This is a genomic window from Rhodococcus sp. AZ1 (genome assembly GCF_054979605.1).
The window spans coordinates 115,344-230,686 of record NZ_JBUEQF010000004.1; the positions used below are offsets into that span (position 1 = coordinate 115,344).

103 protein-coding genes (2 of these 103 cut by a window edge) are annotated in these 115,343 nt (G+C 68.0%); 21 read left to right on the forward strand and 82 right to left on the reverse strand.

All coding sequences use genetic code 11. The features are described from left to right. A protein-coding gene (locus ACY48E_RS06610; protein ID WP_462871342.1) for an NlpC/P60 family protein crosses the window boundary here: on the reverse strand, positions 1 to 508 show its start. 992 nt of this gene lie to the left of the window's left edge; only the first 508 of its 1,500 coding nucleotides appear in the window; the start codon lies at positions 506 to 508; its stop codon lies off the left edge, out of view. A gap of 274 nt (positions 509 to 782) precedes the next feature. Then, a complete protein-coding gene (locus tag ACY48E_RS06615; RefSeq protein WP_462871343.1) occupies positions 783 to 1,367 on the reverse strand; it encodes an Rv1476 family membrane protein in 585 nt (194 codons plus the stop codon). 266 nt (positions 1,368 to 1,633) lie between these two features. Here ACY48E_RS06615 and acnA point away from each other — a divergent pair, with 266 nt between their 5' ends. Together acnA and ACY48E_RS06625 are read left to right on the forward strand one after the other, a co-directional pair. Further along, a complete protein-coding gene (gene acnA, locus ACY48E_RS06620) occupies positions 1,634 to 4,423 on the forward strand; it encodes an aconitate hydratase AcnA (RefSeq protein WP_462871344.1) in 2,790 nt (929 codons plus the stop codon). A 118-nt stretch (positions 4,424 to 4,541) separates the two neighbouring features. Continuing rightward, entirely contained in the window at positions 4,542 to 5,117 is a 576-nt protein-coding gene (locus ACY48E_RS06625) for a TetR/AcrR family transcriptional regulator (RefSeq protein WP_462871345.1), read from the forward strand. On the opposite strand, the gene ACY48E_RS06630 is transcribed toward ACY48E_RS06625, so the two are convergent. The 3 genes from ACY48E_RS06630 to ACY48E_RS06640 form a co-directional block, all read right to left on the reverse strand. Continuing rightward, the gene (locus ACY48E_RS06630; protein ID WP_462871346.1) at positions 5,110 to 7,476 is read right to left on the reverse strand and encodes an excinuclease ABC subunit UvrA; all 2,367 of its coding nucleotides are present in this window, start codon (positions 7,474 to 7,476) and stop codon (positions 5,110 to 5,112) included. The genes ACY48E_RS06625 and ACY48E_RS06630 overlap by 8 nt on opposite strands. A gap of 8 nt (positions 7,477 to 7,484) precedes the next feature. Next, positions 7,485 to 7,712 (reverse strand): helix-turn-helix domain-containing protein, encoded by a 228-nt coding sequence (locus ACY48E_RS06635; RefSeq protein WP_462871347.1) that lies wholly within the window; start codon positions 7,710 to 7,712, stop codon positions 7,485 to 7,487. 102 nt (positions 7,713 to 7,814) lie between these two features. Continuing rightward, entirely contained in the window at positions 7,815 to 9,446 is a 1,632-nt protein-coding gene (locus tag ACY48E_RS06640; RefSeq protein ID WP_462871348.1) for an ABC-F family ATP-binding cassette domain-containing protein, read from the reverse strand. A 151-nt stretch (positions 9,447 to 9,597) separates the two neighbouring features. On the opposite strand from ACY48E_RS06640, the gene ACY48E_RS06645 reads away from it, so the two are divergent. From ACY48E_RS06645 to ku, 3 genes are read left to right on the forward strand one after another with little or no spacing between them, the layout of a single operon-like run. Then, positions 9,598 to 10,365 carry an SDR family oxidoreductase gene (locus ACY48E_RS06645; RefSeq protein WP_462871349.1) on the forward strand — a complete coding sequence of 256 codons (768 nt, stop codon included), beginning with the start codon at positions 9,598 to 9,600 and terminating at the stop codon, positions 10,363 to 10,365. A gap of 10 nt (positions 10,366 to 10,375) precedes the next feature. Beyond that, a complete protein-coding gene (locus tag ACY48E_RS06650; RefSeq protein WP_462871350.1) occupies positions 10,376 to 11,533 on the forward strand; it encodes a lycopene cyclase family protein in 1,158 nt (385 codons plus the stop codon). A 9-nt stretch (positions 11,534 to 11,542) separates the two neighbouring features. Continuing rightward, positions 11,543 to 12,361, forward strand: a complete 819-nt coding sequence (gene ku, locus ACY48E_RS06655; RefSeq protein ID WP_462871351.1) for a non-homologous end joining protein Ku — start codon at positions 11,543 to 11,545, stop codon at positions 12,359 to 12,361. A gap of 27 nt (positions 12,362 to 12,388) precedes the next feature. On the opposite strand, the gene ACY48E_RS06660 is transcribed toward ku, so the two are convergent. The 8 genes from ACY48E_RS06660 to ACY48E_RS06695 all read right to left on the reverse strand — a co-directional run bounded on the left by ACY48E_RS06660 (position 12,389) and on the right by ACY48E_RS06695 (position 19,283). After that, the gene (locus ACY48E_RS06660) at positions 12,389 to 12,742 is read right to left on the reverse strand and encodes a DoxX family protein (RefSeq protein ID WP_462871526.1); all 354 of its coding nucleotides are present in this window, start codon (positions 12,740 to 12,742) and stop codon (positions 12,389 to 12,391) included. A 148-nt stretch (positions 12,743 to 12,890) separates the two neighbouring features. Beyond that, positions 12,891 to 13,238 carry a metal-sulfur cluster assembly factor gene (locus tag ACY48E_RS06665; protein WP_462871352.1) on the reverse strand — a complete coding sequence of 116 codons (348 nt, stop codon included), beginning with the start codon at positions 13,236 to 13,238 and terminating at the stop codon, positions 12,891 to 12,893. Further along, positions 13,235 to 13,720, reverse strand: coding sequence for a Fe-S cluster assembly sulfur transfer protein SufU (gene sufU / locus ACY48E_RS06670; RefSeq protein ID WP_462871353.1), 486 nt, complete (start codon positions 13,718 to 13,720; stop codon positions 13,235 to 13,237). Before sufU ends, ACY48E_RS06665 begins: the two co-directional genes overlap by 4 nt. Before the next feature lies 1 nt (position 13,721). Further along, positions 13,722 to 14,996: a cysteine desulfurase gene (locus ACY48E_RS06675; protein ID WP_462871354.1), complete on the reverse strand. Its 1,275-nt coding sequence runs from the start codon at positions 14,994 to 14,996 to the stop codon at positions 13,722 to 13,724. Further along, positions 14,993 to 15,793 (reverse strand): Fe-S cluster assembly ATPase SufC, encoded by an 801-nt coding sequence (gene sufC, locus ACY48E_RS06680; RefSeq protein ID WP_462871355.1) that lies wholly within the window; start codon positions 15,791 to 15,793, stop codon positions 14,993 to 14,995. The genes ACY48E_RS06675 and sufC overlap by 4 nt, the downstream gene beginning before the upstream one ends. A 19-nt stretch (positions 15,794 to 15,812) precedes the next feature. Further along, entirely contained in the window at positions 15,813 to 17,009 is a 1,197-nt protein-coding gene (gene sufD / locus ACY48E_RS06685; RefSeq protein ID WP_462871356.1) for a Fe-S cluster assembly protein SufD, read from the reverse strand. 4 nt (positions 17,010 to 17,013) lie between these two features. Beyond that, the gene (gene sufB / locus ACY48E_RS06690) at positions 17,014 to 18,459 is read right to left on the reverse strand and encodes a Fe-S cluster assembly protein SufB (RefSeq protein WP_462871357.1); all 1,446 of its coding nucleotides are present in this window, start codon (positions 18,457 to 18,459) and stop codon (positions 17,014 to 17,016) included. Beyond that, entirely contained in the window at positions 18,456 to 19,283 is an 828-nt protein-coding gene (locus tag ACY48E_RS06695) for a helix-turn-helix transcriptional regulator (protein WP_462871359.1), read from the reverse strand. The genes sufB and ACY48E_RS06695 overlap by 4 nt, the downstream gene beginning before the upstream one ends. Positions 19,284 to 19,420: 137 nt before the next feature. Here ACY48E_RS06695 and mptB point away from each other — a divergent pair, with 137 nt between their 5' ends. The 4 genes from mptB to ACY48E_RS06715 all read left to right on the forward strand — a co-directional run bounded on the left by mptB (position 19,421) and on the right by ACY48E_RS06715 (position 23,977). After that, positions 19,421 to 21,106, forward strand: a complete 1,686-nt coding sequence (mptB, locus tag ACY48E_RS06700) for a polyprenol phosphomannose-dependent alpha 1,6 mannosyltransferase MptB (RefSeq protein WP_462871360.1) — start codon at positions 19,421 to 19,423, stop codon at positions 21,104 to 21,106. Between the two features lie 4 nt (positions 21,107 to 21,110). After that, on the forward strand, positions 21,111 to 22,058 hold the full coding sequence (locus tag ACY48E_RS06705) for an ABC transporter ATP-binding protein (protein ID WP_462871361.1): 948 nt from the start codon (positions 21,111 to 21,113) through the stop codon (positions 22,056 to 22,058). Further along, positions 22,055 to 22,870: an ABC transporter permease gene (locus ACY48E_RS06710; RefSeq protein ID WP_462871362.1), complete on the forward strand. Its 816-nt coding sequence runs from the start codon at positions 22,055 to 22,057 to the stop codon at positions 22,868 to 22,870. Before ACY48E_RS06705 ends, ACY48E_RS06710 begins: the two co-directional genes overlap by 4 nt. Positions 22,871 to 22,978: 108 nt before the next feature. Then, the gene (locus ACY48E_RS06715; protein WP_462871364.1) at positions 22,979 to 23,977 is read left to right on the forward strand and encodes a COX15/CtaA family protein; all 999 of its coding nucleotides are present in this window, start codon (positions 22,979 to 22,981) and stop codon (positions 23,975 to 23,977) included. Between the two features lie 16 nt (positions 23,978 to 23,993). Here ACY48E_RS06715 and ACY48E_RS06720 read toward each other — a convergent pair whose 3' ends face one another. Next, the gene (locus tag ACY48E_RS06720) at positions 23,994 to 24,344 is read right to left on the reverse strand and encodes a hypothetical protein (protein ID WP_462871527.1); all 351 of its coding nucleotides are present in this window, start codon (positions 24,342 to 24,344) and stop codon (positions 23,994 to 23,996) included. Positions 24,345 to 24,387: 43 nt separating this feature from the next. Between ACY48E_RS06720 and ACY48E_RS06725 the strand changes: the two genes are divergently transcribed. Beyond that, positions 24,388 to 25,353 carry a quinone oxidoreductase family protein gene (locus ACY48E_RS06725; RefSeq protein WP_462871365.1) on the forward strand — a complete coding sequence of 322 codons (966 nt, stop codon included), beginning with the start codon at positions 24,388 to 24,390 and terminating at the stop codon, positions 25,351 to 25,353. A 4-nt stretch (positions 25,354 to 25,357) separates the two neighbouring features. Here ACY48E_RS06725 and ACY48E_RS06730 read toward each other — a convergent pair whose 3' ends face one another. Next, a complete protein-coding gene (locus ACY48E_RS06730; protein WP_462871367.1) occupies positions 25,358 to 26,338 on the reverse strand; it encodes a heme o synthase in 981 nt (326 codons plus the stop codon). A gap of 238 nt (positions 26,339 to 26,576) precedes the next feature. On the opposite strand from ACY48E_RS06730, the gene tkt reads away from it, so the two are divergent. Genes tkt through pgl form a run of 5 tightly spaced genes read left to right on the forward strand, consistent with a single transcriptional unit; the run spans position 26,577 to position 33,041 of the window. After that, complete coding sequence (gene tkt / locus ACY48E_RS06735; protein WP_462871368.1) at positions 26,577 to 28,715, forward strand: transketolase; 2,139 nt, start codon at positions 26,577 to 26,579, stop codon at positions 28,713 to 28,715. Further along, positions 28,712 to 29,848, forward strand: a complete 1,137-nt coding sequence (tal, locus tag ACY48E_RS06740; protein ID WP_462871369.1) for a transaldolase — start codon at positions 28,712 to 28,714, stop codon at positions 29,846 to 29,848. The genes tkt and tal overlap by 4 nt, the downstream gene beginning before the upstream one ends. Before the next feature lie 4 nt (positions 29,849 to 29,852). After that, entirely contained in the window at positions 29,853 to 31,412 is a 1,560-nt protein-coding gene (gene zwf, locus ACY48E_RS06745) for a glucose-6-phosphate dehydrogenase (RefSeq protein ID WP_462871370.1), read from the forward strand. Then, positions 31,409 to 32,317, forward strand: coding sequence for a glucose-6-phosphate dehydrogenase assembly protein OpcA (opcA, locus tag ACY48E_RS06750; protein ID WP_462871371.1), 909 nt, complete (start codon positions 31,409 to 31,411; stop codon positions 32,315 to 32,317). The genes zwf and opcA overlap by 4 nt, the downstream gene beginning before the upstream one ends. Further along, positions 32,310 to 33,041: a 6-phosphogluconolactonase gene (pgl, locus tag ACY48E_RS06755; protein ID WP_462871372.1), complete on the forward strand. Its 732-nt coding sequence runs from the start codon at positions 32,310 to 32,312 to the stop codon at positions 33,039 to 33,041. Before opcA ends, pgl begins: the two co-directional genes overlap by 8 nt. Positions 33,042 to 33,374: 333 nt before the next feature. Here the strand turns inward: pgl and ppc are convergent, their stop codons facing one another. The 33 genes from ppc to efp form a co-directional block, all read right to left on the reverse strand. Continuing rightward, complete coding sequence (ppc, locus tag ACY48E_RS06760) at positions 33,375 to 36,137, reverse strand: phosphoenolpyruvate carboxylase (RefSeq protein WP_462871373.1); 2,763 nt, start codon at positions 36,135 to 36,137, stop codon at positions 33,375 to 33,377. A 44-nt stretch (positions 36,138 to 36,181) separates the two neighbouring features. Beyond that, positions 36,182 to 36,415: a preprotein translocase subunit SecG gene (gene secG / locus ACY48E_RS06765; protein ID WP_462871374.1), complete on the reverse strand. Its 234-nt coding sequence runs from the start codon at positions 36,413 to 36,415 to the stop codon at positions 36,182 to 36,184. Positions 36,416 to 36,472: 57 nt separating this feature from the next. Next, entirely contained in the window at positions 36,473 to 37,264 is a 792-nt protein-coding gene (gene tpiA, locus ACY48E_RS06770) for a triose-phosphate isomerase (RefSeq protein ID WP_462871375.1), read from the reverse strand. A gap of 2 nt (positions 37,265 to 37,266) precedes the next feature. Beyond that, the gene (locus ACY48E_RS06775; protein ID WP_462871376.1) at positions 37,267 to 38,478 is read right to left on the reverse strand and encodes a phosphoglycerate kinase; all 1,212 of its coding nucleotides are present in this window, start codon (positions 38,476 to 38,478) and stop codon (positions 37,267 to 37,269) included. A gap of 5 nt (positions 38,479 to 38,483) precedes the next feature. Then, positions 38,484 to 39,503, reverse strand: coding sequence for a type I glyceraldehyde-3-phosphate dehydrogenase (gap, locus tag ACY48E_RS06780; RefSeq protein WP_462871377.1), 1,020 nt, complete (start codon positions 39,501 to 39,503; stop codon positions 38,484 to 38,486). 193 nt (positions 39,504 to 39,696) lie between these two features. Then, entirely contained in the window at positions 39,697 to 40,674 is a 978-nt protein-coding gene (gene whiA / locus ACY48E_RS06785; protein ID WP_462871528.1) for a DNA-binding protein WhiA, read from the reverse strand. Next, the gene (locus ACY48E_RS06790; protein ID WP_462871378.1) at positions 40,671 to 41,720 is read right to left on the reverse strand and encodes a gluconeogenesis factor YvcK family protein; all 1,050 of its coding nucleotides are present in this window, start codon (positions 41,718 to 41,720) and stop codon (positions 40,671 to 40,673) included. Before ACY48E_RS06790 ends, whiA begins: the two co-directional genes overlap by 4 nt. Next, positions 41,717 to 42,613 carry an RNase adapter RapZ gene (gene rapZ, locus ACY48E_RS06795; protein ID WP_462871529.1) on the reverse strand — a complete coding sequence of 299 codons (897 nt, stop codon included), beginning with the start codon at positions 42,611 to 42,613 and terminating at the stop codon, positions 41,717 to 41,719. Before rapZ ends, ACY48E_RS06790 begins: the two co-directional genes overlap by 4 nt. A gap of 23 nt (positions 42,614 to 42,636) precedes the next feature. Then, complete coding sequence (gene uvrC / locus ACY48E_RS06800) at positions 42,637 to 44,739, reverse strand: excinuclease ABC subunit UvrC (protein ID WP_462871379.1); 2,103 nt, start codon at positions 44,737 to 44,739, stop codon at positions 42,637 to 42,639. A gap of 52 nt (positions 44,740 to 44,791) precedes the next feature. Continuing rightward, a complete protein-coding gene (locus tag ACY48E_RS06805; protein WP_462871380.1) occupies positions 44,792 to 45,271 on the reverse strand; it encodes a PH domain-containing protein in 480 nt (159 codons plus the stop codon). Beyond that, positions 45,268 to 45,765, reverse strand: a complete 498-nt coding sequence (gene ribH, locus ACY48E_RS06810) for a 6,7-dimethyl-8-ribityllumazine synthase (RefSeq protein WP_462871381.1) — start codon at positions 45,763 to 45,765, stop codon at positions 45,268 to 45,270. Before ribH ends, ACY48E_RS06805 begins: the two co-directional genes overlap by 4 nt. Further along, entirely contained in the window at positions 45,762 to 47,069 is a 1,308-nt protein-coding gene (locus ACY48E_RS06815) for a bifunctional 3,4-dihydroxy-2-butanone-4-phosphate synthase/GTP cyclohydrolase II (protein ID WP_462871382.1), read from the reverse strand. Before ACY48E_RS06815 ends, ribH begins: the two co-directional genes overlap by 4 nt. 93 nt (positions 47,070 to 47,162) lie before the next feature. Further along, on the reverse strand, positions 47,163 to 47,756 hold the full coding sequence (locus tag ACY48E_RS06820) for a riboflavin synthase (protein ID WP_462871383.1): 594 nt from the start codon (positions 47,754 to 47,756) through the stop codon (positions 47,163 to 47,165). A gap of 34 nt (positions 47,757 to 47,790) precedes the next feature. Beyond that, positions 47,791 to 48,798: a bifunctional diaminohydroxyphosphoribosylaminopyrimidine deaminase/5-amino-6-(5-phosphoribosylamino)uracil reductase RibD gene (gene ribD / locus ACY48E_RS06825; protein WP_462871530.1), complete on the reverse strand. Its 1,008-nt coding sequence runs from the start codon at positions 48,796 to 48,798 to the stop codon at positions 47,791 to 47,793. A gap of 34 nt (positions 48,799 to 48,832) precedes the next feature. Then, positions 48,833 to 49,513 (reverse strand): ribulose-phosphate 3-epimerase, encoded by a 681-nt coding sequence (gene rpe, locus ACY48E_RS06830; protein WP_462871384.1) that lies wholly within the window; start codon positions 49,511 to 49,513, stop codon positions 48,833 to 48,835. 26 nt (positions 49,514 to 49,539) lie between these two features. After that, on the reverse strand, positions 49,540 to 50,226 hold the full coding sequence (locus tag ACY48E_RS06835) for an SGNH/GDSL hydrolase family protein (protein ID WP_462871385.1): 687 nt from the start codon (positions 50,224 to 50,226) through the stop codon (positions 49,540 to 49,542). A 10-nt stretch (positions 50,227 to 50,236) separates the two neighbouring features. Next, positions 50,237 to 51,601: an RsmB/NOP family class I SAM-dependent RNA methyltransferase gene (locus ACY48E_RS06840; protein WP_462871386.1), complete on the reverse strand. Its 1,365-nt coding sequence runs from the start codon at positions 51,599 to 51,601 to the stop codon at positions 50,237 to 50,239. Then, on the reverse strand, positions 51,598 to 52,521 hold the full coding sequence (gene fmt, locus ACY48E_RS06845) for a methionyl-tRNA formyltransferase (protein WP_462871387.1): 924 nt from the start codon (positions 52,519 to 52,521) through the stop codon (positions 51,598 to 51,600). The genes ACY48E_RS06840 and fmt overlap by 4 nt, the downstream gene beginning before the upstream one ends. A 75-nt stretch (positions 52,522 to 52,596) precedes the next feature. After that, positions 52,597 to 54,612, reverse strand: coding sequence for a primosomal protein N' (locus ACY48E_RS06850; protein WP_462871388.1), 2,016 nt, complete (start codon positions 54,610 to 54,612; stop codon positions 52,597 to 52,599). Then, positions 54,605 to 55,819 carry a methionine adenosyltransferase gene (gene metK, locus ACY48E_RS06855; protein WP_462871389.1) on the reverse strand — a complete coding sequence of 405 codons (1,215 nt, stop codon included), beginning with the start codon at positions 55,817 to 55,819 and terminating at the stop codon, positions 54,605 to 54,607. The genes ACY48E_RS06850 and metK overlap by 8 nt, the downstream gene beginning before the upstream one ends. Positions 55,820 to 55,876: 57 nt before the next feature. Beyond that, positions 55,877 to 57,172 (reverse strand): bifunctional phosphopantothenoylcysteine decarboxylase/phosphopantothenate--cysteine ligase CoaBC, encoded by a 1,296-nt coding sequence (gene coaBC, locus ACY48E_RS06860; protein WP_462871390.1) that lies wholly within the window; start codon positions 57,170 to 57,172, stop codon positions 55,877 to 55,879. Positions 57,173 to 57,209: 37 nt separating this feature from the next. Further along, positions 57,210 to 57,515 (reverse strand): DNA-directed RNA polymerase subunit omega, encoded by a 306-nt coding sequence (gene rpoZ / locus ACY48E_RS06865; protein ID WP_462871391.1) that lies wholly within the window; start codon positions 57,513 to 57,515, stop codon positions 57,210 to 57,212. Next, a complete protein-coding gene (gmk, locus tag ACY48E_RS06870; protein WP_462871392.1) occupies positions 57,512 to 58,138 on the reverse strand; it encodes a guanylate kinase in 627 nt (208 codons plus the stop codon). Before gmk ends, rpoZ begins: the two co-directional genes overlap by 4 nt. Positions 58,139 to 58,145: 7 nt before the next feature. Then, a complete protein-coding gene (gene mihF / locus ACY48E_RS06875) occupies positions 58,146 to 58,466 on the reverse strand; it encodes an integration host factor, actinobacterial type (protein WP_462871393.1) in 321 nt (106 codons plus the stop codon). 407 nt (positions 58,467 to 58,873) lie between these two features. Next, positions 58,874 to 59,740: an orotidine-5'-phosphate decarboxylase gene (gene pyrF, locus ACY48E_RS06880; RefSeq protein ID WP_462871394.1), complete on the reverse strand. Its 867-nt coding sequence runs from the start codon at positions 59,738 to 59,740 to the stop codon at positions 58,874 to 58,876. Next, positions 59,737 to 63,090, reverse strand: a complete 3,354-nt coding sequence (gene carB / locus ACY48E_RS06885) for a carbamoyl-phosphate synthase large subunit (RefSeq protein WP_462871395.1) — start codon at positions 63,088 to 63,090, stop codon at positions 59,737 to 59,739. The genes pyrF and carB overlap by 4 nt, the downstream gene beginning before the upstream one ends. 3 nt (positions 63,091 to 63,093) lie before the next feature. Then, positions 63,094 to 64,257 (reverse strand): glutamine-hydrolyzing carbamoyl-phosphate synthase small subunit, encoded by a 1,164-nt coding sequence (carA, locus tag ACY48E_RS06890; protein WP_462871396.1) that lies wholly within the window; start codon positions 64,255 to 64,257, stop codon positions 63,094 to 63,096. Then, positions 64,254 to 64,811 (reverse strand): PH-like domain-containing protein, encoded by a 558-nt coding sequence (locus ACY48E_RS06895; RefSeq protein WP_462871397.1) that lies wholly within the window; start codon positions 64,809 to 64,811, stop codon positions 64,254 to 64,256. Before ACY48E_RS06895 ends, carA begins: the two co-directional genes overlap by 4 nt. Beyond that, positions 64,808 to 66,130: a dihydroorotase gene (locus ACY48E_RS06900; protein WP_462871398.1), complete on the reverse strand. Its 1,323-nt coding sequence runs from the start codon at positions 66,128 to 66,130 to the stop codon at positions 64,808 to 64,810. The genes ACY48E_RS06895 and ACY48E_RS06900 overlap by 4 nt, the downstream gene beginning before the upstream one ends. Further along, positions 66,131 to 67,063, reverse strand: coding sequence for an aspartate carbamoyltransferase catalytic subunit (locus ACY48E_RS06905; RefSeq protein ID WP_462871531.1), 933 nt, complete (start codon positions 67,061 to 67,063; stop codon positions 66,131 to 66,133). A gap of 11 nt (positions 67,064 to 67,074) precedes the next feature. Beyond that, the gene (gene pyrR, locus ACY48E_RS06910; protein WP_462871399.1) at positions 67,075 to 67,650 is read right to left on the reverse strand and encodes a bifunctional pyr operon transcriptional regulator/uracil phosphoribosyltransferase PyrR; all 576 of its coding nucleotides are present in this window, start codon (positions 67,648 to 67,650) and stop codon (positions 67,075 to 67,077) included. Between the two features lie 126 nt (positions 67,651 to 67,776). Beyond that, positions 67,777 to 68,265, reverse strand: a complete 489-nt coding sequence (gene nusB, locus ACY48E_RS06915) for a transcription antitermination factor NusB (RefSeq protein WP_462871400.1) — start codon at positions 68,263 to 68,265, stop codon at positions 67,777 to 67,779. A gap of 1 nt (position 68,266) precedes the next feature. Further along, positions 68,267 to 68,830, reverse strand: a complete 564-nt coding sequence (efp, locus tag ACY48E_RS06920) for an elongation factor P (RefSeq protein ID WP_462871401.1) — start codon at positions 68,828 to 68,830, stop codon at positions 68,267 to 68,269. 174 nt (positions 68,831 to 69,004) lie between these two features. Here efp and ACY48E_RS06925 point away from each other — a divergent pair, with 174 nt between their 5' ends. Further along, positions 69,005 to 69,640 carry a B-4DMT family transporter gene (locus ACY48E_RS06925; protein ID WP_462871402.1) on the forward strand — a complete coding sequence of 212 codons (636 nt, stop codon included), beginning with the start codon at positions 69,005 to 69,007 and terminating at the stop codon, positions 69,638 to 69,640. Between the two features lie 10 nt (positions 69,641 to 69,650). On the opposite strand, the gene aroB is transcribed toward ACY48E_RS06925, so the two are convergent. The 14 genes from aroB to aspS form a co-directional block, all read right to left on the reverse strand. After that, positions 69,651 to 70,757 (reverse strand): 3-dehydroquinate synthase, encoded by a 1,107-nt coding sequence (gene aroB, locus ACY48E_RS06930; protein WP_462871403.1) that lies wholly within the window; start codon positions 70,755 to 70,757, stop codon positions 69,651 to 69,653. A 32-nt stretch (positions 70,758 to 70,789) separates the two neighbouring features. Then, the gene (locus ACY48E_RS06935; RefSeq protein WP_462871532.1) at positions 70,790 to 71,608 is read right to left on the reverse strand and encodes a shikimate kinase; all 819 of its coding nucleotides are present in this window, start codon (positions 71,606 to 71,608) and stop codon (positions 70,790 to 70,792) included. Between the two features lie 13 nt (positions 71,609 to 71,621). Further along, on the reverse strand, positions 71,622 to 72,815 hold the full coding sequence (aroC, locus tag ACY48E_RS06940; RefSeq protein ID WP_462871404.1) for a chorismate synthase: 1,194 nt from the start codon (positions 72,813 to 72,815) through the stop codon (positions 71,622 to 71,624). Between the two features lie 12 nt (positions 72,816 to 72,827). Continuing rightward, positions 72,828 to 73,475 carry a prepilin peptidase gene (locus tag ACY48E_RS06945; RefSeq protein WP_462871405.1) on the reverse strand — a complete coding sequence of 216 codons (648 nt, stop codon included), beginning with the start codon at positions 73,473 to 73,475 and terminating at the stop codon, positions 72,828 to 72,830. Positions 73,476 to 73,619: 144 nt separating this feature from the next. Next, positions 73,620 to 74,438, reverse strand: coding sequence for a shikimate dehydrogenase (locus ACY48E_RS06950; protein ID WP_462871406.1), 819 nt, complete (start codon positions 74,436 to 74,438; stop codon positions 73,620 to 73,622). After that, complete coding sequence (locus ACY48E_RS06955; protein ID WP_462871407.1) at positions 74,435 to 75,745, reverse strand: endolytic transglycosylase MltG; 1,311 nt, start codon at positions 75,743 to 75,745, stop codon at positions 74,435 to 74,437. Before ACY48E_RS06955 ends, ACY48E_RS06950 begins: the two co-directional genes overlap by 4 nt. Before the next feature lie 131 nt (positions 75,746 to 75,876). Continuing rightward, positions 75,877 to 76,416, reverse strand: coding sequence for a Holliday junction resolvase RuvX (ruvX, locus tag ACY48E_RS06960; protein ID WP_462871408.1), 540 nt, complete (start codon positions 76,414 to 76,416; stop codon positions 75,877 to 75,879). A gap of 2 nt (positions 76,417 to 76,418) precedes the next feature. Beyond that, complete coding sequence (gene alaS, locus ACY48E_RS06965) at positions 76,419 to 79,091, reverse strand: alanine--tRNA ligase (RefSeq protein ID WP_462871409.1); 2,673 nt, start codon at positions 79,089 to 79,091, stop codon at positions 76,419 to 76,421. A 9-nt stretch (positions 79,092 to 79,100) separates the two neighbouring features. Further along, positions 79,101 to 80,510: a replication-associated recombination protein A gene (locus tag ACY48E_RS06970; protein ID WP_462871410.1), complete on the reverse strand. Its 1,410-nt coding sequence runs from the start codon at positions 80,508 to 80,510 to the stop codon at positions 79,101 to 79,103. A 4-nt stretch (positions 80,511 to 80,514) separates the two neighbouring features. Beyond that, positions 80,515 to 81,423 carry a transglutaminase family protein gene (locus ACY48E_RS06975; RefSeq protein ID WP_462871533.1) on the reverse strand — a complete coding sequence of 303 codons (909 nt, stop codon included), beginning with the start codon at positions 81,421 to 81,423 and terminating at the stop codon, positions 80,515 to 80,517. 71 nt (positions 81,424 to 81,494) lie between these two features. Then, complete coding sequence (locus ACY48E_RS06980) at positions 81,495 to 84,110, reverse strand: circularly permuted type 2 ATP-grasp protein (RefSeq protein ID WP_462871411.1); 2,616 nt, start codon at positions 84,108 to 84,110, stop codon at positions 81,495 to 81,497. A 63-nt stretch (positions 84,111 to 84,173) separates the two neighbouring features. Then, on the reverse strand, positions 84,174 to 87,578 hold the full coding sequence (locus tag ACY48E_RS06985; RefSeq protein ID WP_462871412.1) for a transglutaminase family protein: 3,405 nt from the start codon (positions 87,576 to 87,578) through the stop codon (positions 84,174 to 84,176). Between the two features lie 80 nt (positions 87,579 to 87,658). Beyond that, positions 87,659 to 88,591, reverse strand: coding sequence for a DUF389 domain-containing protein (locus tag ACY48E_RS06990; RefSeq protein WP_462871413.1), 933 nt, complete (start codon positions 88,589 to 88,591; stop codon positions 87,659 to 87,661). Between the two features lie 6 nt (positions 88,592 to 88,597). Then, entirely contained in the window at positions 88,598 to 90,403 is a 1,806-nt protein-coding gene (aspS, locus tag ACY48E_RS06995; RefSeq protein WP_462871414.1) for an aspartate--tRNA ligase, read from the reverse strand. Between the two features lie 188 nt (positions 90,404 to 90,591). Between aspS and ypfJ the strand changes: the two genes are divergently transcribed. Both ypfJ and ACY48E_RS07005 read left to right on the forward strand, forming a co-directional pair. Then, the gene (ypfJ, locus tag ACY48E_RS07000) at positions 90,592 to 91,518 is read left to right on the forward strand and encodes a KPN_02809 family neutral zinc metallopeptidase (protein WP_462871415.1); all 927 of its coding nucleotides are present in this window, start codon (positions 90,592 to 90,594) and stop codon (positions 91,516 to 91,518) included. A gap of 6 nt (positions 91,519 to 91,524) precedes the next feature. Next, complete coding sequence (locus ACY48E_RS07005) at positions 91,525 to 92,361, forward strand: MBL fold metallo-hydrolase (protein WP_462871416.1); 837 nt, start codon at positions 91,525 to 91,527, stop codon at positions 92,359 to 92,361. A 65-nt stretch (positions 92,362 to 92,426) separates the two neighbouring features. On the opposite strand, the gene ACY48E_RS07010 is transcribed toward ACY48E_RS07005, so the two are convergent. Beyond that, a complete protein-coding gene (locus ACY48E_RS07010) occupies positions 92,427 to 93,455 on the reverse strand; it encodes an Rv2578c family radical SAM protein (protein WP_462871417.1) in 1,029 nt (342 codons plus the stop codon). A gap of 117 nt (positions 93,456 to 93,572) precedes the next feature. Here ACY48E_RS07010 and ACY48E_RS07015 point away from each other — a divergent pair, with 117 nt between their 5' ends. Both ACY48E_RS07015 and ACY48E_RS07020 read left to right on the forward strand, forming a co-directional pair. Then, entirely contained in the window at positions 93,573 to 94,079 is a 507-nt protein-coding gene (locus tag ACY48E_RS07015) for a hypothetical protein (protein ID WP_462871418.1), read from the forward strand. 152 nt (positions 94,080 to 94,231) lie between these two features. Further along, on the forward strand, positions 94,232 to 94,756 hold the full coding sequence (locus ACY48E_RS07020) for a hypothetical protein (protein ID WP_462871419.1): 525 nt from the start codon (positions 94,232 to 94,234) through the stop codon (positions 94,754 to 94,756). A 12-nt stretch (positions 94,757 to 94,768) separates the two neighbouring features. Here the strand turns inward: ACY48E_RS07020 and ACY48E_RS07025 are convergent, their stop codons facing one another. The 3 genes from ACY48E_RS07025 to ACY48E_RS07035 all read right to left on the reverse strand — a co-directional run bounded on the left by ACY48E_RS07025 (position 94,769) and on the right by ACY48E_RS07035 (position 97,415). Beyond that, positions 94,769 to 95,407 (reverse strand): hypothetical protein, encoded by a 639-nt coding sequence (locus ACY48E_RS07025; RefSeq protein WP_462871420.1) that lies wholly within the window; start codon positions 95,405 to 95,407, stop codon positions 94,769 to 94,771. After that, complete coding sequence (gene hisS, locus ACY48E_RS07030; RefSeq protein ID WP_462871421.1) at positions 95,397 to 96,662, reverse strand: histidine--tRNA ligase; 1,266 nt, start codon at positions 96,660 to 96,662, stop codon at positions 95,397 to 95,399. The genes ACY48E_RS07025 and hisS overlap by 11 nt, the downstream gene beginning before the upstream one ends. Before the next feature lie 78 nt (positions 96,663 to 96,740). Continuing rightward, positions 96,741 to 97,415 carry an MBL fold metallo-hydrolase gene (locus tag ACY48E_RS07035; protein ID WP_462871534.1) on the reverse strand — a complete coding sequence of 225 codons (675 nt, stop codon included), beginning with the start codon at positions 97,413 to 97,415 and terminating at the stop codon, positions 96,741 to 96,743. A gap of 160 nt (positions 97,416 to 97,575) precedes the next feature. On the opposite strand from ACY48E_RS07035, the gene ACY48E_RS07040 reads away from it, so the two are divergent. Next, entirely contained in the window at positions 97,576 to 98,448 is an 873-nt protein-coding gene (locus tag ACY48E_RS07040) for a peptidylprolyl isomerase (protein ID WP_462871422.1), read from the forward strand. 29 nt (positions 98,449 to 98,477) lie between these two features. On the opposite strand, the gene ACY48E_RS07045 is transcribed toward ACY48E_RS07040, so the two are convergent. The 16 genes from ACY48E_RS07045 to ACY48E_RS07120 form a co-directional block, all read right to left on the reverse strand. Continuing rightward, complete coding sequence (locus ACY48E_RS07045; RefSeq protein ID WP_462871535.1) at positions 98,478 to 100,802, reverse strand: RelA/SpoT family protein; 2,325 nt, start codon at positions 100,800 to 100,802, stop codon at positions 98,478 to 98,480. Between the two features lie 232 nt (positions 100,803 to 101,034). Then, positions 101,035 to 101,565: an adenine phosphoribosyltransferase gene (locus ACY48E_RS07050; protein ID WP_462871423.1), complete on the reverse strand. Its 531-nt coding sequence runs from the start codon at positions 101,563 to 101,565 to the stop codon at positions 101,035 to 101,037. Continuing rightward, complete coding sequence (locus tag ACY48E_RS07055) at positions 101,562 to 103,253, reverse strand: ABC transporter substrate-binding protein (RefSeq protein WP_462871424.1); 1,692 nt, start codon at positions 103,251 to 103,253, stop codon at positions 101,562 to 101,564. The genes ACY48E_RS07050 and ACY48E_RS07055 overlap by 4 nt, the downstream gene beginning before the upstream one ends. Positions 103,254 to 103,257: 4 nt before the next feature. Next, positions 103,258 to 104,427: a protein translocase subunit SecF gene (gene secF, locus ACY48E_RS07060; protein ID WP_462871425.1), complete on the reverse strand. Its 1,170-nt coding sequence runs from the start codon at positions 104,425 to 104,427 to the stop codon at positions 103,258 to 103,260. Between the two features lie 3 nt (positions 104,428 to 104,430). Next, on the reverse strand, positions 104,431 to 106,218 hold the full coding sequence (secD, locus tag ACY48E_RS07065; RefSeq protein ID WP_462871426.1) for a protein translocase subunit SecD: 1,788 nt from the start codon (positions 106,216 to 106,218) through the stop codon (positions 104,431 to 104,433). A 182-nt stretch (positions 106,219 to 106,400) separates the two neighbouring features. After that, on the reverse strand, positions 106,401 to 106,766 hold the full coding sequence (gene yajC / locus ACY48E_RS07070; RefSeq protein WP_462871427.1) for a preprotein translocase subunit YajC: 366 nt from the start codon (positions 106,764 to 106,766) through the stop codon (positions 106,401 to 106,403). Between the two features lie 86 nt (positions 106,767 to 106,852). Next, positions 106,853 to 108,016 carry a Holliday junction branch migration DNA helicase RuvB gene (ruvB, locus tag ACY48E_RS07075; protein WP_462871428.1) on the reverse strand — a complete coding sequence of 388 codons (1,164 nt, stop codon included), beginning with the start codon at positions 108,014 to 108,016 and terminating at the stop codon, positions 106,853 to 106,855. Beyond that, the gene (ruvA, locus tag ACY48E_RS07080; protein WP_462871429.1) at positions 108,013 to 108,621 is read right to left on the reverse strand and encodes a Holliday junction branch migration protein RuvA; all 609 of its coding nucleotides are present in this window, start codon (positions 108,619 to 108,621) and stop codon (positions 108,013 to 108,015) included. Before ruvA ends, ruvB begins: the two co-directional genes overlap by 4 nt. Then, complete coding sequence (gene ruvC / locus ACY48E_RS07085; protein ID WP_462871536.1) at positions 108,618 to 109,190, reverse strand: crossover junction endodeoxyribonuclease RuvC; 573 nt, start codon at positions 109,188 to 109,190, stop codon at positions 108,618 to 108,620. Before ruvC ends, ruvA begins: the two co-directional genes overlap by 4 nt. Before the next feature lie 194 nt (positions 109,191 to 109,384). Next, positions 109,385 to 110,140, reverse strand: coding sequence for a YebC/PmpR family DNA-binding transcriptional regulator (locus tag ACY48E_RS07090; protein WP_462871430.1), 756 nt, complete (start codon positions 110,138 to 110,140; stop codon positions 109,385 to 109,387). Between the two features lie 55 nt (positions 110,141 to 110,195). Beyond that, positions 110,196 to 110,816, reverse strand: coding sequence for a pyridoxal 5'-phosphate synthase glutaminase subunit PdxT (gene pdxT, locus ACY48E_RS07095; protein WP_462871431.1), 621 nt, complete (start codon positions 110,814 to 110,816; stop codon positions 110,196 to 110,198). Then, positions 110,813 to 111,664 (reverse strand): acyl-CoA thioesterase, encoded by an 852-nt coding sequence (locus ACY48E_RS07100; protein WP_462871432.1) that lies wholly within the window; start codon positions 111,662 to 111,664, stop codon positions 110,813 to 110,815. The genes pdxT and ACY48E_RS07100 overlap by 4 nt, the downstream gene beginning before the upstream one ends. Positions 111,665 to 111,736: 72 nt before the next feature. Continuing rightward, positions 111,737 to 112,645 (reverse strand): pyridoxal 5'-phosphate synthase lyase subunit PdxS, encoded by a 909-nt coding sequence (pdxS, locus tag ACY48E_RS07105; protein WP_462871537.1) that lies wholly within the window; start codon positions 112,643 to 112,645, stop codon positions 111,737 to 111,739. 106 nt (positions 112,646 to 112,751) lie between these two features. Beyond that, positions 112,752 to 113,762 (reverse strand): NUDIX hydrolase, encoded by a 1,011-nt coding sequence (locus ACY48E_RS07110; RefSeq protein WP_462871433.1) that lies wholly within the window; start codon positions 113,760 to 113,762, stop codon positions 112,752 to 112,754. Continuing rightward, complete coding sequence (locus tag ACY48E_RS07115; protein WP_462871434.1) at positions 113,762 to 114,886, reverse strand: glycosyltransferase family 4 protein; 1,125 nt, start codon at positions 114,884 to 114,886, stop codon at positions 113,762 to 113,764. The genes ACY48E_RS07110 and ACY48E_RS07115 overlap by 1 nt, the downstream gene beginning before the upstream one ends. Positions 114,887 to 114,899: 13 nt before the next feature. Next, positions 114,900 to 115,343, reverse strand: the final stretch of a protein-coding gene (locus ACY48E_RS07120) for a phosphatidylinositol mannoside acyltransferase (protein WP_462871435.1). 462 nt of this gene lie beyond the right edge of the window; the window shows 444 of its 906 coding nt (coding positions 463-906); the start codon falls outside the window, past its right edge; it ends in the stop codon at positions 114,900 to 114,902.

Consider the following 115,343-nt stretch of genomic DNA (forward strand, 5'->3'; position numbering starts at 1 on the left):
GCGGACCGGTAGATCCGAGTAGCGCGGCGAACCCGGCCGCGCCGGACCCCTTCACGTAGTCGTTGACTGCGAAGGCGGTGAAGCGATTGCGCGCGTCGTCGATCACCTGTCCGGCCCCTGCGAGGGCCTGCTGGGCGACCGACACCGCCGCAGCGGCCGCGTCTGCTGCGGTGCGAGCGTTCTGCAGGTCCACCAGCGCCTTGTTCACCGCTTCGCGCTTGGCCGCGACGTCGTCTGCGATCTCGGAGAGTTGCTGATTGGCTGCGGCCACCGCCCCGATGAGGTCCCCGACCTGACCGGAGGCAGCGCCGACCTGTGCCGTGGCAGCGGCGATGTCGGCGTCGGTGGGGTTGGGAGGAGGTGGAGGCACGGCGGACGCGCCGGTTGCGGTCGCGGTCGCGATGGTCAGAACGAGTGTGAGCCCGAGAAGAACCTGTGCCACGCGGCTGCGGACGCTGCGTGCGGGGTGCGGTCGGCGGCAGGTGCCGCAGGTGGTCGAACGCCTCACGTATGTCTCTCCCTCATGTGCGCCACGCGGTCGTCGTGCCGCGTTACACCCGGGGAGTGGGCACCGCAGAGCCCGAGAGCCCAGCGGCCGGCGCGTCCGGTTGCAGAACGTCCCGTGCGTGTGCTCACGTACCTCTACGACACTTCTTCCCCAAGCAGTGCCATGAGAACCGTACGACACATCGCTTACTCGAGAAACATCAGTCACAAATTGCACTAATGTTATTCGCTAAGGATTCTCCCGCATGAGCAGGGCCGATGTGACGAAAAAGTCGTCAGGACTTTTTTTCGGAGTCGGGCGCCGAATCGGCGACAGGCTGCGTATCGGTGACAGGCTGCGCATCGGTTCGTCGCCACCGTCGTGTCGCCGAGACCGCCAGAGCGGCAACGGCGGCCGCGACGACGGCCAGGATGACCACCGAGTATCCCGTCCACGACGGGCCGGGCGAGGTGATCTCGTCGAGGAAGTTGTTGGCCGACACCACAGGATCGCCCGTATACGTCCGATCCTGACCGGCCTCGAGTGTGACCCTGTCGATGCTGGTGCTGAAGGAGCCGACGGCCCCGGGGCTGAGCACCAGCACGGTGCCCTCGGTCTGTTCGCCGACGACGGTGGCCAGATCTCGGAGCTGAGCATCGAGCGGCGGATCCTTGGCGACCACGACGATCGAGAGGTTCACCTGCTCGTCCCGCGCACGGGCGATCACCGCACGCAGGCCGTCCACCTCGTCGGCGGGTGCGGACACGGAGTCGTCCGCGACGTCGGCGAGCACCTCGTCGACGTCGACCCCGACGGGCACGATCGTGGCGAGCGGGCCGGTGCCGGCAAGGAACGTCAACGTGTGGCTCGGTGCAGTCATCGTCCATCCGGGTGTCGGCGCAACGGGATCGTCGGCGCAGCGGTGTCGTCGGCGCAGTGAGACTACGTCATCGTCAGCGAGGCACTGCTGAGATCTTGCGGCAATGACGACCGAAGCGCCCTCACAGGACAACCGTACTGTTACGATCGACAGGCGCGACGCCGCCGATGACGCTCGAGCTGACACCAACGGCCCGGCTGGGTTTCGCGTCGACCGCCGACCACGCCCAGTCGGTGGCCGCCCGAGAAAAGACGAGTGGAGCTGACGTGACCGCAAGTATCGATTCGTACGGCGCCAAGGGAACGCTGACGGTCGGTGAGAACTCCTACGAGATCTTCCGACTCAGCGCAGTGCCCGGCACCGAGAAACTGCCCTACGCCCTGAAGGTGCTCGCGGAGAACCTGCTCCGTACCGAGGACGGCGCCAACATCACCAAGGATCACATCGCCTCGATCGCAGCGTGGGATCCGTCCGCGCAGCCGAGTATCGAGATCCAGTTCACCCCGGCACGGGTGATCATGCAGGACTTCACCGGTGTGCCGTGCATCGTGGACCTCGCGACCATGCGCGAGGCCGTCACCGCACTCGGTGGTGACCCGCAGAAGGTCAACCCCCTCGCACCGGCGGAAATGGTGATCGACCACTCCGTGATCATCGACGTCGCCGGACGCGCCGACGCGTTCGAGCGCAACGTCGAGATCGAGTACCAGCGCAACGCCGAGCGGTACCAGTTCCTGCGCTGGGGTCAGGGAGCGTTCGACGACTTCAAGGTGGTCCCGCCCGGCACCGGCATCGTTCACCAGGTCAACATCGAGCACCTCGCACGCACCGTGATGGTGCGGAACGGGCAGGCGTACCCGGACACCTGTGTCGGAACCGACTCCCACACCACCATGGTCAACGGGCTCGGTGTGCTGGGTTGGGGTGTCGGCGGGATCGAGGCCGAGGCAGCCATGCTCGGCCAGCCCGTGTCGATGCTCATCCCTCGCGTGGTCGGGTTCAAGCTGACCGGCGAGATCAAACCCGGTGTGACGGCCACGGACGTGGTTCTCACCGTCACCGACATGCTGCGTCAGCACGGTGTGGTGGGTAAGTTCGTCGAGTTCTACGGCAAGGGTGTCGCCGAGGTCCCCCTGGCGAACCGCGCGACCCTGGGCAACATGAGCCCCGAGTTCGGTTCCACCGCAGCGATCTTCCCGATCGATGCCGAGACCGTGAAGTACCTCGCCCTCACCGGACGCAGCGACGAGCAGCTCGCACTGGTCGAGGCGTACGCCAAGGAACAGGGCCTGTGGCACGATCCCGAGCACGAGCCCGCCTACTCCGAGTACCTCGAACTCGACCTCGGTGACGTGGTGCCCTCGATCGCCGGACCCAAGCGTCCGCAGGATCGGATCGTGCTGTCGGAGTCGAAGGTCGCCTTCCGCAAGGACATCCACAACTACGTCGAGGAGAACCACCCGTCGCCCTCGGTGGGCGAGGACGGCTCCCCCGCCGTCGGTGCCGCGAAGCTCTCGTTCGCCGACGAGGGTTCGGTGGACGTGCAGTCCGCCGCAATCGGCGCCGAGGGTCGACCCAGCAAGCCGGTCCGAGTGATCTCCGACGACAAGGGCGAGTTCATCCTCGATCACGGCGCCGTGGTGATCGCCTCGATCACCTCGTGCACCAACACCTCCAACCCGTCGGTGATGCTCGGTGCTGCTCTGCTCGCTCGCAATGCGGTCGAGAAGGGCCTGTCGTCCAAGCCGTGGGTGAAGACCTCGATGGCTCCCGGTTCACAGGTGGTCACCGACTACTACGACAAGTCCGGCCTGTGGCCGTACCTCGAGAAGCTCGGATTCCACCTCGTCGGTTACGGGTGCGCGACCTGTATCGGCAACTCCGGACCGCTCGACGAGCAGATCAGCAAGGCCATCAACGACAACGACCTCACTGCCACCGCGGTGCTCTCGGGCAACCGCAACTTCGAGGGTCGCATCTCCCCCGACGTGAAGATGAACTACCTGGCCTCGCCGCCGCTGGTCATCGCCTACGCGCTCGCCGGGACGATGGACTTCGACTTCGAGACCGATGCTCTGGGAGTGGGTTCGGACGGGGCGCCGGTGTTCCTGAAGGACATCTGGCCCACCCCTGCGGAGATCCAGGAGACCATCAACTCCTCGATCACCAAGCAGATGTACGTCGAGGGCTACGCGGACGTGTTCAAGGGCGACGAGCGCTGGCGTTCGCTGCCCACCCCGCAGGGCAAGACCTTCGACTGGGATCCGCAGTCGACCTACGTGCGCAAGCCCCCGTACTTCGACGGGATGCCCAAGGAGCCCACGCCGGTCTCCGACATTCGTGGGGCACGAGTGCTGGCGCTGCTCGGTGACTCGGTGACCACCGACCACATCTCCCCTGCTGGCAACATCAAGCCCGGCACGCCGGCCTCGCAGTACCTCGACGCCAACGGCATCGACAAGAAGGACTACAACTCCTACGGGTCGCGCCGCGGCAACCACGAGGTGATGATCCGGGGCACCTTCGCCAACATCCGGTTGCGCAACCAGCTCCTCGACGATGTCTCCGGCGGTTACACCCGGGACTTCACGCAGGACGGTGGCCCGCAGGCCTTCATCTACGACGCGTCGCAGAACTACCAGAAGGCGGGTATCCCGCTGGTGGTGCTCGGTGGCAAGGAGTACGGCTCGGGCAGCTCGCGTGACTGGGCGGCCAAGGGCACGAGCCTGCTGGGCGTCAAGGCGGTCATCACCGAATCGTTCGAGCGGATCCACCGCTCCAACCTCATCGGGATGGGCGTGGTTCCCCTGCAGTTCCCGGCAGGAGAATCGGCTGCGTCGCTCAAGCTCGACGGGACCGAGACCTTCGACATCGAGGGCATCTCGGCGCTCAACGATGGTGTGACGCCGCCGACGATGAAGGTCACCGCGACCAAGACCGACGGCAGCACTGTCGAGTTCGACGCCGTCGTGCGGATCGACACTCCCGGCGAGGCGGACTACTACCGCAACGGGGGCATCCTCCAGTTCGTGCTGCGCAACATGATCGCGAACTGACCCGCGACGATCGGATCGCAGCAGCGGTGGGCTCGGGCGTCACCAGACGTGCGTCGAGCCCACCGCTGCCATCCGCGGGACCGGCGGAATCCCGCCACCCCTGACGAACGAGGTTCAGGTGCCGAAGGTCAGTGAGGACCATCTCGCAGCACGCAGGAGTCACATCCTCGACGGTGCTCGACGCTGTTTCGCCGAGTTCGGGTACGACGGCGCCACCGTGCGCCGACTCGAGGAGTCCACGGGTTTGTCCCGAGGTGCGATCTTCCATCACTTCAAGGACAAGGACGGGCTGTTCCTGGCCCTGGCGCGCGATGATGCTCGGCGGATGGCCGACGTCGCCGCGAATCAGGGTCTGGTCCAGGTGATGCGTGAGATGCTCGCAGCGCCCGAGCAATTCGATTGGCTCGGCACCAGACTCGAGATCGCGCGACGGTTGCGTACCGATCCGGATTTCCGGGCCAGCTGGTCCGAGCGGTCGGTCGAGCTCCAGGACGCGGTGCTCGCACGACTCGAGCGACAGAAATCGGCAGGACGGCTACGCGACGACGTGCCCACACCCGTACTGCTGCACTATCTCGATCTGGTGATGGACGGGTTGGTGGCGCGGATGGCGTCGGGGCAGGGCACTGCCGATCTGGCCGCGGTGCTCGACCTCGTGGAGGAATCGGTGCGTCGACACGCCCCGATCAGCTGACGTACGCCGCGAGGTGCTGACCGGTCAGTGTCCGGCTCTGCGCCACGATCTCAGCGGGCGTGCCCTCGAAGACCACCTGACCACCATCGTGGCCGGCGCCCGGCCCGAGGTCGATGATCCAATCCGCGTGCGCCATCACCGCCTGATGGTGTTCGATGACCACCACCGAACGCCCACCGTCCACCAGTCGGTCCAGCAGCGCCAGCAGCTTGTCGACATCGGCCAGGTGCAGGCCCGTGGTGGGCTCGTCGAGCACGATCGTCGATCCTGTGTCGCCGAGGTGAGTTGCGAGCTTGATGCGCTGGCGTTCGCCTCCCGACAGTGTGCTCAGTGGCTGTCCGAGGGTGACGTACCCCAAACCCACGTCGACGAGTCGGTCCAGAATCTTCTGTGCCGCAGGGATTTTCGACTCACCGGCGGAGAAGAACGCCGCGGCCTCCACTGCGGGCATCTCGAGCACGTCACCGATGCTCGCCCCGCCGAACAGGTAGTCGAGCACCTCCGGTTGGAACCGTCGGCCCTCACAGTTCTCGCACGGGGTTGCGACATCGGCCATCACGGCCAGGTCGGTGTAGATCACTCCGATGCCCTTGCAGGCAGGGCAGGCGCCCTCGGAGTTCGAGCTGAACAGAGCCGGCTTGACACCGTTCGCCTTCGCGAACGCCTTCCGAATCGGTTCGAGCAGCCCCGTGTACGTGGCCGGGTTCGACCGTCGTGAACCCCTGATCGGACTCTGATCGACGGTGATGACGTCGTCACCGCGCAGTTCGCCGTGTATCAGCGAACTCTTCCCCGAACCGGCCACACCTGTGACGACGACGAGAACCCCGAGCGGAACGTCGACGTCCACCGTGCGCAGGTTGTTGGTCGACGCCCCTCGGATGGGTACCGAGCCGGTCGGGGTGCGGACCACATCCTTGAGCTGTGCCCGGTAGCCGATGTGATCGCCCGTCACTGTGCCGCTGGTGGGCAGGTCGGCCACGGATCCTTCGAAGCAGACTGTTCCGCCCTCGCGCCCCGCCCCCGGCCCGAGGTCGATCACATGGTCGGCCACCACGATCATCTCCGGCTTGTGCTCGACAACCAGAACGGTGTTCCCCTTGTCACGCAACGAGATCAGCAGGTCGTTCATCCGAGCGACATCGTGCGGATGGAGTCCGCTGGTCGGTTCGTCGAAGACGTAGGTGACGTCGGTGAGGGCGGATCCGAGATGGCGAATCATCTTGGTGCGCTGCGCCTCTCCTCCGGAGAGGGTGCCCGCAGGGCGATCGAGGGAAAGGTAGCCGAGGCCGATGTCGACGAAAGAGTCAAGCGTGTGACGCAAGCTCCCCAGGAGCGGACCGACAGACGGCTCGTCGAGACCTGCCACCCACCGTGCGAGGTCGCTGATCTGCATCGAGCACGCGTCGGCGATGCTGATTCCCGCGATCTTCGAGGACCGAGCACCGGCCGTGAGCCGTGTGCCGTCGCAGTCGGGGCACACGCTGAAGGTCACCGCACGCTCGACGAACGCCCGAATGTGGGGCTGCATCGCGTCGACGTCCTTGGCGAGGAAAGATTTTCGAACCGACGGGACAAGCCCGGAGAACGTGACATTGATGCCGTCGACCTTGATTCGGGTGGGCTCGGTGTGCAGAAGCTTGTCGAGTTCCTTGGCGCTGTAGCGTCCGAGGGGCTTGTCCGGATCGAAATATCCGGTGCCCCGGAAGATGCGGCCGTACCACCCGTCCATGGAGTAGCCGGGGATGGTGATGGCGTTGTCGTTCAACGATTTCGACGCGTCGTACAGCGCTGCCGGATCGATGTCGCTCACCGCGCCACGCCCCTCACACCGCGGGCACATGCCACCGGTGATCGTGAAGGTGCGCTTCTCGCGGGTGGTACGGCCGGCGCGTTCGGTGGTCAGAGCACCGGCGCCCGACACCGACGCGACGTTGAACGAGAACGCCTGCGGCGAGCCGATGTGCGGCACACCGAGGCGACTGAAGAGGATGCGCAACAGCGAGTGTGCATCGGTCGCGGTTCCTACCGTCGAACGCGGGTCTGCTCCCATCCGCTGCTGGTCGACGATGATCGCGGGCGTCAGCCCATCGAGCACGTCCACGTCGGGCCGAGCAAGAGACGGCATGAAGCCCTGCACGAACGTGCTGTAGGTCTCGTTGATCATTCGCTGGGACTCGGCAGCGATCGTCGCGAAGACCAGTGAACTCTTGCCCGATCCGGAGACTCCGGTGAAGACGGTCAGTCGCCGCTTGGGGATGCACACGTCGACGTTGCGCAGGTTGTTCTCGCGCGCGCCGAGAACCCGAATCGTGTCATGGCCGTCCGCGGGGTGCGCAGAGGAGTCGGGTTCGGACATGCGCGCAATCATGCCTTACGGCGATTGGCTCCTCCACGGCCGCGAAGAGGCACCTCGGAGGCTACGAGGAGGTTGTGTACGAACCCGTACGAGCGACCGGTGGCACGGGCGAGCGAGCGGATGCTCTCGCCCGCGGAGTACCGCTCACCGAGTTCGTTCTGAAGTTTCTCGCGTGCGGTCCCGGTGACACGTACCCCTTTCGCTAGCCCCGACTGCGCTCGATCGCGGGCCGTCATCGCGTCCTCCGGTTCCATCGCACTCTCGGGAACGAACCCGAGAAGTGATATGCATCACTAGATAAAGGCTAGATGCTCACCGGCACGTAGATCAATGGGCGTTCAGGCCAACGTGATCAACTCGAGGTAGTCGGCCGACCAGTGGTCCTCGGTGCCGTCGGGCAGGAGGATCACCCGCTCGGGCGAGAGGGCTTCGGCTGCTCCGGGGTCGTGCGTGACGAGGACCACCGCACCCTTGTAGCTGCGCAGCGCGTCGAGGACCTGCTCGCGGGAGATGGGATCGAGGTTGTTGGTCGGCTCGTCGAGCAGCAGGACGTTGGCGGCGGACGAGACCAAACCGGCAAGGGCAAGACGCGTCTTCTCGCCTCCGGAGAGCGTTCCCGCCGGCTGGTCGAGCTGGGGGCCGGTGAACATGAAGGCACCGAGCAGCGAGCGCAACTCCTGCTCGCCGGTGTCCGGAGCGGCGTGCCGAATGTTCTCCCACACGCTGGCCATGTCGTCGAGTGTGTCGTGTTCCTGCGCGAAGTAGCCGATTCGCAACCCGTGGCCGGGAACCAGTTCCCCCGCATCGGACTGCTCGGTGCCGGCGAGGATCCGCAACAGGGTCGTCTTCCCGGCGCCGTTGAGTCCGAGTACCACCACACGACTGCCACGGTCGATCGCCAGGTCCACTCCGGCGAAGATCTCGAGCGAGCCGTACATCTTGGTCAGGTTCGAGGCCATCAGAGGGGTCTTGCCGCAGGGTGCCGGTTCGGGGAAACGAATGTGGGCCACGCGGTCGGACACGCGTTCGGCATCGAGGTCGGCCAGAAGCTTGTCCGCACGTTTGGCCATGTTCTGCGCCGCCACGGCCTTGGTGGCCTTGGCACCGAGCTTGGCCGCCTGTGTGCGCAGCGCCGAGGCCTTCTTCTCGGCGTTGGCGCGCTCTCGCCGCCGCCGCTGCTCGTCCGTCGCGCGAGCGTCGAGGTACTTCTTCCAGCCCATGTTGTAGATGTCGGCCTCGCCGCGCACCGCATCGAGGAACCACACGCGGTTGACGACGTCGGCGAGCAACTCCACGTCGTGGCTGATGACGATGAGCCCGCCTTCGTGGTTCTGCAGGAACGAGCGCAGCCAGGTGATCGAGTCCGCGTCGAGATGGTTGGTCGGTTCGTCCAGGAGCAGGGTGGTGTTGGACCGACCCCCGCTCCCATCCGAGGCCGCGAACAGGATGCGTGCCAGTTCCACGCGGCGGCGCTGACCACCCGACAGCTGGCGCAGAGGCTGCGTCAGCACACGATCCGGTAGACCGAGGCTGTTGCTGATGCGTGCGGCTTCACTCTCCGCCACGTATCCGCCGAGAGACGCGAAGCGGTCCTCGAGTTCCCCGTACCGCCGCACTGCCCGATCGAGAGCGGCGTCGTCGACCACCTCGGCCATCAGCGCCTGCTGCTTCTCCATGTCACGAAGGAGGGTGTCCAGCCCACGCGCGGAGAGCACACGGTCCTTGGCGAGAACCTCGAGGTTGCCCTCCTTGGGGTCCTGCGGCAGGTAGCCGAGCTCGCTGCTGCGGGTGACGGTCCCGGCGTACGGCTCACCCTCGCCCGCGAGTATGCGCAGCGTGGTGGTCTTTCCGGCGCCGTTGCGCCCGACCAGCCCGATCCGGTCACCGGGCTGCACACGCAGCGCGGGGCCCGGGGCGGAGAGGAGGGTGCGAACGCCCGCACGAACCTCCAGGTCGGTCGCGGTGATCACGTCGTGGGCTTTCCGTTCTCGCGTGAGAACCGGTGTCATGCGATACCGGTGGTGGAATCGGCGCGGAGATTCCCGCGGCGATCCCCGCAATTCTAGGCCCCCCGAGACGGCGGGACCGACACCGCGAACCCGGTGGGCTAGCGTCGTGATCATGACCACACGTGATCTGGAGGGGCGCGCCGCCCTTGTGACGGGCGCCAGCCGTGGAATCGGACTCGCCATAGCGACAGAACTGGCACGGAGAGGCGCCGCGGTCACGCTCACCGCCCGCAAGCAGGAGCCTCTCGAGACCGCAGCCGACGAGCTGCGCGCGACCGTCGCGGGAGCCCGCGTGCTCGCCCTCGCGGCGAACACCTCCGACGCCGCCGCGCGTGCAGATGTCGTCGCACGCACGATCGACGAGTTGGGCTCGCTGGACATCCTGATCAACAACACCGGAATCAACCCGGTGTACGGCGCGCTCATGGAGGCCGACCTCGGTGCCGTGAGCAAGATTTTCGAGGTCAACGTCGTGGCCGCGCTCGGATATGTCCAACTCGCCTTCCATGCATGGATGGGCGAGCACGGCGGCAGTGTGGTCAACGTCGCCAGCGTCGCGGGTCTGCGATCGACCGGTGTGATCGCTGCGTACGGGGCTTCCAAGGCCGCCATGATCAGGCTCACCGAAGAACTCGCCTGGCAACTCGGGCCGAAGATTCGCGTCAATGCGGTCGCGCCCGGTGTGGTCAAGACCAAGTTCGCCGAAGCGCTCGTCGCTCAGGGCGAGGAGGCGACCGCGCGGAGTTACCCGCTCGGACGGGTCGGCGAACCGGCGGACGTCGCCTCGCTCGTCGGGTTCCTCGTCTCCGACGAGGCATCGTGGCTCACCGGGGAAACGATCAGGATCGACGGCGGATTGTTGGCCACCGGCGGGCTGTAGCGTCGGCTGCATGCCGGACGTCCACGCTGTCGCCGATGTCATCGTCGTCGGCGCAGGGCCGGCAGGTCGGGCGCTGGCGCACCGACTGTTGGTTCGCGGCGCGCGTGTCATCGTCGTCGATCCACACCCCGCGAGGACCTGGACGCCCACCTACGGTGCCTGGACCGACGAACTCCCGGCCTGGCTCTCGCGATCGGTGTACGCCACGACCGTGGCGGCACCGAGCGCCCGCGCACGACGAGATCACCGGATCGATCGGGAGTACACGATCCTCGATACCGCCGGTCTGCAGCGCGCTCTCGACGTCGGCGAGGCGCGAGTGCTGCGCGGAACCGCGCGGGCGTTGAGCGGTGAGGAGGTCACCCTCGACGACGGCACGCTCCTGCGCGCGGCGCACGTCGTGGACGCCCGTGGTGTCCCGGCACGCCCCGGTATCCCCCAGCAGACCGCATTCGGGTTGATCGTTCCCGACGCCGTCGCAGAGGCGGCGCTCGATGGGCGGTGCGCGTGGTTCATGGACTGGGCACTCGACAACGGCACCGACATGATCGGCGCGGCGACCCCGGTGCTGCCGAGCTTTCTCTACGCGATGCCGCTCGCCGACGGGCGAGTACTGCTCGAGGAGACCTGTCTGATCGGTGACCCGCCGCTGGCCTTCGCGGAGTTGGAGCGGCGCCTGCGCGTTCGTCTGGACAGCCGCGGCGTCGTCGTCCCGGACGACGCAGCCGTGGAGAGGGTGAGGTTCGCGGTCCGCCCACCGACGGGCGATGCCGACAGCGCAGCGATCGGCTTCGGGGCGCGCGGGGGCTCGATGCACCCCGCGACCGGATACAGCGTGGCCGCTTCCCTCGCTGCGGCCGACTCGATGTCGGACGCACTCCTGGCCGGGAATCGACCGAGTGGCCGGCCGTCGGGAACGTTGGTGTCGTCGCTTCGCTCGATAGGTTCGCGGGCTCTACTGGGCATGCCCCACGCACGGTTGCTGGACTTCTTCGACACCTTCTTCACCCTCGACGTCGCCGACCAGCGGGCCTACCTGTCCGGAGACGACGACCTGGCCGGGGTGTCCAAGGCGATGCTTCACATGTTCGCGGTGATGGACACCGGCGAGCGTCTGGCACTGATGAAGGCGATCGTGACGGGTCCGCAGCAGAACGGGTCGGGCTAGATTGAGCCCATGCGATCACTGTGGAAAGGATCCATCGCCTTCGGGCTGGTGAACGTGCCCGTCAAGGTGTACACCGCGACCGAGGACCACGACATCAAGTTCAATCAGGTCCACGCGAAGGACGGCGGGCGGATCAAGTACGACCGGCGGTGCTCCGAGTGCGGTGAGACCGTGCAGTTCGCCGACATCGACAAGGCGTACCTCAGTCCCGACGGCGATCGCGTGATCCTCACCGACAGCGACTTCGCCTCGCTCCCGGCCGCGGAGAAGCACGAGATACCTGTACTCGAGTTCGTTCCCACGGAGCAGATCGACCCGATCCTCTACGACAAGAGTTACTACCTCGAACCCGACTCGGCGTCACCGAAGGCGTACGTGCTTCTCCGCAGGACCCTCGAGGCCACCGATCGCACAGCGCTGGTGCATTTCACGCTGCGCCAGAAGACCCGGCTGGCGGCCCTGCGCGTGCGTGGCGACGTGCTGGTGGTGCAGACCCTGCTGTGGCCCGACGAGGTTCGTACCGCCGAGTTCCCCGCACTCGCGGAGGTCCCCGACCCCAAACCAGCGGAACTGGCGATGGCGTCGATGCTGGTCGAGAGCATGGCAACCGACTTCGACCCGGGCGAGTTCACCGACGACTATCAGATCGAACTTCGCAAGGTCCTCGACGATGCGATCGCCAACGGTGGCGAGAAGGTGATCCCCGCCCCGTCGACCAACTCCACCGGCGACGATGCCGAGGTTGTCGATCTCATCGCAGCTCTTCAGCGCAGTGTGGAAGCGGCGGGAAAGTCTGCTGCAGCAGCGACGGAACGCGAGACCGGGTAGCCGGTCTGCGCGGCACCCGATCGCCCGTCAGCGCGACGCGAGGGCCTTCCACGCTCCGGTCGACCACAGGGCCCACGCCACCAGGACCGGCTGAAAGAACAGGCGCACGAGGCGCGCACGGTCGGTGGTCAGCCCGAAGGCGTCGCGTTTGTGCACGTACTGGGCGATGTTCCCGGGAAAGATGATCACGAAGAACGCGGCCAGCACCAGGCCCACCGCAGCACGGCGGCTCTTCAGGACGATCATCGACGTACCGAGCGCGATCTCCACCGCGCCGGAGGCCAGCACCACGACGTCGGTGGAGACGGGGACGAACTTCGGTACCTGCGCGCGGAACTCCTCCCGCGCCACGGTCAGATGGGTGATGCCCGCGAAGGTCATGAAGCCACCCAGAACGATACGTCCGATCGTCTGTGGTGCACTCTCGTCCGCCGTGGACCGCACAATGTTCGTCACCGAACTGTCATTCCCCGTGCCGACGGGTGCGAAACATCCGGATTCGTGCACCGCGCGGCGCGCAGCGCCGTCGTCAGATCGTGAAGCCGAGGGCGCGAAGCTGCTCACGCCCGTCGTCGGTGATCTTGTCCGGCCCCCACGGTGGCATCCAGACCCAGTTGATGCGCAGCTCGTTGGCCAGGCCGCTACCCACGACGGCAGTGCGTGACTGGTCCTCGATGACATCGGTGAGCGGGCACGCCGCCGAGGTGAGCGTCATGTCGATGGTGACGACGGCCTCGTCGTCGATCTTGATGTCGTACACCAGACCCAGGTCGACGACGTTGATACCCAACTCCGGGTCGACCACGTCGCGCATGGCCTCCTCGAGGTCCGCGATCACGGAGTCCTGAGCGTCGGTGTCGGTGGGGGTGTCTGTCATGAGAGCTCCTCACGGCTGCGGGCTGCAGGTTCATCGGTGGCCGTCGGGGTGTCGAGGGTGCGCAGAAGGGCGTCCTTGAAGGCCATCCAGCCGAGCAGGGCGCACTTCACGCGGGCCGGGTACCTCGAGACGCCGGCGAAGGCGATGCCGTCGCCGATCACCTCCTCGTCGCCCTCGACGGTCCCCCGGCTGGAGATCATCGAGGAGAAGGAATCGACCACGGTCAGGGCGTCGGTGACCGATCGGCCCACGACCTGATCGGTGAGCACCGACGTCGCCGCCTGACTGATCGAACAGCCCTGACCGTCGTAGGAGACGTCGGCGACCCTGTCGCCGACAACGGCGACGCGAAGAGTGACCTCGTCGCCGCAGGTGGGGTTGACGTGGTGCACCTCGGCGCCGAACGGCTCGCGCAGACCTCGGCCGTGCGGATGCTTGTAGTGGTCGAGGATCACATCCTGATACATCTGCTCCATACGCATGTCAGATGCTCGTTCTCTCGCCGAAGAAGCGCTGCGCGCGGCGGATCGACTCGGCCAGCACCCCCACCTCCTCGACGGTGTTGTAGAGCGCGAAGGACGCACGAGCGGTCGCGGCGACATCGAAACGGCGGTGCAGCGGCCAGGCGCAGTGGTGGCCGACGCGGATTGCGACGCCGTCGTCGTCGAGAACCTGCCCCAGGTCGTGGGCATGGATCCCCTCGACCACGAAGGCGACGGTCGCTCCACGGGCCTCCGCAGTGGTGGGACCGATGATGCGCAGACCGTCGATCTCGGTGAGGGAGTCCAGAGCAGCGACCGTCAGAGCGTGCTCGTGCTCGGCGACGGCGTCCATGCCCAGGGCCTCGAGGTACTCGACGGCAGCACCGAGCCCGACCACCTGTGAGGTCATCGGGACGCCGGCCTCGAAGCGCTGCGGGGGCTCGGCGTAGGTGCTGACCTCCATGGTGACGGTCTCGATCATCGAACCGCCGGTGATCACCGGCGGCATCGCGTGAAGGATCTGTCGGCGGCCGTAGAGCACTCCGACACCCGACGGGCCGAGCATCTTGTGGCCGGAGAAGGCGGCGTAGTCGACGTCGAGGGCCGTGAGGTCGACGGGCATGTGCGGGACCGACTGGCATGCGTCGAGAACGACGAGTGCGCCGACGTCGCGAGCGCGGCGAACCAATTCCGACACCGGTGAGATCGCGCCGGTGACGTTGGACTGGTGCGTGAAGGACACGACCTTCACGCGCTCGGTCAGCTCCAGCGAGTCGAGGTCGATTCGACCGTCCTCGGTGACCGAATACCACCGCAGGACTGCGCCGGTACGCCGCGCGAGTTCCTGCCAGGGCACCAGGTTCGCGTGGTGTTCGAGCTCGGTGATCACGATCTCGTCGCCCGGCCCGAGCGCCCGGTCGAACCTGTTGTCGGCGAGGGCGAACGTCACCAGGTTCAGGGCTTCGGTGGCGTTCTTGGTGAACACGACCTCGTCCGGGGCCGCGCCCACGAACCGGGCGATCGCGGCGCGGGCGTGCTCATAGGCGTCGGTGGCCTCCTCGGCCAACTGATGCGCGCCGCGGTGCACCGCCGCGTTGGACGTAACGAGGAACCGGCGTTCGGCGTCGAGAACCTGCACCGGTCGCTGCGAGGTGGCGCCGGAATCAAGGTAGACCAGCGGCTTCTGCTCGCGAACGGTCCGTCCCAGAATTGGGTAGTCCGCCCGTATCCGTTCGACGTCGAAACGGGCCGGAGCGTGCGTGCTCGTCACCGTCATGCGGTCGTGGCCGCCTTGGTGAAACGCTCGTAACCGTTGGCCTCGAGTTCCTCGGCGAGCTCGGGCCCACCGGACTCGACGATTCGCCCGCCTGCGAAGACGTGCACGAACTCGGGGGTGATGTAGCGCAGAATTCGCGTGTAGTGCGTGATCAGCAGAACCCCACCAGGCACGCTTTCCCCGTTCGGGCCGTCCCACCCACGCTCGCGGTACCGGTTGACACCCTCGGACACCACGCGCAGCGCGTCGACGTCCAGACCGGAGTCGGTCTCGTCGAGAATCGCGATCTTCGGCCGAAGCAGGCCCAGCTGGAGAATCTCGTGGCGCTTCTTCTCGCCGCCCGAGAATCCCTCGTTGACGCTGCGATCGGCGAATTCGGACTTGATGTCGAGTTCGGCCATCGACTCGCGGACCTCCTTGACCCAGTGCCGCAGCTTGGGCGCCTCGCCGCGCACGGCAGTGGCCGCGGTCCGCAGGAAGTTCGACATCGACACACCGGGAACCTCCACCGGGTACTGCATCGCGAGGAACAGCCCGGCCCGGGCGCGCTCGTCCACGCTCATCTCGAGCACGTTCTCGCCGTCGAGCGTGATCGACCCGGAGGTAACGGTGTACTTGGGATGACCGGCGATCGCGTACGACAGAGTCGACTTACCGGACCCGTTGGGACCCATGATCGCGTGGGTCTGACCCGACGCGACCGTCAGATCGACTCCGGTGAGTATCTCGATGCTCTCGTCGGGAGCCTCGGCGTTGCTGACCGCGACGTGGAGGTCGCGAATTTCCAAGGTGGACATGGTGATTCCTTCTCAGGTGTCAGACGCCGGTGATGGCGAGTTCGGCTTCGATCGCGATCTCGAGGCGCTCGCGCACGCTCTCGACCGGAATCTTCTGGATGATCTCGTGGAAGAACCCGCGCACCACCAGACGCCGAGCGGCGTCCTCGGGGATACCGCGGGCGCGCAGGTAGAACAGCTGCTCGTCGTCGAAACGGCCCGTGGCACTGGCGTGGCCGGCACCGACGATCTCGCCGGTCTCGATCTCGAGGTTGGGGACCGAATCGGCGCGAGCGCCGTCGGTGAGGATCAGATTGCGGTTCAACTCGAAGGTGTCGGTGGCTTCGGCGGTTGCCCTGATGACAACATCGCCGATCCACACGGTGCGGGTGTCGGGCCGATCGGAGGACGGGTCGCCCTGCAGCGCACCCTTGTATACGACGTTCGAGCGGCAGTGCGGTGCGGAGTGATCGACCAGCAGCCGCTGCTCGAGGTGCTGGCCGTCGTCGGCGAAGTAGAGACCGAGTAGCTCTGCGTCGCCTCCGGGCCCGGCGTATCGGACGACCGGGCTCAGACGCACCAGGTCGCCGCCCAGGCTCACCGAGAAGTAGCGCAGTGTGGCGTCGCGGCCCACCAGGATCTGGTGGGCCGCGACGTGTACTGCGTCGTCGGCCCATTCCTGGAGCGCCACGACGGTCAGATGTGCGCCGTCTGCGAGATCGAACTCGATGTTCTCCGCATGCGTCCCGCTCCCCCGCTGCTCGAGCACGAGTGCCACCCGGGCGAACTTCTCCACACGAATGCGTATGTGGCCGAAGGACACTCGGCCTTCGCCCGGACCGTCGACCGTGACCGTGACCGGCTCGTCGATCACGGTGTCCGATGCCACGGTGACAACCGTCGCCTCGGTGAAGGCGCTGTAGGCCTGAGCGGCGATGCGGTCGCCAGGGACGCCCGCGCGTCCCAGTCGAGCGTCGTCGCGTCCGACCGTCTCCACGGTCACCCCGGCGTGGGGGGACACCGTGACGGTGGCCGAACCATCGGCTGTCGCGGAGCCGTCGTGGAGTCCGCGAAGTCGACGCAGCGGCGTGAATCGCCAGATCTCGTCGCGTCCCGACGGGACCTCGAAGGCGTCGACGTCGTACGAGGTGAACTGGGTGCCCTTGTTGGCGACGATGGCCCCGGAGTTCTCGCCGATCACCGCGCCCGTGACACCGCTGTTGCTGTCGGTGCTCATCCGGTCAGCCCACCGACCCTTCCATCTGGAGCTCGATCAGACGGTTGAGCTCGAGCGCGTACTCCATGGGTAGCTCCTTGGCGATCGGCTCGACGAACCCGCGCACCACCATCGCCATGGCCTCGTCCTCGGTCATTCCGCGGCTCATCAGGTAGAACAGCTGATCGTCACTGACCTTCGAGACAGTGGCCTCGTGGCCCATCGTGACGTCGTCCTCACGAATGTCCACGTACGGGTAGGTGTCGCTTCGGCTGACCTGATCGACGAGCAGCGCATCGCACTTGACGGTCGACCGCGACCCGTGGGCTCCCTTGTTGATCTGGATCAGACCTCGGTACGACGTGCGTCCACCGCCACGAGCAACGGACTTGCTGACGATGTTCGAGGAGGTGTTCGGTGCCAGATGCAGCATCTTCGACCCGGTGTCCTGGTGCTGATCGGGACCGGCGAACGCCACCGACAGCACCTCGCCCTTGGCATGTTCGCCGGTCATCCACACGGCCGGGTACTTCATGGTGACCTTGGACCCGATGTTGCCGTCGATCCACTCCATGGTTGCGCCGGCTTCGGCCTTGGCACGCTTGGTCACCAGGTTGTAGACGTTGTTCGACCAGTTCTGAATGGTGGTGTAGCGGCAGCGGCCGCCCTTCTTGACGATGATCTCCACCACGGCCGAATGCAGGGAGTCCGACTTGTAGATCGGCGCGGTGCACCCCTCGACGTAGTGCACGTAGGCACCCTCGTCGACGATGATCAGCGTCCGCTCGAACTGGCCCATGTTCTCGGTGTTGATGCGGAAGTAGGCCTGCAACGGGATGTCCACGTGCACACCCGGCGGCACGTAGATGAACGATCCGCCCGACCACACCGCGGTGTTCAGTGCCGAGAACTTGTTGTCACCGGCCGGGATCACCGAGCCGAAGTACTCCTGGAAGAGCTCCGGGTGCTCCTTCAGGCCCGTGTCGGTGTCGAGGAAGATCACGCCCTGCTGCTCCAGGTCCTCGCGAATGGAGTGGTAGACGACCTCCGACTCGTACTGGGCGGCGACACCGGAGACCAGGCGCTGCTTCTCGGCCTCGGGGATGCCGAGGCGGTCGTAGGTGTTCTTGATGTCCGCAGGCAGGTCGTCCCAGGTGGCGGCCTGCTTCTCGCTCGACCGGACGAAGTACTTGATGTTGTCGAAGTCGATGCCGTCGAGATCCGAACCCCAGTTCGGCATGGGCTTGCGATCGAAGGTCCGCAACGCACGCAGTCGTGCCTCGAGCATCCATTCGGGCTCGCTCTTCTTCGCGGAGATGTCACGCACCACTGCCTCGGACAGGCCTCGCTTGGCGCTGGCGCCCGCGACGTCGGAGTCGGACCACCCATATCCGTACGTCCCCAGTGAGGCGATTGTCTCGTCCTGGGTGAGCGGCTGGGCGGGGCTGACCTGGTCGGGTGTGATGGTCATGCGAGCTCCTTCCGGAGGGGGGTCTGGGAGAGTCGCCGCGAGGAGCGGCGCCGGTCGGTGGAGCTGTCGACGCCGGGTGACGCCGAGGTTGGGACAGGAACGTGCGTGGTGCACGCGTGGTCGCCGTTGACGATGGTGGCGAGCCGCTGGACATGGGTGCCGAGAAGCTCGGCGAAGACCTCCCGCTCGGCGACGCAGAGTTCGGGGAACTCGGCGGCCACATGCGAGACCGGGCAATGATGCTGGCAGATCTGCACGCCGGAGGGTACCGAGCGAACCGATGCGGCGAACCCGGCCTCGGTGAGAGCGGCGGCGATGGCCTCCGCGGTGGCCTCGACGTCACCAGCGGTGGCCTCGACACCCGATCCCGGTGCCTCGGCAGAGACGACTGGCGACACGTCGGCCACGATCGATTCGATGCGCCGGCGCGCAAAGCTGTCGATCGCGTCGTCACCACCGATCTCACGAAGATGTCGCATGGCCGCGCCTGCCAGGTCGTCGTACGAGTGCCCGAGCCGCGCGCGACCGGCGGAGGTGATGGCGAACAACTTGGCCGGACGGCCACGACCACGCGTCGCACGCCCGCCCGCCGTGGTGATGCGAGCCTCGCCGGATTCGATGAGAGCTTCGAGATGACGGCGAACGCCCGCGGCACTCAGGCCCAGCCGTGCGGCGACCGCGGTGGCGCTGATCGGACCGTCCTCGACGAGCAACGACACGATCGACGCGCGAGTACGCCGCTCCGAGGTGGTCACCTCCACCGACTGTGCCCCGGCGATCGACTGTGCGGTTGCACCGCCGGAGCCGTTCGTAGAGGTTTTCACAACACCAGTGTGACGGAATTGCTCCCACAGTTCCACACAGGTGCTCCGCGCCACACTCGGACAGTGGTCTTGGAGTGCGCCGCGCAGTGACGATCGAGTGCGCCGCACTGTGGCGCAGCGGGGCTAGGCTCCCCCTCGTGAAGTTGCCGCCGACGATCTCGCGCACCAGGGGCGGTGCCGTCGAGATCGTCCGTCGCGTCCTCGGTCTCGACCCGGCCCCGGGTCACACCGGCGTGGCCGAATTGCACACCGTCGAGCCGGACCGACCGGGGCTCGACCGCGACGAACTCCGCATGCTGCGCGCCGTGCGACTGTTCGGGGCGACGGGTTCGGTTCTCATGGCACTGGGTGCGCTCGGCGCCGGGGCGCAACCGGTGCTCCAGAATCCGGTACAGGGGGTACGCGTACTGGGCCTGTTCGCTCGCATGCCGACGACGGCGTTGACGGTGACCGTGCTCGGCATTCTCATCGTGGTGCTGGCATGGCTGATGCTCGGGCGGTTCGCGATCGGGTCCACCCGCGTCGAGGTCTCACCTCGCCGGATCAGCCGCTCCCAGCTCGATCGAACGCTGGCCGTGTGGATCCTGCCGCTGGTGGTGGCGCCGCCGATGTTCAGCAAGGACGTGTACTCCTATCTCGCGCAGAGCGAGATCACCGCCCGCGGTCTCGACCCCTACGCCATCGGCCCGGGGCAGGCGCTCGGTCTCGACAACGTGCTCTCGCGCACCGTTCCGAACATCTGGCGCGACACCCCAGCACCATATGGTCCGCTCTTCCTGTGGATCGGCCGTGGCATCACCGCGATCACCGGTGAGAACATCGTCTTCGGGATCTTCCTGCACCGAGCTGTCGCGCTGGCCGGGGTCGCACTCATCGTCTGGGCCCTGCCCCGGCTGGCGTCGCGATGCGGGGTCTCGAGCGTCGCCGCCCTGTGGCTCGGTGCGGCCAATCCCCTGGTGCTCTTCCACCTGGTGGCGGGAATCCACAACGAGGCCCTGATGCTCGGCCTGATGCTGGCCGGTCTGGAGATCGCACTGCGAGCGATCGAATCCGACGAACCGATCCGAGGTCGGACGGCGGCACTGCTGCTCGCCGGACTGGCCCTGGTGGCACTGTCGTCCACGGTGAAGATCCCATCGCTGCTGGCGCTGGGTTTCGTGGGCATGGCCCTTGCCCGTCGGTGGGGCGCGACGATGCGTGCCGTGCTGGCATCTGCCGCCCTGCTGGCCGGCATCGCGATTACGGTGATCGTCGCCGTCAGCGCTGCGAGCGGACTCGGATTCGGCTGGGTCAACACCCTCGGCACCGCCAACGCCGTGCGGAGCTGGATGTCGTTACCCACCCTGCTCGGTCTCGCCACGGGTCGTGCCGGGGTGCTCCTGGGTATCGGCGACCACACCACGGCCGTGCTGTCCCTGACCCGACCGATCGCGTCCTTGATCGCCGGACTCATCGCCCTGAGGATGCTGATTGCGGTCCTGCGCGGGCGCCTGCATCCCATCGGCGCACTCGGCGTCTCACTGGGAGCGCTCGTGCTGCTGTTCCCGGTGGTTCAGCCCTGGTACCTGCTGTGGGCCGTCACGCCCCTCGCCGCGTGGGCAACGCGGCCGTCGTTCCGCCGACCGGTGATCGCGTTCTCGGCACTGGTGAGCGTGATCCTGATGCCGAACGGCAGCGAGTACCAGCCCTTCGTCATCGTGCAGGCCTACGTCGCCGCAGTCGTCGCCCTGTTGATCGTCCTGTTTCTCGCCCGGCACCGGCTCCCCGTAACCGGGGCGAGTAGGGCCGCAGAATCGACCCGGCCAGGACGCGCCTACGCTTGAGTACGTGACCACACTGCGTGAGAGAACCGACGCCGCTCCGGCCGTGTCGCTTCGCGGGGTCGCCAAGCGCTTCGGCTCCGCAGTGGCCGTCGACGGCCTCGACCTCACGCTGGAACGAGGTCGCGTGCTGGCACTACTGGGGCCCAACGGCGCGGGCAAGACCACCACCGTCGAGATGTGCGAAGGGTTCGTCGAGGCCGACGAGGGGACCGTCCGCGTCCTCGGCCTCGACCCCGCCACACAGTCGCACCTGCTCAAGCCGCGCGTGGGCGTCATGCTGCAGGGCGGCGGCGCGTACCCGGGGTCACGAGCCGGGGAGATGCTTCGCCTCGTCGCGTCGTACTCCGCCAACCCGCTCGATCCCGAGTGGCTGCTGTCGCGGTTGGGACTGACGGGGTCGGACCGCACCCCCTACCGGCGTCTGTCCGGCGGGCAGCAGCAACGCCTGTCCCTGGCATGTGCACTGGTGGGCCGGCCCGAGTTGGTGTTCCTCGACGAGCCGACTGCGGGCTTGGACGCGCAGGCGCGCCTGCTCGTGTGGGAACTGATCGATGCACTGCGCCGGGACGGGGTCAGTGTGTTGTTGACCACTCACCTGATGGACGAGGCCGAACAACTCGCCGACGACCTGGTGATCGTGGACCACGGTCGCGTGGTTGCCGCCGGCACACCCACCGAGATCACTCGTCAGGGTGCTGAGGGTCAGCTGCGCTTCTCCGCCCCCGCGGGGCTGGACCTGGAACTGCTGCAGACGGCACTCCCGGAAGGTTTCGACCCCGTCGAGACCTCGCCGGGCACGTACCTCGTGGAGGGCACCATAGATCCGCAGGTCTTGGCCACGGTGACCTCGTGGTGCGCCCGGATGAACGTGCTGGCGACCGACCTGCGCGTCGAGCAGCGAAGCCTCGAGGACGTCTTCCTCGAATTGACGGGACGGGATCTGCGCGGATGACCTTCGACTCCGACCGAGTGAACACCGAGCGGTCTAGCGCGACGAACAGATTCGCGCCCGGGACGTTCACGCCCGACCCGCGTGCGGCGCGGCCCGGCACGATGCTTCTCGCTCAGACGCGTATGGAGCTGATTCTGCTCCTGCGCAACGGCGAGCAACTTCTGCTCACGATGCTCATTCCGATCACCCTGCTGATCGGACTGTCGCTGCTGCCGTTCGGTGACCTCGGTGCTCAGCGCGTCGACTCCGTGGTCCCGGCGGTGATGACCGTGGCCGTGATGTCCACCGCCTTCACCGGCCAAGCCATCGCAGTGGGTTTCGACCGTCGCTACGGGGCGCTCAAGCGCATCGGGGCGACAGCCCTGCCGACCTGGGGAATCATCGCCGGCAAGTCCGCGGCGGTGGTGATCGTGGTGACGCTGCAGGCCACCGTTCTCGGCGCCATCGGCGCCGCCCTGGGTTGGCGTCCGAGCATCAGCGGTTTGGCCATCGGCGCCGTCATGATCGCACTCGGAACGCTCACCTTCGCAGCCATGGGTCTGTTGCTGGGCGGAACACTGCGAGCGGAGATCGTGCTGGCCGTGGCCAACATCGCCTGGTTCGTGATGGTCGGTGTGGCCAGTGCGATCTTCGCCACGGACACCCTGCCGACGGCAGTTCATACCGTCGTGCGTCTGGTTCCGTCCGGTGCGCTGGCCGAAGCGCTCGAGCAGGCCCTGGCAGGTTCTTTCGACGTGTTCGGCGTACTGGTACTGCTGGGATGGGCGGCGCTCAGTGGATGGCTGGCCACACGCCGGTTCACGTTCGTCTGATCCCGGCCCGATCAACCCCCCGCCCCGATCAGCCCCACGGCACTCGCTCTGAGGGCGTGTGACCAGGGCCGCGTGGGTGGACGACGATTGCGAACTACGATCGAAGCCGTGCTGTATCGACAATTCCTCCGCGTCGTAGATCTCGTTCCGCTGCCCAGCGTTCGGACACAACGCGTGATCGCGCTCCTGGTTGTGCTCACCCAGGCAGGGATCTCGGTGACCGGAGCGATCGTGCGCGTGACCGCCTCCGGTCTCGGCTGCCCCACCTGGCCGCAGTGTTTCCCCGGCAGCTTCACGCCGATCGGCGTCTCCGAGGTTCCCTTCGTGCATCAGGCTGTCGAATTCGGCAACCGCATGCTCACGTTCCTCGTGGTGCTCACCGCTGCAGCGGTGGTTATTGCCGTCACCCGCGCACGCCGCCGTCGGGAGGTCCTGGCGTATGCGTGGATGATGCCGGGCGGCACGGTCCTGCAGGCGGTCATCGGCGGAATCACCGTGCTCACAGGTCTGCTCTGGTGGACGGTCGCGCTGCATCTGCTGGTGTCCATGCTGATGGTCTGGCTGGCCACGATCCTCTACGTCAAGGTCGGTCGGCCCGACGACGGCACCGAGATCGCCGCGGTGCCCGCCCCCCTGCGCGCGCTCACCGCTCTGAGCGCGGTCGCTCTGTCCGGCGTGTTGGTGGCGGGAACGATGGTCACCGGGGCAGGTCCACACGCCGGGGACGCCAGTATCGACAAGCCCGTCCCACGTCTCGAGATCGAGATCGTCACACTCGTGCATGCGCACTCGCAGCTGTTGGTGGGCTACGGCGCGCTGCTGGTGGGCTTGGCGTTCGGCCTCTATGCGGTCGGTGCACCGGCTCGAGTGAAGAAGCAGTTGGGCGTTCTGCTCGCGCTCGTGGCAGCGCAGTCACTGGTGGGTGTCGTGCAGTACTTCACCGGTGTGCCCGAAGTACTGGTCGCCGTGCACGTCGCCGGTGCCGCGGCGTGCGTCGCCGCCACCGCCGCTCTGTGGACGGCCACGCGTGACCGCGAGCGGGTGGAGACCGTTCCGGTGGCCGTCGACGATGACGGGGCCCAGAATGCGCCGGCCGCGGTCCGGTGAGTAGCGGCGTCGCCGATTACCGCTCGTTGCGCGCAGCAGGGAACCGCGTCGATCGCGCGACCCATCCCGCCATCTTCGCCCAGTGACCGGTGCGCGGGGTCACCGTCGAGGTCAACTCGAGATCCCATTCGGCCCGCTCCAGGTTCGCCACGGCGGCGATCACCGCGTCTGCGGTGGCCAGGTCGGCAACCATGCGGTCACCGAGCACGCCATCGGCGCCGACCAGCGTCAGTCGAACACCTGCACGGCCCACTGGCTGTGCCACCACCCGAGCTGATCCGCCGTGGGCAGCGATGAACGACTCGATTGCCGAAACCGTGGCCGAGGGGGCTGTTGGAGAGGGTGCGCCGGCCGTATCCGCGCTCATGCTCGTCATGAGTGTGAAGGATAGTCGGGTGTAGAACGGATCCATGCATGCCGTGATGGTCGAGCGCACCGGTGGTCCCGACGTCCTCAACTACACCGAGGTGCACGACCCTGTACCCGGGCCGGGAGAACTGCTGGTCGAGGTGGCCGCCGCGGGGGTGAACTTCATCGACACCTACTTCAGATCGGGGATGTACCCGCGCGAGCTCCCCTACGTCGCAGGTGAGGAGGGCGCCGGCAGGGTCGTCGCGGTCGGTGCGGGTGTGAGTGAGTTCTCGGTGGGCGAGACGGTCGCCTGGTGCTCGGTACGGGGCAGCTACGCCGAACTCGCCGTGGTCCCCGCAGCATCCGCCCTACCCGTGCCCGCCGACCTCGCCATGCCGGTGGCGGCGTCGGCGCTCCTGCAGGGGATGACGGCGCACTATCTGATCAACTCGACCTTCCCCGTCCAACCCGGGCAGACCGTTCTCGCGCACGCGGGCGCGGGCGGGGTGGGGCTGCTGCTGATCCAGATGGCCAAGGCGAAAGGGGCCACGGTGATCACCACCGTCTCCACCGACGAGAAGGCCGACCTTGCCCGCCGCGCGGGCGCCGATCATGTTCTGCGCTACGACGACGACATCGCCGGGGTGGCGAAGGACCTCACCGGCGGCGAGGGTGTACACGCGGTGTTCGACGGGGTCGGCGCCTCCACGTTCGAGGCCGGCCTGGCATCGCTGCGCGTACGGGGAACACTCGCGGTGTTCGGGGCGGCCAGCGGGCCGGTCCCTCCGTTCGATCTCCAACGACTGAACGGGCTCGGATCCCTGGTGGTCACCAGGCCGTCGCTGGCCCACTACACGCGCGATCGGGAGGAGTTGACCTGGCGCGGCGAGGAAGTGCTCGGCGCTCTCGCGTCGGGTTCGATCGAACTGACCGTGGGTGCCACCTACCCGCTGGACTCCGCCGCGCGTGCCCACACCGACCTCGAGGAACGGCGAACCACTGGTTCGATCGTGCTCCTGCCGTGAGGTCTCAGCCGAGGAAGGAGCTGATGGTGGGTAGGCCGAGGACAGAGTCCACGGCCAAGCCGAGGAACACCACGGCCAGGTAGTTGTTGGACTGCAGGAACAACCGCAGGGGGCGTACCGACTCGCCGCGACGAACACCGGCATGGAGCTGGTGCGCCATCAGCAGGAACCACGCGCCGGCCACGAGCGTCACCGCCGCGTACACCGCGCCGGCAGCCGGCACGAGGGCGAACGTCGAGGCAACGGTGAGCCAGGTGTAGATCACGATCTGCTTGGTGACGGTTCGCTCGGTGGCCACCACCGGCAGCATCGGCACACCGGCGGCCGCGTAGTCGTCCTTGTAGCGCATGGCCAGGGCCCAGGTGTGCGGCGGAGTCCAGAAGAAGATGACCAGGAACAGCACGATGGCCTGCCATCCGATGGTTCCGGTGACGGCCGCCCAGCCGACCAGGACGGGCATACATCCCGCCGCACCACCCCACACCACGTTCTGCGACGTACGACGCTTGAGACCCAGGGTGTAGACGAAGACGTAGAACAGGATCGTCCCGACGACGAGGACGCCGGCCAGCAGGTTGGTCGACCACCACAGCCACAGGAACGACGCCAGGCCCAGTGCGGTACCGAAGACGAAGGCATGCGAAGTGGGCACCGCCGAGCGCGCCAGTGGCCGCCGCTCGGTGCGCTTCATCAGCTTGTCGATATCGGCATCGGCGACACAGTTGAGGGTGTTGGCGCTCGCGGCTCCCATCCACCCGCCGAACAATGTGGCCAACACGAGAGCGAGATCGACGCGCCCCCGATCGGCGAGCAGCATCGTCGGGATCGTTGCGACAAGCAGGAGTTCGATGACCCGCGGCTTGGTCAGTGCGAGGTAGGCCAGAACGGTGTTGCGAACGCGAATGAGGACGGGCGCTCCGCCGTCCTGCGGCGATCTCGGTGTCTCGGTGACCCCGTGTCCGCCGGGCCTCTGCCCCATCCGCACGCGGCTCTCCCTACGTTCATCTCGGTCGGGCCGTGACGCGGCCGTCGGGCTGCTCCGACGGATCCACTAGGGACCGGCCGGACTACTACAGACCATGGTAGACGCCGACCGCACCCGCTCCGAACTCGCATCCGCGACCCGTGGCGGAGGTGGGTCGCACCGAGCGGCCCGACGGAACTAGGGTGTCAGGCGAGCACGCCCGCTCGGCTCCATCCACCCCCGTCAGGAGATTCCGCTCGTGTCGATCACAGACGACGTTTCCGTCCTCACTCGGGCGCATCACCCCGACGACTGGTCCGATCTCGACACCCGTGCCGTCGACACCGCTCGTGTCCTGGCGGCGGACGCGGTGCAGAAGGTCGGCAACGGGCACCCCGGCACCGCCATGAGCCTGGCGCCACTGGCCTACACCCTCTTTCAGCGGTCGATGCGCCACGACCCGTCCGACACGCAGTGGATCGGCCGCGATCGGTTCGTCCTCTCCTGCGGGCACTCGAGCCTGACCCTGTACATCCAGCTCTATCTCGGCGGTTTCGGCCTCGAACTCGCCGACATCGAGGCGCTGCGCACCAAAGGATCGAAGACTCCGGGGCACCCCGAGTACGGCCACACCGCCGGCGTCGAGATGACCACCGGCCCTTTGGGGCAGGGCCTGGCGTCCGCAGTCGGGATGGCGATGGCCTCGCGTCGCGAGCGCGGGCTGTTCGACCCCGAACCGGAGCTGGGAGCGAGCCCGTTCGATCACCACATCTATGTGATCGCCTCCGACGGCGACATCCAGGAAGGTGTGACCTCCGAGGCGTCGTCCCTGGCCGGGACGCAGCAGTTGGGCAATCTGATCGTCTTCTACGACGACAACAAGATCTCCATCGAGCACTCCACCGACATCGCGCTGTCGGAGGACGTCGCCGCTCGGTACGCCGCGTACGGATGGCACGTGCAGGTGGTGATCGGCGGTGAGAACGTCACCGGTATCGAGGAGGCCGTCGCCGCGGCGAAGGCTGTCACCGACAAGCCGTCGATCATCCTGCTGCGCACCATCATCGGCTTCCCCGCACCGACCAAGATGAACACCGGCGGGGTGCACGGATCAGCGCTCGGCGCGCCGGAGATCGTGGAGGTCAAGAAGATTCTCGGGTTCGATCCGGAGAAGAACTTCGAAGTCGGCGCAGAGGTGATCGCACACACCCGCGGCCTCGTCGGTCGAGGCGCCGCCGCTCGCGCTGCCTGGGAGGAGCAGTTCGCGGCATGGGCAGCGCGCGAACCCGAGCGCAAGGCTCTGCTCGACCGGCTCACCGCGGGTGCGCTTCCCGAGGGATGGGACGCGGGCCTGCCCACGTGGGAGCCCGGCACGAAGGCGGTCGCCACCCGAGCTGCGTCCGGCGAGACCCTGGCCGCACTGGGCCCGGTTCTGCCCGAGTTGTGGGGCGGCTCCGCCGATCTCGCCGGCAGCAACAACACCACCATCAAGGGCGCGCTGTCGTTCGGCCCCACCTCGATCTCCACCGACGACTGGACCGCCGAACCATACGGCCGCACGTTGCATTTCGGCATCCGCGAGCACGCCATGGGCGCCATCCTCAACGGCATCGTGCTGCACGGACCCACCCGCGCGTACGGCGGAACATTCATGCAGTTCAGCGATTACATGCGTCCGTCCGTTCGCCTCGCCGCGCTGATGGATATCGACCCCATCTACGTCTGGACCCACGACTCCATCGGCCTCGGTGAGGACGGCCCCACCCACCAGCCGGTCGAGCACCTGGCTGCCCTGCGTGCCATTCCCAACCTCGCGGTGGTCCGACCGGCCGACGCGAACGAGACCGCCTTCGCCTGGCGAGCGGTGATCGCGCGGTCGTCGAGCACAGGGCCGGTGGGACTTGCTCTCACACGTCAGGGCGTCCCGGTGCTGGCCGGAACGTCGAGCGAGGGCGTCGCAAGGGGCGGTTACGTCCTCGTCGAGTCGTCGACGGCCGAGCCTCAGGTCGTCCTGATCGGAACCGGGTCCGAACTTGCCCTCGCAGTCGACGCCGCCGCTGTGCTCGAGTCGGAGGGGATCGGCACCCGCGTGGTGTCGATGCCGTGCTTGGAATGGTTCGAAGCGCAGGATCAGGGGTATCGGGACAGTGTGCTCCCACCCGCCGTCCGTGCCCGCGTCAGCGTGGAGGCCGGCATCGCGATGCCGTGGTACCGACTCGTCGGTGACGCAGGCGAAATCGTCTCACTCGAGCACTTCGGCGAATCCGCGGACGACAAGACTCTGTTCCGCGACTACGGCTTCACTGCCGAGGCCGTCGCGGCGGCAGCCCGCAGATCCATCACCGCGGCGGCAGCCCGCAGATCCATTACCGTCGCAGAGGGACAGGCACAGTCATGAGCGAGAACACCTCTTCCCAGAACCCCGCACTCGCAGCCCTGTCGGAGGCCGGAGTCTCGGTGTGGCTCGATGACCTCTCACGCGAGCGCATCGAGACCGGAAACCTGCAGGAGCTCATCGACTCGAGGTCGGTCGTCGGCGTCACCACGAATCCGTCGATCTTCCAGGCGGCACTGAGCAACGGGTCCGCGTATCGCGATCAGATCGAGGAACTGGCCAGGCGCGGCGCCGACGTCGAGGCGACCATCCGCACGGTCACCACCGATGACGTGCGGCGCGCGTGCGACATCTTCGCTCCCGTGTTCGCGTCCTCCGCCGGAGTGGACGGGCGGGTGTCCATCGAAGTCGATCCGCGGCTGGCCCACGACACCGACGGCACGGTGGCTCAGGCCATCGAGTTGTGGAAGATCGTCGACCGACCGAACCTGCTGATCAAGATCCCCGCCACCGAGGCCGGCATCCCGGCTATCGCGCGTGTGCTCGCCGAGGGCATCAGTGTCAACGTCACCCTGATCTTCTCCGTCGAGCGCTACGAGGCCGTGATGGATGCCTACCTCGACGGGTTGGCGGCCGCCACGGCGGCTGGTCACGACCTGGCGAAGGTCCATTCGGTGGCGTCGTTCTTCGTCTCGCGTGTCGATACCGAGATCGACGCTCGTCTGCGCGCGATCGGGACTCCTGCGGCCACGGACCTGCTGGGCAGGGCTGCGCTGGCCAACGCGCGTCTGGCGTACGCCGCCTACCGGAAGGTGTTCGAGACCGGCGGCCGGTTCGGCGATCTCGCCGCACTCGGCGCTGCCGCGCAGCGCCCTCTGTGGGCCTCGACCGGAGTGAAGGATCCGGCATACCCCGACACCCTCTACGTTTCGGAGTTGGTAGCACCGAACACGGTCAACACGATGCCCGAGAAGACGATGCAGGCGTTCGCCGACCACGGAGAGGTCACCGGCGACACCGTCTCCGGCACCGAGTCCGAGTCCGCGGCGGTCTTCGCTGCCCTCGGTGAGGTCGGGATCGACCTCGCGGACGTCTTCGCTGTTCTCGAATCCGAGGGAGTCGAGAAGTTCGAGTCGGCCTGGACCGAACTGATCGAGGCCACCGAAGAGCAACTGAACTCCGTCGACCGGGGCTGAGACCATGCCGACGTCGGACTCCGACTGGATCAACCCGCTGCGCGACCCCCGCGACAAGCGACTGCCGCTCATCGCCGGTCCGTGCAGCATGGTGATCTTCGGTGTCACCGGCGATCTGTCCCGCAAGAAGCTGATGCCCGCGGTCTACGATCTTGCCAACCGCGGACTCCTGCCGCCCGGCTTCGCGCTGGTGGGCTTCGCCCGTCGGGACTGGGCGGATCAGGACTTCGCCCGGGTGGTTCACGACTCGGTCCGGGAGCACGCGCGTACACCGTTCCGCGAGAGCGTCTGGGCGCGGTTGTCCGAGGGCATTCGGTTCGTCCAGGGGACCTTCGACGACTCCGCGAGTTTTCAGACGCTGGTGCAGACCCTCGAGACCCTCGACACCGAGCGCGGGACGGGCGGCAACCACGCCTTCTATCTCTCGATCCCCCCGGGGGCCTTTCCCGTCGTGCTCGAGCAACTCTCGAAGTCCGGCCTGGCCGCGGGCGTCGGCACAGGTGCCGCCGATACGAGCGAGCCGTGGCGTCGGGTGGTGATCGAGAAGCCGTTCGGTCACGATCTGGAGAGCGCGAAGGCTCTCAACACCATCGTCAATCGCGTGTTTCCCGAGGACAAGGTGTTCCGTATCGATCACTACCTCGGCAAGGAGACGGTGCAGAACATTCTCGCGCTGCGCTTCGCGAACCAGCTGTTCGATCCGATCTGGAACTCCCACTACGTCGACCACGTTCAGATCACGATGGCCGAGGACATCGGACTCGGCGGCCGAGCCGGCTACTACGACGGGATCGGTGCCGCGCGCGACGTCATCCAGAATCACCTCCTGCAGCTCCTCGCGATCACCGCGATGGAGGAACCGGTCAGCTTCGGACCGGCCGAACTTCAGGCAGAGAAGATCAAGGTGCTCTCGGCCACCCGCCTCGCAGTTCCCTACGCCGAGACCGCCGCCCGCGGCCAGTACGTCGAGGGCTGGCAGGGCAGCCAGAAGGTGCTCGGGCTGAAGGACGAGGAGGGCTTCGACCCCGAGTCGACCACCGAGACGTACGCAGCGATCACGCTGGAGGTGGACACCCGACGTTGGGGCGGGGTGCCGTTCTACCTGCGTACCGGCAAGTGTCTGGGGCGCCGGGTCACCGAGATCGCCGTCGTGTTCAAACGCGCACCGCACCTGCCCTTCGACGCAACGATGACCGAGGAACTCGGCCAGAACGCGCTGGTGATCCGCGTGCAACCGGACGAGGGCGTGACCATGCGCTTCGGCTCCAAGGTGCCCGGCTCCGGCATGGAGGTCCGCGACGTCAGCATGGACTTCAGCTACGGGCAGGCGTTCACCGAGTCCTCTCCGGAAGCGTACGAACGCCTGATCCTCGATGTGCTTCTCGGCGAGCCGTCGCTGTTCCCGGTCAACGCGGAGGTCGAGCTGTCCTGGAAGATCCTCGATCCAATCCTCGAGTACTGGTCGCAGGGAGGCGTCGCCGATCCGTACCCGGCCGGCACGTGGGGTCCGGAATCGGCGAACGCGATGATGCGCCGCACCGGACGCGAATGGAGAAGGCCATGATCGTCGATCTCCCGGACACCACGACCGGCGCGGTGTCCAAGCGCCTGGTCGAGATCCGCGAGTCCGGGGGCGCAGTCACCCTCGGCCGGGTGCTGAACCTGGTGGTGCTGGTGCGAGCGCCGGACACCTTCGAGGACGCGATCGAGGCCGCGAACGTCGCCAGCCGTGAACATCCGTGCCGGGTAATCGTTCTCGAACCGGGCGATCGCGCTGCCGCCACCGGACTCGACGCTCAGATTCGGGTGGGCGGCGACGCCGGCGCCTCGGAAGTGGTGGTGCTACGGCTCCGCGGTGAGCTCGCCGATCACGAGGACAGTGTCGTGGTGCCCTTCCTTCTCCCGGACACCCCCGTCGTGGCGTGGTGGCCGGACGAACCGCCGGCGGTTCCGGCTCAGGATCCCGTCGGCCGGTTGGCTCTACGCCGCATCACCGATGCGACGAACTCACCGGACCCGCGAGCAGCGATCACCGGTCGCCTCGCCTCGTTCACCCAGGGCGATTCCGACCTCGCGTGGAGCCGGGTGACCTACTGGCGCGGACTGATCACCTCCGAGCTCGACCAGCACCGCGGCGCCACAGTGCAGTCGGTGACCGTGTCGGGCCTGGCGGACGAACCCGCGCTCGACGTTCTCGCCGGGTGGCTCGCCGCCCGGCTCGACGCACCCGTCTCCAGAGCCGCCGGCGAACTGTTCGTCGAGGTCACACTCAGCGACGCGCACTTTCGCATCGCCCGTCCCCAGCGTGGCCTGACGGCCACCCTCACCCGCTCGGGCATGCCCGACGCCAGGGTGTCACTGGCGCGGCGCGACACCAGTGACTGTCTGGCCGAGGAACTCCGGCGGCTCGACAACGACGAGGTGTATCGCGATGCGCTGGCCGGCATCGGGAAGGTGATCTATGTCTGAGCAGGTGGTGGTGTCGGATGCCGTCGAACTGGCACGGGTAGCAGCCCGGCGGCTGGTAGCGGTGATCGAGAAGGCTCAGGCCGAACGAGGCGTCGCCACGGTTGTCCTCACCGGCGGCGGCACCGGCATCGCCGTGTTGGCCGCGCTTCGCGAAGACCCCGGAGCAATCGATTTCACTGCGCTGGATCTGTTCTTCGGTGACGAGCGCTTTCTGCCCGAGGGCGATCGGGAGCGCAACTACGTGCAGGCGCGAGCGGCTCTGCTCGACCACGTTCCGGTGGATCCCGGGCGTATCCATCCCATGGCACCCTCGGACGGGCCGCTCGGCGACGATCCGGCATCGGCAGCCGCGGAGTACGAGCAGGAACTCGCCGTACACCTGGATTCGGATCGAACACTCGACGTGCACCTGTTGGGGATGGGCGGCGAGGGGCACATCAACTCCCTCTTCCCCCACACCGATGCGGTGCGCGAGTCCGACCGTCTGGTGGTTGCGGTGACCGACTCGCCGAAGCCGCCGCCTGTGCGAGTGACATTGACCCTGCCTGCGGTTAGACGGGCACGCCGAGTCTGGCTGTTGGTGGCCAGCGAGAACAAGGCCGAGGCGGTGGCGGCGGCCATCGGCGGCGCGGATGCCGTGGACGTGCCGGCTGCGGGCGCAATGGGTACCGACGAGACGGTGTGGTTCCTCGACGAGGCCGCGGCCTCGCACCTATCCCGCTGAGTGTGTGAGCCGCGCCCTCACCCTTCTCGCGGATCCTCTGCGGCATCGTGTGCCGGCCTGACGCACGTGCCCGTGGCCGCCCGCTCCGTGCTCGAACCGCGCCAACGACCGGAGCCCGCTCGGCCCGACACTCCCTGTCGGCTGCGGGGAACTCCCGTGCGCCACGCGAGACCATCTGCGCCACAACGCTTCACAGCCAACTCCGATCAGTCCGCTACCGGTTCCCTGGTTCCGAAGAACCCCTCAGTGCATTGGACGCATGCCGGGCCCTGACGGTTCCCCTACGTCCTGCCCGTGCTGTTCTCCGAGCCAGGGACCCCCGTGGCGCCGGCCCTAGCCGCTGTTTCGCAGGGCAGTCGCCAGTCCGTTCATCGTGAGCAGGATCCCGCGTTTGACCTGTTCGCGATCGTCCCCGGCGCGGAGTTGGCGGAGCAACTCCACCTGCAGGTGGTTGAGAGGTTCGAGGTAGGGGAACCGGTTGAACACCGACCGGGCCAACGCCGGGTTGTCGTCGAGCAGTCCCTCGTGGCCGGTCACCGCCAGGTACATCCGGACCGTGCGCGCATGCTCGTCGGAGATCATGCCGAACACCGTGCGGCGTAGCTCTTCGTCGGGCACCAGTTCCGCGTACCGCGCAGCCAACCCCAGATCCGACTTCGCCATCACCTGAGCCATGTTCGACAGGACGGTGCGGAAGAACGGCCACGTCCGATACAGCCGACCCAGTGCCTCGAGCTTCTGGTCGTCCTCACCGATCCAGTCCTCGAACGCCGTTCCGACCCCGTACCAACCTGGCAACATCACCCTCGACTGACTCCAGGACATCACCCACGGAATGGCGCGCAGGTCGTAGACCGAGTTCGTGGGTTTGCGCGAGGCGGGGCGGCTGCCGATGTTGAGCTCCCCGATCTCGGCCACGGGTGTCGACAGTCTGAAGTAATCCACGAAACCGGGAGTGTCGTGGACCAGCGCGCCGTACGCGTCGCGAGCACGCGAGGCAAGATCGTCGAGGATGGCGTAGGCGGGCTCGGCGGCGCCGCCGAGGCCTTCGACATCGAGCAGCGTGCTCTCGAGCGTCGCTGCCAGCAGGGTCTCGAGATTGCGGCGCGCCAGGCGCGGCTCGGCGTACTTCGCGGCGATGACCTCGCCCTGCTCGGTCAGGCGCAGGGACCCGGTCACAGCACCCCGCGGCTGGGCCAGGATCGCGTCGTAGCTGGGACCACCGCCCCGACCGACCGTGCCGCCACGACCATGGAAGAGCCGCAGGCGTATCCCCGTGTCGCGAGCGGCCTCGATGAGGTCGAGTTCGGCGCGATAGAGCGCCCAGTTGGCGGCAAGATATCCGCCGTCCTTGTTCGAATCCGAATAACCCAGCATCACCTCCTGGTTCATCCCGCGCGAGCGCACCAGGTCTCGATAGACCGGCACAGCCAACGTCGCGACGATGGTGGCGGCTCCGTTCTTCAGATCGTCGATGGTCTCGAACAGCGGGACGACTCCGACCGGTGAGGTGGGACCGTCACCTGATCCGGGATCGAGAATGCCCACCTCTTTGAGCAGAACCGCCGCCTCGAGCATGTCGCTGACCGAGGTGCACATGCTGATGATGTAGTTCGGGACCGCATCGGCGCCGAACGTGCGCACCGCGTCGGCTGCCGCGGCGACGATCGCCAGTTCCTTGGTGGTGAGCTCACTGAAGCTCGCGCGCGGGGAGATCAACGGACGACGCGTCTCGAGCTCGGCCGACAGAATTGCCACCCTCGCGGCTTCGTCGAGCGAGGCGTAGTCGGGGTGCACGCCCGACCATTTCAGCAGCTCGGCGATGACCTGCTCGTGCACCTCGGAGTTCTGTCGCAGATCGAGCGAGTACAGATGGAACCCGAAGGTCTCGACCGATGAGCGCAGGGCGAACAGCCGATCGTCGGCTATCTCCGCGTTACCGATCGCCCGCAGCGACGCATCGATCACCTCGAGATCGTCGAGCATCTCCTTCGGATCGTCGTAGCGGGCCAACCCCGCGTCCAGTCCCCCGTCGGGAACGTCGTCGAGGACAGCCCGCGCTGTCGCCGTCAGGCGGGCGCGCACCCCGCGGATCGCGCGGCGATACGGCTCGTCCGCCCGAAAGGCCGACTCGTCACCCGAGGCATCCGCCAGGGCGGCGAGAGCGTCGTCGACGGGCACGAGGCGTCCCGACATCGACAACTCCTGCTCCAGATTGGCCAGTTCGACCAGGTACCGACCGATGGCGACCTGAGCTGCCCGGTTGGTGGCCTGGTGCACCACCTCGGCGGTGACGAAGGGGTTACCGTCGCGATCGCCACCGATCCACGACCCCGGGCGCAACATCGGAGTCGGGAGCAAGCCCGCATCGGGCCACCGCTCGCGCAGTGCGCTGCGCAATTGCGCATTGATCCGCGGGATCACCTCGAAGAGCGACATGTCGTAGTACCGCAGCCCCACCTCGATCTCGTCCTGGATCCGCAAGCGGGACAACCGGATCAGCGCCGTCTGCCACAGGGTGAGGATCTGCCGGCGAATCTGCGCGTCGGTGTCGGCGATCTCGGTGTCGTCGAGTTCGGTGCGCTCACGGAAGCGCATCAGTTCGGTGATGCGCCGCTGAGTCTCGAACACGCTGCGCCGACGGGTCTCCGTCGGGTGCGCAGTGATCACCGGGGCCACGAGGGCGTCGCGGAGAAGGTCGGCCACGGTAGCCGAGTCGATCGATGCGGCATCGAGTTTGGCGTAGGTGGCGGCCAGCGTGCTGTCCTGGGGCGGCTCTCCCGCGCGCACGTGCACCGCGCGCCGACGTTCGCGGTGGATGTCCTCGGCGAGGTTGGCCAACAGCGAGAAGTGGCTGAATGCGCGGATCACCGGAATGGCATCGGCAATGTCGATGCCTGCGAAGAGTTTCGACAGTTCGGCGCGGTCGATCTCCGAGCGGCGAACTCGGAACGACTCGACCCGGGCCCGCTCGACCAGCTCGAACGTGGCCTCGCCGGAGTGCTCTCGTACGATCGCGCCGAGCATGCCACCCAGGAGACGAATGTCCTCGCGCAGTGGCTCGGTTGCAGGTAGTCCAGGATCCACGGCGGTCATGCCCTCAAGTATCGCGGGCGATCAACCGTGGCGCAGCGTGAAGCTCAGGAGTACTTGATCTCCAGGCCGATACCGAGAATGGCGATGAGCCAAATGATTCCGGTGAACACCGTCACCCTGTCGAGGTTCTTCTCGACGACGCTCGATCCGGACAGGGAGGACTGGACTCCGCCGCCGAAGAGGCTGGACAGGCCGCCGCCCTTGCCGCGGTGGAGCAGCACGAACACCAGCAGCGCCACGGACGTCACGATGAGCAGGATGTCCAGGAACAATGTCATGGCGACATGGTACCCGGGTACGGTGCCCGGCCGAACGACCGGGCACCGCAACGCCGATCAGGGAAGTGGTCCGCCTGCTGCCAGGGCGCACAGCGTGGCGAACTCGTCGGCCTTGAGCGAGGCCCCACCGACCAGCGCGCCGTCCACATCTGGCTGCGAGACGATCTCCGCGACGTTCTTCGAACTGACGGACCCGCCGTAGAGGATGCGTACCGCGGCTGCCACGTCCGCCGATGCGGTCTCGGCCAGATCGGCACGCAACGCCCTACACACCTGCTGCGCATCCGTCGCGCTGGCCACCCGGCCCGTGCCGATCGCCCACACCGGCTCGTAGGCAACCACCACACGTGAGAGCTCGTCCGCGGACAACCCTGCCAGGGAGCCGCGCAGCTGCGCCACGTTGTACTCCACATGGGTGCCGGCCTCACGGATCTCGAGACCCTCACCGATACAGACGATGGGGATCAGTCCGTGCCTGAGCGCCGCCCGTGTCTTGGCCAGCACGGTGTCGTTGTCCTCACCGTGCAGGGTGCGGCGCTCGGAGTGCCCGACCACCACGAACGTGCACCCCAGCTTGGACAGGAACGCTCCGGAGATCTCTCCGGTGTAGGCGCCTGAGTCGTGAACGGACAGATCCTGCGCCCCGTAGGTGAGCAGCAGCTTGTCCCCCTCGACCAGTGTTTGCACACTGCGGATGTCGGTGAACGGCGGGATCACCGCCACGTCGACCTTCGCGAAGTACTTCTCCGGCAGGGAGAAGGCGATCTGCTGAACCAGAGCGATGGCCTCGAGGTGATTGAGGTTCATCTTCCAGTTTCCCGCGATGAGTGGGGTCCGCGTCGATGTCACGATCAGTCCTCCAGAACCGTCAGTCCGGGCAGAACCTTGCCCTCGAGGTACTCCAGCGAGGCTCCGCCACCGGTGGAGATGTGGGAGAACCCGTCGTCTGGGAGACCGAGCGCGCGCACGGCCGCGGCCGAATCGCCGCCGCCGACAACGCTGAACGCACCCTTGGTCGTGGCCCCGACGATGGCCTCTGCCACGCCGCGGGTACCCGCAGCGAACCTCTCGAACTCGAACACCCCGGCGGGCCCGTTCCAGAAGATGGTCTTCGCATTGCCCAGAACCGCGGCGAACCGCTTGACGGACTCCGGGCCGATGTCCAACCCCATCCATCCGTCCGGGATCTCCGAAGCCGGCACCACCTTGTCCTCCGCGTCGGGTGAGAACGAGTCCGCGATCACCACGTCGACGGGCAGGTGGATCACGTCCGCGTAGTCGTGCAGCAGCCGCTTGGTCACCTCGATCTGGTCCTGCTGCAGCAGCGAATTGCCGACGGGGTAACCCTGAGCGGCGAGGAACGTGTACGCCATCCCGCCGCCGATGACCAGGGTGTCGACCTTCGGTGCCAGTGCCTCGATCACACCGATCTTGTCGGAGACCTTCGATCCGCCGAGCACCACGGCGTACGGCCGCTGAGCGGTCTCGGTGAGAGTTGCCAGAACCTCCACCTCCGCGGCAACGAGGGTGCCCGCGTAGTGCGGGAGCAGCGCGGCCACGTCGTACACCGACGCCTGCTTGCGATGCACCACACCGAATCCGTCCGAGACGAACGCGGCGTCGTCACCGGCCAGGGTGACCAGCTCACGAGCAAGAGCCGCGCGCTGAGCGTCGTCCTTGCTGGTCTCGCGCGGATCGAACCGAATGTTCTCGAGCAGGAGCACGTCGCCGTCGGTCAGACCCTCGGCGCGCGCCTCCGCGTCCTGGCCCACCACGTCGGTGGCGAGCTGAACGTTTCGCCCGAGCAACTCACCGAGCTTGGCCGCGACGGGCGCGAGCGAATAGGCCGGGTCCACCGATCCGTCGGGGCGACCCAGATGCGCGGTGATGATGACCTTGGCACCGGCCTCGACGAGCGCACTGATGGTCGGCACCGACGCCACGATCCGCCCCGGGTCGGTGATCACGCCGTTCTCGAGCGGAACGTTGAAGTCCGATCGAACGAGAACACCGCGGCCCTCGACTCCGGCGGCGAGCAGGTCCTGGAGTGTCTTCACTGCCATCGGGGTCAGAGGGACTTGCCCACGAGACCGATGAGGTCCACCAGCCGATTCGAGTAGCCCCATTCGTTGTCGTACCAGGACACGATCTTGACCTGATCGTCGATGACCTTGGTCAGCCCGGCATCGAAGATCGACGAGTGCGGGTCGGTGACGATGTCGGAGGAGACGATGGGATCCTCGGTGTACTTCAGGATGCCCTTCAGGGAACCCTCGGCGGCGGCCTTCATGGCGGCATTGACCTGCTCGACGGTGGCGGCTGTCCGCAGGTTGGCGGTCAGGTCGGTGACCGAGCCCGTGGGGATCGGCACGCGCAGCGCGTACCCGTCCAGCTTGCCGAGCAGCTGCGGCAACACCAGGCCGATCGCCTTGGCCGCGCCGGTGCCGGTCGGGACGACGTTCAGGGCTGCAGCGCGCGCACGACGCAGGTCCGAGTGCGGACCGTCCTGCAGGTTCTGATCCTGGGTGTACGCGTGCACGGTGGTCATCAGGCCCTTGACGATGCCGAACTCGTCGTCGAGCACCTTGGCGATGGGGCCGAGGCAGTTGGTGGTGCACGAGGCGTTGGAGATGATGTTCTGACTGCCGTCGTACTTGTCGTCGTTGACGCCCATCACGATGGTGATGTCCTCGCCCTTGGCGGGCGCGGAGATGATGACCTTCTTGGCGCCGGCGTCGAGGTGGCCCTTGGCCTTGGCCGCGTCGGTGAAGATGCCGGTCGACTCGACCACCACGTCGACACCGAGATCGCCCCAGGGAAGCGCGGCCGGACCCTCCCGCAGGGACAGCGCAGTGATCTTCTGCCCGCCGACGACGATGGTGTCCTCGCCCTCGAGCGACACATCGTGGGGAAGCCGCCCGAGGATCGAGTCGTACTTGAGCAGGTGCGCGAGGGCGGCGTTGTCGGTGAGGTCGTTGACCGCGACGATCTCGATGTCCGTGGTGCCGAGCGCCTTCTGCGCGTCGACTGCCCTGAAGAAGTTGCGTCCGATGCGACCGAAGCCGTTCACACCTACCCGAACCGTCACTGTAGAAACTCCCTTGAAGTGGTGGTCGCGTACCGGGTGCAGTTCAGGTGCACGCGGTACGGAAACATTGTCTGTGCTGGTTATCCCACGCCGGTGTGGCGTGCGCGAGTCCACCCTAGTGGGTGGACAGCGATCTCCGTGCAGTTGTCACCCGCAGGGCCGACACCCGCCGAGGCCGGTTCGACACAGGAGGTCACTCGTCGTCCAGCAGATCGGCTGTCACGGCGGACTCGGTGTCCGGCACACCGGTCTCACGGGCCTTGCGGTCCGCCATGGACAGCAGTCGACGAATGCGACCGGCGACCGCGTCCTTGGTCATCGGCGGTTCGGCGAGCTGGCCCAACTCCTCGAGCGAGGCCTGACGATGCTCGACGCGTAGATGCCCGGCCGCGGCCAGGTGTTCGGGGACCTCGTCGCCGAGGATGGCCAGGGCCCGCTCCACCCGGGCCGCTGCGGCGACGGCCGCGCGGGCCGAGCGGCGCAGGTTCGCGTCGTCGAAGTTGGCGAGACGGTTGGCGGTGGCGCGAACCTCGCGGCGCATCCGTCGTTCCTCCCAGGTGAGCCTGGTGTCCTGGGCACCCATCCTGGTCAGCAAGGCCCCGATCGCCTCACCGTCGCGAATGACGACCCGATCGGCGCCGCGCACCTCACGGGCCTTCGCCGCGATGCCGAGCCGTCGGGCCGCGCCGACGAGGGCCAGAGCGGCCTCCGGTCCCGGACAGCTGATCTCGAGTGCGGAGGATCGGCCCGGTTCGGTGAGCGACCCGTGAGCCAGGAACGCCCCCCGCCATGCTGCCTCGGCGTCTGCCACGGACCCACCGACCACCTGGGCGGGCAGACCACGAACCGGACGTCCGCGTGTGTCGAGCAGGCCTGTCTGGCGGGCCAGCGCCTCCCCGTCCTTCGCGACGCGCAGCACGTAGCGCGAGCTACGGCGCGCGGTCTGCGAGCCGACGGGATGGACGTCGGCCGCGTAGCCGAACAGGTCGAAGATCTCCCGTCGCAGGCGGCGGGCGATCGAGAGCTGATCGACCTCCGCCTCCACCACGACGCGCCCGGCGACGATGTGCAGACCGCCCGCGAAGCGAAGCAGTGCTGCCACCTCGGCCTTGCGGCAACTGACCTGGGTGACCGTCAGGCGAGACAACTCGTCCTTGACGTCGGCCGTCATCGCCACGTCGAACGTTCCTTCCTCTCGCCCACGGTCGCGTCCGTGAGACTCCCGGCGCCCGAACGCGCCGAGCACAACGTCTCGAGCAGCGATCGCAGCTTGTCCGGATCATGGACATGCACATCGGTCCCACGAACATCGGCATAGATCACCGTGGCACCGAGCAGATCGGCCGCCCGCGCCAGATGATCGCGCTCGCTTCCCTCTCGCAGTGCGGCAGAGTCGACCACCACGTGATCGATCATCAGACCGGGCGCGTGTTGAGACAGTACGTGTAGGTGACGCTCGGCCGAGAACCCGGTGGTTTCCCCCAACTCCGGTGCGAGGTTGAGGATCAGCACGCGACGAGCGGACGTGCGGGCCAGCGCGGACAGCAGATCCGGGACCAACACGTGTGGCAGGACGCTCGAAAACCAGGACCCGGGACCGAGAACAACCATGTCCGCGCGCAGTATTGCATCCACTGCGGCCGCGGATGCGGGCGGTTCCGGCGGAAGGAGCCGGACCCGACGGACCTTCCCCGGTGTGGTGGCAACCGCAACCTGACCGCGGATCACCCGACTCATCCGGGGATCGTCCTCGAGACCGGCCACGTCGGCCTCGATCTCGAGCGCGATCGGACACATCGGCAGTACCCGCCCGCGAAGGTCCAGCACTCGCGCCAGTTCGTCGAGTGCGGCGATGGGATCGCCCAGCACCTCGGCCAGACCCGCCAGGATCAGGTTCCCCACCGAGTGACCGGCCAGCGCGCCGGATCCACCGAACCGATGCTGGATCACCGATGCCCACAGTCGACTGTGCGCGTCGTCGCCGGCGAGCGCCGCGAGGGCCATCCGTAGATCGCCCGGTGGGATGACACCCAGTTCGGCGCGGAGTCGACCCGAACTGCCGCCGTCGTCGGCCACCGTGACCACGGCGGTCACGTCCGAGGTCAGCAGCCGGGCCGCGCTGAGAGTGGCGTACAGGCCGTGGCCGCCGCCGAGAGCAACCACCGACGGCGTCCTCGTGTGGCGATCCGCTCGCGCCGCTGGTCCGGCGGACGTCATTCGCGCCCCAGATCGCGGTGAACCACACGGACGGTCACATCTGCGGCGGCACCGAGCCGCTCGCCCAGCGCCTCGGCCACCGCGACGCTGCGGTGCTTGCCTCCTGTGCACCCGACCGCGACCGTCATGTAGCGCTTACCCTCCCGCCGATATCCGCGCAGTGTGAGCTCGATCAGTTGCTGGTACAGATCGAGGTACTCGGACGCGCCCGGCTGCCCGAGGACGTAGTCGCGCACGGCCGTGTCCCGGCCGGTCGACTGGCGGAGTTCGGGAACCCAGTGCGGGTTGGGCAGGAATCGCATGTCGCAGACCCCGTCGGCATCGAGAGGCAGCCCGTACTTGAACCCGAAGGACTGGACCGTCACCGCGATGGTCCGGGACTGCTCGTCGGCGAAGGCAGCCTCGATCCGGGACCGAAGCCCGTGCACGGAGAGCGAACTGGTGTCGATGACGAGGTCGGCGAGGTCCTTCACGCCCGCCAACTGTCGACGCTCGTCGGCGATGCCCTCGGCGAGGGTCCCGTCCACCCCGCGATTCTGCAGGGGATGGCTTCGGCGCACCGATTCGAATCGACGAACCAAGATCTCGTCGGCCGCATCGAGGAAGAGCACGCGCGGCCGGACCCCGATCGCGTCGAACCCGGACAGCAGGGCCTCGACGTCGTCGTTGAAGAGTCGGCTGCGAATGTCGACGACCAGAGCCAGGCGATCGATCCGCGGAGTGGAGGTCCGCCCGATCTCGACCATGCGCGTGATCAACTCGGCGGGCATGTTGTCCGCCACATACCAACCGAGGTCCTCGAGGACCTTGCCCGCCGTCCCCAGTCCGGCCCCCGAGAGGCCTGTGACCACAGCTACATCGATGTCCCCCGGCTCGGCGGCCGGCTCGTCCACGGCGGACGACTGTGCAGGTTCGTTCACTCGGCCGACTGTCCTGTTCGCGATGGGACGTCCGGCGACCCCGGACCGTGCACATCATCCCCCATGGCGACCCGCTCCGCGGACCGATCGGTGTCATGGTCCTCGACGGAGCCACCCAGTGCCTCCAGAACCGCACGTGCAGTGGTCTCCCCGATGCCGGGAACCGTGGTGATCTCGGCGATTGTTGCCCTCTTGATGTTGGCGACGGACCCGAACCGCTGGACCAGAGCCGTGCGCCGACTCTCCCCCAACCCCCGCACCGAATCGAGCGCCGACGCCGTCATCCGCTTGGACCGCTTGCTGCGATGGAAGGTGATGGCGAACCGGTGTGCCTCGTCCCGAATTCGCTGGAGCAGATACAGCGATTCACCGGTGCGGGGCAGGATCACCGGGTCGCTCTCACCGGGCACCCATACCTCCTCGAGCCGCTTGGCCAGACCGACCACGGCAACGTCGGACACACCCAACTCGTCCAGCACTGCCGCTGCGGCGGCGACCTGGGGGGCGCCACCGTCGACCACGAACAGGTTGGGCGGATACGCGAATCTCCGGGGTCTGCCGGTCTTCTCGTCGATCGCAGCCTCGGGTGCGAGGTCGCCCCCACTGTCGCGGCCGTCCTCGGGGCCGGAGTCTCTGCCGTGCCGCAGGAACCGCCGACGGGTCACCTCGGCGATGCTCGCGACGTCGTCGGACCGGCCGTCACCGGCCGCCTCCTTGATGGCGTAATGGCGATAGTCGCTCTTGCGCGGAAGTCCGTCCTCGAACACCACCAGCGAGGCCACCACATCGGTGCCCTGAACGTGTGAGATGTCGATGCACTCGATCCGCAGCGGCGCAGTATCGAGATCGAGTGCCTGCTGAATTCCGGTCAGGGCCGCCGACCGGGACGTGAAGTCGCCTGCACGCTTGAGTTTGTGCTGCGCCAACGCCTCGGCGGCATTGCGGTGCACCGTTTCGGCGAGCGCCTTCTTGTCGCCGCGCTGCGGCACGCGCAACTGCACGGCCGACCCGCGCAGGCCGGACAGCCAGCGCTGGACGCCCTCCGGATCCGGGGGCAGGGCGGGAACGAGGACCTCACGCGGCACCGCCGTCGCCACCTCGTCGGCGCGATCGCTCACTGCCGCCATCTGCTCGCCGTAGAACTGCGTGATGAACTGCTCGACAAGGATCGGAAGGTCCGAACCCTCGGCCGACGACGTGCTCGCTCGATGAACGGCGTCGCCGGACTTCTCCACCACCCAGCCTCGCTGGCCACGCACTCGCCCACCGCGGACATGGAAGACCTGCACCGCGGCTTCGAGCTCGTCGTCGGCGAAGGCCACGACATCGGCATCGGTGCCGTCGCCGAGTACCACCGCCTGCTTCTCGAGAGCTCGCCGCAACGCACCGATATCGTCGCGCAGCCGTGCCGCGAGTTCGAAGTCGAGTTCCTCGGACGCCTGCTGCATCCGAGTCTCGAGCTGGCGGACCATTCGATCGGTGCGCCCGGCGAGGAAGTCACAGAAATCCTCGACGATCTCACGGTGCTGAGCCGGCGAGACGCGTCCGATGCACGGGGCCGAGCACTTGTCGATGTACCCGAGCAGGCACGGCCGGTCGATCTGGTTGTGGCGCTTGAACACTCCGGCCGAACAGGTGCGTGCCGGGAACACGCGAAGCAGCAGATCCAGCGTCTCGCGTATCGCCCAGGCGTGCGCGTACGGGCCGAAGTAGCGCACGCCTTTGCGGCGTGGCCCCCGGTAGACGAACAGTCGCGGGAACTCGTCGTCGAGGGTGACCGCGAGCATCGGATAGCTCTTGTCGTCCCGGTAGCGCACATTGAAGCGCGGATCGAACTCCTTGATCCAGTTGTACTCGAGTTGGAGGGCCTCGACCTCGGTGGTGACCACCGTCCACTCGACCGACGCCGCAGTGGTGACCATCTGACGGGTCCGCGGATGCAGTGACGCGACGTCGGCGAAGTACGAGTTGAGGCGACTGCGCAAGCTCTTGGCCTTGCCTACGTAGATGACCCGCCGGTGGGCGTCACGAAACTTGTACACACCCGGCTCGACGGGAATCGTTCCCGCTGCCGGGCGGTACGTCGCGGGATCGGGCACGCCGTCCAGACTAGCCGCGCAGGCCGACACGCCCCGGGCGGACGGCGGTCGGTCAGCGGTCCCCGGTGTCGTTCAGGTTCGGGGAGTACGTCCTGGCCAGGCGGCGGAACTTCTGGGCCGCCGCGACCGCATGCTCGCGATCGTTCGACTGGATTGCCATGACCGGCACGTATTCGTCGTTCGGCAACTCGAGCCGTGCCCATGCGGCGCCGGGCGGGAAGGACAGACCCAGCACGAGATCCCACTCGATCATCTTCTCGCCCAGAGCGTTTCGCACTGCCACACCCCGGCTGCCGGCCCGGATGCGAGGTCGGGTCAAGAGCAGGACCCCGCTCGCGAGGCCGACGCCGATCAGGGCGATCGCAACCTGATCGGTGCGTTGGAAGAAGACCCCGGTCGCACTCGATCGCAACGCGATACCCAGGCCCACGTGCACTGCCACCAGCAGTACCGCGATCGCCACCGCATAGCGCGCGGACTTGCGAGGCCGGGCCTCGAGTTCCCATTCGGGGGTGGTCGTCGACTCGGTCACCGGAACGACTCCTCGGTCCACGGCTCACGCAATCGTCGCAACGTCAGGGCAGTGTCCATGGCCGCGGCACATGCCTGAGCGCCCTTGTCCTCCTGTGAGCCCGGCAGTCCGGCACGGTCGAGTGCCTGCTGCTCGGTGTCGACGGTCAGCACCCCGTTGGTCACCGGCGTCGACTCGTCCAGAGAAACGCGGGTCAGACCCGCGGTGACCGCGTCACACACGTACTCGAAGTGCGGTGTGCCACCACGGACCACCACTCCGAGCGCGACCACGGCGTCGTGCGTTCGAGCCAACTGCTGCGCGACGACGGGCAGTTCGATCGCTCCGGCCACCCGGACAACCGTGACGTCCTGTACTCCGGCCGCACGGGCGCATCGACGCGCACCCTCGAGCAGGGCGTCGCTGATGGTGGTGTGCCAGAGGCCCGCGACGATGGCCAGGCTCAGATCTTCGGCGCCGAGCAGTTGCAGGGTCGGCTCCCCCGAGCCGCTCACCGGCTGCCCTCCTCGACTCCGCTCCGATCAGCGGACGCATCGACTCCGCCGACACCCACCGCGCCGTCGAGACCCACCACGTCGTCGAGACCGACCATGTCGTGCCCCATCCGATCCCGTTTGGTTCGCAGGTACCGCAAGTTCTCGGCGTTGGCCCGCAGCGGCATGGGCACCCGATCGGTGATGTGCAGCCCGTACCCGTCGAGTCCGACGCGCTTGGCTGGGTTGTTGCTCAGCAGGCGCATCGACGACACACCGAGGTCGACGAGGATCTGTGCACCGATGCCGTAGTCGCGGGAGTCCGCGGGCAGACCGAGCGCGAGGTTCGCGTCGACGGTGTCACGACCGGAGTCCTGCAACTGGTAGGCCTGGAGCTTGTGCATCAGCCCGATGCCGCGGCCCTCGTGGCCACGCATGTACAGAACCACGCCGACCCCCTCGGCGGCGACCATCTCGAGAGCAGCGTCGAGCTGCGGTCCGCAGTCGCAACGCAGCGACCCGAACACGTCCCCGGTCAAGCACTCCGAGTGCACGCGAACGAGCACATCGGACGCGTCGGGGGCGCTGAGGTCTCCGCGCACCAGGGCGACGTGCTCGATGCCGTCGTAGATCGATCGGTAGCCGACGGCCCGGAACTCCCCGTGCGCGGTCGGGATCCGCGCTTCGGCGACGCGCTCCACGTGCTTCTCGTGCTTGCGGCGCCACGCGATCATGTCCGCGATCGAGATCAGCGCGAGGTTGTGCTCGTCGGCGAACACCCGCAGCTCGTCTGCGCGAGCCATCTCGCCCTCGTCCTTCTGGCTCACGATCTCGCACAGCACACCCGCCGGGCGCAACCCGGCCATGACCGCGAGATCCACGGCAGCCTCCGTGTGACCGGGGCGGCGGAGCACGCCGCCCTCCTTCGCGCGCAGGGGAACGACGTGTCCGGGACGGTTGAAATCGTCGGCTCGACTGTTCGGGTCGGCGAGCAGACGCATGGTGGTGGCCCGGTCGGAGGCGGATATGCCGGTGCTCACGTTGGACCGGGCATCGACGGTGACGGTGTACGCGGTGCCGCGTGCGTCCTGATTCACAGCGAACATGGGCGGGAGACCGAGGCGATCGCAGTCCTCACCGATCAGTGGAACGCACAGATACCCGGAGGTGTACCGGACCATGAACGCGACCAGTTCGGGCGTCGCCTTCTCGGCCGCGAAGATCAGATCACCCTCGTTCTCGCGGTCGTCGTCGTCGACCACCACGACGGCCTTGCCCGCAGCAATGTCCGCGATGGCGCGCTCGACGGAATCCATCCTGGTCACGCGCTGGTCTCCCTACAGTTCGCCGCCAGCACCTGCGGGCGGATCGGCACCGATACGTTCCTGTTCGACGATACGTCCTCGAGCGGATCGCCCTCAGCGGCCCGCGGAGTGCAGTCTCTCCACGTACTTCGCGATCACGTCCACCTCCAGATTGACCGGCGACCCGGGTTCCGCCGACCCGAGGGTGGTCAGCGCCAGGGTGGTCGGGATGAGGGAGATCTCGAACCAGTCGTCGGCCAGCGCCGAGACCGTCAGTGAGACACCGTCGACCGTGATCGACCCCTTCTCCACGACGTAGCGCGACAGGGCGGCGGGCAACGAGATCCGCACGACCGTCCAGTTGTCCGAGGGCGTGCGGGAGACGATCTCACCGGTGCCGTCGACATGCCCCTGCACCAGGTGACCGCCCAGGCGACTGTTGAGCGCGGCCGCCCGCTCGAGGTTCACCGGCGACCCCACCGTCAGTGTGCGCAGCGACGAGCGGGTCAGTGTCTCCTGCATCACGTCCGCGGTGAAGGCGTCACCGATCACCTCGACGACGGTCAGACACACACCGTTGACGGCGATGGAGTCCCCGTGACCCGCATCCGAGACGACGAGAGGCCCGCGGACGGTGAACCGAGCCGCATCGGGCAGGTCCTCCTTGGCCACCACCTCGCCCAACTCTTCGACAATTCCGGTGAACACGCGCGCCTCCGCTGGGTTTCAGGGCTTCAGGGTTTCAAGCCTTCTGGGGTTTGTGGGATCGATCGGGGACCAACCCGAGCAGGATGTCATCCCCGAGTTCGAGGATGCTCTCTCGGCGGAACCGTAGGGCATCGGAAATTGTTCCGACGCCGGCGCCCTCGATGGCGGACAGCCCTGATCCGAGGACGACCGGTGCGAGGTACGCGGTGATCCGATCGACGAGGCCGGCCCCGAGGAAGGCGCCGGCAACCTGCGGTCCACCTTCGAGCTGAATGTCGGTGAGGTCCGCCAGTGCCGCGACGACGGCGTGCGGATCCCGGGTGCGAAGCACACGAGTCTCTGCCGAATCATCGAGAACTCGAGCGGACGCGGGAATATCGCGCAGTCCGACCACCACCCGCACGGGTTGCCGGTGTGCGGGCCCGCCGTCCGGTTCGCGTGCGGTCAACTGCGGATCGTCGGCGAGGACCGTGCCGGTGCCGACCACGATGGCGTCGACCCGGCTGCGTTCGAGGTGGACGTGCCGACGGGACCGCTCGCCGGTGATCCATCGACTGCTCCCGTCCACCGCGGCGACACGACCGTCGAGCGACGCGGCGTACTTGAGGGTGACGTGCGCTCGACCGGTGCGGGTGCGGTGCAGCCAGGCTCGCAGCGGACCGGCCTCGACCCGGTCCGATCCGACCCCGCCGATCACCTCGATCCCTGCCGCGGCGAGGGCGGCGGACCCGCCCGCCGCGATCGGGTTCGGGTCGTCGACGGCGTACACCGCACGGACGATCCCCGCCTCGATCAGTGCCTGCGTGCACGGCGGTGTGCGTCCGGTGTGGTTGCACGGCTCGAGAGTGACCACGGCGGTGCCACCACGTGCGCGCTCACCCGCATCCGCCAACGCCACCACCTCGGCGTGTGGACCACCGACCGGTCCGGTGTGTCCGACACCGACCACCTCACCGTCGGGCGCGACGATCACTGCCCCGACCGGCGGGTTCGGCGTACTGACGCCGCGGGCGTTCTCCGACTCGGACACCGCGCGCTGCATCCACTCCCCGTACGCGGCGGCGGTCACGGTCGGATCAGCCGATCGACAGATGTGCCGAAGCCGCAGCGGCAGCAGCGCGCAGGGTCTGCACCGCAGCGGCGGGATCGGCGGTGTTGTACACCGCCGATCCGGCCACGAAGCAATCGATCCCCGCCTCGGCAGCACGGGCGATGGTGTCCTCGTTGATGCCGCCGTCGATCTCGACCACGAGATCGAGCTCGCCGCGATCGACCAGCGCGCGGACCGCCGCTGCCTTGGGCAGTACGGACTCGATGAAGCTCTGCCCACCGAAACCCGGTTCGACGCTCATCACCAGCAGCGTGTCGAAGCTCCGCAGGATTTCCAGGTAGGGCTCGATCGGGGTGTTCGGCTTGATCGAGAGCCCCGCCCTGCCGCCCGCGGCGCGGATGTCGCGCGCAACCGACACCGGATCGTCGGTTGCCTCGGCGTGGAAGGTCACGTTGTACGCCCCCGCCTCGGCGTAGGGCGGAGCCCACCGCGCCGGGTCCTCGATCATCAGGTGGCAGTCGAGAGGAATGTCGGTGGCCGCGAGCAACGACTTCACGATCGGCAGACCGAGTGTGAGGTTGGGCACGAAGTGCGCATCCATCACGTCGACGTGCAACCAGTCGGCACCTCGGACGGCGTCCGCCTCGTCGGCTAGACGGGCGAAGTCGGCGGACAGAATCGACGGAGCGATCATCGGGTTGGACACGACCGGCAGCCTAACGGTGCGCGTGGTCACCGAACGAGTTCGACCCCCGCAACCTGCAGTTGCGCTTCGATGTCGTCGGCCAGCATCAGCTGGCCGGTATCCGTGGGGTGATCGCCGTCGTCCTGCAGGATTCCCGGTACGTCGAGCCATCCGAGCGGCAGCGCGTCCACGTAGGGCAGACCTACACCGACCGCGGCATCCCGGACCGCCCTGTCGACCGCGGTCATCGCGTCCGGGATGGCGCCGCCGCTCCAGATCGGTCCGATGACCACCACGCGCGCACCGGACTGCGCTGCGAGGAGTCGGTAGAGATCCTTGGCCGCCTCGTGGACGGCGGACGGGTTCTCGTCGACGTCGTTCTCACTGCCGACCACCAGGATCACGTCGGGCCGGGCAGCGACCGCGCCGTCGACCTGATCGGCGAACGTCCCGCGAAACGTCGAGCCGGCCACGTACCCGGCTCCCATTCGCGCGGCGTTCGCAACCGTCCAGTGGTGCCGCTCGGCCAACACGGTGGGCCAGACGACAGTGTTGCGCGAACCGGAGGTGAAGGAGTCACCGATCACCGCGACGCGCACGGTGGCGGCGGAATCGGTGCGCTGATCCACCACCGGCGCGGCAGTGTGCGCCGAGGCGACGGACAGAGCTGCTGTGACGACGACGGTCGCGAACAGAACGGCCACTCTGCCCGTGCTGCGACCACCCGACCTCATGACCTCCGTTCTACACGGGCTTGCGCAGTGCAGCGAAGAACATGGCATCGGTGCCATGGCGGTGCGGCCACAGCTGGACGGCGCGATCGAGGCTCGCGTTCTCGACGCCGGGAGCGCACATGGAGCTGTCGAGCTGCTCGAGGTGGAACCGGCGGGCGCTGTCCGCGACCACGGACACCGTCTCGGGCAGGTGGGGCGAACACGTCGAATACACGATCACCCCACCCGGCCGAACCAGCGCCACCGCCGCGGCGAGCAGTTCACGCTGCAGGTCGACCAACTGCGCCACATCACCGGGCAGACGACGCCACCGCGCCTCCGGTCGACGACGAAGCGCACCGAGTCCGGTGCACGGCGCGTCGACCAGCACCCTGTCGTAGCCCGGGACGAGCCCGCTCGAGCGACCGTCCACCACGTGCACGGACACCGGCAGATCCGCAGTGGCGCGCCGGACGAGCTGGGCGCGGTGCTCGGCCGGTTCGACAGCGTCGACGTGCGCGCCGTCCATCGCAGCCAGTGATCCCAGCAGAACTGCCTTCCCGCCGGGACCGGCGCACAGGTCCAGCCAACGCCCACCGTCCGGGCCGTCGAGCGGGGCCAGGACCAGCGAGCGGGCGACGAGCTGGCTGCCCTCGTCCTGCACCACGGCGGAGCCGTCGCGGACCGCGTCGAGCCGACCCGGATCGCCGCCGTCGAGACGCACCGCGTACGGCGAGTACGGCCCCACCTCGCCACCCGTGACCGCTGCGAGTTCGGCCGCCGTGATCTCACCCGGACGCGCGAGAAGGTGGGTCACCGGGCGCTCGTCGTCGGCGTGCAGCGCATCCGACAACTCCGCGGCAGCGCCGCCGAGCGCATCGGCGAACGCCTGCGCGATCCACCGGGGGTGCCCGGTGGCGAAGGCGAGGTTGCCGATGGGATCACGGTCCGCCGGCGGGGCCAACAGGTTCACCCACTCCTGTGCAGTGCGCTCGGACACCCGTCGCAGCACCGCGTTGACGAAACCCGCAGGCCCCTGACCGCGGCCGGCCCGCACCAGATCCACCGACGTGGCCACGGCGGCATGCGGTGCCACACGGGTGCGCAACAGCTGGTAGGCACCCAGACGCAGAACGTCGAGAAGTGGTCCGTCGATCTCGTCGACTCCGCGCTTCGCGGCGTGGGCGATGACCGGGTCGAGAACGCCGCGGGCCCGCGACGTCCCGTAGGCGAGTTCGGTGGCCAGGGCGCTCTCACGCGAGTCGAGTCCGCGCTCACGCAGCAGACCGGGAAGCACCAGGTTGGCGTACGCGTCGCGCTCGCGGACCGCGGTGAGCACCGCCAGTGCTGCCGATCGTGCAGGATCGACCGGCGCCGGACGACGGGTGCCACTCATCGCGCCACCACCGATGCGGCCAGACGTGCCCCGCGGGCCCAATCGGTGGCGGGCATGGCCCGCTTGCCGGGTGGTTGGACGGTGCCCAGCCGCACGGCGGTGGTGGCCGTACCCACCAGCACTTCGGACCGCCGTACCTGCACCGCACCGACCGGTAGAAGCTCGTCGCTCGAGGTGATCGGTCCCACCTTCACGCGGACGCCGGCGATCTCGGTCCAGGCGCCGGGAACGGTGGTCACCGAGCGAATTCGACGGTCCACCGCGGTCGCCGGCAGTGACCAGTCCACTCGCGCCGATGCAGTGGTGACCTTCGGCGCGTACGAGACACCGTCGGGCGGCTGCTCGGCGGCGGAGAGTATGCCGTCCTCGATCCCGTCGAGGGTCGAGACCAGCAGGCTTGCCCCCGTGGTCGCCAGGCGTGCGAGCAACTCCGACGCCGTGTCGGTCGGTCGAATGCGCTCGGTGACCACCCCGAACACCGGTCCCGTGTCGAGACCCTCCTCGAGCCGGAAGGTGCTCGCGCCGGTGATCTCGTCACCGGCGGCGATGGCGGCCTGCACCGGTGCTGCGCCCCGCCATGCCGGCAGCAGCGAGAAGTGCAGATTGACCCATCCGTGGACGGGGATGCCCAGAACGGAAGGGGGCAGAAGAGCGCCGTAGGCCACCACCGGTGCGCAGTCCGGGCGAAGCTCGGCCAGCGCCGCCACGAAGTCCGGATCACCGGCCCGCTGCGGTGTCAGGACCGGGATCTCGTGGCGATCGGCAAGCTCTGCCACGGGTGAGCGGCGCACGCGACGGCCGCGGCCGGCCTCCGCGTCGGGTCGGGTGACAACGGCGACCACCTCATGACGCGGTGACTCGATGAGCGCCGACAGCGACGGAACCGCCGGTTCCGGTGTCCCCGCGAACACGATGCGCATCCGTGACTCCTTCACATCCGAGGTGCGGCACACCCGCCACATCCGAGGCGGCCCTCAGCGGCCGACCGCGCACGATCACCCTATGCGGACCGGATCCACCCGAATTCGCAGGTGCACCGGGATCCGGCGAGCTCCGATCACCGCGCGTGCCTGTGCCAGAGCGCGCGCCAGCGCTCCCCCGTCCTCGCGCGGGGTACGCACGATCAGACGTTCCACCACGTCCGGTTGCGACGGCCCATCGAATGGAACACGTTCGCCCGCCGGCAGATCGACCGGACCGAGCACCTCTGCGGACGCCGGTAGGTGGGCGGCCTCTATCAGAGCGGCGATCGACTCGGCAGACCCGTCGATCGCGACGAGTCGGGCGGCGGGCGGGAATCGCACCGACGCTCGCTCGGCCAGTTCGGCGCGCGCATGTCCGACCGGGTCCCACCGCACCAGCGCCTGCACGACGGGTAGCGCCGGGTCCGCGACCACGACCACCTCCCCGCCGTGTTCGGCGGACGCCACCAGAGTCGCCGCGCCCAACCAGTGCCGCAACGTCTGCTCGGTGGCCCGTAGATCGGGGCGGCCCAGCAGTGCCCAGCCGTCGAGCAGCAGGGCCGCGCCGTACCCGCCGGAAACCGATGGTTCGGCTCCCGGTGTCGCCACGACGAGCGCGGCCCGCGAGGAGACCTGATCGAGCACCGTCTCACCTCCCGAGACCTGCACCGGAACCCCGGAGAACGCGCGGCCGAGTTCTTCCGCGGTGCGCTCGGCACCGACCACCACGGCACGCAACGCCCGAGATCCACAGCGCGCACACCGGTACGCCGGATCGGCGATGCCGCACAGTGAGCAGGTGGCGGTGGTGTTCTCCGCACCTCGCGCCGACGGCAGGGCCAGCCGACCGTGACATCGACGGCACGACGCCGGGGTCCGACACCGTGCGCAGGCCAGCGACGGAACGTACCCGCGCCGCGGGACCTGGACCAGCACCGGCGACCCGGCGTCGAGAGCGCGCCGCGCCGCGGTGAAGGCGACGGCGGGCAGTCGCGCCGAGCGGGCCAGCGGATCGCGGGCGAGCGCTTCGTCGCTGTCGGCGGGTGCGACGATCCGTGCAGCCCGCGCACGCACCGCCACCCGCGGGGCCATCAGGTCGTGCGCCCACCCCGAGTCGACGAGCGACTGTGCCTCCGCGGTGCGGGCGTGGCCGCCGATCAGCACCCCGCATCCCGTCGCGTGGGCGCGCAGAAGGGCGACCTCCCGCGCGTGGGGATACGGCGCACGTTGCTCGGCGTGCGAGTCGTCCCCGTCGTCCCACACCACCACCAGACCGGGTCTGTCGATGGGGACGAACGCGGCAGCACGGGTTCCCACCACCACGCGTGCGGTGCCGCGCAGCGCCGCGAGCCAGCGCCGATACCGCGCGGCCGGGCCCAGCCCGGCCGAGAGTGCGACAACCGCATCCGCACCGATCAGCGATACGCACGCGCGCGAGACCCGGTCCAGATCGCGCTGGTCGGGAACGAGGACGAGCGTCCCGGCGCCCGACGCGGCGGTCACCGCGGCCGCCTCCGCGACGCGTACCGACCAGTCCTCCCCCGGCAGCGCCTGCCACACGGCTCTCGGTCGTCGCCCACCGGCGAGCGCGTCGAGAAAGTCGCCGCCGTGTTCGTAGCGCGCCCAGGAACTGCGGTCGGTCTCGGGGATCGGCGACGCGGCCCCGACGGTCGTCGGTTCGGCCTCGACTCGCGCATGGCGGGGTGGGATCGCCAGCCGCAGGACGTCCGAGCGGGTCCCCGCGTATCGCGCGGCCACCGCGTCGATCAACTGCAGCGTCTGCGGGGTGAGAACACGTTCCGGCGAGACAACCCGGTCCAGCCACCCCAGGTTCCCCGTGTGGTCGCTGGTCGCGGTGCGGGCGACGACGTACCCGTCGACGAGACGGCCGGAGAACCGAACTCGCACGCGCACGCCGGGCTGAGCGTCGGCGTCGACGTCGTCGGGCACCAGGTAGTCGAACTCACGATCGAGGTGCGACAACGCCAGCAGCGGTTGGACCCGCGCTACCGGCAGGTGCGGCGCAGCCGCGCGGGTGGGATCAGCCACCCACGGCGTCGCGCAGCTTCTGCGCCCGATCGGTGCTCTCCCATGGCAGTTCGATGTCGGTACGGCCGAAGTGGCCGTACGCAGCGGTCGGAGCGTAGATCGGTCGCAGCAGGTCGAGGTCGCGGATGATCGCGCCGGGTCGCAGGTCGAACACCTCGGTGATGGCCCTCTGGATCTTCGCCGGGTCCTCGGTTTCGGTGCCGAACGTCTCCACGAACAACCCGACCGGGGCGGCCTTACCGATCGCGTAGGCCACCTGGACCTCCACTCGCTCGGCCAGATCCGCGGCGACGACGTTCTTCGCCACCCACCGCATGGCGTAGGCGGCGCTGCGGTCGACCTTCGATGGGTCCTTGCCGGAGAACGCACCACCGCCGTGACGAGCCCACCCGCCGTAGGTGTCGACGATGATCTTGCGCCCGGTCAGGCCGGCGTCACCCATCGGGCCGCCGAGCACGAACTTTCCGGTGGGGTTGACCAGCAACCGCACATTCGACGTATCGAGGGTGGTGTCGCCGAGCTCGGCGAGCACCGCGTCGACCACGTGGGTGCGAATGTCGGGGGTCAGGAGCGTGTCGAGGTCGATATCCGCGGCGTGCTGGGTGGAGACCACCACGGTGTCCAGGCGCACCGCCCGCGTCCCCTCGTACTCGATGGTGACCTGGGTCTTGCCGTCCGGGCGCAGGTACGGCAGCACCTCGCTCTTGCGCACCTCGGTCAGCCGACGGGCCAGTCGGTGCGCGAGAGCGATGGGCAGGGGCATCAATTCGGGTGTGTCCTTGATCGCGTACCCGAACATCAGGCCCTGGTCGCCCGCACCCTGTCGGTCGATCTCGTCCTCGGTCAGCCCCTCGACACGGGATTCGTAGGCGTTGTCCACCCCCTGCGCGATCTCCGGGGACTGGGCCCCGATGGCCACATTGACTCCGCAGGAATTTCCGTCGAACCCCTTCGCCGACGAGTCGTAGCCGATCTCGAGGACCTTCTCGCGCACGATCGACGGGATGTCGGCGTACGCGGTGGTGTTCACCTCACCTGCGACGTGGACCTGCCCGGTGGTCACGAGGGTCTCCACGGCCACTCTGGCTCGCCGATCCTCGGACAGCAGGGCATCGAGGATCGAATCGGAGATGGCGTCACAGATCTTGTCGGGGTGTCCTTCGGTGACGGACTCACTGGTGAAGAGGCGGTTACCTGACTTACTCACGAAAATTCCCTCTCGGTGTCGAGCGTGGTGGTCACGAAAAGATGCTGGGGTCGACCGTCACGGTCGACACCGCAGTAGTGGCAGCAGCGCGTCGAGTACGTGAGAAGCGAGCAGAGCCTTGGACCCGTGCTCGATCGCCGACTCGGACCCGTCGGCAGAGAGGATCCAGCCGTCGTTGTCCTCCATCTCGAACGCCTTGCCATCGCCCACCGCGTTGACCACCAGCAGATCGCATCCCTTGCGTGCGAGCTTGGCGCGGGCATGGGTGAGCACGTCGCCCTGGGCGTCGCCCGTCTCCGCTGCGAACCCCACGATCGCGAGGTCGGCGGAGAGTCGGCCCTCGGACCGGGATTGCACCAGGGCGGCGAGGATGTCCTCGTTCTTCGTCAACGGGATCGACTCCGGCTCGTCGGATCCCTTCTTGATCTTGCTCGTCGCCAGTGTCGTGGGACGGAAATCGGCCACCGCAGCTGCCATGATCACCGCGTCGGCGCTCCCGGCGAGCGCAGCGACGGCGGCTGCCATCTCCGCGGCCGTCCGCACGTGCTCGACGGTGACGGCAGCGGGTGGTTCGAGGTCGCTGGTGTAACCGGAGACGAGGGTGACCCGAGCGCCGCGCTGAGCGGCCACGCGAGCGAGTGCATAACCCTGCTTGCCCGAGCTGCGGTTGCCGAGGAACCGCACGGGGTCGAGGGGTTCGCGTGTGCCGCCGGCGGAGACCACGATGTGGTGCCCGACGAGGTCGCGACCGAGGGCGCCCGGACGTTCGAGCACGAGGCGACCGACAGCGGCGATCTCGCCCGGTTCCGGTAGTCGACCCGCACCGGTGTCGGCGCCGGTCAGGCGCCCGGAGGCAGGTTCGATGACGACGGCGCCGCGGCTGCGCAGGGTATCGACGTTGGCCCGCGTGGCCGGGTGCTCCCACATCTCGGTGTGCATGGCCGGGGCGAAGACCACGGGGCAGTGCGCGGTGAGCAGGGTCGCCGTCAGCAGATCGTCGGCGCGACCGGCCGCCGCGCGAGCCAACAGGTCTGCGGTGGCGGGCGCGACGATCACCAGGTCTGCCTGTTGCCCCAACCGCACGTGCGGAACCTCGGGGACATCGGTGAAGACTCCCGCGGTCACCGGCTGCCCGGACAGCGCTTCGAAGGTCGCTGACCCGACGAACTGGAGCGCCGATTCGGTAGGGATCACACGAACGCGGTCACCCGCCTCGGTGAAGATCCGGATCAGGGTGCAGGCCTTGTAGGCGGCGATCCCACCGCCCACCCCGATGACGATGTTTCGCGCGCCGGAGACCTCGCGGGGCGGTGGACTTCCGGGAACCTGTCGACCGTCGGAGACCTCTGTCATTGCGCGATCCGAGGGGGCCGCCGATCGGGAACCGGACTCACTCGCCTTCGACGTGCTCGAGCAGGTCGGCGTGGATCTCACGCAAGGCGATCGAGAGGGGCTTCTCGTGCAGACCGGGCTCGACCAGCGGACCCACGTACTCGAGAATGCCGTCGCCGAGCTGGTTGTAGTAGTCGTTGATCTGGCGCGCGCGCTTGGCCGCGTAGATCACAAGCGCGTACTTCGACGACGTGCGGTCCAGCAGCTCGTCGATGGGCGGGTTGGTGATGCCCAGTGGAACGTCGTAGGCCGCCGCTTCGGCGCGGGGGGCGGACTCGAATGCGTGCGCTACGGAACTGCTCACTGAGAATTCTCCTGAGGGCTAGGTGGCGGCGTGGGATCGGTGGGACCGCCGACCAACAAGGATACCAAGCGATCCGCGGCTCGCTCGACATCGTCGTTGACGATGACCGTGTCGAACTCCGATCGAGCTGCCAACTCGGTGCGGGCCGTGGTAAGTCGACGCTCGATGACCTCCGGCGACTCGGTGCCGCGACCGACCAACCGCGAGACCAGCACCTCCCAACTGGGTGGCGCCATGAACACCAGCAAGGCCTGCGGCTCGCTGGTGCGGATAGCCCTCGCACCGGCGAGATCGACCTCGACAAGCACGGGCTCGCCTGCGGCGACGAGCCGACGAACAGGCTCGGCCGGTGTTCCGCTGCGCTGGAGCCCCCCGTGGATCTCGGCCCACTCGAGCATCTCGCCGCGAGCGACGAGACCGTCGAACTCGGCATCGCTGACGAAGTGATAATCACGCCCGTCCACCTCGCCCGGTCGAGGAGCACGGGTGGTGGCCGAGACGCTGAAGTTCAGCTCGGGAAGCCGTTCACGCACGCGCGCGACGACGCTGGACTTGCCTACGGCAGAGGGGCCGGCCAGAACAACCAGCCGACCCCTCGCTCCGGCATCATCCGGTGATGCCATGTCCTGTTCAGGCTTCGAAGTCGAACCTGGCCAGGAGCGCCTTGCGCTGACGGTCACCCAGTCCACGCAGACGGCGCGTAGGGGCGATCTCGAGCTCGGTCATGATTTCCTGCGCCTTGACCTTGCCGACCTTGGGCAGGGCCTCGAGCAGCGCACTCACCTTCATCTTGCCGAGGATTTCGTCTTCCTCCGCGTCCGAGAGCACCTGCTTGAGATCGGTTCCGCCTCGCTTGAGCCGGTCCTTGAGCTCAGCCCTGGCTCGACGCGCAGCAGCTGCCTTCTGCAGAGCAGCGGCGCGCTGCTCGTCGGTCAACTGGGGAAGGGCCACGGGTTCCTCCGTATTCGTAGATCTTGATGTGGGTTGATCCTGGTTCCGACCGACCTCCGGTGCGTCGATCGGGTTCGTTCTCGTGCTGCACCACGTGCGGCGCTTGCGACCGTACCGACGGGATCATCCGTTGGCGAGCCCCACCCCCCTTCACCTGCGGATCACCGGACCGTGTAGCGCTCGCGACGCCCGTGCTGCGTCGCCGTGCGAGGCCCGACGTCCCGCACGCCCGGTGAGAGCGAAAGGCGTTCCGGCACAATCGATCAGGACATCGCAGCGCGCACCACACTCGACGACGCCGACCGGCGGTCCGGTACGGGTGTGACGGATGGTGCCGTATGCGTCGGCGCGCAACTTTTTCCTCGTTCGCGCGTGTCGCGCGGCGCGGTCGCCGCTGATCGCTCCGCTCAGGTACCGGATGACGCCGGGGCCAGCACCGACTCGATCTCGTCGCGACAGGAGTGGACACTCGCGCGCAGAGCCGCGACGTCGGGCCCGGCAGCGAGAATCAGACGCGATGCCGCCGGTAGGACCCACCGGTGCACTCCGTCGAAGATGCGGGCGACATCCGCCGCGGTGGCGCCCTGTGCCCCGAGACCGGGTGCCAGGATCGGTCCTCCGAGATCGGCAAGGTCCACACCGTGATCGCGCGTCGCCCCGACGACCACACCCACCACGCCGCCGGCGGCGTTGACCGTGCGCGCACCGTCGATCACGGCCTGGGCCACGCTCACACCGTCGTTGCGCGCCCCCTGCAGACTCGCGCCCTCCGGATTGGACGTGCGTGCGAGCGCAATGACGCCGCGACCGGTCGACCGGGCCAGGTCGATGGCCGGATCGAGCGCACCGAAGCCGAGATACGGCGACGCTGTCACCGCATCCGAACACAGCGGGGACCGGTCACCGAGCCAGGCATCGGCGTACGCGGACATCGTCGAGCCGATGTCGCCTCGCTTGGCATCGGCGATCACCAGCGCCCCGCCTGCACGGCAGGCCGCGATCGTGCGTTCGAGCACCGCGATGCCTGCCGAGCCGAACCGCTCGAAGAACGCCACCTGAGGCTTGATCACCGCCGCCTCGGCGGCGAACGCCTGCACCGCCGCGTCGGCGAACCTCGCCAGGCCGTCGACGTCGTCACCGAGTCCCCACCGCGCGAGCAGACCGGGGTGCGGATCGATGCCGACGCACAGGCGCCCGCGATCGAGCACCGAGCGCAGATATCGGTCCGAGAAGGTTGTCACCGTGGACTCCGCTCCCGACCCGGAGCCGCTCATCGACCGGCGAGCAGGCGATGCATCTCCTGCAGCGAACGCACACCGATGTCGCCGGTGATGGCCGCTTCGATGCCGTGGACGGCAGCACCGGCTCCCTGCACCGTGGTGATACAGGGGATGTTGCGGGCCACGGCAGCGCTGCGGATCTCGTACCCGTCCACCCGGGGGCCACTGTTGCCGAACGGGGTGTTGAACACCATGTCCACCTCACCGTCGCGGATCAGGTCCACCACGCTGCGCTCCCCCTCCCCCAGGACGTCGGAATGCTTGCGGACCAACTCGCTGACCACGCCGTTGCGCAGCAGCATCTCCGCGGTCCCCTCGGTGGCGAGGATGCGGAAGCCGAGGGCCGCCAACCGCTTGATGGGGAACACCATCGCTCGCTTGTCCTTGTTGGCGATCGAGACGAACACCGAACCGGCTGTCGGCAAGGACCCGTACGCGGCGGTCTGACTCTTGGCGAACGCGGTTCCGAACGTCGCGTCGATTCCCATCACCTCGCCGGTGGACTTCATCTCCGGCGAGAGCAGGCTGTCGACTCCACTGCCGTCGACCTTGCGGAAACGGTTGAACGGCAGCACCGCCTCCTTCACCGCCACCGGAGCATCGGCACTGGTGGTACTGCCGTCACCGAACTCGGGCAGCACGCCCTCGGCCCGCAGGTCGGCGATACTCGCTCCGAGCATGATGCGGGCCGCAGCCTTCGCCAGCGGTACCGCGGTGGCCTTCGAGACGAAGGGCACCGTACGGCTCGCCCGCGGGTTGGCCTCGAGCACGTAGAGGATGTCGTCCTTGAGGGCGTACTGCACGTTCAGCAGGCCCTTCACCCCGATGCCGTGTGCCAGGGCCTGCGTGGACCGCCGCACGGCCTCGATATCGGTGTGCCCCAGGAAGATCGGCGGCAGGGCGCACGCCGAATCACCGGAGTGGATACCGGCCTCCTCGATGTGCTCCATCACACCACCGATGTAGACCTCGGTTCCGTCGCACAGTGCGTCGACGTCGATCTCGACCGCATCCTCGAGGAACCGGTCCACCAGCACGGGATGTTCGGGGGTCAATTCTGTGGCGCGCGAAATGTAGTCGTCGAGCGAGGTCTCGTCGTAGACGATCTCCATCCCACGTCCGCCCAACACGTACGACGGTCGAACCAGCACCGGGTAGCCGATCTCGGCGGCGATGGCCTTCGCGCCCTCGAACGTGGTGGCGGTGCCGAACTTCGCGGCCGGCAACCCGGCGGCGGCGAGCACCTTGCCGAACTCCCCGCGGTCCTCGGCCAGGTCGATCGCCTCGGGCGAGGTTCCCACGATGGGCACCCCCGCGTCGGCCAGACGCTGGGCCAGACCCAGTGGAGTCTGGCCGCCGAGCTGGACGATGACCCCGACGACGCCGGGGCCACCTGCGCCGGACTCCGTCTCCGCCCGGTACACCTCGAGGACGTCCTCGAACGTCAACGGTTCGAAGTACAGCCGATCGGCGGTGTCGTAGTCGGTGGAGACCGTCTCCGGGTTGCAGTTGACCATCACGGTCTCGAAGCCCGCCGCGGACAGTGTCGTGGCAGCGTGCACGCACGAGTAGTCGAACTCGATGCCCTGGCCGATGCGGTTGGGTCCCGACCCGAGGATCAGGACCTTGCTGCGCTGGGTCTGGGGGGCAACCTCGGTCTCTGCCGCGGGATCGAGCTCATAGGTCGAGTAGTGGTACGGAGTCTTGGCCTCGAACTCGGCGGCGCAGGTGTCGACCGTCTTGAAGACCGGCCGGACGCCGAGGCGTTCGCGTTCGGCTCGCACCGCGTCCTCGTCCGCGTAGTCCGCGCGCAGAACAGCGATCTGCCGATCGGAGAGACCTGCGCTCTTGGCCCGGCGCAACAGGTGCTCGCCGAGGGTCGGGGCGCTCTCGATCTCCGCACGTAGGGCAACGAGGGCGGCGATCTCCTCGACGAACCACGGGTCGATCCCCGAGGCCGCCGCCACCTGCTCGACACTCGCGCCGAGCCGCAACGCAAGCTCGACGTCGTAGATCCGGCCCTCGGTCGGTGTGCGCAGATCGTCGAGGACGGCCTGCACGTCGGTGGCTCGATCACCGGCCACCACCTCGTCCGCGCGCGTCCAGAAACCGGCCGACGTCGTTTCGAGCGAGCGCAGCACCTTGCCCAGCGCCTCGGAGAACGAACGGCCCAACGACATCGCCTCACCGACCGACTTCATCGTCGTGGTCAGTGTGCCGTCGGCGCCGGGGAACTTCTCGAACGCGAACCGAGGCGCCTTGACCACCACGTAGTCGAGCGTCGGTTCGAAGCACGCAGGGGTCTCGCGGGTGATGTCGTTGACGATCTCGTCGAGGGAGTACCCGACCGCGAGCTTCGCCGCGATCTTGGCGATCGGGAATCCCGTCGCCTTCGACGCCAACGCGCTCGACCGTGAGACACGGGGGTTCATCTCGATGACGATCAGGCGCCCGGTACGCGGATCCACCGCGAACTGGATGTTGCAGCCGCCGGTGTCGACGCCCACCTCACGCAGGATCGCGATCCCGAGATCGCGCATCGTCTGATATTCACGGTCGGTCAGGGTCATCGCCGGTGCGACCGTCATCGAGTCACCGGTGTGGACACCCATCGGGTCGACGTTCTCGATCGAACACACCACGACCACGTTGTCACGGCCGTCGCGCATGAGCTCGAGCTCGTATTCCTTCCACCCGTAGATCGACTCCTCGATCAACACGTTCGCCGACGGGGACGCCGCGAGCCCGCCCCCGGCCAACCGCTCGAGGTCCTCGAGGGTGTGGGCCATGCCCGAACCCAGGCCACCCATGGTGAAGCTGGGCCGGATCACCACCGGCAGCCCCAGTTCGGCCACGGTCTCGCGGACCTGATCCATGTCGAAACACACGCGCGAGCGTGCGCTCTCACCGCCCACCTTGGCCACGATGTCCTTGAACTTCTGACGATCCTCGCCGCGCTGGATCGCGTCGAAATCCGCGCCGATCAGTTCGACACCGTGCTTGGCCAGGATGCCCTGTTCGTGCAGCGCGACCGCGCAGTTCAGCGCCGTCTGACCACCCAGGGTCGCCAGCACCGCATCGATCGGATGCCCGGATGCCGCCTCACGCTCGATCACCTTCTCCACGAACTGCGCCGTGATGGGCTCGACGTAGGTGGCGTCGGCGAACTCGGGATCGGTCATGATCGTCGCGGGGTTGGAGTTGACCAGCGATACACGCAACCCCTCGGCGCGCAGAACGCGGCACGCCTGGGTTCCGGAGTAGTCGAACTCGCAAGCCTGGCCGATCACGATCGGACCCGACCCGATGACGAGAATGTGGTGCAGATCGGTCCTGCGTGGCATGTGTCATCCAACCTTGCTGTCGAGGAGAGAGGTGAACCGGTCGAACAGGTACTCCGCGTCGCGCGGTCCGGCTGCCGCCTCGGGGTGGTACTGGACCGAGAATGCCGAACCGTCCACCAGCGCAACACCTTCGACGGTTCCGTCGTTGGCGCACGTGTGGGTGATGATGGCGCGCCCGAAGGCAGTGTCGAACTCTTCCCCCGCCGAACCCTCGAGAGCGAAACCGTGGTTCTGGGCGGTGATCGCCACGCGGCCGGTTGCATGCTCGATGACCGGGATGTTGATGCCGCGGTGACCGAACGGCATCTTGTAGGTCCCTCGGCCGAGCGCGCGACCGAGAATCTGGTTTCCGAAGCAGATCCCGAACAGCGGGATCCGCTCGCCGAGAATCTGTTCGGTCAGGGCCACCGTGGCATCGGCCGTCGCAGGATCGCCCGGTCCGTTGGAGAGGAACACCCCGTCCGGGCGCAACTGAAGGACCTGCTCGGCAGTGATGGTCGAGGGCACCACATGCACTCGGATACCGCGCTGAGCGAACAGCCTGGGCGTGTTCGTCTTGATTCCGAGGTCGACCGCAACCACCGAGAACCGGGGCTCACCGCTCGGCTCCACGACGTATCCGTCGCCCGTCGTGGTGACCTCCGACGCCAGATCCGCCCCGAGCATCGCGGGCTGACTACGCACCGTCGCCAGCATCGACGCATCGTCGGCCAGGGCCGGTCCCGAGAAGATTCCCGCGGCCATCGACCCCCGCGTGCGTAGATGGCGCACCACGGCGCGTGTGTCGATACCCGCGATACCCACGACGCCCTGGCGTTCGAGTTCGGCGTCGAGCGTGCCGGTTGCGCGCCAGTTGGACGCGCGCCGACTGGGATTGCGAACGGCGTAGCCGGCGACCCACACGCGGGACTGCGCGGCATCACCGGTGGGCCCGACCGACTCGTCGTCCTCGTCGTTCCAGCCCGTGTTCCCGATCTGCGGGGCCGTCGCGATCACGATCTGCCGGTGGTAGCTGGGGTCGGTCAGTGTCTCCTGATAGCCGGTCATGCCGGTGCAGAAGACCGCCTCACCGAGGGTGGACCCCTCGGCGCCGAAGGACGTTCCGCGGAACACCCGGCCGTCCTCGAGAACGAGTGCCGCGGCGGTCGGCGAGGTCGATGAGCTCACTCGGAGTCCTCCTGTGTGCGATTCGATGTGTGGGGCCGGTCCTCGGGAAAGACATAGGGACCGAGATACGCGTACGCGTCGACCCACACCGGATAGACGTCCTTGTCGTCCCCGCGAAATCCGGTGTCGATCTCGGTGCCTGTGGGCAGCTCCCACCGGATCACCAGCAGTCCATCGCGGGTCATCACCTTGCCGGCCAGACCACGTTCGGTACGCACCGCGCGGATCGAGGGCTCGGGTATCCAGATCGGCGACTCGCCGGTGCGCTCGAGCAGGATCCCGGCGTCGTAGCGTGCCAGCGTGCACGTGGCACGGTGGCCGATGTCGCCCACAGCGATTCGGTCCTGCCAGCTCGGAGCCAGAGTGCTCCCGACGTAGAGTCCGGTGCTGGGCGCGATCAGTTGTGCTCCCAACTCCGACGGCACCGCGGGCAGAGTGCCGATGCTGTCGGCCTGGCGACGTTGTCGGCCGCGCCAGCCGCGCACGATCAGCCCGATCAGCGCAGCCCACAGCACGAAGAACCCCACCACCAGCAGAACTCTGTCCACCCTCACATCCCCTTTCCGGGTGTCGGCACCGGCACGACCGAGCCGCGGTCCGTCGTCTGCCGTCCGCGCAGGAAGGTCGCCACCACCCGTGCGCGCAGTGTCATCGCCTGATACGGCGTATTGGTCGACAGACTTGCCAGAGCGGTCGACTCGACGGTCCAGGTGGCGTCGGGGTCGACCAGCACGAGGTTCGCGGGCTCTCCCACCTCGAGGGGTCTGCCGTGATCGTCGAGTCCGACGATCTGCGCCGGCCGCTCGCTCATCACCCGGGCGACACCACGCCAATCGAGGAGACCCGGCTCGACCATGGTCTCGACCACTACGGACAGCGCCGTCTCCAGACCCAGCATGCCCGGCCGCGCCACCGCGAACTCACAGCACTTGTCCTGCTCGGCGTGAGGAGCGTGATCGGTTGCGACACAGTCGATCACCCCGGCAGCCAGACCGGCGCGCAGGGCCTCGACGTCGCTGCGTTCCCGCAGCGGCGGGTTGACCTTGTTCACCGCGTCGTAGCCCTCGAGGCGGGAGTCGTCCAGAAGCAGGTGATGAGGTGTCACCTCGGCGGTGATGTCGATACCCTGCGCCTTCGCCCACGTCAGCAACTCGACCGTTCCGGCCGTCGAGGCGTGGCAGATGTGAACGCGGGCCCCGGCGTCGCGGGCGAGCAGAGCGTCACGGGCGACGATGGACTCCTCGGCAGCGCGGGGCCACCCCGTCAGACCCAGGCGTGCGGCGGTGGGACCCTCGTGCGCGATCGCCCCGATCGTCAACCGCGGTTCCTCTGCGTGCTGAGCGATCAGAACACCGAGCCCGGACGCATACTCGAGTGCCCGGCGCATGATCAGCGGATCATCGACGCAGTGGCCGTCGTCGGAGAACATTCGGACACCGGCGACGCCCGCGGCCATCGTGCCCATCTCGGCGAGGGCTCGTCCCTCCAGCCCGACCGTGACGGCGCCGACCGGATGCACGTCCACCAGCCCGACCTCCCGGCCCCTGCGGTACACATGGTCGGTGATCACCACCGAGTCGGCCACCGGATCGGTGTTGGCCATGGCGAACACCGCGGTGTAACCGCCCAGAGCCGCTGCTGCGGAACCAGATTCGATGGTCTCGGTGTCCTCGCGCCCGGGCTCGCGGAGATGAGTGTGCAGGTCCACGAAGCCCGGCAACAGAAAGGCCCCGGTGCCGTCGACCAGTCTGGCATCACCGGCATCGAGAGTGCCGGGTGCGCCGATGGCAGCGATCACCTCGTCGGCCACCAGGACATCGGTCGGCTCGCCCGCGCCGTAGAGGCGAACCCCCGCGATCAGAACCCGGTCCATCTACGCCCCTTCCTCGAAGCCGATGAGCGAGCGGAACAGCACTGCCATGCGCACGTGAACGCCGTTGGTGACCTGGTCGAGCACCACGGTGCGGGGAGCGTCGGCGACGGAGAAACCGATTTCCATTCCGCGCAGCATCGGGCCCGGATGAAGGACCACGGCCCGCTCGGGGAGGAGTTCGAATCGTCTCTGCGACAGGCCGTATCCGATCGAGTACTCCCTCGCGGACGGAAAGAATCCGCCACTCATCCGCTCGGCCTGCACCCGCAGCATCATCACCGCATCGAGGGTCGCCAGCTCGGCATCGAGAGAGGACGACACCGTCACCGGCCAGGTCTCGATTCCGACGGGTAGCAGCGTTCGAGGCGCGACGATCACCACGTCGGCGCCGAGCATCGACAGCAACAGCGCATTCGAGCGTGCCACCCGACTGTGCAGAACGTCGCCGACGATGGCGATGCGGCGACCCTCGACCGATCCGAGCTTCTGGCGCAGGGTGAGCGCGTCGAGGAGCGCCTGGGTGGGGTGCTCGTGCGTTCCGTCACCGGCGTTGATCACCGCGGGCCCATCGCCGTGGCCTCCGGCGGTCCAGGCGGCGATCCGGTTGGCCGCGCCCGAGGCCGGATGGCGCACCACGAGCGCATCCGCGCCGGCCGCGCGCAACGTCAGCGCGGTGTCGCGCAGCGACTCGCCCTTCGACACCGAGGACGACGACGCACTGACATTGATCACGTCGGCGCTGAGCCATTTGCCCGCGACCTCGAACGACACACGGGTTCGTGTCGAATTCTCGTAGAAGACGGTCATGACGGTCTTGCCGCGCAAGGTCGGGAGCTTGCGCACATCGCGGCCCTCGAGCGCCTGCTGAAATCTCTCCGCTTCGTCGAGCAGCGCCGTCGCGGTGTCCGCGGTGAGGTCGGAGACCGCGAGCAGGTTTCGGCCGTTCACGAGGTCACCGGACCGGTGGAGATCTCCACGCCGTCGCGGCCGTCGTGCTCGACGAGCAACACCGACACGGCCTCGGTGCGCGAGGTCGGCACGTTCTTTCCCACGTAGTCCGCCCGCAGCGGCAACTCGCGGTGACCACGGTCGACCAGCACCGCCAACTGAACCGCCCGCGGGCGGCCGAGATCTCGCAGACCATCGAGCGCCGCACGCACCGAGCGGCCGGAGAACAGGACGTCGTCGACGAGGACCACCAGGGCACCGTCGACACCATCGTCGGGCACCGACGTGCGCTCGAGAGGCCGATGCGGTTTACCGCGAAGATCGTCGCGGTAGAGAGTGATGTCGAGGCTGCCCACGGAGGGTCGGCGCGAGGAGAATTCCTCGATCCGATCTGCCAGGCGCACCGCCAGGGTCGTTCCGCGGGTTGGTATCCCGAGCAGCACGACGGGCTGCGCATCGGGCGCGTCGATCGCGGTCTTCTCGATGATCTGGTGCGCCATGCGCGAAATGGTGCGGCCGACGTCTGCAGCGGACAACAATTCACGCGCAGACTCGGGCGAGGACGGCGTCACGCCGCAGACCTCCTTCCCCGCCTCACAGGACGGATCGTTAAAGGATGTCGATCGGGGCGACTATATCAGTCGGGTCCGCACCGAGCGGTCGGGTCCGCACCGAGCGGTCGGGTCCGGGACGAGCGGTCAGCTCTCGGACGCCGCCTCGGGAGCCGGACGGATCGCCGCGGCTGCCGCCCGCACCTGCGGTGCCACCGTCACGATGCGCCCGAGCACACCGTTGACGAAGCCCGGAGAGTCGTCGGTGGACAGTTCCTTCGCCAACTCGACAGCCTCGTCGACCACCACCACGGGCGGAACGTCGTCGCCGTGCAGCAGTTCCCACACCGCCACGCGCAGCACTGCACGGTCGACGGCGGGAAGTCGTTCGAGAGTCCACTCACGCAGGTGATCGGCGATCACCGCATCGACCCGGTCCAGGTTCTCCGCGACGCCGGCGACCAGGATCTGCGTGTAGGCCGGCATCGGCGCCACGGAGTCCTCGGTGGTGGAGAGCACCGAACGCTCCCGAGCCAGCTCGACCGGGTCGAGATCTCGAGCCTCGGACTCGAACAGGACGTCCACAGCGCGCCGACGTGCCTTGTGCCGAGCGCCGAGCTTCTTGCGATCGGCCACGCTAGGAGTTCACACGCCCGAGGTAGTTGCCGTCGCGCGAGTCGATCTTGAGCTTGTCGCCGGTGTTGATGAACAACGGCACCTGGATCTCGGCACCGGTCTCGAGGGTGGCCGGCTTGGTGCCACCGGTGGAGCGGTCGCCCTGCAGGCCCGGATCGGTGTGCTGAACCTCGAGCTCGACCGTCACGGGCAGCTCGACGTAGAGCGGAACGCCTTCGTGCATCGCCACCTGCACCTGCAGGTTCTCGAGAAGGAACCGGGCCCCGTCACCGACGGTGGCCTCGGCGATGGAGTGCTGGTCGTAGGTCTCGCCGTCCATGAACACGTAGTCCGAACCGTCGTGGTAGAGGTAGGTCATGTCCCGGCGATCGACCGTGGCCGTCTCGACCTTCACACCGGCATTGAAGGTCTTGTCCACGACCTTGCCCGACAGCACGTTCTTGAGCTTGGTACGTACGAAGGCAGGCCCCTTGCCGGGCTTGACGTGCTGGAACTCGACGATCGACCAGAGCTGGGAATCGATGTTCAGGACGAGCCCGTTCTTGAAATCGCTGGTGGAAGCCACGTGCTTCGCATCTCCTTGACTATCGCGTCGATCCGGGGGGCGCCTCGACTGCGCCGCCGAGAAGTGTACCGGTGAGCTGCGCCGCCTTTTCTCACGCCGAGGGCGCGAGGTCCACAGCGCGCCGAAACTGTGGGGAACGACACCGCCGCCCTGACCGTCGAATAGTCTGTCCGCATGAATGGATGGCTGGTTCGAGGTCTCGGCATGACCCTGGTGCACGTGATCTCACGGATCGTGCTCGCGTACCTGATCGCCGATCACCCTCTCGCGGGGTCGCCGCTGCGCACCAGCACCCTGCTCATCGTGATCGCGGTGGCAGCGATCTGGGGTGGCGTGGACGGTCTGCGCGACCGACGCGCCAACCCCGACCCCGACGACTCCGCCGATCTGACGATGCTGTGGCTCAAGGCCTCCGTCGTTGCAGGCCTCGGATCGGGTCTGATCACCTGGATCGTGAGCCTGTTCTCGCCGGTTCCGATCACCTCCAACTCGATCTTCTTCGAGATCACCTCTGGGGCCGCGTTCACGATTCTGCTCGTCTTCGTGCCGACCGTGCTCGCCGCGGGACTCGGTCGCCTCATCGCGGGCCGCGAGCAGCGAAAGAACGGGCTCGAGCTCCCTGTTCGCCGTCGAACCAAGACCCGTGACGCCGGCCCGGCACACCTCGGCGATGCAGCAGACGAGACGGTGTCGATGGCCAAGGGTGGTCGCCACCAGGCGGCGGCGGACACCGATCCCGACACCGAGGTGTTCGCCGCGATTCCCAGCGATGCGGACCCTGCCACCTCGACCGAGCCCCGCGACCGCTGACCGGGACACGTCAGAGCAGGACGCCGGTCCCGACCGGTTCGTCGCGCGCGATCGCCGAGTAGGCCGCCGCCAGCAGCGCCGGATCCGGCCCCTCCAGACGGCCGGGCTTGGCGAGGCCGTCGAGCACCACGAACCGCAGCATCCCCGCACGGTTCTTCTTGTCGGTCTGCATACCCTCGAGGAGCTGCGCGAAGGCATCGGAGTCGTAGCTGACCGGCAGACCGACCGAGGTGAGGACACTTCGGTGACGATCGGCCGTCGCATCGTCGAGCCTGCCTGCCAGACGGCCCAGCTCGGCGGCGAACACCAGCCCGACGGCCACCGCAGCTCCGTGACGCCACCGATACTTCTCGCGCCGCTCGATCGCGTGGCCGAGCGTGTGCCCGTAGTTGAGGATTTCCCGGAGGTCCGCCTCCTGCAGGTCGGCTGCCACCACCGATGCCTTGACCTCGATGGAGCGTCGAATCAGCTCGGGCAGAACGGATCCCCCCGGGTCCAGGGCCTTTTCGGGATCTGCCTCGATCATGTCGAGGATCACCGGGTCCGCGATGAATCCCGTCTTGATCACCTCGGCGAGACCGGACACGATCTCGTGTCGCGGCACTGTCTCGAGCGTGGCGAGGTCGACGAACACCGCGGACGGCTCGTGGAAGGCCCCGACGAGGTTCTTGCCCGCCTCGGTGTTGATTCCCGTTTTCCCGCCCACGGCCGCGTCGACCATCGCCAGGAGCGTGGTCGGCACGTGCACCACACGCACTCCGCGCATCCAGGTGGCCGCCACGAAACCGGCGAGGTCGGTCGCTGCACCGCCACCGAGGCCCACCACCGCATCCCGCCGGGTCAGACCGATGCGTCCAAGTACATCCCAGCAGAAACCGGCGACGGCCAGATCCTTGCCGTCCTCGGCATCGGGAATCTCGACGCGATGAGCGTCGATCCCTGCTTCGGCCAACGCGCTTCGCAACACCTCGGCCGTCTCGGCGAGTGGGGGCTGATGGAAGATCGCCACCGTCCGGGTGCCGGCGAGGGATTCCACGATATCGCCGAGCAGTCCCCTTCCGATCACGACGGGGTACGGCGACGCCGATCGAACATCGACCTGCACGGGCTCTTCCACGGGCTGTTCTCCGTTTCGGTTCTCGGTGGTGGTCACGTCGACTGCGGACCCCGGCCGGGAAACGGGCCGGGCAGTGGCACCGGCCGATCCCGTTCGACCGGTGGCGGCGACGTCGGTGTGGGAGGTACCGGCGGGGGCGTTGATGCCGCCGGGTTTGTGGATTGGCTATGCGCCCCCGTCGATCGAGCGACGCCGCCACGGGAGCGCCCGCCCCGTCGACGGTGTCGCCGCGCCGTGGCGACCGGATCGGTCGGTGTGGCGCCACGAGTGCGGGCCCGCTCCCTCGCCGCCGCCACCGCAGGGTTCGACGGGTCGATGCTGGCGAGGATCTGGGCCACCACCCGCGCGGGGCTGCGGCCGTCGGTGCGCACCCGCAGCGTGGACACACCACGGTAGATCGGACGCCGTCTGCGCATCAGATCCCGGTACGCCGATCGCGGGTCAGCCCCGGCTAGCAGAGGCCTGGTGGAGTGGGAACCGGTGCGGCGCAAACCTTCCCCCACGCTGATCTCGAGGTAGATCACGGTGTGTCCGCGCAGCGCGGCTCGGGTGCGGGGCGAGAGCACAGCCCCACCGCCGAGCGAGAGCACACCCGTCTGCGAGCCGAGCGCCTCGATGACCACCTTCTCCTCGAGCTCACGGAACGCAGATTCGCCGTCGGTGGCGAAGATTTCTGCGATGGTGCGCCCGGCCTGCGCTTCGACAGCAGCGTCGGTGTCGAGGATCGTCACCCCCAACGCGGTTGCCAATCGACGCCCGATCGTGGACTTGCCCGCACCTGGAGGCCCGACCAGCACCGCCCGCGGGCCCGTGGGGATCGTCGGTGACTCGCGGGTGGGATCGGTGCTCATCTGCAGGCCGATGTCACGGGCCGACCGCGGTGCGCTGATCCACCACGTCCAGGTAGCTGCGAACATTGCGCTTCGTCTCGGCGAGAGAATCACCGCCGAACTTCTCGAGCGCCGCCTGCGCGAGCACCAGCGCCACCATGGTCTCGGCCACCACACCCGCGGCGGGGACCGCGCACACGTCGCTGCGGTGGTGGTTGGCCGTCGCGGCTGCACCGGTGCTCATGTCGATGGTCGCCAGAGCCCGCGGCACCGTCGAGATCGGCTTCATCGCGGCCCGCACCCGCAGGGCGGCGCCGTTGGTCATGCCGCCCTCGAGTCCGCCGGCGCGGTTGGTGGCGCGCAGTGACCCGTCGGCGCCGCGTACGAGCTCGTCGTGGGCCGCACTCCCCCGGCGGCGCGCGGTCTCGAATCCATCGCCGACCTCGACGCCCTTGATCGCCTGAATCCCCATGAGTGCACCGGCGAGCCTCGAATCGAGTCGCTGCTCACCGCTGACGAACGAACCGAGGCCGATCGGCAATCCGTGCACCACCACTTCCACCACACCGCCGAGGGTGTCGCCGTCCTTCTTCGCCGCCTCGATCTCGGCGATCATCGACGCCTCGACCTCGGGATCGAACGCGCGCACCGGACTGGCGTCGATGCGGTCGAGATCTGCGTAGGTCGGCTCGACCCCGGTGTGGGGCTCGCTGGCACCGATGGACACGACGTGGGAGAGAACCTCGACCCCGAGCGCCTGACGCAGGAATTGCCGGGCGACGGTGCCCACGGCAACCCGGGCGGCCGTCTCGCGCGCACTCGCCCGCTCGAGAATCGGCCGGGCATCGTCGTAGCCGTACTTGAGCATCCCGGAGAAGTCTGCGTGGCCGGGCCGAGGACGGGTCAGCGGGGCGTTGCGCGCGATACCCGCGAGCTCCTCGGGGTCGACGGGATCGGCGGACATCACCACCTCCCACTTGGGCCATTCGGTGTTGCCGACCTCGATCGCGACGGGACCACCCATCGTGGAACCGTGCCGCACCCCGCCGACGATGGTGACCTTGTCGGCCTCGAACTTCATCCGCGCACCGCGTCCGTACCCGAGGCGCCGACGCGCCAGTTGCCCGGCGATGTCGTCGGTGGTCACCTCGACACCCGCCACCATCCCATCGAGGACGGCGACCAGGGCAGGGCCATGGGATTCTCCGGCAGTGATCCAGCGCAGCACCCCCTCATTCTTTCACGCGGGCACCACCACCCACGCCAGGAGGGCCGCCACTCCCATCGACGGTCCGTGCGGCAACGTACGCGGGGGGCGCCGGCGACGCACGATCGCCATCACCGCGAAGGCGAGCGTGGTGATCACCGGCGCGGCCAGCGCCGCCAGCAACCACGCTCCGGGACCACGCACCGCCGCCGCACCCCCTACCGCGAGAGCCCACTTCACATCGCCCGCCCCGACGGCGCCGCGTGCGGCCAGGTAACCGATCAGGTGGACCGCGAACAGGGCGCACGCCCCGATCAGGGCCTCCACCGGTCGACCCACAACCGCGGCGGACGCCATCACCGCCGCCGCACCACCGAGGGTGAGGGCATTGGGCAGCCGACGGCAGCGCATGTCCACCGTCCCTGCGCACAGGACGAGTCCGCCGAGCACCACGAAGACAACTCCATCGGATCCCACGTGGCAGGCGCCCGCCGACACAACCGACATCATCAGGGCGATGGCGACTCCCTGACCACGCCGACCCGGTCCCACCCATCGACTCGAGAGGATCGCCAGCGCGACGCCGACGACCAGCCCGAGGATCGACGCGCCGAGCACGCTCGAACCGTCGCTGCAGTACCCCGCCGTGTCGCTGCTGATCCCTGCACTGCCGTCACCCATCCCAGCACTGTGACCCACCGGGTGGAGCGACGACGTGCGACGCCGATCGCCTGTGGATGGTGGCGATGGTCGATACACAGGGCCTTGACATCGCTCCACCCGGCCGCTCCGGCGGACCATTCCCCCACCCGCCCGCACCTCGAATCAGGGCAGGGCCCGGCGCATCGCCTCTCGTGGGGCGGACTTGCCGGTGAACTGTTCGACCTGACCGAAGGCCTGGTTGAGCAGCATCGCCAGACCGCCGATCACCGTCCCCCCACGAGAGGCGACGGCACGTGCGAGCGCGGTGGGCCAGGGGTCGTAGATCGCGTCGAGCAGCACACGCGCGCCGGCCACGGAATCGACGATCGATTCGGTGGCGGAGGCCGGGACGGTGGAGATCACGGCCGCAGCGGCGCCGACTGCCGACCCGATCCCGTCCTCGAACCCGAGCCATCGAACGTCCAGACCGGCCCGGACTCCACAGTCGAGCGCACCTGTCGCCCGGTCGCGATCACGCGAGACGACGGCGACCTCGCGCACACCGAGTTCGGCGAGCCCGACCAGTGCCGGGCGCGCGGTTCCTCCCGCTCCGATCACCACCGCCGATGCCCCCACAAGATCGACCACGTGAGCGTCTCGCAGCGCACCGGTGACACCGTCGACGTCCGTGCAGTCCGCGCGCCACCCGGTGTCGGTGCGCAGAAGCGTGTTGGCGGAGCCCACCAGGGCTGCACGCTCGGTCACCTCGTCGGCCACGCTCAGGGCAACGAGCTTGTCGGGCATCGTGACCGACAACCCGATCCATTCCGGGCCCAGACCGGCGACGAGGCCAGGGAACCCGTCCTCGTCGCACTCGATGCGGTCGTAGGTCCAGTCGCCGAGCCCCAACGCCGCGAACGCCGCTCGATGAAGCAGGGGCGATTTGGAGTGCTCGATCGGCGAGCCGACCACTGCTGCGCGGCGAGCAGGTGCCGCGTTCATCGTCCGCTCGCGAGGAATCCCGGATCCACCATCGCGATGTTGCGCAGGTGCTGTTCGTAGCTGTCGGTGAACAGCGTGGTCCCCTGTGCGTTGATGGTGACGAAATACAGCCAGTTGCCCGGCTCGGGCGCCTCGGTGGCACGAACCGCGTCCACGCTGGGCGAGCAGATCGGTGTCGCCGGCAGACCAGCCATCGCGTAGGTGTTCCACGGGGTCACCCGTGCCCGATCCTCCGGGGTTGTGGCCACCTCCGTCGTCTCCAGCGAGTAGTTGACGGTGGAGTCGAACTCGAGCTTCTGACCTATCGCGAGCCGGTTGAGGATCACCCGAGCCACCTTCGCGAAGTCGGCGGGCAACGCTTCGCGCTGGACGAGCGAGGAGGCCACCAGGACCTGATACGGGCTCAGGCCCGTCGCCGACCCGGCGGCCAGTAACCCGGTCTGCTCGTATTGCGTCGCACTTTCGCCGATCAGCTGCGCCAGGATGGCCGTCGCGGACGCGGTCGGATCGAAGTTGAACGTTCCGGCCGCGATGAGTCCTTCGAGCTGTCGATCGCGCACCGGAACGGCGGCGACGGCGCTGCGGGCCCACTCGGGTACTCCGAGACCGGCCGGATCACCGGAGCCCGCCTTGTCGAGATCGTCGACACTCACACAGGGGACCCCGCCACCGACCTTGCAGCTCTCTTCACTGATCAGGGTGTAGATGCCCTTCTTCACCGCGCCGGTCTTGACGTCGGTCGTGTCGTGGAGTTGTCGACCCTCGGCGACCTGCAGCTGACCGACGCGCGAGGTGGGATCGATCAGCAGTCGCACAGCCTCCGTTCCGCTGATCTTCTGCGGCATCCGGTAGAAGCCGGGCTGCACCGCGGTGATCTCGGAGTTGACGATGGCGGCCCGGTAGAAGACCTCGGTGCTGGCCGTGACCCCCTTGTCCACCATTGCGCGAGAGATCTGCACGGCGGTGTCACCCGGCGCCACCTGGACCACGGTCACACCCTGACCGGGTCCGGCGAAATCGGCGGGCTCCTCGTCGAAGAGAGATGTTCGCAGATACAGGGCGGCCACCGCACCCACCGCGAGCACCAGCGCCAGTGCCCCGATCACCAGGAGGCGACGCCGAGGGACGCGGGACCGAGCCACGCGGGACGGACGACGCGCATCCGTGGACCGGTCGACTCGGGTCGGTCGTGCCCGCTCGTCGTCTCCAGCTCCCGCTGGTGCCGCAGCCGCGTCGGCCGAGGCGCGACGAAGGTCGTCGATCGGTAGGTCCAGTTGCTCGGTGACCGCCTCGGTGGGCGGATGCATCGGACGCCGCGCGGGATGTGGATACCCCCGCGGCGGGGGTGCGCCCGGCCCTCGCCGTTGTGGCGCTCGCCGATCCGGCGACGGTCGGCCCGGCCGCCTACCGTCTCGCCCGGGTACACCGTTGTCGCCCGTCACCGCTGCGTCCGATCGTCGTCACTGAATTCTTCGGCCTCAGGGCACGCTAGTGCACGGGCTCGGCCGTCCAGCCAGCCCTGCAGGATCCCCACCGCAGCCACCTGATCGATCACCGCTCTCTGCTCACGCGCCCGCACACCGCTGCGACGCAACTGCTGAGAGGCGGTGACCGTGGTGAACCGCTCGTCGCTCAGTCGAACGGGCAGCTCCGGCAGGCGACGGGCGAGATCGCGCGCGAAGCGTATCGCCGCGTCGGCCGCAGGTCCCCGGTCCCCGCGCAAGGTGGTGGGCAGACCCACCACCACCTCGACCACCTCGTACTCGGCGCAGATCGCCGCAATGCGGTCGAGGTCGCGCGGCACGCCGGCACTCGCCCGCCCGGCAGTGCGGGCCACCGTTTCGACCGGTGTGGCGAGCACAGCAGTCGGATCGCTGACGGCCACGCCGACGCGCACGCTGCCGACGTCGATACCGAGCCGTCGACCCGAACCGGGATCGTCGCGCCCCGGCAGGGTCGCCTCCGCGACGAACTGCACGGTCAGCGGGCCCCGATGGTCTCGGAGATCCGCTCCCGCACCGCCTCGAGCGCCGCTGCGATCCCGTCGGCGTCGGTGCCCGAGCCCTGTGCCGTGTCGGCCTTACCGCCTCCGCGTCCGCCGACGCGGGGTGCGAGCACGCCCACCAGATCTCCCGCGCCGAGCCCGAGTTCACGAGCAGGCGCGTTCACGGTCACCACGAAGGGCACCTTGCCGTCGACGTTCCCGACGAGTGCCACCACGGCCGGTTGGGAACCGAGGCGTCCCGAGATGTCGCCGACCAGCGTGCGGATGTCTCCCGCACCGACACCGGCCGGCGCAGGTTCGGCCACCACGAGCACGTCACCGACGCGGGTGGCCCGATCGACCACCGTGGCAGCGGACTGCAGGATCGCCGCGGACCGGGCCTCGGCGACTTCCTTCTCGGCGACCTTGAGCCGCTCGACAAGTGTCTCGACCCTGGCCGGCACCTCGGAAGTGGGCACCTTGAGCGAGGCTGCGACCCCGGCCAGGAGCGCACGCTCCTTGGCCAGGTACCGGTAGGAGTCGAGACCGACGAACGCTTCGACGCGACGGACTCCGGAGCCCACCGACGACTCCCCGAGGATCGTCACCGGACCCACCCGCGAGGACCTGTCGACGTGAGTACCGCCGCAGAGCTCGAGGGAGAAGGGCCCGCCGATCTCGACCACACGAACCTCGTCGCCGTAGTTCTCGCCGAACAGCGCCTGCGCGCCCATCGCCTTGGCCGCCGTGAGGTCGGTGGTGAAGGTGTGCACCTCGTGGTCGGCGGCGACCGCATCGTTGGTCACGGCCTCGATGTCGTCGCGCTGCGAGGAGCTCAGAGCACCCTGGTAGGTGAAGTCGAAGCGCAGATACCCCGGCTTGTTGAGCGAGCCCGCCTGCACCGCGGTGGGCCCGAGGATGCTGCGCAGAGCCCCACCGACAAGGTGGGTGCCCGAGTGACCCTGCTCGGCACCCTTGCGCCACGCCGGATCGACGTGTGCGGTGACCACATCCCCGGCAGTGATCGCACCGCCCAGGACCGTCGATCGATGCACCCAGAGTTTCTTGGCGATCTTCTGCACATCGTCGACGCGAACCTGCAGCCCGGCTGCGGTGATGGTGCCGGTGTCGGCGACCTGGCCGCCGGCCTCGGCGTAGAACGGGCTGCGGTCGAGCACGATCTCGACCTCGCTCCCCACGCTTGCGGCAGGCACGGTCACGCCGTCGATGATGAGCGCGAGAACCGTTGCCTCGGAATCGAGTTCGTCGAAGCCGGTGAACTCGGTGGGTCCGCGATCGAGAAACGGTGTGTACACCGAGAGGTCTGCGTGTGCATGCTTTCGCGCAGCGGCATCGGCCTTCGCACGTGCGCGCTGCTCGGCCATGAGCGTGCGGAACCCGTTCTCGTCCACCGACAGTCCCGCTTCGGCGGCCATCTCGAGAGTGAGGTCGATCGGGAACCCGTAGGTGTCATGCAGGGCGAACGCGTCGGCTCCCGCGATCACCGTCTCCCCTCTGTCTCGCACGGCGTCGGCAGCGGTGTCGAACAACCGCGAGCCGGCGGTCAACGTCGCGAGGAACGCGCTCTCCTCCCCCACCGCCACCGCCGAGATGCGCTCGAAGTCGGTGGCCAGCTCCGGGTACGACTCGGCCATCGTCTCGCGCACCACCGCGACGAAACGAGCCATCGACGGATCGGTGGCACCGAGCAGTCGGGCGCTGCGCACGATGCGTCGCAACAGGCGGCGAAGGACGTAGCCGCGCCCGTCGTTGCCGGGGACGACACCGTCGGCGATGAGCATCACGGCGGTGCGCGCGTGATCGGCGATGACCCGCAGCCGCACGTCGGCATCGGCGTCGGCGCCGTAGCGACGGCCGGAGAGTTCCTCGGCCGCGGTGATGACCGGCCGCACCAGGTCGGTTTCGTACACGTTGTCGACGTTCTGCAGCAGAAAGGCCACGCGCTCGACACCCATGCCGGTGTCGATGTTCTTCTTCGGGAGCGGTCCGAGTATGTCGAAATCGTCCTTGGACGTGCCCTGACCTCGTTCGTTCTGCATGAACACGAGATTCCAGATCTCGAGGTAGCGGTCCTCGTCGGCCTCCGGGCCGCCGTCCGCTCCGAACTCGGGGCCGCGGTCGTAGTAGATCTCCGAGCACGGACCGCAGGGGCCGGGGATACCCATCGACCAGTAGTTGTCGGCCATGCCGCGCTTCTGGATGCGCTCGTCGGGAAGACCGGCAACGTCCTTCCACAGTGCGATGGCCTCGTCGTCGTCGAGATAGGCGGTGGCCCAGAGTCGTTCGGGATCGAAGCCGTAGCCGCCGTCTGCTTGCGACGACGTGAGCAGTGACCACGCGAATTCGATGGCCTCACGCTTGAAGTAGTCACCGAACGAGAAATTGCCGGCCATCTGGAAGAACGTGTTGTGGCGCGTGGTCACGCCCACGTTCTCGATGTCGCCGGTGCGCACGCACTTCTGCACGCTGGTCGCGCGAGCGAACGGCGGGCTCTGCTGACCGAGGAAGTAGGGCACGAACTGCACCATGCCGGCGTTGACGAACAGCAGGTTCGGATCCTCGAGGACCAGTGACGCGCTGGGGACGAGTGTGTGCCCTGCCTTCTCGAAGTGAGCCAGGAAGCGTCGACGGATCTCGTGGGTGCGCACCCGTACAGGTTAGCGGCCGCGCACTATGCGCCTGAGCTTGCCCAACCGGGTCGAAATATCGCGCTCGAGGCCGCGCTCGGTGGGGATGTAATAGTCGGTTCCCACCAGTTCGTCCGGAGCGTACTGCTGCACCGAGACCCCTGCGGGGTCGTCGTGCGGGTAGCGGTACCCGACGGCGTGGCCGAGGCCGCGCGCACCCGAGTAGTGCCCGTCGCGCAGGTGCGGCGGCACCGAACCGATTCGTCCGGCGGCGATGTCGGCCATCGCGGCGTCGAGCGCACGGGTGACGGCCGCGGACTTGGGGGCGGTCGCGAGGTGAACGGTCGCCTGCGCCAGGGACAACCGCGCTTCGGGGAGTCCGACGAGGGCGACTGCCTGCGCCGCCGCGGTGGCCGCGAGCATCGCTGTGGGATCGGCCATCCCGATGTCCTCACTCGCGTGCACGATCAGGCGACGGGCGATCAACCGCGGATCCTCACCGGCGGTGAGCATCCGGGCGAGATAGTGCAGAGCTGCGTCGACGTCCGAGCCTCGAATGGACTTGATGAAGGCGCTCAGAACGTCGTAGTGCTGGTCACCGTCGCGGTCGTAGCGCACAGCGGCCCGGTCTGCGCTGGACTCCACGGCTGCGAGATCGATCGTCGCAGCTCGCTGCTCCGATCCGGCGTCGGGGGCCGTGGCGAGCACCGACTCGGCAGCGGCGTCGAGGGCCGTCAGCGCCCGTCGGGCATCCCCCGCCGCGATGGCCACCAGGTGATCGAGCGCCTCCGTTGTCACGGTGACCGTGCCTGCCAGACCGCGCGAGTCGTCGACGGCGCGACCGACGACGAGACGAACGTCCGCGTCGGTCAGTGGCCTGAGCTCGAGCACGAGCGAGCGAGACAGAAGCGGGGCGACCACCGAGAACGACGGGTTCTCGGTGGTGGCGGCCACCAGCAGGACGACTCGGTTCTCCACCGCCGCCAGCAGAGCGTCCTGCTGGGTCTTCGAGAATCGGTGCACCTCGTCGATGAACAGCACCGTCTGTTCGCCGTGCAGCGCCCGGCGCCCGGCCGTGTCGATCACCGCACGTACGTCCTTGACCCCGGCCGAGAGTGCGGACAGGGCCTCGAACCGCCGCCCGGTGGCTCCGGAGATCAACGATGCAAGGGTTGTCTTCCCCGTACCCGGTGGACCGTAGAGCACCACCGACGCAGCACCGGAGCCGTCCACCAGCCGCCGCAGCGGCGATCCGGCGGCGAGGAGATGGCCCTGCCCGACCACCTCGTCGAGCGTGCGCGGACGCATTCGGACCGCGAGGGGCGCGCGCGCCGCACCCGTCGTCCGGGCAGCCGGGGAGCCCGCACGAGGTGGCGCCGAGGCCTCGTGCGCGACGGGAAACAGCGAGATCTCCTCGTCGCCGAACGGCCCCTCATCCACGGGGTCAGACTACTGATCCACCCGGACGGTCACCCGATCCGACCGGCGCCACGTCGACGGACACGGCAATCGTGCTGGTCTCGGCGTCGGTGTAGATGATTCCGCGCAGCGGCGGGACGTCCGCGTAGTCGCGCCCGACCGCCACCAGGGTGTACCGCTCGTCGACCAGCTGGTCGTTCGTGGGGTCGAAGCCCAGCCACGTCCCGTCGGGCATCCACACCGCTGCCCACGCGTGGGTGGCGTCGGCGCCGATCATGCGTTCGCGACCGGGCGGCGGTGTGGTGGCCAGGTAGCCGGAGACGTACTGCGCCGCCAGCCCCTGCGACCGTAGACAGGCGATGGCCAGCCGGGCGAAGTCCTGGCACACCCCGGACCGCTCGGCGAGCACTTCACCGACCTTCGTGCTGACGGTCGTCGATCCCGACTGGTAGGTGAAGTCGGTGAAGATTCGATGGGTGAGATCGACGATCGCGTCCACCAGTGCTCTGCCGGGCGCGAAGGAACTCGACGCGTAGCTGCGTACGTCGTCGGTGATCTCACCCGGCACCAGATCGAGCACGAACTCGGTCGCCAGGGCCCGCTCGCCGCCATCGGCCTGAACTGCCGCGCAGGGGCGTGCCTGCTCCCACGGTGCCGTGGCGGGATGGGAGAGGATGCGCCCGGGGTCGGGCGGGTCGACACCGACGAGCGATCGCGCGGTGACCGTGAGCTGCTCGTGATCAGTGGTGACGTGGAAGAACACGTCCTCGTTCCCGTACACGTCGGTGCCCGTCGACTGATCCGACGGGGTCGGGGTGACCTCGACGGTCGACTCGACCACACGTTGGCCGGCGGTGTTGGCAGGGGTTAGGAACCCGCGTCCGAACGACGAGCGCACCCGATCCGAGTACGTGTAGGTGGTGGTGTGGGTGATGCGGTACCAGCACGTGCTCGTTCCACCGACCGCGCGTGGATGCTCGGTGGTACCCGTCTCGCCCGGTGCGCTCACGAGAGCATGCTCCCGCCACCCCAGAGGGGCTGGGTACCACCCGGCAGCGTCAGGTGGGTCGCAGTGACCAGATCCGCCGTGTCGAGCAGGGACTCTCTGAGGTGATCGAGCAACTCGGCGAGATCCTCGCGTGAACCGCTCGGTTCGACCACCTCGAGGTCGCCCGGATCGACGCGACGCAACCGCGCCGTCATCCGCTCGACGGCCTGCTCCGGTCGCGAGGTCCCGGTGGCTCCGGGAAGACGCCTGAGAGCATCGAGGGTTCGGTCGAGTTGGTAGATCAACGAGCGCGGGTTGCCGGCGTCGAAGAGCAGCAGTTCGGCCACGGCAGCAAGCCGAATCAGGCCGGAATTCCGGCGCCGGTAGGTCACCGACGACTCGGTCATGGTCAGCACCGATTCGATGATCGCAGCTTCCACGGCAGGCAGTCGAGCCGTGGTCACGGTGGCCGAGAGCAGGGATGCGGTCTGCATCGCCCGTTCGAGTCGACGCCCCACGTCCATCAGGTGCCAGCCGGGATCCCGCACCATCGACTCGGCCGCCAGACCGGAGACCGCCAACATGGCACCGATCACGCGACTCTGCGCCTCCCACAGCTCGGCCTCGTCGAGATCCGGTGCTGCGGCCAGCCGCGCGAGGGCGGTGTCGAGCGCGGAGAAGACCACCCAGGTGTTCGACGAGAGCTGATCGCGCACAGCGCGGGAGGCGTTGAGCAGACCGTCGATGGACTGCGCCAACGAACCCGGCCGTGTCGAATCGAGTGTCAGCGAACGGAACTCGGCGAGAACCTCGCGTCGAGGCCCGGCTGCGTCGAATACCGAACCCGCCCCGGACACCGCCGCAACGGCATCGAGCAGAACGGGCAGCGCCGGCGCTGCCTCCAGCCACGGTTTGGTGGAGAAGTCCTGATACCGAACCCCCACGGTGACGAGCATCCGCGCCATCGACTCGGCCCGCTCGGCGTAGCGGCCCAACCAGAACAGGTCGCCGAGAACGCGGGGAGAGGTGACCCCGTCGACCCGAGCCGCCGAGTAGCGCGGCAGGACCTCACGAATCGGCACGGCCGGTCCGCTCGCGCTGTCGGCGGGCGTAGGCCGGGAAGCAGGACGCACCCAGATGTCCTTGGCCGCGGAACTAACCATCGGTTCGCGCAGCGGATCGGTGATCAACACCTGCGCCAGTCCACCGATCATCGGTGTGTACCCGACCCGTTGCGCGACGTCGAACAGCCGCAGGCTCACCGATCCGGGTACCACCGCCTCTCCTGTCTGCCGATGGCCGGCAGGACCGACAGGGGTGTGTGCCAGCGAGGGGATCGAGCGCGCCGACCATGCCCACGGCTGGGCGCGAACCCTGGCGATCAGGGCCTCGCGGGCCGCAGTGGACAGAGCACTGCCGATGTGCGATCCACCGGACCCGCTCGACGTCACGATCATCGACTCGAGATTGGCCTCGATGTGCGAGAGCGCCGCACTCTCCCCCGCCCAGAAGGTCTCCACCGACGGCAGCAGCAGATCCTCACCGAGCAGCGTCCGCGAGAGCGCCGGGAGCATCGACATCAGCGCCGGGTTCTCGAGGATTCCGCTCCCGATCGTGTTCACCACGGTCACCGCGCCGCGCCGGAGCACCTCCACCAGACCGACCACACCGAGCTTGGAATCCGGGCGCAGATCCAACGGATCGACGTACCCGTCGTCGACACGGCGCACCACCACGTCCACCCGGCGCAGCGTCCCCAGCGCGCGCATCCACAGCGCACCGTCGCGCACCACCAGATCCGCCGACTCCACCAGGGGGAATCCCAGAACCGATGCCAGGTAGGACTGATCGAATGCGGTCTCGGACATCACTCCGGGGCTGAGCACCACGACGAGTGGGTTCTCGGCGGAATCGGGAGCGGCCTCGATCAACGCCAACCGCATCGCTCGCACGAAGGTCGAGAGCTGGCGCGGGTTGGTCTGCTCGAACAACTCGGGCACCGCGCGTGAGATCACCGTGCGATCCGCGAGGGCGTAACCGGCTCCCGACGGAGCCTGGGTGCGATCGGACATGACGGCGAACCGACCGTCGGAGGTGCGCACCACGTCGGCAGCATGGAAGAACAACTGGTGGGGGCCGGGAACGGTGATCCCGTGCGCGGCGCGCAGGTAGCCGGGATGTCCGAACACCAGCTCCGGCGGCAGCAAGCCCCGTCGCACGAGGTTCTGGCTTCCGTAGACGTCGGTGAGGATCAGATCGAGCAGACGCGAGCGCTGCGTCATGCCCGTTTCCAGTCGCGTCCAGTCGTCGGCGGAGACGACGTACGGAACGACGTCGAGTTCCCACCGAAGGGTGGCGCTGTCGGTCACCCCGGGTGCCGGGATGGTGTTGTAGGTGATGCCGTGATCCTCGACCAGGCGTCCCACTCGATTCTGGAGCGAGTCCAGGGTGCTTCGACCGGACCGAGCCAGCACCGAGGCCACCTCCGACCACTGAGCACGCACAGTGCCGTGATCGAACTGCTCGTGTGTGCCGAACACCTCGTCGAACGCGCCCCCAGCGGCCGCCAGATGCCGGTATCTGTCCAGGACCGGTGCCGCGTCGGGGCCACCGGCGACCGTCACCTGTGCCAAAAGGGCTGGTCCCTTCGTTCGTCGCGGCCGAGCTCGTTACCCGACACCCCTACCGGCAGAACTCTAGAGGACCGACCCGGTTCGGCGGAGATCGAGCAGGCCGGGCGCGGACGAGTCGACCCGCAGCCGCGCCTGCTGCTCGAGTAGTGCGGGGACGTCCACGCGACCGGCGGTGAACCCGCCCTCCTCGAACCGCCCGCCGCGTCGCGACTCGGCCTCGACGGCGTTGACCGGCGGTGCGTCGTAGGAGCGGCCACCCGGGTGCACCACGTGGTAGGTGCAGCCTCCGAGGGACCGAGCGGACTGGGTGTCCACCAGATCGAAGCGGAGCGGACTCTGCACCTCGATCGTGGGGTGCAGCGCACTCGGCGGCTGCCACGCGCGGTACCGCACGCCCGCCACCTGGACGTCCGACTTGTCGGTGCGAACGAGCGGGACCGGGGTGCCGTTGCACGTGAGCAGGAATCGACCGGGGTCCGCCCCGGTGATGCTGACCTGCAGCCGTTCCACCGACGAGTCCACGTAGCGTGCGGTGCCCCCGGAGGTCGATTCCTCGCCGAGGGTGTTCCAGGGCTCGATGGCGCTGCGCAGTTCGATCTCGGCGTCGGCAACCACGGTGGTCCCTATCCGCGGGAACCGGAACTCGGTGAAGGGATCGAGCCAACTGGTGTCGAAATCAACGCCGTGATCGCGCAGATCCTCCACCACTCGGCCGATGTCGGCGATCACGTAGTGCGGGAGCAGGTATCGACCGTGCAGGTTCTCGCCGTGTCGGATCAGCGGCGCCACCAGCGGGGCGTCCCAGAACCGCGAGACCATCGACCGCACCAGCAGCGACTGCACCATCGCCATCCGATGGTGCGGGGGCATCTCGAAACCCCGCAACTCGAGCAGTCCGAGACGACCGCGGGCCGAGTCCGGGCTGTAGAGCTTGTCGATGCAGAACTCGGCGCGATGAGTGTTGCCGGTGAGATCGGTGAGCAGGTGCCGCAGCGCCCGATCGACCAGCCACGGCGGTGCGGCTGCGGACGGATCGTCCTCTCGGACCTGCGCGGTACGACGAGCGATCTCGCCGAACGCGATCTCCATCTCGTACAGCGCTTCCGGACGTCCCTCGTCGAATCGCGGGGCCTGGGAGGTAGGTCCGATGAATCGACCCGAGAACAGGTAGGACAGTGACGGGTGCCGCTGCCAGTGGGTGAGCATCGACACCAGCAGATCGGGCCGTCGCAGCAGTGGTGAGCGCCGCGGCGTGTCCCCGCCCAGCGTGATGTGGTTGCCACCACCGGTTCCCCGGCCGGTGCCGTCGTTGTCGAACGCCTCGGTCGACAGGCGCGTCAGACGTGCCTGCTCGTAGAGGGTGCTCATCAATTCGTCCTGCTCCGCCCACGACGCGGTGGGGTGGACGTTGACCTCGATGACGCCCGGGTCCGGTGTCACGGTGAGGGACTTCACGCGTGGATCGGCAGGCGGACCGTAGCCCTCCACGACAACCGGGGTACCGATGCGCGCGGCCGCCTCCTCGACGCGACCAACGAGGTCCACGAAGTGCTCGAGAGCGTCGATCGGCGGCAGGAACACGTGCAGCACACCGTCGCGAACCTCGGCGACCAGCGCGGTCACGGGGTTGTCACCGGGCCCCGGCTCGGGTGCGGGCGCAGACCCTCCGCTCGGTCCGAACCCACCGGCTCCGAACGTTCGGCGTGATTTCCACGGCGTGGGGAGCGGGCCGCGCGGCGCCGTGGGGTCGGCGGGGTTCTCGAGACGTGGCGGATGCCAGGAGATGGCATCGAGAGGCAGCCGGAGCCCGGCGGGAGAATCACCCTCGAGCAGCACCACCCGGCCGCGGCGCAATCGCCAGTCGGCGCTCTCCCAGCGTGTGTCGTCCTCGGAGCGATGGATCGGCATGACATAGGCCGCGGGCTCGTCCGTGCTCGACTCGAGTGTGCGAAGCAGGGCGGCGCGCGCCTCGGGGGTGTCCGTGCCGGGTTCGAGGTCGGGCTCACCCGCCGCAGCGGGTGGGTCGCCGTCGGGCACCCGCAGCAGGGCGGCCAGGCGCGCTATCGGGTCCTCGTAGGCCGGTCTGGACTGTGCCACCGGGAAACCGAACCCCTCGACCAGCGCATCGACGAGCGCTCGCGCCGCACCCGGATCGACGGGCTCGGGTCGATCCGACTCGGGCAGCCAGGGGTCGGCGAGCAGTTCGGCGTCGTGCCAGAGCGGTTGCCCGTCCGCCCGCCAGAAGAGTCCGATCTGCCAGCGTGGCAACGGCTCGCCCGGGTACCACTTACCCTGGCTGCGCTGAACCAGACCGGACGGCGCATAGATCGACCTGAGCCGCTCGGCCAGGGCGCTCGCGAGTTCTCGCTTGTGCGGGCCGTCGGCGTCGGTGGTCCACTCCGGCGCGTCCTGGTTCTCGATCGCCACGAACGTCGGCTCCCCACCGACGGTCAGATCGATACGCTGGTCCGCCATACGCTCGTCGATGGCCAGTCCCGCCGCCCGAATCGCATCCCACTGCTCGGCCGAGTACGGCAGGGTCGTTCGCGGATCCTCGTGCACCCGAACCACGGTGTTCGAGAACTCCAGTTCGGCCGTGCACTTTCCGACGGCACCGGTGATCGCCGCCGCCGTGGACGGATGAGGCGTCGCGGAGAGCGGGATGTGGCCCTCACCGGCGAAGAGCCCCGACGTCGGGTCCATGCCCACCCAGCCGGCGCCGGGAAGGTAGACCTCGCACCATGCGTGGAGGTCGGTGAAGTCCTCGGCAGGCCCGGATCCGCCCTCGAGCGATTCGATGTCCTGTCGCAGCTGAACCAGATACCCGGAGACGAAGCGGGCAGCCAGGCCCAACTGCCGGAGGATCGACACGAGCAGCCATGCGGAGTCCCGACACGATCCCACCGCCGTGCGCAGCGTGTGGTCCGGGGTCTGGACGCCGGGCTCCATGCGCACCGAGTACTCGATGTCCGCCATGACGGCGCGATTGACGGCGGCGAGGAACTCGATGGTGCGCATCTCGCCATGTTCGGCAACCTCGGCGCGCATCTTCTCCACCCACCGCGTGACGAGTTCGCCCGGTCCCCCGCCCTCCTCGGTCTCGTCCACCGGACGCAGATACGGCTCGAGGTCGGGCAGATCACGCTGCTGGTATTCGAAGCCGACGTGCTCGGCCCAGTCCTCGACGAAGAAGTCGAGAGGATTGATGGCCTCGAGATCGGCCACCAGACCGACCGTGATGGTGAGGTGGTCGGTGCGTTCGGGGAAGACCACGCGGGCAAGGAAGTTCCCGAAGACGTCCTGTTGCCAGTTCAGAAAATGCCCGGCAGGTTCGACGGTCAACGAGTACGCCTCGATGGGCGTGCGGGCGTGCGGCGCCGGGCGCAGCCTGATCTCGTGGGGATACACCTGAACCACCCGGTCGAAGTGGTAGCTCGTGCGATGCTCGAGCGCGACCTTGATTCCCACGGACAAACTCCTCGACATCGTGTTCGGGCCCGCTGCCACCTTAGAGCGGCGAGCGGGCCTGCGCCCGGCGAGAGGTCGGGTCAGCGCGGTGCGGTCAGGCGGCTTCCGTCACCCAGCCGCAACCGCAGGCTCAGCACCGCCGTCGCGGCGATGACGATGCCGACCAGGTTGATCGCCAGCTGCAGGCTCGACAGACCCGCGATGCGCCATGCCCCGGCCGTCGCCGCGATCACCGCGAACCCCGCAGCAGGAACCGTCGTCACGGAGATGAACACACCCACCAGTGCGGCGGACTTCGACGACAGCATTGCCAGCATGCCGGCCGCTCCGGCCAGCAACGAGACGATGAACGACGCGGGACCCACCTGGTAGATGAAGTCGACCTGGTCCAGATTTGCGAGGCCGCTCACGTCCAGCACGCCGGTGAGCTCCGCGGCGAGCGCGCCCGCCGCCGTGATGAGCATCGCAACCGGGAACGCGACCGCCAGCGCGATCACCGCGCGCAGCACCAGACGACGGCGGCCGAGTACCAGCCCGACGGCGATCGCGGCCAGCGGTCCGAACTCGGGACCGAGAACCATGGCACCGACGATCGTGACAGGCGAGTTGGTCACCACGCCGATGGCCACCAGCAGCGTGGCGATCGTCAGGAACGACAGGAAGGTGAAAGTCAGGGTCGCGTCCTCGTGATTGCGCCGCAGAAGTTGATCCCAGACGATCGCGTCGTCGGGATCACCGGGCACACGCTTGGCTGCGCTGTCGGCTCGTTCGGACATCATCGAGTCGACGGTGGTGTATGCGACGGCACCGTCCGCCATCACACCGAGATGTCGCAGAGCGTCGAGAATTTCGTTGGAACTCTCGCGGGTGAAGTCCGCCTCGATCACGTCGCCTTCCGGCTCGAGGGAAGCGCCGCGGAAGAGCGACATGTGCGCCACACCCTCGCACCCGCGCAGCACGTCGAGAACCTCGTCCGTTCGCACGGCAGGTACGTGCACTCGAATGTTCTCCATGGCCGGTCAGGACGCTGTGGGCGGTGCGGTGTCCGGACCGGTGCCGGCACGAGGTGCGGGCGGGGCATCGATCCCCGACTCGCGGCGCTGCTGCGCGGTGATCGGGGCCGGCGCGTCGGTCAGCGGATCGACTCCGCCACCGGACTTCGGGAAGGCGATGACCTCGCGGATGGACTCGACGCCGGCCAGCAGAGCTGTGATGCGATCCCACCCGAAGGCGATGCCGCCGTGCGGAGGAGCGCCGAAGGCGAAGGCATCGAGGAGGAACCCGAACTTCTCCCGTGCCTGCTTCTCGTCCAGACCCATGACGGCGAACACTCGCTCCTGAACGTCCTTGCGGTGGATGCGAATACTGCCCCCACCGATCTCGTTGCCGTTGCAGACGATGTCGTACGCGTACGCCAGAGCGGACCCTGGATCGGTGTCGAACGTGTCGAGCCACTCCGGCTTCGGCGAGGTGAAGGCGTGGTGCACCGCGGTCCACGATCCACTGCCCACCGCCACGTCACCGCTCGCGGTGGCATCGGAGGCGGGTTCGAACAGCGGTGCGTCGACGATCCACACGAATGCCCATTGTGACTCGTCGATCAGGCCCTGCTTGCGCGCGATCTCGCCGCGCGCCGCGCCGAGCAACGCCCGCTGAGCCTTGGCCGGGCCGGCCGCGAAGAACACGCAGTCCCCCGCTGCGGCGCCGACATGCGCGGCGAGCCCGGCACGCTCGGCGTCGGAGAGGTTCTTGGCCACCGGCCCCGCCAGTGTTCCGTCCTCCTGGATCAGGACGTAGGCAAGGCCCTTCGCGCCGCGCTGCTTGGCCCACTCCTGCCAGGCGTCGAGCTGGCGGCGGGGCTGGGAGGCGCCGCCCGGCATCACGACGGCACCGACGTAGGGGGCCTGGAAGACTCGGAACGGGGTGTCGGAGAAGAACTCGGTGCACTCGATCAGTTCGACACCGAAACGCAGATCCGGCTTGTCCGAGCCGAACCGACGCATCGCGTCGGCGTAGGTCATCCGCGGTATCGGCGTGTGCACCTCGTAGCCGATGAGGTTCCACAGTGCCGTGAGGATCTCCTCCGCCAACACGATGACGTCGTCCTGGGTCACGAAGCTCATCTCGACGTCGAGCTGCGTGAACTCCGGCTGCCGGTCTGCCCGGAAGTCCTCGTCGCGGTAGCAGCGAGCGATCTGGTAGTACCGCTCGATACCGCCGACCATCAGCAGCTGCTTGAACAGCTGCGGGCTCTGCGGCAGCGCGTAGAAGGTGCCCGGTTGAAGGCGGGCGGGCACCAGGAAGTCCCGAGCGCCCTCGGGAGTCGACCGGGTGAGGGTGGGTGTCTCGACCTCGACGAACTCGTGGTGGGCCAGTACGGCTCGAGCCGCTGCGTTGACCTTCGAGCGCAACCGGATGGCGTGCGCCGGGCCGGCTCGACGCAGGTCCAGGTACCGGTAGCGCAGTCGGGCCTCCTCCCCCGGCGACTCGTCCAGCTGGAACGGCAGCGGCGCGCTCTCGCCGAGAACCTCGAGCTCGGTGGCGTTCACTTCCACCGCGCCGGTGAGGATCTCGTGATTCTGGTTGCCCTCGGGCCGCAGTTCGACGACGCCGGTGATCCGTACGCAGTACTCCGATCGGAGGCGGTGCGCCTGCTCGGCCACGGTCGAATCGCGAAAGACCACCTGCGCCACGCCGGACGCGTCGCGTAGATCGATGAAGATCACCCCGCCGTGATCGCGTCGTCGGGCAACCCACCCGGTCAGTGTGACGGGGTTGCCGGCGTGCTCGGCTCGAAGTGAACCGGCAAGATACGTGCGCAGCACTGAATTCCTTTCGTGGGCCCGGACGCGAGAGCTCCAAGGAGTGGAGGACTGCGGCCATGCTAGGGATCTCCGGTGTCGATGGTGTGGTGGTCCCGGTTCTCGAATCCTAGGGAGAGAACGATGACGCGTGCCCACCGGCATGCAAAGCTGATGCCCGCACCATCGGCGAGCACAGCAAGGGAACGACGATGACCTTCGACGACAACGCGCAGATCGACTCCTCACGGGTGAGCCGGGGCGGGGGCGGTCGTGGCGGCAAGGTGGCCATCGGCGGTGCGGGTGGACTGATCGTCGTCGTTCTGGCTCTGCTGTTCGGTGTCGATCCCGGGTCGGTGATCAGTGGAGTCGGTGGCGGCGACTCGTCGTCGAGCGCACCGGCCGGCGACGGCAGTCTCGAAGGGTGCGCCACCGGAGCCGACGCCAACAGGGACATCGACTGCCGGGTGGCGGCCAGTGTCAACAGCCTCGACCAGGTGTGGGGAGCACAGCTCGAGCAGCAGACCGGCACCGCGTACGTCCAACCCAAGGTCACCCTCTTCAGCGGTTCGGTCAGTACCGGCTGCGGGGCGGCGACGAGCGAGGTCGGTCCGTTCTACTGCCCCGCGGACTCCACCGGCTACTTCGACACCAGCTTCTTCCAGGTGCTGGTGGACCGATTCGGCTCCAGCGGCGGTCCGCTGGCTCAGGAGTACGTGGTCGCGCACGAGATCGGCCACCACATTCAGAATCAGCTCGGCGACATCGGGCGAGCCGGCCAGGATCCCGCCGGCCCGGAGTCGGGATCGGTGCGCACCGAACTTCAGGCCGACTGCTACGCGGGCATCTGGGCGCACTTCGCCGACGAGCAGCCCGCCCCCGGTTCGTCGAAGCCGCTGCTCAATCCCCTGACCGACCAGGACGTCTCGGACGCACTGTCCGCAGCTGCATCGGTCGGTGACGATCGTATCCAGAAGGCGGCGACGGGTCGGATCAATCCGGAGGGCTGGACACACGGCTCATCCGAGCAGCGACAGGCGTGGTTCCTCTCGGGCTACCGCACCGGTCTGGTCTCGGCATGCGACACCTACGGCGCGCGCGATCTGAACAATCCACCGGCCCCGCGCGGCGGCCGGTGACCGGCGGTGACGATCATCTCGGGGACCCGTCCCCGCCCGATCTGCACCGCATGCGGTGTCGCAGTCGATCACGACCTCTTCGATCCCGCGGCCTGCCCGATCTGTCTCGACGACCGTCAGTACGTCCCGGCCTCGGGTCAGCGGTGGACCGACCTCGAGCAACTCGCCGCGACCCACTCCAATCGCGTCGCCGAGGAGGCACCGGGGCTGTGGGGTATCGGGACCGAGCCGCACTTCGCCATCGGTCAACGGGCGCTGCTGGTCCCGGGTGAGGGCGGAAATCTGCTGTGGGACTGCATCAGTCTCATCGACGACGCGACGATCGAGGCCGTGCGTGCGCGAGGCGGGGTGGCCGCGATCGCCATCTCCCACCCGCACTTCTACAGCTCGATGGTCGAGTGGAGCGAGGCGTTCGGCGGTGTGCCGATCCACCTTCATGCCGACGATCAGGACTGGGTGCGCGCCCGCGGGAACGTGCACTTCTTCACCGGGTCGACCGCCGAGGTGTTGCCGGGGCGAACGCTGCTGAACCCCCGCGTGCACTTCGACGGAGGCACGGTGCTGCACTGGCGGGGTCCGGATGGTCGCGGCGCGCTGTGTACCGGCGACATCGTTCAGGTGGTTGCGGACCCTCGGTGGGTGAGCTTCATGTACAGCTACCCCAACCTGATCCCGGAGCACCCGGACACCGTCCGCGCGGTGATCGATCTGCTCCGGCCGTACGACGTCGAGATGGTGTTCGGTGCGTGGTGGGGCAAGGTTGTCCGTGCGGACGCGAAGGCGGCGATCACGCGCTCCGCCCGCCGCTACCTCGAGCATCTGGGCCACACCCCCGATTTCTGATCGACCCCATGAGATCAGAGGCGCCAGGGGATCAGAGGCGCCACGGGATCAGAGGCGCCCTGAGATCAGAACAGCGTGGGAGTCGCTGGTGCAGTGCTCTTCTGGGGTCCAGACAGTCCGACGGGTGTCGCCCGCGCGGCCTGTGGGTCGAGTCCGGTCAGTCCGTACTTCTCGATGAGCGGGTCCACTTTGCCCGCCAGCCAGGTGCGGTACTCGGGACCGACGTACGCACTGCGTCCGTAGAGACGCCGGTACCGGCCGATCAGCGCGGGGTGCTCCTCGGCGAGCCACGCCATGAACCAGTCACGCGTACTCGAGCGCAGGTGCATCGGGAGCACGGTGACCCCGGCGGCCCCCGCCGCCGCGAGCGAGCCGAGCAGCGCGTCGAGATGCGCGGTCGAATCCGTGAGGAACGGCACCACGGGAGCGATCAACACGTGGCACGGTAACCCGGCGTCGGTGAGGGCTCGCACGAGGTCGAGGCGCGCTCGCGGTGACGGCGCCCCGGGTTCGATGGCCTTCTGCAGTTCCTCGTCATGGAATGCCAGACTCACGCTCACCTGAACATCGACCGAGCGTGCGGCCAGGGCCAGCAGCGGCAGATCGCGGCGGATCAACGTGCCCTTGGTCAGTATCGAGAACGGGGTGCCGTGCTCGGTCAGAGCCCGGATGATCCCGGGCATCAATCGGTAACGTCCCTCAGCGCGCTGGTAGGGGTCGGTGTTGGTTCCGAGTGCCACCGGATCACGCTTCCAGGACGCGCGCGCCAGTTCGCGGCGGAGCACCGCGACCACGTTGGTCTTGACGACGATCTGCGAATCGAAGTCCACGCCCGCATCGAGATCGAGATATTCATGCGTCGGGCGCGCGAAGCAGTACCTGCACGCGTGCGAGCACCCGCGCATGGGATTGATGGTCCAGCGGAAGGGCATCGACGACTCTTCCGGCAGCTTGTTCAGCGCACTCTTGCAGAGCACCTCGTGGAACGTGACACCCTCGAACTCCGGCGTCCGGACCGTGCGCACCAGCCCTGCACGCTCGAGCCCCGGTAGCGCACCGTCGATCGCATCGAGAGTTTGACCCTGCCACCTCATGCCAGAAGTCGAACATGTGTTCTATGTCGTGTCAAGTGATTCGAGTCGTAAAGCATTTCTCCAGAAAAACAACCAAACCGGTCTCGTAACGCCGATTCGTACGCTATGGTCATTCGCATGGCCGACAGCACCGTCCCCGCACGATCACGAAACCGGCGACGCGTGCGCTCGGCAGCTGCGCTCGGCGCACTCGCGGCGACCTTCTCCGTCGTCACCCCCACTACCGCTGTGGCCGAACCCATTCCGTACAACTTCATCAACTTCACCCGTGTGTACACCCTCGGCGTGAACAACGACTTCCGGTGCGCCGGGAAGGTCAGCGGCGTTCTGCTGTTCGGCACCCGGCAGGATCGCGGTGTGACGCCTCTGAGCGTGCTGTTCGAGCCGTTCTTCGGTGGAACGTGCACCGTCATCGCAGTTCTGAACTGGCGCAACCTCGACACGGGCGCGAGCGGACGGGTGGAGAAGAATCTGACAACCACCGTGCTCCCCTTCCCTCGCTCCCCCATCACCAACGGCAACGACCTTCTCATCGACACCGGCCCCGGGCGTACCGAATACGCCTGGAGCACAACGTCGTTGCACTTCGCCGAAGGCCCGGCCACCGTGGCCGTGGTCCCCTGATCGGATAGCCCGGGGCGCCGGGTAGCCGGACCTGTCCAACCTCGACACCAACACCGGCAGAACGACACCAACACCGGCAGAACTCAGTTCCCGTAGACCACCACGTCGGCCGACATCGTGGCCGGCCCCCCGACGGAAGTGAAGGTTCCCTGATGAGCAACTCGCCGACTCGATCGACGACCCGGCTGCGACTGGCTGCAGCCACAGCTGCGGGAGTCATCGGACTCTCCCTGGCTGCGCCGGGCATAGCGATGGCGCAGCCGCTGCCCGGATCGTCCGTTTATAACCAGATCGGGCAATCGATCGCCCTCGGCCGCGGCAACAGTTTCCTGTGCGGCGGCTTCTTCGCTGGAGGAGTCACCGAGACCGTGCCACCGGGCCCCTCCGGCATCGCCGCGTTCAGTGTCGGATTCACCCCGTACTTCGACGGAACCTGCTCAGTCGACACGATCGTCAACTGGCGCAACCTCGACACAGGCGCCTCGGGCACTGCGAACAGATCCATCACCACCACGAAGAGAACCCCGCCGTTCCCCGCATCACTGTTCACCGGGCCGACCGTCGACACGCCCGACAACGACATCGCTCTGGCGACCGGGCCGGGCCGAGTCTCCTTCACCGTGTCCACCACATCGCTGCACGTCCCGATGAAACCCGGGATCTACCAGGTTCGGTAACGCTCGGAGCGCTCACCCGGCCAGCAGGGCGACCTCGCGATCGGTCAGGACCGTCTCGGGTATGCGACCCGATTTCTTGACCAGGGTCACGGCCTGGAACAGGGGACGTTCGCGCAGGAGCGCATCGCGCGCGTCCGAACGTAGCTGTGCGATCAACACCGAGGCGACGGCAGCGGCAGGCGCCAATGCCGCAGCGGACAGGGCGTCGGCGAGCGACCGCATGCCCAGTACGGGCAACTCGCGTCCACCGTCGTCGGTGTACAGCGCCAGGGCGACGGTGACGATCTGCTCACCGTCGCCCACCCGGAGCAGAACCTGGCTGAGTTTGCCTGCCCGCACCACGATCTCCACGGTGACGACCTGGGCGAAGTCCAGTCTCGTGGTGCGCAGACGTCCCCGATGGGTGACAACGGTTCCATCGATCACGATGTGGCGCCGCGCGGTGGTGACCACCAGGAACAGCGACGGCACGATCACCGCCGCAGCAACCACGAGAGCCACCAGGTTCGGCGCGAACAACGCCGTGATCAACCCGAGCACCGTCCCCACCCCGATCAGTGCCGCGCCCACCGCCCGCAGCCGCGGCAACACCAGGTCCCGGGGGATCAGATCCAGGTCGACAGTCCGGACAGGATCGTCGTCAGCGGCCAAGAATCGCCTCGATTCGCGACGGCACGTCGGCGACTGCGACGGACTCCTGATCGCCTGTTGCCATGTTCTTCACGCCCATGACGCCGTCCTCGATATCCCGATCGCCCAGAACCACAGCCACCCGAGCGCCCGAGCGATCTGCCGACTTCATCGCGCCCTTGACCCCGCGGTCACCGTAGGAGACGTCCACCCGCACCCCCGCACCACGCAACGTTGCCGCCAGCACCGCCAGGTCCTTCTTCGCCGCCGAACCGAGGGGCACACAGAACACATCGCACCGCGAGGCGTCCACCGGCGGGGCGCCTTCGGCGGCCAGTGCCAACACGGTCCGATCCACTCCGAGACCGAACCCGATCCCCGAGAGCGCTTGCCCACCGAGTCTTTCCATCAACCCGTCGTAGCGGCCGCCGCCGCCGATTCCCGACTGCGCACCGAGCCCGTCGTGGACGAACTCGAAGGTGGTCTTGGTGTAGTAGTCGAGTCCGCGAACCATGCGGGGATTGACCTGGTACGCAACACCGAGAGCGTCCAGATGCGCGAGCACCGTCTCGAAGTGCTCACGAGACTCCGCGGACAGGTGATCGATCATCAGCGGTGCCCTGGCGGTCATCTCGCGCACGTGGGGACGCTTGTCGTCGAGCACGCGCAGCGGGTTGATCTCCGCGCGGCGCCGGGTGTCCTCGTCGAGATCGAGATCGAACAGGAACTGCTGCAACAACTCTCGGTACTGTGGGCGGCACGTCGAGTCACCGAGGGAGGTGATCTCGAGGCGAAACCCGGACAGACCGAGCGAGCGGAAGCCCGCATCGGCGACCGCGATGACCTCCGCGTCGAGCGCAGGGTCGTCGACACCGATCGCCTCGACCCCCACCTGCTGGAGCTGCCGGTACCGGCCGGCCTGCGGACGCTCGTAGCGGAAGAACGGCCCGTCGTAGCAGAGCTTGACCGGAAGGGCTCCCCGGTCCAGCCCGTGCTCGATCACCGCGCGCACCACCCCGGCCGTACCCTCCGGACGCAGCGTCACACTGCGATCGCCCCGATCGGCGAAGGAATACATCTCCTTGCTGACCACGTCCGTGGACTCACCGACTCCACGCGCGTAGAGAGCGGTGTCCTCGAACACCGGCAACTCCACGTGCCCGTACCCGGCCAGACGGGCAGCGCGGATCAACCCGTCCCGCACGGCGACGAACGTGGCCGAGTCGGGCGGGAGGTAGTCCGGCACACCTTTGGGCGCTGAGAACGAGGTCGACACGGTGCTCCTGACTGTCCGGGGGGTCTTCTCGGGCCGGTGGTTCCCCGTGCTGGGCGCCGGGACCGGTTGTGGAACCGATCAGCCGGGTGCGCCCACGAGGAAGGGGTTCGAGCGTCGCTCGGCGCCGATGGTGGTGCCGGGGCCGTGCCCCGGAAGCACCACCACGTCGTCGCCGAGCGGCAGCAGGGCCGACGCGATCGACGCGAGCAACTGCTCGTGGTCGCCACCGGGCAGGTCGGTACGCCCGATCGACCCCGCGAAAAGGGTATCGCCTGCGAACACCACCGATCCCACCCCGCTGCCGGCATCGACCTCGATCCGGAACACCACGGACCCCGGGGTGTGACCCGGGGTGTGCGCAACGGCGATGTCGATTCCCGCGATTGCGAGAGCATCGCCGTCGACCAACTCGATCACCCGTGCCGGCTCGACGAAGGTGCGGCCGGTGATGAACTGCGCGAGCTGCGGCCCGATGGCCGCCGCCGGGTCGGTGAGCATGTAGCGATCACCGTCGTGGACGTAGAGCGGAACACCGAACCTGTCGGCCACCGGCTGCGCATCCCACATGTGATCGAGGTGGCCGTGGGTGAGCAGAACCGCCGCCGGTGTGAGAGATTTCGAGTCCAGGAGGGTCAGTAGGGGCTCGACAGCGTCCTGGCCGGGGTCGATGACCACACACTCGGACGCACCGTCGCGCGCGACCACGTAGCAGTTGGTGGCGAACATCCCAGCGGGGAACCCGGTGACGAGCACGATCTCGACTCCTCTCGACGAGGTGACCGGCACACCGACCACCGGAAGGTAGACCCAGAGCTTATGCGGGCGCGGTCAATCCCGATCGGTTGCCTCTCAGGTACGCCTGGCACACTTTCTCCAGTTCACCAGAAGGCCCGAACGAAAGAGGACCGCCGCAGTGCCCAGCAACGAACAGCGACGTGAGGCCGCCAAGCGCAAGCTCGAGCGCCAACTCGAGAACCGCGCCGCTCGAGCCCGTCGCCGCAAGCAACTCACCATCGCCGCTGCGGTCGTCGGCGTGATCGCCCTGGTGGGGGGCATAACCTTCGCGGTCGTCAGGAACAGCGACGACTCCTCACCCGCGTCCGCTGCCGGGTCCACCAGCTCCGCGCCGCTCAAACCTCAGACCGCGGGCACCCTCCCCGCCGGGCGCTCGGCGCCCCTGCCGGACACCGTGAACTGCTCGTACTCCCCGATCGGTACCGCCGCCAAGCCCAACAACCCTCCCAAGTCCGAGGGCATCCCGACCACGTCGTCGGTGGTGGGGGTCACCATCGCCACCAACCAGGGCCCGATCGGACTCTCGCTCGACGCCACCAAGGCGCCGTGCACGGTCAACAGCTTCGCCTCGCTGACCGGACAGGGCTATTACGACAACACCATCTGCCACCGGATCACCACTGCCGAGTCGCTGAAGGTACTCCAGTGCGGCGATCCCACGGGTTCCGGCAGCGGCGGCCCCGGCTACGCGTACGCCAACGAGTTCCCCACCGATCAGTACTCACCGACCGACCCCGCGATCGAGCAGCCGGTTCCATACGTGCGCGGCACGGTGGCGATGGCCAACGCAGGTCCGAACACCAACGGGAGCCAGTTCTTCCTCGTCTTCGGTGACTCGCAGTTGCCGCCGAACTACACGATCTTCGGCACCGTCGATCCGACGGGTCTGGCCACCCTCGACAAGATCGCCGCCGCAGGCGTGGCCGGCGGTGGACAGGACGGCGCGCCCGCTCTCGCCACGACCATCGAAACCGCCCAACTGGATCTCTAGACCGGGTACCGACGGACCTCGGTGCGCTGTCAGGCCGCCGAGGTCAGTCGGTACACGTCGTAGACACCCTCGACGTTGCGCACCACGTTCAGCACGTGGCCGAGGTGCTTCGGATCGCCCATCTCGAAGGTGAACTTGCTGATGGCCACCCGATCACCGGAGGTGGTCACCGACGCGGACAGGATGTTGACCTTCTCGTCGGCAAGGGCCTTGGTGACGTCGGAGAGCAGGCGGTGCCGATCGAGCGCCTCGATCTGGATCGCCACCAGGAACACCGACGACGGCGACGGCGCCCACTCCACGTCGATCAGGCGCTCGGACTGCGTGTGGAGGGACTCGGCGTTGGTGCAGTCGGTTCGGTGCACACTCACCGACCCGCCGCGGGTGACGAATCCCAGGATCTCGTCGCCCGGCATCGGAGTACAGCACTTGGCCAGTTTGGCCACCACACCCTCGGCCCCGGCGACCAACACACCCGCGTCGCCGACCCGACGGGGCCGCATGGGGATCGTCGACGGAGTCGACCGCTCGGCCAGCTCCTCCTCGACGTCACCGACCCCACCCAGATGAGCCACGAGTCGCTGCACGACATGCTGTGCCGAAACCTGATTCTCCCCCACCGCCGTGTAGAGGGCGGTGACGTCGACGTAGTGGAGTTCGTGCGCGATCGCCGACATCGATTCGCCGTTGAGCAAACGCTGCAACGGAAGTCCACCCCGGCGAACTTCCTTCGCGATGGCATCCTTGCCGGCCTCGAGCGCCTCCTCGCGACGCTCCTTGGCGAACCACTGCCTGATCTTCGTCTTCGCCCGAGGCGATGCGACGAAACTCTGCCAGTCACGGCTCGGACCCGCATTGGGCGCCTTCGAGGTGAAGACCTCGACCACCTCGCCGTTGTCGAGCTTGCGTTCGAGAGCCACCAGACGACCGTTGACCCGCGCACCGATGCAGCGATGGCCCACCTCGGTGTGGACTGCGTACGCGAAATCCACCGGGCACGACCCTGCGGGCAGGGTCACCACATCACCCTTGGGGGTGAAGACGAAGATCTCCTTGACCGCAAGGTCGTAGCGGAGCGACTCGAGGAACTCACCCGGATCGGCGGCCTCGCGTTGCCAGTCGAGTAGTTGCCGCATCCAGGCCATGTCGTCGAGTTCGGCGGAGTCGCCGCGCGCAGCGTTCTTTCCGCGCATCTCCTTGTAGCGCCAGTGTGCCGCGATGCCGAACTCCGCGGTGCGGTGCATCTCCCGGGTACGGATCTGGACCTCGAGCGGCTTACCTTCCGGCCCGACCACCGTGGTGTGCAGCGACTGGTAGACCCCGTAGCGGGGCTGGGCGATGTAGTCCTTGAACCGGCCCGCCATCGGTTGCCACAGTGAGTGCACCACACCCACCGCGGCGTAGCAGTCACGGATCTCCTCGCACAGGATCCGGACGCCGACAAGGTCGTGAATGTCGTCGAAGTCGCGGCCCTTGACGATCATCTTCTGATAGATCGACCAGTAGTGCTTGGGGCGACCTTCGACCGCCGCGTCGATTCGCGACGCCGTCAGCGTCTGCTTGATCTCGCTGCGTACCTTCGCCAGGTACGTATCGCGCGACGGTGCTCTATCGGCGACCAACCGCACGATCTCGTCGTACTTCTTCGGGTGCATGATCGCGAAGGCGAGGTCCTCGAGCTCCCACTTCACCGTCGCCATCCCGAGGCGATGAGCGAGCGGCGCGATCACTTCCAGTGTCTCCTGCGCCTTGCGGACCTGCTTCTCCGGCGGCAGGAAACGCATGGTTCGCATGTTGTGCAGGCGGTCGGCGACCTTGATCACCAGCACACGCGGATCACGGGCCATCGCGATGATCATCTTGCGGATGGTCTCGCCCTCGGCAGCAGTACCGAGGACCACCTTGTCGAGTTTGGTCACCCCGTCGACCAGGTGGGCCACCTCGTCACCGAACTCCTCGGTGAGCTGCGCCAACGAGTACCCGGTGTCCTCGACCGTGTCGTGCAGCAGGGCCGCGACGAGTGTGGTGGTGTCCATCCCCAGTTCCGCCAGGATGTTCGCGACCGCGAGAGGGTGGGTGATGTAGGGATCGCCGGACTTGCGCATCTGATTCGAGTGACGCTCGTCGGCGACATCGTAGGCGCGCTGCAACAGCGACAGATCGGCCTTCGGGTAGACCTCCCGATGCGTCCCGGCCAGCGGCTCGAGCACCGGCCGTACCGCCCCGTGCCGGGTGGTGGTCATGCGCCGGGCCAGTCGGGCGCGCACGCGGCGGGAGGCGGAGTAGGTGGTGCTCGGGGTCGTGGGCGACGCGGCTGTGGGCACGGTTTCGGTGGGCGACGCGGCTGTGGGCACGGTGTCGGTGGGCGACGTGGCGGTGGATGATGTGGCGGTGGGCACGGTGTCGGCGGACCCGGTGGCCGAATTGGACCCGGCCGACGTGGACGGGGACGCGGAAGTTCCGGACTCCACCGAGGTTCCGGTCGAGTCCTTGCCGATGTATCGAGTCACCTCGTCACCTCCTGCCACCGAGAATGCGCTGCCGGATCATGATCTACGGCGTCTGTCGCACCGCCGATGCTAGTCCTCAGACGGCCGCGAGCGCGGTGAGGCGGTCCGTGGGCCACCGACCGCGCCCGCCGAGCGCCTCGATCTCGAGCATCACCGCCCCGGCGACGACCACCGCGCCGCAGCGCGAGAGCAGACGCGCCGCTGCCTCCAGTGTGCCCCCGGTGGCCAGAACATCGTCGACCACCAGCACACGACGGCCGGTCAGATCGAGACCGTCCGCGGGAATCTCGATGGTGGCCTCGCCGTACTCGAGTGCGTAGTGCTCGGCGAGAACCGGCGGTGGAAGCTTGCCCGCCTTGCGCACCGGTAGAACCCCGGTTCCCAACTCCAGCGCCAGAGCTCCACCGAGGAGGAATCCGCGAGCATCGACCCCGGCCACCAGATCGACGTCGTCGACCCCGTGTGCCATGGCGTCGACCACCGTGCGCAGCGCTCGAGCGTCGGCGAAGACCGGGGACAGATCGGCGAATCGGACCCCCGGCGACGGGAAATCGTCGACCCAACGCGTAAGTCGATCGATGACGGCCACTGCGCTGGACTCGGTCATTCCACCAGCGACCAGCGGTCCATGTTCCAGCCCGTTCCCGCTGACGTCACGTTCGGCACCACCGAGGCCATCCCGCCCGCCGTCGCGACCAAGCGAGGCACGTTGAACAGCGGCAGCGTCGGCAGGTCGGTCCACATCAGGCTCTCCGCCTCCACACCCGGACCCAGGAGGGTGCCATCGGCGGAGTCGACGGCCAACTGGTCGACGATCGCATCGACCCGCGGATTGGAGTAGCGCCCGAGATTGGTTCCCTGCCCGGTACGGAAGGCGTAGCGGGCCGCGACCGCGACGTCGGAGCCGCTGAGTCCGGGCCGGGCGGCGGTCGAGGTGAGAACAGCATCGACCGCCGTTCCCAACGATGTCGGAGCAAAATCCGGCGCCGCGGCGTCCACCACGGTGATCCCGGCCGGAGCACAGGCCGATGCGATTGCGGCGACGACCTTCGCGCGTCGGTCGTTGGGACCGAGGTAACCGATTCGCACCGTCACCGGTCTTGCCCCGACGCCCGCCGTTGCGGCGGGAACATCCGGGGTGCGGTAACGACCGGCACCCGGCCCGGCCAGCGCGGAGTACGCAAGTGTGCCCGGAAGGCCGAACCGGCTGTCCACGACGCCGGCACCGCGCCCGGCCACCGCGTCGTAGCCGGGATGACCGAGATCGGCGTACAGGGCATCGCGTGGCACACAGGAGGCGAACCCGCGCCGCACCGCAGGATCGGCGAAGGTGCCGGTTGTGGCGAACACCAGTTGCTCGATACCCCAGCCGGGAACGGTTCGGCCGGAGAAGCCGTCCGGCGGCGCACTCCCACCATCGCCGTCGACCACCTGGACATCCCCGGCCCCGGCCCGCGCCGCAACGTCGGTTCCGTTGGGCCAGATCACGATTCGACGAGTCTCGGGCGGGCGCCCCCACCATCGATCGTTGGCCACCAGCACCAGCCCCTGATTGGCCGAGTACGACTGGACTCGGTAGGGGCCGGACGAGACGAAGGTCGCCTGATCGAGATCTCCGGGAGAGATGTTCCAGCCGGTGTTCCACACATCACCCAGGCGCGGGAGTACGGCCGGATCCGCGGCGACGATCGCGCCGACCACATCGGGAAGGCCGGCGGCGCGCGCCGCCACGTGAGCGGGCATCATCTCCGTGGCGGAGAAGAGCGCGCGCCAGTTCGTGTAGGCCCGATCGGGGCGAAATCGCACAAGGGCGTTCTTCGAGCCCGGCGCGCAGTCGATGCCGTCGATGTCGGAGTAGCCGGCGGTGTCGGCGGCATCGAACACCGGGGTGCCGTCCGGCCGGATGAACCGGCCGCTGCGAGCCGCCCACGCCAGCACCAGGTCGTCGCAGGACATCGCGGTACCGTCCGACCAGATGGCTGCGTCGGCGAACCGGTAGGCGACCGTGAGAACGGGCCCCGGCGCGAGGGTGGCGGTGCCGACATCGGTGTCCGAGAGCGGATTGCCGTCGGGTCCGAGGTAGCTGAAGCCGGTGAGTACCCGCGAGAACGCCTGCTGCGCGGCGGAACTCGCCCCAGCCCTCGTACCCGCGTTGTAGGTGGTGATCACGTTGTCGACGGCGTAGCCCACCGTCGCGACGCGACTACCCGACGAGCAGGAGGTGACGCCGGCCACCAGAAGTGTCAGTGCCGCCAGCGCCACCAGGACGCGCCGGGGGGGCTTCGGTGCGGTCACCCGGTCACCTCGACCGCTTGCTGCGCTTCCCGCTGGGTCGTCCGCCGGGACGCGGCGGAGCGGAAGCCCGCCGTGTGCTCACCGATGCTGGCGAATCGCCGACGCCGGCGGGCGCAGTGGCTGCCCGGCCGGCGAGCTCACGCCGTGCCAGGACCTTCTTGGTGTGCGCGGCCACCGGACCCCATCGCTCCTTGAGCGTGACCACCAACGGGGTGGCGAAGAAGATCGACGAGTAGGCACCGACGATGATGCCCACCAGCTGAACCAGCGCGAGATCCTTGAGCGTGCCCACCCCGAGCAACCACACGGCGATGACCATCAAGGATGCAACCGGGAGAACGGAGATCAACGTCGTGTTGATCGATCGCATCAGCGTCTGGTTGATCGCCAGGTTGGCCTGCTCGGCGTACGTACGACGGGTGAGGTTGAGAACACCGCGAGTGTTCTCCTCGACCTTGTCGAAGACAACGACGGAGTCGTAGAGCGAGAAGCCGAGGATGGTGAGCAGGCCGATCACGGTTGCCGGGGTCACCTCGAAACCCACCAGCGAGTAGATCCCCGCGGTGACCAGGATGTCGAAGAACAGGGCGGCGATGCCCGAGATGGCCATGTCCCGCTCGTAGCGGATGGCGATGTAGATCGACACCAGGACCAGGAACACCGCCAGGGCGATCAGCGCCTTGTCCGTGATCTGACTTCCCCAGGTTTCGCTCACGTCCGTGAAGGTGACGGCGTCCGGTGTGGCGACACCGCTCGAGTTGACCGGCTTGAACGCCTCGAACAGGGCGCTCTGCAGTCGAGCGGCATCGGCGGGATCGAGGGCAACGGATCGAATCTGCACCGTCGCTCCGGCGCCGCTACCGACGGTCTGCACGGCCACCGAATCGCGGCCGAGGGTGGCGCTGTAGATCTCCTGGACTCGCTCGGTGGTGACGTTGGCGGCGGCCGGGAACTGCACCCGGGTCCCACCCTCGAAGTCGATGCCGAGGGTGAAGCCGCGCAGCAGAATCGAGCCCAACGCAATGGCCACGATCGCAGCGGTGACGGCGAACCACAGCCGACGGCGACCGATGATCTCGAAGGCGCCCGTTCCGGTGTAGAGACGGCTGATCCAGCTCTTGGATGCCTCTCCGACCGCTGGAGCGAGGGACGGTGCGTCGGTGTCGCTGGTCATCGCTCAGAGTTCCTTGCGCGTGGAGGTGGAGGTCGAGGCAGCAGCAGCGCCGACCGCGGACCGGGCTGCTCGCTTGCGCTCACGGGCGATGTCTGCAACCGCGCCGAGGCCGTTGACGCCGGGACGTGACCAGAACTCGGTGCGGGAGGCGAGGTTGATCAGCGGCCAGGTGATGAGCACGACCACCACCACGTCGAGCAGCGTGGACAGGCCGAGGGTGAACGCGAAACCACGCACCTGCCCGACGGCGAGGGCGTAGAGCACACCGGCAGCGATGAACGAGACCGCGTTGCCCGAGAGGATCGTCCGGCGCGCTCGCGTCCACCCGCGCGGCACAGCGGACCGGAAACTGCGCCCCTCACGCATCTCGTCCTTGATGCGTTCGAAGAACACCACGAACGAATCCGCCGTCATGCCGATACCGATGATCAGGCCGGCGATGCCGGCCAGGTCGAGCGTGAAGTCGATCCACCGTCCGAGCAGGACGAGAATCCCGTAGATGGCCACCAGGGACAGCGCCAGCGAGAGCGCCGTGAGAATACCGAGCAGTCGGTAATAGACGAGGCAGTACACCAACACCAGTACGAACCCGACCACGCCCGCAATCAAGCCGGCCCGCAGCGACGCCAGACCCAGGGTGGCCGAGACCGTTTCCGCCTCGGACGAGGCGAACGAGAGCGGAAGTGACCCGTACTTGAGGGTGTTGGCCAGCTCCTTCGCGCTCTGGGCGGTGAAGTTGCCGGTGATCTGAGTGGCGCTCCCGGCCGGTGTTGCGCCCTGGATCACCGGGGCGCTCACCACCTTGGTGTCGAGGGTGAACGCGGCCTGCTTGCCGATGCTCGATGACGTGAAGGACGCCCACGTGTCACTGGCCGCGGACTCGAACGTCAACGACACCACGTTGCGCGACTGCTGCTGGTCGAACTGTGACGACGCGTCGGCGATCTGCTGGCCGTCGATGATCGACTTGTCCAGCACGTACACCGCCGTCCGATCGTCCGAGCAGGCCACCAGCGGCAGGTTCGGATCGTCGTTGCCCTGGAGCGGGTCGGGTGCGTTGCAGTCCAGCGTGGCCATGGCCTGCTGCTGGGTGGCGGGGTCGGTGCTCTGTCGCAGCGCCTTGGCCGCTGCGATGGCCTCTGCCGTCTCCGCCGCTGTCGACTGCGGCGCGGCGGAAGGCGCCGGGGCGGGCGTGGTGGCCGCCGGGGCGGGCGTGGTGGCCGCCGGGGCGGGCGGTGGCGCCGGCGTGACTGGGGGGGTTCCCACCGGATCCTGCGCCGGGAACGGCCGGTTCTGCGGCGCCGGGGCGGCAGGTGTCGGGGCGGGAGCGGCGGGCGCCGGGGTGGGAGCGGCGGGCGCCGGGGTGGGAGCGGCGGGCGCCGGGGTGGCCGGCGGAGCTGCCGCGGACCCCGGTGCCTGGGTACTCAGGACGGGCCGAATGTACAGCCGTGCGGTCTGGCCGAGGGTTCGCGCTTGTGAGCTGTCGTCACCAGGAACCGTGATCACCAGGTTCGTGCCGTCGATCAGCACCTCCGATCCCGACACACCGAGACCGTTCACGCGGGTCTCGATGATCTGCTGGGCCTGGCGCAGGCTGTCCTGGCTGGGGGCGCTCCCGTCCGGGGTCCGAGCGGTCAACGTCACGCGGGTCCCGCCCTGCAGGTCGATCCCCAACTTCGGCGTCGGCGATCTGTCACCGGTCAGAAACACCAGGGCATAGATCACCGCGACGATCACGCCGAAGAATGCCAGAGCGCGCACTGGGTACGTCGATCCACGAGAGGGTGCCACGGTTGTCGAATTCTCCTCGATGAGACGTCGGCTCGGGTGAGCGGCAGTGATTACGGCGCGGGGTTCGGCGCGCGGGCGCACACGAAGGCCGCCCGCGACCTGACGACCGTACTCCGGTGGGATGTACGGCCGACAGGACGGTGTACCCGAGCAGAGCCCTCCTGCGCTACGGCGCGGGGAGGTCAGTCCTTGGTGAGCCGGGGCGTCGCGTCGTCGACCGGGCGTTGCGCCTCGTCCGTGATGTCGGCGCCGTCGCTCTCGTCGGTGTCGTCCGCGTCGTCGCTGTCGTCGGCGTCGTCGGAGATGATCTCCCGGATGGCGGCGCGCGACCACCGGGTGACGATGCCCTCCGAGATCTCGAGGTCGACCGTGCCCTCGTCGACAGCCTCGACGGTGCCGTACAAGCCCGACGTGGTCAGCACCTGATCGCCGACCTGAACGGAGTCCTGGAGCAGCGCCACCTTCTCCATCTCACGCTTCTGACGGCGGATCCCGAGGAACATCGGGATCAGCAGGGCGGCGATGAGCAGAAGAAAGAGCAGTTCCATACGGCTTCAGTCCTAGACGATCGAAGTGGTGGGCGGGCGTGATGGTGCCACCAGTGTGCCACTCTCCCCGGCGTCGACGGACACGGTCAGTGCTCGAAGAGCGTGGATTGCTCGTCGCCGACCCGCCGGGACGGCTCGCTCGCGCGTACCGATATGCCGCCGACACTCAGGTCGGCGGGAGGAGTGAGGCCCAGGCGGCTCCATGCGGCGCGGGTGGCGACCCGGCCGCGAGGAGTGCGCGCCACCAGACCCGCACGCACCAGGAACGGCTCGCACACCTCCTCCACCGTCGCCGGTTCCTCACCGACCGCGACCGCCAGCGTGGACACCCCCACCGGCCCGCCACCGAAGCTGCGGACGAGCGCCCCGAGCACTGCGCGGTCGAGACGGTCCAACCCGATCTCGTCGACGTCGTAGACCTCGAGCGCAGCGCGTGCCACCGCCACGGTGACCGCGCCGTCGGCTCGCACGTCGGCGAAGTCGCGCACCCGACGCAGAAGCCGGTTGGCGATTCGCGGCGTTCCCCGTGAACGGCCCGCGATCTCGGCTGCGGCATCGGAGGCGATCCGCACGCCGAGAATGCCCGCCGAGCGCGCAATGATCCGTTCGAGCTCGGCGGACTCGTAGAAGTCCATGTGCGCGGTGAACCCGAAGCGGTCGCGCAGCGGCCCGGTCAGGGCACCGGACCGCGTGGTGGCGCCGACCAGGGTGAACGGCGCCACGTCGAGCGGAATCGACGTGGCACCCGGCCCCTTTCCGACCACCACGTCGACCCGGAAGTCCTCCATCGCCAGGTACAGCATTTCTTCGGCGGGACGCGCGATGCGATGAATCTCGTCGATGAAGAGCACGTCACCCTCGACCAGGTTGCTCAGCATCGCGGCGAGGTCACCGGCTCGCTCGAGCGCTGGACCGGACGTCAGGCGCAGCGCTGTGCCGAGCTCGGCGGCGATGATCATGGCCATCGAGGTCTTTCCCAGCCCCGGGGGCCCGGACAGCAGGATGTGATCGGGCGTGCCACCGCGCATCTTGGCCCCGCCGAGAACCAGTTCGAGCTGCTCGCGCACCTTTGCCTGGCCGATGAACTCACCGAGCGAGCGCGGTCGTAGGCCCGAATCGAGGTCGGCATCCTCGGGGACCAGGGACGCGGTGAGCGGCGCACCGTCGGCAACAGTGCCGTCAGCGGGGCTGTCGGTGTCGTGGCCGTCGTGGTCGTCGTGGTCGTCGGTGTCGCGGCCCCAGCCGTTCATCGGGACCGACCCAGTCGGGCGAGAGCCGCGCGGAGCGTCTGGGAGGTGCCCACCTCCGGGTTCTCCGCAAGGACCGCGTCGACGCTCTCGGCGGCAGCCTTCTCGGTGAACCCGAGGCCGACGAGCGCCTCGGTCACCTGATCGCGGACCGAGGACGGTGTCGCGGTGGCCCCCGCGGCGACTGCGACGGCGGACGGCCCGGCGAACGCCGACACCTTGTCCTTGAGTTCGACGACCAGTCGCTCGGCGCCACGCTTGCCGATGCCGGGGACACGCGTCAGGGCGGCCAGGTCGCCCCCGGCCAGGGCCGTGCAGAGCGCATCCGGTTCGAGGACTGCCAGCACGGCCATCGCCAGTCGCGGGCCGACGCCGGTCACCGTCTGCAACAGGACGAACAACTCGCGCGATCGCGTGTCGACGAAGCCGTAGAGCGTCATCGAGTCCTCACGCACGATCATCGTGGTGGACAGCCGCGCCTGCGTACCCCGATGCAACGTCGACAGGGTGCTCGGGGTGGCGTTGACGCGGTAGCCGAGGCCGGCGGCTTCGATCACGACGTGGTCGAGCGCGACGTCGATCACCTCACCGCGAATGGACGCGATCATGTGCGCGCTCCCGCCCGCCGCTGCGCGGCCACCTTCTCCTCGTATCTCTTCTGGTTGATCGCGGCCTGCGCCCTGGCCCGAGCCATCCGCTCGAGCATGGGCGCCCGCCAGCAGTGGCAGATGGCCAGCGCCAGGGCGTCGGCTGCGTCGGCGGGAGTGGGCGCCTGCTGCAAGCCGAGAATACGAGTGACCATTGCGGTGACCTGCGCCTTGTCGGCAGTGCCGTTGCCGGTGACCGCGGCCTTGACCTCACTGGGCGTGTGGAATGCCACCGCGACGCCGCGACGCGCCGCGGCGAGAGCTACGACGGCGCCCGCCTGCGCAGTTCCCATGGCCGTGCGGACGTTGTGTTGGGAGAACACCCGCTCGACGGCAACCACCGACGGTGCGTGGGTGTCGAGCCAGTGTTCGGCGGCCTCGGAGATCGCCAGCAGGCGCTGGGCCAGCTCCATGTCGGCCGGTGTACGCACCACATCGACGTCGAGCGCGGTCACGCTCCGACCGGAACCACCGTCGACGATGCTGAAACCGCATCGAGTGAGGCCGGGATCGACACCCATCACGCGCACACGAGCTCCCATCGCCGGACCTACGAACAGTTGTTCGACAGCATAGGTGGCCCTCGCCGGGACCCCGATCCGACGCGCCGGAGGACCGTCGAGCTAGGGCGAGACCCAGTCGGGTCTCAGTCGCCGTCGAGGTCGGCGAGACTCAGTCGCCGTCGAGCTCGGCGAGACTCAGTCGCCGTCGAGCTCGGCGAGACTCAGTCGCCGTCGAGCTCGGCGAGAACCTCGTCCGAGACGTCGACGTTGGAGTACACGTTCTGCACGTCGTCGCTGTCCTCGAGGGCATCGATCAGCTTGAACACCTTGCGCGCACAGTCGGCGTCCACCGGGACGGTGACCGACGCCTGGAAACTCGCCTCGGCGGAGTCGTAGTCGATACCCGCCTGCTGCAACGCGGTTCGCACGGCCACCAGGTCGGTCGGCTCGCTGACCACCTCGAACTTCTCACCGAGGTCGGTCACCTCTTCGGCGCCGGCGTCGAGAACCGCGGTCAACACGTCGTCCTCGGCCAGGCCGTTCTTGTCCAGAGTCACAACGCCCTTGCGGGAGAACAGGTATGCCACCGAACCCGGATCGGCCATGTTGCCGCCGTTGCGGGTCATGGCCACCCGCACCTCACCGGCGGCGCGGTTGCGGTTGTCGGTCAGGCATTCGATCAACACGGCGACGCCGCCGGGGCCGTAGCCCTCGTACATGATCGTCTGCCAATCGGCGCCGCCCGCTTCCTCGCCGGCGCCGCGCTTGCGCGCACGCTCGATGTTGTCGTTGGGCACCGACGTCTTCTTGGCCTTCTGGATCGCGTCGAACAACGTCGGATTCCCGGCCGGATCGCCGCCGCCGGTTCGTGCTGCGACCTCGATGTTCTTGATCAGCTTGGCGAACGACTTGCCGCGTCGGGCGTCGATGACGGCCTTCTTGTGCTTCGTGGTCGCCCACTTGGAATGGCCGCTCATCGCTGCCTGGCCCCTTTCGGCTGGAACGTCGGTCTCGTCATGCTACCCGCGGGATCTATCGGTGAGCTCGCACCATCTCGGCGAACAGGGCGTGGATTCTGCGATCGCCCGTGACCTCGGGGTGGAAGGAGGTGGCGAGCACACTGCCCTGCCGTACGGCCACGACGCGCCCGGCGGCCGGTCCGTTCGGGACGGTGGCGAGAACGTCCGCATCGGGTCCGACCCTCTCCACCCACGGTGCACGGATGAACACCGCGCGCACCGGCCCACCGGGCTCGCGGTCGCTGACCTGCGCCATGTCGAGATCGGTCTCGAACGAGTCCACCTGGCGGCCGAAGGCGTTGCGGCGCACGGTGATATCGATCGCACCCAGTGCGACGGCATCGTCGGTGGTATCGATGATCTCGCGCGCCGCCAGAATCATTCCGGCGCACGAGCCGTACAGCGGAAGCCCGTCGGCGAGACGGGCACGCAGAGGCTCGAGAAGGTCGAACGTTCTCAGGAGTTTGCTCATGGTGGTCGACTCCCCGCCGGGCAGCACCAGACCGTCGACACCGGCGAGTTCGCCCGGCCTGCGCACGGTGACGGCGTCGCAACCCGCCGCGGCCAGTGCCTGCAGGTGCTCACGCACGTCGCCCTGAAGGGCGAGGACCCCGACGGTGGGTCGAGCGGTCACGTGGTCTTCTCGAAGCCCGGGGTGATCTGCTCTCCGCGCGCGATGCGCATCAGGCCCTCCTGGGTCACCGCGGCGATCATGTTGCCCGAGACGTCGAAGATGCGTCCCTGGGTCAGGGCCCGCCCGAACTCCGCGGACGGCGAGGTCTGGTCGTAGAGCATCCACCGATCCGCCCGGAACGGGCGCAGGAACCACAGTGCGTGGTCCAACGAGGCGGTCTGGGTGGCGACATGCGGGTGGGGCACCTTGGCCGATCCGAGAAGCGTGAGATCGGACATGTAGGCCAACGCGCAGATATGCAGAAGCGGGCTGTCCGGGAGCGGATCACGGTAGCGAATCCACACCCTCTGCTGCGCCGCGAGCGAGGGAACTCGCTGGTACCGATCCGCGGGCACGCGCCGCACATCCCACTGCGCCCACTCACGATGCATGAGCGACTGCTCCGCCTCGGGTAGGTCCGCCTGATCGGGCAGGTCCTCCGGCGCCGGAACCGTCGGCATCAGATCCTGGTGCTCGACACCGGAATCCTCGACGTGGAACGACGCGGACATGGTGAAGATCGCCTTGCCGTCCTGCACACCGGTGACGCGGCGCGTGGTGAACGATCGACCGTCCCGAATTCGGTCGACGAGAAAGATCGTCGGCTCGACGGGGTTGCCCGGACGCAGGAAGTATCCGTGCAGGGAGTGCACCCGACGATCCGGATCGACCGTGCGCGACGCCGAGACCAGCGCCTGACCGGCGACCTGACCGCCGAAGGTGCGTACCAGGCCGCTCGGGATCGGCTTACCTCGATAGATGTCGTTCTCGATGCGCTCGAGCTCGAGGATCTCTTCGATCCCGGCCATGATCACCCCTTTTCGTCGACGGTCAGGCTAGCAACCACCGACGGCGGCGCAGGCGCTCGGAGCCAGGCCCGATCACCAGCCGCGCTCGGCGAGCCGATGCGGCTGCGGGATCTCCTCGACGTTGATTCCGACCATCGCCTCGCCCAACCCACGCGAGACCGACGCCAACACATCCGGATCGTCGAAGAAGGTGGTGGCCTTGACGATGGCGGCTGCGCGCTGCTCCGGGTTGCCGGACTTGAAGATCCCCGACCCGACGAACACACCGTCGGCGCCGAGCTGCATCATCATCGCCGCGTCGGCGGGCGTTGCGATGCCGCCGGCGGTGAACAGGGTGACCGGCAGCCTGCCCAGGCGCGCGACCTCGGCGACGAGCTCGTACGGAGCCTGCAGTTCCTTCGCCGCGACGTAGAGCTCGTCGGGTGGGAGCGAGGTGAGCGAACGGATCTCGTCGCGGATTGTGCGCATGTGGGTGGTCGCGTTGGAGACGTCGCCCGTGCCGGCCTCGCCCTTCGACCGGATCATGGCCGCGCCCTCGGTGATGCGACGCAGCGCCTCCCCCAGCCCGGTGGCCCCGCACACGAACGGCACGGTGAACTTCCACTTGTCGATGTGGTGGGAGTAGTCCGCCGGGGTGAGAACCTCGGACTCGTCGATGTAGTCGACGCCCAGGCTCTGCAGGATCTGTGCCTCGACGAAGTGCCCGATCCGAGCCTTGGCCATCACCGGGATCGACACTGCCTCGATGATGCCGTCAATCATGTCGGGATCGGACATGCGTGAGACGCCACCCTGGGCACGGATGTCGGCGGGCACGCGCTCGAGAGCCATCACGGCGACGGCACCGGACTGCTCGGCGATCTTGGCCTGCTCGACGGTGACGACGTCCATGATGACGCCTCCCTTGAGCATCTCCGCCATGCCTCGCTTGACGCGGGCGGTACCCGTTCCGGGGGGCGTGGTGGTCTCGGGGTCCTGCAGCGTGGTCACGGTCACTCCTGATGGCTCGACTGGACTGGACTTACGAACGACGACATTAGTCGTGGTCACAGCGTATTTCGATAACCAGTCGAGCCCGACTGGACTGTCAGCGAATGGTCCGAACCTCCGGGTCGGTGCCGAGCGCCACCACCGTGTCGGCCTCGTCGAGCAGTTCCGCCATGCCGTACGGGTACACCGTCTCCCCCGATGCCACCAGCGCCCTGATGTCCTCGACGCTGCACCACTGGTGGTCGGTGATCGTGCGCTGCTCTTGTTCGTCGCGCCCGGACGAGTCCGGCTCGAAATCGGCGCACCGTGCGGCGAAGAACAACTCCTCCGACCGGATCACCACACCGTCGAAGGGGAAGGTGGCCACCCGACGCCACATCGGCCCTCGCAGGGACTCCGGATCGATCTCGTGGCCGGTCTCCTCGCGCACCTCGCGAACAGCGGCCTCACGCAGCGACTCCCCCGACTCCACACCGCCACCGAGGGTGAACCAGAAATGCACGTCGGGTCGCGCCGGATCGTGACCTCGAAGCAGCAGGACGCGTCCGCGGGTGTCGAGCAGAACCACCCGCGCCGAGGTGCGAATCGCGGCGATGTCGCCGAGCGCGTCCGCAGCGGAGCGCTCCGAGATCTCGAAGTACGTCGGCAGCGGCGCCGTTCCACCGAGCCGCAACCACCGCACCGGACGACGTGAGCGCAGGGCGAGAGTGTCACGGACGGCATCGTTGTGGAAGCGCCGCGCGATCATCACCCGCGCCTCGGCATCGGCGAGTTCGGAGACCGTCTGCGGATCGAGCAGGCTCAGATCCACCCCGGACAGTGCCACGGTGAGGGCGTTCTCGGCGGCCTCACGTCCCGACCGATCCGACCGCTCGGCGCGATCGGCCAGCGTGGCCAGGGCTCGACCGGCTGGGCCGAGTGCCACGGCGACGCTGCGGGAAACCACCGCACGCCGTGCCAGTGCGGCCTCGAGCGACTGCCAGGCCTGGTCGTATCGCACGTGCAGCCGATCGAGTCGCGTCGCGGTCCCGTACGCCCAGAATCCGATGGCGATGGCCGCAACGACCACCAGCGCGCCGATCAACACGACCTGAACCGACACGGTCATCAGTCTTCTACCTGCACTTTCTTACCCCCGACGGTGACCGCCTCGTACACCCGAACAATCTGCTCGGCCACCACCGGCCAATCGTATTCGCCCACCACACGCGTGGCATGGGCAACGAGCGATGCCCGAATGCCGTCGTCGGCGAGCACCTCGACCAGAGCCCGCCCGAGTGCCTCCCCGTCGCCGACGGGCACCAGCCGACCTGCCTCACCGTCGCGGAGTACCCGCCGAAAGGCGTCGAGGTCGCTGGCCACCACCGCGGTCCCGGCCGACATCGCCTCCACCAGCACGATCCCGAAACTCTCACCGCCGGTGTTGGGTGCGCAGTACACGTCGGCACTGCGCATGGCCGACGCCTTCTCCTCGTCGTCGACCTGGCCGAGGAACCGCAGGTGCCCCGCGTGCTCGCCGACCCTCTCGCGCAGAGCCTCCTCATCGCCCCTGCCCACGATCAGAACCTCGACGTCGGGGAACTTCTCGATGAGCATCGGTAGAGCCTCGACGAGGGTGTCCATTCCCTTGCGCGGCTCGTCGTACCTCCCCAGGAAGAGCACCGTGCGGCCCTCACGCGGATAGCCGGGCAGGTACGGTGCCGACGCGAACGCGTCGACATGAACACCGTTGGGGATCTCGACGGCATTGGATCCGAGCGCTTCCATCTGCCAGCGGCGAGCGAGCTCGGACACCGCGATGCGACCGTTGATCTTCTCGTGATAGGGCCGCAGCACGCCCTGAAACGTGCTCAGCACCAACGACTTCGTGGTGGCGGCGTGGAACGTCGCCACGATGGGCCCCTCGGCGATCTTCAGGGCGTACATCGACAACGACGGGGCGTTGGGTTCGTGGATGTGCAGCACGTCGAAGTCGTTGGTGTCGATCCACGTCTTGATGCGGCTGTAGGTGATGGGCCCGAACGCCAAGCGAGCCACCGATCCGTTGTAGGGGATGCTCAGAGCACGACCGGTCGAGACCACGAAGTCCGGCAGCGCCGTCTCCTCGGACGCCGGTGCCAGCACACTGACGCGGTGACCCCGTTCGATGAGCACGCTGGCCAGTTCGGTGACGTGGGCCTGAACACCGCCCGGCACGTCGAACGAGTACGGGCACACCATCCCGATCTTCACGCGATCTCCGCTCTCATGCTTCGCCCAGCCGGTCCTTGCGGGCCTGCGACAGGTCGTCCCACCACAGCGGTTGCATCATGTGCCAATCCGCGGGAAAGCGCGCGATGTTGGCAGCGAAGCGATCGGCGAGGGCCTGCGTCGCGCCCTGCACACCCACGCTCACATCGAGCGGGGGCTCGACCTCGAAACCCCACCCGGTGCCGTGGAACCAGCAGTGCACCGGCAGCAGAGGCGCGCCGGTGTCGATGGCCAGCCGCGCCGGCCCCGCGGGCATACGCGTCGGCTCCCCGAAGAAGGTGACGGGAACGCCGTGCCGCGCGAGGTCGCGCTCACCCAGCAGGCAGACGACGCGATTGGCCGCAAGAGCCGCCGTCAGAGCGTCGAAGGGCGGTTGCTCACCACCGGAGAGCGGGTGGATGACGAACCCGAGACTCTCGCGATACGCCACGAAACGCTG

Excerpts from the sequence above, each read along its gene's own strand:
- ACY48E_RS06675 (WP_462871354.1), bottom strand. The coding sequence starts at position 14,996 with ATGACGGTGACGAGCACGCACGCTCCGGCCCGTTTCGACGTCGAACGG.
- yajC (WP_462871427.1), bottom strand. The coding sequence starts at position 106,766 with ATGGAACTGCTCTTTCTTCTGCTCATCGCCGCCCTGCTGATCCCGATG.
- ACY48E_RS07090 (WP_462871430.1), bottom strand. The coding sequence starts at position 110,140 with ATGAGCGGCCATTCCAAGTGGGCGACCACGAAGCACAAGAAGGCCGTC.
- ACY48E_RS07100 (WP_462871432.1), bottom strand. The coding sequence starts at position 111,664 with ATGGCCGGGATCGAAGAGATCCTCGAGCTCGAGCGCATCGAGAACGAC.
- ypfJ (WP_462871415.1), top strand. The coding sequence starts at position 90,592 with ATGACCTTCGACGACAACGCGCAGATCGACTCCTCACGGGTGAGCCGG.
- sufU (WP_462871353.1), bottom strand. The coding sequence starts at position 13,720 with ATGCGTATGGAGCAGATGTATCAGGATGTGATCCTCGACCACTACAAG.
- tal (WP_462871369.1), top strand. The coding sequence starts at position 28,712 with ATGAGCGAGAACACCTCTTCCCAGAACCCCGCACTCGCAGCCCTGTCG.
- coaBC (WP_462871390.1), bottom strand. The coding sequence starts at position 57,172 with ATGACAGAGGTCTCCGACGGTCGACAGGTTCCCGGAAGTCCACCGCCC.
- sufB (WP_462871357.1), bottom strand. The coding sequence starts at position 18,459 with ATGACCATCACACCCGACCAGGTCAGCCCCGCCCAGCCGCTCACCCAG.
- ribD (WP_462871530.1), bottom strand. The coding sequence starts at position 48,798 with ATGCAGCGCGCGGTGTCCGAGTCGGAGAACGCCCGCGGCGTCAGTACG.
- ACY48E_RS06945 (WP_462871405.1), bottom strand. The coding sequence starts at position 73,475 with ATGGGTGACGGCAGTGCAGGGATCAGCAGCGACACGGCGGGGTACTGC.
- ACY48E_RS06955 (WP_462871407.1), bottom strand. The coding sequence starts at position 75,745 with ATGCATCCGCCCACCGAGGCGGTCACCGAGCAACTGGACCTACCGATC.
- ruvA (WP_462871429.1), bottom strand. The coding sequence starts at position 108,621 with ATGATCGCGTCCATTCGCGGTGAGGTGATCGACGTCGCGCTCGACCAC.
- ACY48E_RS06900 (WP_462871398.1), bottom strand. The coding sequence starts at position 66,130 with ATGGACCGGGTTCTGATCGCGGGGGTTCGCCTCTACGGCGCGGGCGAG.
- ACY48E_RS06950 (WP_462871406.1), bottom strand. The coding sequence starts at position 74,438 with ATGAACGCGGCACCTGCTCGCCGCGCAGCAGTGGTCGGCTCGCCGATC.
- ACY48E_RS06925 (WP_462871402.1), top strand. The coding sequence starts at position 69,005 with ATGAATGGATGGCTGGTTCGAGGTCTCGGCATGACCCTGGTGCACGTG.
- opcA (WP_462871371.1), top strand. The coding sequence starts at position 31,409 with ATGATCGTCGATCTCCCGGACACCACGACCGGCGCGGTGTCCAAGCGC.
- ACY48E_RS06775 (WP_462871376.1), bottom strand. The coding sequence starts at position 38,478 with ATGGCAGTGAAGACACTCCAGGACCTGCTCGCCGCCGGAGTCGAGGGC.
- ACY48E_RS06630 (WP_462871346.1), bottom strand. The coding sequence starts at position 7,476 with ATGTCCGAACCCGACTCCTCTGCGCACCCCGCGGACGGCCATGACACG.
- gmk (WP_462871392.1), bottom strand. The coding sequence starts at position 58,138 with ATGGCATCACCGGATGATGCCGGAGCGAGGGGTCGGCTGGTTGTTCTG.
- ACY48E_RS06645 (WP_462871349.1), top strand. The coding sequence starts at position 9,598 with ATGACCACACGTGATCTGGAGGGGCGCGCCGCCCTTGTGACGGGCGCC.
- whiA (WP_462871528.1), bottom strand. The coding sequence starts at position 40,674 with ATGACGGCCGACGTCAAGGACGAGTTGTCTCGCCTGACGGTCACCCAG.
- secG (WP_462871374.1), bottom strand. The coding sequence starts at position 36,415 with ATGACATTGTTCCTGGACATCCTGCTCATCGTGACGTCCGTGGCGCTG.
- ku (WP_462871351.1), top strand. The coding sequence starts at position 11,543 with ATGCGATCACTGTGGAAAGGATCCATCGCCTTCGGGCTGGTGAACGTG.
- fmt (WP_462871387.1), bottom strand. The coding sequence starts at position 52,521 with ATGCGCATCGTGTTCGCGGGGACACCGGAACCGGCGGTTCCGTCGCTG.
- ACY48E_RS06660 (WP_462871526.1), bottom strand. The coding sequence starts at position 12,742 with ATGACCTTCGCGGGCATCACCCATCTGACCGTGGCGCGGGAGGAGTTC.
- ACY48E_RS07010 (WP_462871417.1), bottom strand. The coding sequence starts at position 93,455 with ATGAGGTGGCAGGGTCAAACTCTCGATGCGATCGACGGTGCGCTACCG.
- ACY48E_RS06725 (WP_462871365.1), top strand. The coding sequence starts at position 24,388 with ATGCATGCCGTGATGGTCGAGCGCACCGGTGGTCCCGACGTCCTCAAC.
- ACY48E_RS06635 (WP_462871347.1), bottom strand. The coding sequence starts at position 7,712 with ATGACGGCCCGCGATCGAGCGCAGTCGGGGCTAGCGAAAGGGGTACGT.
- ACY48E_RS06710 (WP_462871362.1), top strand. The coding sequence starts at position 22,055 with ATGACCTTCGACTCCGACCGAGTGAACACCGAGCGGTCTAGCGCGACG.
- ACY48E_RS06840 (WP_462871386.1), bottom strand. The coding sequence starts at position 51,601 with ATGAGTGGCACCCGTCGTCCGGCGCCGGTCGATCCTGCACGATCGGCA.
- ACY48E_RS07050 (WP_462871423.1), bottom strand. The coding sequence starts at position 101,565 with ATGACCGAGTCCAGCGCAGTGGCCGTCATCGATCGACTTACGCGTTGG.
- ACY48E_RS06720 (WP_462871527.1), bottom strand. The coding sequence starts at position 24,344 with ATGAGCGCGGATACGGCCGGCGCACCCTCTCCAACAGCCCCCTCGGCC.
- ppc (WP_462871373.1), bottom strand. The coding sequence starts at position 36,137 with ATGACCGCCGTGGATCCTGGACTACCTGCAACCGAGCCACTGCGCGAG.
- zwf (WP_462871370.1), top strand. The coding sequence starts at position 29,853 with ATGCCGACGTCGGACTCCGACTGGATCAACCCGCTGCGCGACCCCCGC.
- ACY48E_RS07020 (WP_462871419.1), top strand. The coding sequence starts at position 94,232 with ATGAGCAACTCGCCGACTCGATCGACGACCCGGCTGCGACTGGCTGCA.
- sufC (WP_462871355.1), bottom strand. The coding sequence starts at position 15,793 with ATGTCCACCTTGGAAATTCGCGACCTCCACGTCGCGGTCAGCAACGCC.
- ACY48E_RS07110 (WP_462871433.1), bottom strand. The coding sequence starts at position 113,762 with ATGACCGTGTCGGTTCAGGTCGTGTTGATCGGCGCGCTGGTGGTCGTT.
- ACY48E_RS06790 (WP_462871378.1), bottom strand. The coding sequence starts at position 41,720 with ATGACGTCCGCCGGACCAGCGGCGCGAGCGGATCGCCACACGAGGACG.
- pyrF (WP_462871394.1), bottom strand. The coding sequence starts at position 59,740 with ATGAGCGGCTCCGGGTCGGGAGCGGAGTCCACGGTGACAACCTTCTCG.
- ACY48E_RS06935 (WP_462871532.1), bottom strand. The coding sequence starts at position 71,608 with ATGAGCACCGATCCCACCCGCGAGTCACCGACGATCCCCACGGGCCCG.
- carB (WP_462871395.1), bottom strand. The coding sequence starts at position 63,090 with ATGCCACGCAGGACCGATCTGCACCACATTCTCGTCATCGGGTCGGGT.
- ACY48E_RS07015 (WP_462871418.1), top strand. The coding sequence starts at position 93,573 with ATGGCCGACAGCACCGTCCCCGCACGATCACGAAACCGGCGACGCGTG.
- ruvB (WP_462871428.1), bottom strand. The coding sequence starts at position 108,016 with ATGAACGGCTGGGGCCGCGACACCGACGACCACGACGACCACGACGGC.
- ACY48E_RS06650 (WP_462871350.1), top strand. The coding sequence starts at position 10,376 with ATGCCGGACGTCCACGCTGTCGCCGATGTCATCGTCGTCGGCGCAGGG.
- ACY48E_RS06665 (WP_462871352.1), bottom strand. The coding sequence starts at position 13,238 with ATGACAGACACCCCCACCGACACCGACGCTCAGGACTCCGTGATCGCG.
- ACY48E_RS06990 (WP_462871413.1), bottom strand. The coding sequence starts at position 88,591 with ATGGAGAACATTCGAGTGCACGTACCTGCCGTGCGAACGGACGAGGTT.
- ACY48E_RS06615 (WP_462871343.1), bottom strand. The coding sequence starts at position 1,367 with ATGACTGCACCGAGCCACACGTTGACGTTCCTTGCCGGCACCGGCCCG.
- pgl (WP_462871372.1), top strand. The coding sequence starts at position 32,310 with ATGTCTGAGCAGGTGGTGGTGTCGGATGCCGTCGAACTGGCACGGGTA.
- sufD (WP_462871356.1), bottom strand. The coding sequence starts at position 17,009 with ATGAGCACCGACAGCAACAGCGGTGTCACGGGCGCGGTGATCGGCGAG.
- secF (WP_462871425.1), bottom strand. The coding sequence starts at position 104,427 with ATGACCAGCGACACCGACGCACCGTCCCTCGCTCCAGCGGTCGGAGAG.
- ACY48E_RS06835 (WP_462871385.1), bottom strand. The coding sequence starts at position 50,226 with ATGAGGTCGGGTGGTCGCAGCACGGGCAGAGTGGCCGTTCTGTTCGCG.